The sequence below is a fragment of the Mesorhizobium sp. M8A.F.Ca.ET.181.01.1.1 genome, from assembly GCF_004792025.1.
In the GTDB taxonomy this organism is placed as follows: Bacteria; Pseudomonadota; Alphaproteobacteria; order Rhizobiales; family Rhizobiaceae; genus Mesorhizobium.
Map to the genome: position 1 here is coordinate 171,044 of NZ_SRTV01000008.1, position 114,681 is coordinate 285,724.

106 protein-coding genes, 2 tRNA genes and 2 pseudogenes (2 of these 110 only partly in view) are annotated in these 114,681 nt (G+C 61.6%); 40 read left to right on the plus strand and 70 right to left on the minus strand.

The features are described 5' to 3' along the window. Positions 1-942 carry the start of a GNVR domain-containing protein gene (locus EN824_RS25930; RefSeq protein WP_135932866.1) on the minus strand. Its footprint begins 1,635 nt before the window's first position, so the window shows 942 of its 2,577 coding nt (coding positions 1-942); it begins with the start codon at positions 940-942; its stop codon lies off the left edge, out of view. 200 nt (positions 943-1,142) lie between these two features. Between EN824_RS25930 and EN824_RS25935 the strand changes: the two genes are divergently transcribed. Further along, positions 1,143-2,438, plus strand: coding sequence for a lipopolysaccharide biosynthesis protein (locus EN824_RS25935; protein ID WP_135920512.1), 1,296 nt, complete (start codon positions 1,143-1,145; stop codon positions 2,436-2,438). Positions 2,439-2,444: 6 nt separating this feature from the next. Here the strand turns inward: EN824_RS25935 and EN824_RS25940 are convergent, their stop codons facing one another. The 3 genes from EN824_RS25940 to EN824_RS25950 are packed head-to-tail and all read right to left on the minus strand — an operon-like array spanning position 2,445 to position 5,343. Beyond that, complete coding sequence (locus EN824_RS25940) at positions 2,445-3,371, minus strand: DUF6492 family protein (RefSeq protein ID WP_127870846.1); 927 nt, start codon at positions 3,369-3,371, stop codon at positions 2,445-2,447. Next, complete coding sequence (locus EN824_RS25945; RefSeq protein ID WP_127870845.1) at positions 3,368-4,174, minus strand: WecB/TagA/CpsF family glycosyltransferase; 807 nt, start codon at positions 4,172-4,174, stop codon at positions 3,368-3,370. Before EN824_RS25945 ends, EN824_RS25940 begins: the two co-directional genes overlap by 4 nt. After that, positions 4,171-5,343, minus strand: coding sequence for a glycosyltransferase family 4 protein (locus tag EN824_RS25950; RefSeq protein WP_135932867.1), 1,173 nt, complete (start codon positions 5,341-5,343; stop codon positions 4,171-4,173). The genes EN824_RS25945 and EN824_RS25950 overlap by 4 nt, the downstream gene beginning before the upstream one ends. 170 nt (positions 5,344-5,513) lie before the next feature. On the opposite strand from EN824_RS25950, the gene EN824_RS25955 reads away from it, so the two are divergent. The 3 genes from EN824_RS25955 to proC are packed head-to-tail and all read left to right on the plus strand — an operon-like array spanning position 5,514 to position 8,685. Beyond that, on the plus strand, positions 5,514-6,512 hold the full coding sequence (locus EN824_RS25955; RefSeq protein ID WP_135932868.1) for a glycosyltransferase: 999 nt from the start codon (positions 5,514-5,516) through the stop codon (positions 6,510-6,512). Further along, on the plus strand, positions 6,481-7,809 hold the full coding sequence (locus tag EN824_RS25960) for an O-antigen ligase (RefSeq protein ID WP_135932869.1): 1,329 nt from the start codon (positions 6,481-6,483) through the stop codon (positions 7,807-7,809). The genes EN824_RS25955 and EN824_RS25960 overlap by 32 nt, the downstream gene beginning before the upstream one ends. A gap of 60 nt (positions 7,810-7,869) precedes the next feature. Next, a complete protein-coding gene (proC, locus tag EN824_RS25965; protein ID WP_127278913.1) occupies positions 7,870-8,685 on the plus strand; it encodes a pyrroline-5-carboxylate reductase in 816 nt (271 codons plus the stop codon). 21 nt (positions 8,686-8,706) lie between these two features. Here the strand turns inward: proC and EN824_RS25970 are convergent, their stop codons facing one another. Together EN824_RS25970 and EN824_RS25975 are read right to left on the minus strand one after the other, a co-directional pair. Further along, positions 8,707-8,943, minus strand: a complete 237-nt coding sequence (locus EN824_RS25970) for a type II toxin-antitoxin system VapB family antitoxin (protein WP_127278914.1) — start codon at positions 8,941-8,943, stop codon at positions 8,707-8,709. A 275-nt stretch (positions 8,944-9,218) separates the two neighbouring features. Beyond that, a complete protein-coding gene (locus EN824_RS25975) occupies positions 9,219-10,532 on the minus strand; it encodes an NAD(P)H-dependent oxidoreductase (RefSeq protein ID WP_127278915.1) in 1,314 nt (437 codons plus the stop codon). A 341-nt stretch (positions 10,533-10,873) separates the two neighbouring features. On the opposite strand from EN824_RS25975, the gene EN824_RS25980 reads away from it, so the two are divergent. The 3 genes from EN824_RS25980 to EN824_RS25990 all read left to right on the plus strand — a co-directional run bounded on the left by EN824_RS25980 (position 10,874) and on the right by EN824_RS25990 (position 13,120). Further along, the gene (locus EN824_RS25980; protein WP_127278916.1) at positions 10,874-12,280 is read left to right on the plus strand and encodes a PTS transporter subunit IIC; all 1,407 of its coding nucleotides are present in this window, start codon (positions 10,874-10,876) and stop codon (positions 12,278-12,280) included. A gap of 70 nt (positions 12,281-12,350) precedes the next feature. Then, positions 12,351-12,812: a PTS sugar transporter subunit IIA gene (locus EN824_RS25985; RefSeq protein ID WP_127278917.1), complete on the plus strand. Its 462-nt coding sequence runs from the start codon at positions 12,351-12,353 to the stop codon at positions 12,810-12,812. A 20-nt stretch (positions 12,813-12,832) separates the two neighbouring features. After that, positions 12,833-13,120, plus strand: coding sequence for a PTS sugar transporter subunit IIB (locus tag EN824_RS25990; protein WP_127278918.1), 288 nt, complete (start codon positions 12,833-12,835; stop codon positions 13,118-13,120). Between the two features lie 33 nt (positions 13,121-13,153). Here EN824_RS25990 and EN824_RS25995 read toward each other — a convergent pair whose 3' ends face one another. Both EN824_RS25995 and EN824_RS26000 read right to left on the minus strand, forming a co-directional pair. Beyond that, positions 13,154-14,548 carry a multicopper oxidase family protein gene (locus EN824_RS25995; RefSeq protein WP_127278919.1) on the minus strand — a complete coding sequence of 465 codons (1,395 nt, stop codon included), beginning with the start codon at positions 14,546-14,548 and terminating at the stop codon, positions 13,154-13,156. 181 nt (positions 14,549-14,729) lie between these two features. Next, positions 14,730-15,548 (minus strand): alpha/beta hydrolase, encoded by an 819-nt coding sequence (locus EN824_RS26000; RefSeq protein WP_127870840.1) that lies wholly within the window; start codon positions 15,546-15,548, stop codon positions 14,730-14,732. Between the two features lie 190 nt (positions 15,549-15,738). Between EN824_RS26000 and EN824_RS26005 the strand changes: the two genes are divergently transcribed. The 5 genes from EN824_RS26005 to EN824_RS26025 are packed head-to-tail and all read left to right on the plus strand — an operon-like array spanning position 15,739 to position 20,359. After that, on the plus strand, positions 15,739-16,992 hold the full coding sequence (locus EN824_RS26005) for an ABC transporter substrate-binding protein (RefSeq protein WP_127279820.1): 1,254 nt from the start codon (positions 15,739-15,741) through the stop codon (positions 16,990-16,992). A gap of 3 nt (positions 16,993-16,995) precedes the next feature. After that, positions 16,996-17,733, plus strand: a complete 738-nt coding sequence (locus EN824_RS26010) for an ABC transporter ATP-binding protein (protein ID WP_127279819.1) — start codon at positions 16,996-16,998, stop codon at positions 17,731-17,733. Next, the gene (locus EN824_RS26015) at positions 17,730-18,443 is read left to right on the plus strand and encodes an ABC transporter ATP-binding protein (RefSeq protein ID WP_127279818.1); all 714 of its coding nucleotides are present in this window, start codon (positions 17,730-17,732) and stop codon (positions 18,441-18,443) included. The genes EN824_RS26010 and EN824_RS26015 overlap by 4 nt, the downstream gene beginning before the upstream one ends. Positions 18,444-18,452: 9 nt before the next feature. Continuing rightward, entirely contained in the window at positions 18,453-19,328 is an 876-nt protein-coding gene (locus tag EN824_RS26020) for a branched-chain amino acid ABC transporter permease (protein ID WP_027045159.1), read from the plus strand. Next, positions 19,325-20,359, plus strand: coding sequence for a branched-chain amino acid ABC transporter permease (locus tag EN824_RS26025; RefSeq protein ID WP_127279817.1), 1,035 nt, complete (start codon positions 19,325-19,327; stop codon positions 20,357-20,359). Before EN824_RS26020 ends, EN824_RS26025 begins: the two co-directional genes overlap by 4 nt. 22 nt (positions 20,360-20,381) lie before the next feature. On the opposite strand, the gene EN824_RS26030 is transcribed toward EN824_RS26025, so the two are convergent. From EN824_RS26030 to EN824_RS26040, 3 genes are all read right to left on the minus strand, one after another. Next, positions 20,382-21,698, minus strand: coding sequence for an ArgE/DapE family deacylase (locus EN824_RS26030; protein ID WP_127870838.1), 1,317 nt, complete (start codon positions 21,696-21,698; stop codon positions 20,382-20,384). A 41-nt stretch (positions 21,699-21,739) separates the two neighbouring features. Then, on the minus strand, positions 21,740-22,645 hold the full coding sequence (locus EN824_RS26035) for a MurR/RpiR family transcriptional regulator (RefSeq protein ID WP_127870837.1): 906 nt from the start codon (positions 22,643-22,645) through the stop codon (positions 21,740-21,742). A gap of 94 nt (positions 22,646-22,739) precedes the next feature. Beyond that, entirely contained in the window at positions 22,740-24,392 is a 1,653-nt protein-coding gene (locus tag EN824_RS26040; protein ID WP_127870836.1) for a DUF882 domain-containing protein, read from the minus strand. A gap of 329 nt (positions 24,393-24,721) precedes the next feature. On the opposite strand from EN824_RS26040, the gene EN824_RS26045 reads away from it, so the two are divergent. Next, positions 24,722-25,093, plus strand: a complete 372-nt coding sequence (locus EN824_RS26045) for a VOC family protein (RefSeq protein ID WP_127279568.1) — start codon at positions 24,722-24,724, stop codon at positions 25,091-25,093. A gap of 128 nt (positions 25,094-25,221) precedes the next feature. Here the strand turns inward: EN824_RS26045 and EN824_RS26050 are convergent. Continuing rightward, positions 25,222-25,296, minus strand: a tRNA-Thr gene (locus tag EN824_RS26050). A gap of 161 nt (positions 25,297-25,457) precedes the next feature. Between EN824_RS26050 and EN824_RS26055 the strand changes: the two genes are divergently transcribed. The 9 genes from EN824_RS26055 to yacG all read left to right on the plus strand — a co-directional run bounded on the left by EN824_RS26055 (position 25,458) and on the right by yacG (position 31,164). Continuing rightward, positions 25,458-25,658: a hypothetical protein gene (locus tag EN824_RS26055; RefSeq protein ID WP_127279569.1), complete on the plus strand. Its 201-nt coding sequence runs from the start codon at positions 25,458-25,460 to the stop codon at positions 25,656-25,658. Positions 25,659-25,787: 129 nt separating this feature from the next. Then, positions 25,788-27,080 carry a UDP-N-acetylglucosamine 1-carboxyvinyltransferase gene (murA, locus tag EN824_RS26060; protein WP_127279570.1) on the plus strand — a complete coding sequence of 431 codons (1,293 nt, stop codon included), beginning with the start codon at positions 25,788-25,790 and terminating at the stop codon, positions 27,078-27,080. A gap of 201 nt (positions 27,081-27,281) precedes the next feature. Continuing rightward, positions 27,282-27,713, plus strand: a complete 432-nt coding sequence (locus tag EN824_RS26065) for a DUF2948 family protein (RefSeq protein ID WP_127279571.1) — start codon at positions 27,282-27,284, stop codon at positions 27,711-27,713. A gap of 7 nt (positions 27,714-27,720) precedes the next feature. Continuing rightward, positions 27,721-29,013, plus strand: a complete 1,293-nt coding sequence (gene hisD, locus EN824_RS26070) for a histidinol dehydrogenase (protein ID WP_135932870.1) — start codon at positions 27,721-27,723, stop codon at positions 29,011-29,013. Positions 29,014-29,019: 6 nt separating this feature from the next. After that, a complete protein-coding gene (locus tag EN824_RS26075) occupies positions 29,020-29,505 on the plus strand; it encodes a UPF0262 family protein (RefSeq protein WP_135932871.1) in 486 nt (161 codons plus the stop codon). Next, a complete protein-coding gene (locus tag EN824_RS26080; RefSeq protein WP_135881026.1) occupies positions 29,493-29,963 on the plus strand; it encodes a low molecular weight phosphatase family protein in 471 nt (156 codons plus the stop codon). Before EN824_RS26075 ends, EN824_RS26080 begins: the two co-directional genes overlap by 13 nt. Positions 29,964-30,106: 143 nt before the next feature. Next, on the plus strand, positions 30,107-30,325 hold the full coding sequence (gene infA, locus EN824_RS26085) for a translation initiation factor IF-1 (RefSeq protein WP_006329283.1): 219 nt from the start codon (positions 30,107-30,109) through the stop codon (positions 30,323-30,325). Positions 30,326-30,343: 18 nt separating this feature from the next. Beyond that, the gene (locus EN824_RS26090) at positions 30,344-30,970 is read left to right on the plus strand and encodes a Maf-like protein (protein ID WP_127276802.1); all 627 of its coding nucleotides are present in this window, start codon (positions 30,344-30,346) and stop codon (positions 30,968-30,970) included. Beyond that, entirely contained in the window at positions 30,967-31,164 is a 198-nt protein-coding gene (yacG, locus tag EN824_RS26095; RefSeq protein WP_127276804.1) for a DNA gyrase inhibitor YacG, read from the plus strand. The genes EN824_RS26090 and yacG overlap by 4 nt, the downstream gene beginning before the upstream one ends. Before the next feature lie 32 nt (positions 31,165-31,196). On the opposite strand, the gene EN824_RS26100 is transcribed toward yacG, so the two are convergent. Continuing rightward, a complete protein-coding gene (locus EN824_RS26100) occupies positions 31,197-32,402 on the minus strand; it encodes an ROK family transcriptional regulator (RefSeq protein WP_135932872.1) in 1,206 nt (401 codons plus the stop codon). A gap of 211 nt (positions 32,403-32,613) precedes the next feature. On the opposite strand from EN824_RS26100, the gene EN824_RS26105 reads away from it, so the two are divergent. The 4 genes from EN824_RS26105 (at position 32,614) to EN824_RS26120 (ending at position 36,612) form a co-directional block, all read left to right on the plus strand. After that, entirely contained in the window at positions 32,614-33,741 is a 1,128-nt protein-coding gene (locus tag EN824_RS26105; protein ID WP_189343531.1) for an SGNH/GDSL hydrolase family protein, read from the plus strand. Between the two features lie 111 nt (positions 33,742-33,852). Continuing rightward, on the plus strand, positions 33,853-34,806 hold the full coding sequence (locus EN824_RS26110; RefSeq protein WP_127276810.1) for a sugar ABC transporter substrate-binding protein: 954 nt from the start codon (positions 33,853-33,855) through the stop codon (positions 34,804-34,806). Further along, positions 34,806-35,594: an ATP-binding cassette domain-containing protein gene (locus EN824_RS26115; RefSeq protein WP_210212409.1), complete on the plus strand. Its 789-nt coding sequence runs from the start codon at positions 34,806-34,808 to the stop codon at positions 35,592-35,594. The genes EN824_RS26110 and EN824_RS26115 overlap by 1 nt, the downstream gene beginning before the upstream one ends. A gap of 16 nt (positions 35,595-35,610) precedes the next feature. Further along, positions 35,611-36,612, plus strand: coding sequence for an ABC transporter permease (locus tag EN824_RS26120; protein WP_127276812.1), 1,002 nt, complete (start codon positions 35,611-35,613; stop codon positions 36,610-36,612). A gap of 22 nt (positions 36,613-36,634) precedes the next feature. Here EN824_RS26120 and EN824_RS26125 read toward each other — a convergent pair whose 3' ends face one another. The 6 genes from EN824_RS26125 to EN824_RS26150 all read right to left on the minus strand — a co-directional run bounded on the left by EN824_RS26125 (position 36,635) and on the right by EN824_RS26150 (position 45,682). Continuing rightward, positions 36,635-38,005 carry an alpha-glucosidase/alpha-galactosidase gene (locus EN824_RS26125; RefSeq protein WP_127276814.1) on the minus strand — a complete coding sequence of 457 codons (1,371 nt, stop codon included), beginning with the start codon at positions 38,003-38,005 and terminating at the stop codon, positions 36,635-36,637. A gap of 19 nt (positions 38,006-38,024) precedes the next feature. After that, positions 38,025-39,692, minus strand: a complete 1,668-nt coding sequence (locus EN824_RS26130) for an ABC transporter ATP-binding protein (protein WP_127276816.1) — start codon at positions 39,690-39,692, stop codon at positions 38,025-38,027. Between the two features lie 10 nt (positions 39,693-39,702). Continuing rightward, positions 39,703-40,839, minus strand: a complete 1,137-nt coding sequence (locus EN824_RS26135) for an ABC transporter permease (protein WP_127276818.1) — start codon at positions 40,837-40,839, stop codon at positions 39,703-39,705. Then, positions 40,840-41,847, minus strand: coding sequence for an ABC transporter permease (locus EN824_RS26140; RefSeq protein WP_135932873.1), 1,008 nt, complete (start codon positions 41,845-41,847; stop codon positions 40,840-40,842). 134 nt (positions 41,848-41,981) lie between these two features. After that, entirely contained in the window at positions 41,982-44,063 is a 2,082-nt protein-coding gene (locus EN824_RS26145; RefSeq protein ID WP_135930378.1) for an ABC transporter substrate-binding protein, read from the minus strand. A gap of 152 nt (positions 44,064-44,215) precedes the next feature. Further along, entirely contained in the window at positions 44,216-45,682 is a 1,467-nt protein-coding gene (locus EN824_RS26150; RefSeq protein ID WP_127276824.1) for an alpha-glucosidase/alpha-galactosidase, read from the minus strand. A 213-nt stretch (positions 45,683-45,895) separates the two neighbouring features. On the opposite strand from EN824_RS26150, the gene EN824_RS26155 reads away from it, so the two are divergent. After that, positions 45,896-46,804, plus strand: coding sequence for an AraC family transcriptional regulator (locus EN824_RS26155; protein ID WP_189522223.1), 909 nt, complete (start codon positions 45,896-45,898; stop codon positions 46,802-46,804). 22 nt (positions 46,805-46,826) lie between these two features. Here the strand turns inward: EN824_RS26155 and EN824_RS26160 are convergent, their stop codons facing one another. The 5 genes from EN824_RS26160 to EN824_RS26180 form a co-directional block, all read right to left on the minus strand. Further along, the gene (locus EN824_RS26160; protein ID WP_135932874.1) at positions 46,827-48,854 is read right to left on the minus strand and encodes an aldo/keto reductase; all 2,028 of its coding nucleotides are present in this window, start codon (positions 48,852-48,854) and stop codon (positions 46,827-46,829) included. Positions 48,855-48,890: 36 nt separating this feature from the next. Then, positions 48,891-49,970, minus strand: a complete 1,080-nt coding sequence (gene ugpC / locus EN824_RS26165) for a sn-glycerol-3-phosphate ABC transporter ATP-binding protein UgpC (protein WP_135932875.1) — start codon at positions 49,968-49,970, stop codon at positions 48,891-48,893. Between the two features lie 8 nt (positions 49,971-49,978). Next, positions 49,979-50,815, minus strand: coding sequence for a carbohydrate ABC transporter permease (locus EN824_RS26170; RefSeq protein WP_127276331.1), 837 nt, complete (start codon positions 50,813-50,815; stop codon positions 49,979-49,981). After that, entirely contained in the window at positions 50,812-51,672 is an 861-nt protein-coding gene (locus EN824_RS26175) for a sugar ABC transporter permease (protein WP_127276329.1), read from the minus strand. The genes EN824_RS26170 and EN824_RS26175 overlap by 4 nt, the downstream gene beginning before the upstream one ends. A gap of 128 nt (positions 51,673-51,800) precedes the next feature. Next, positions 51,801-53,072 carry an ABC transporter substrate-binding protein gene (locus tag EN824_RS26180; protein WP_135932876.1) on the minus strand — a complete coding sequence of 424 codons (1,272 nt, stop codon included), beginning with the start codon at positions 53,070-53,072 and terminating at the stop codon, positions 51,801-51,803. 104 nt (positions 53,073-53,176) lie between these two features. Here EN824_RS26180 and EN824_RS26185 point away from each other — a divergent pair, with 104 nt between their 5' ends. The 7 genes from EN824_RS26185 (at position 53,177) to EN824_RS26215 (ending at position 62,554) form a co-directional block, all read left to right on the plus strand. Then, positions 53,177-54,049 (plus strand): helix-turn-helix domain-containing protein, encoded by an 873-nt coding sequence (locus EN824_RS26185; protein ID WP_127276325.1) that lies wholly within the window; start codon positions 53,177-53,179, stop codon positions 54,047-54,049. Between the two features lie 172 nt (positions 54,050-54,221). After that, positions 54,222-54,297, plus strand: a tRNA-Phe gene (locus tag EN824_RS26190). A 213-nt stretch (positions 54,298-54,510) separates the two neighbouring features. Then, entirely contained in the window at positions 54,511-55,815 is a 1,305-nt protein-coding gene (locus EN824_RS26195) for an integrase arm-type DNA-binding domain-containing protein (RefSeq protein ID WP_135881038.1), read from the plus strand. A gap of 295 nt (positions 55,816-56,110) precedes the next feature. Beyond that, a complete protein-coding gene (locus tag EN824_RS26200; RefSeq protein ID WP_135881039.1) occupies positions 56,111-56,935 on the plus strand; it encodes a hypothetical protein in 825 nt (274 codons plus the stop codon). A gap of 425 nt (positions 56,936-57,360) precedes the next feature. Continuing rightward, a complete protein-coding gene (locus EN824_RS26205) occupies positions 57,361-59,331 on the plus strand; it encodes an AAA family ATPase (RefSeq protein WP_135881040.1) in 1,971 nt (656 codons plus the stop codon). A gap of 2 nt (positions 59,332-59,333) precedes the next feature. Continuing rightward, entirely contained in the window at positions 59,334-61,217 is a 1,884-nt protein-coding gene (locus EN824_RS26210) for an ATP-dependent helicase (RefSeq protein ID WP_135881041.1), read from the plus strand. Beyond that, positions 61,214-62,554, plus strand: a complete 1,341-nt coding sequence (locus EN824_RS26215; RefSeq protein WP_135881042.1) for a hypothetical protein — start codon at positions 61,214-61,216, stop codon at positions 62,552-62,554. Before EN824_RS26210 ends, EN824_RS26215 begins: the two co-directional genes overlap by 4 nt. A gap of 214 nt (positions 62,555-62,768) precedes the next feature. Here the strand turns inward: EN824_RS26215 and EN824_RS26220 are convergent, their stop codons facing one another. The 15 genes from EN824_RS26220 to EN824_RS26290 all read right to left on the minus strand — a co-directional run bounded on the left by EN824_RS26220 (position 62,769) and on the right by EN824_RS26290 (position 78,434). After that, entirely contained in the window at positions 62,769-63,047 is a 279-nt protein-coding gene (locus EN824_RS26220; RefSeq protein WP_135881043.1) for a DUF2274 domain-containing protein, read from the minus strand. A gap of 13 nt (positions 63,048-63,060) precedes the next feature. Further along, positions 63,061-64,275: a TrbI/VirB10 family protein gene (locus EN824_RS26225; protein WP_135881044.1), complete on the minus strand. Its 1,215-nt coding sequence runs from the start codon at positions 64,273-64,275 to the stop codon at positions 63,061-63,063. An 11-nt stretch (positions 64,276-64,286) separates the two neighbouring features. After that, complete coding sequence (trbG, locus tag EN824_RS26230) at positions 64,287-65,315, minus strand: P-type conjugative transfer protein TrbG (RefSeq protein ID WP_135881045.1); 1,029 nt, start codon at positions 65,313-65,315, stop codon at positions 64,287-64,289. Continuing rightward, complete coding sequence (gene trbF, locus EN824_RS26235; protein WP_135881046.1) at positions 65,305-66,036, minus strand: conjugal transfer protein TrbF; 732 nt, start codon at positions 66,034-66,036, stop codon at positions 65,305-65,307. The genes trbG and trbF overlap by 11 nt, the downstream gene beginning before the upstream one ends. Further along, on the minus strand, positions 66,037-67,359 hold the full coding sequence (gene trbL / locus EN824_RS26240) for a P-type conjugative transfer protein TrbL (protein ID WP_135881047.1): 1,323 nt from the start codon (positions 67,357-67,359) through the stop codon (positions 66,037-66,039). It abuts the gene before it with no gap. Positions 67,360-67,392: 33 nt separating this feature from the next. Continuing rightward, positions 67,393-68,118: a P-type conjugative transfer protein TrbJ gene (gene trbJ, locus EN824_RS26245; protein WP_135881048.1), complete on the minus strand. Its 726-nt coding sequence runs from the start codon at positions 68,116-68,118 to the stop codon at positions 67,393-67,395. After that, the gene (trbE, locus tag EN824_RS26250) at positions 68,115-70,565 is read right to left on the minus strand and encodes a conjugal transfer protein TrbE (protein ID WP_135881049.1); all 2,451 of its coding nucleotides are present in this window, start codon (positions 70,563-70,565) and stop codon (positions 68,115-68,117) included. The genes trbJ and trbE overlap by 4 nt, the downstream gene beginning before the upstream one ends. Beyond that, complete coding sequence (locus tag EN824_RS26255; RefSeq protein ID WP_135881050.1) at positions 70,559-70,831, minus strand: VirB3 family type IV secretion system protein; 273 nt, start codon at positions 70,829-70,831, stop codon at positions 70,559-70,561. The genes trbE and EN824_RS26255 overlap by 7 nt, the downstream gene beginning before the upstream one ends. After that, complete coding sequence (locus EN824_RS26260; protein WP_135881051.1) at positions 70,831-71,139, minus strand: TrbC/VirB2 family protein; 309 nt, start codon at positions 71,137-71,139, stop codon at positions 70,831-70,833. Before EN824_RS26260 ends, EN824_RS26255 begins: the two co-directional genes overlap by 1 nt. Positions 71,140-71,150: 11 nt before the next feature. Then, the gene (gene trbB, locus EN824_RS26265; protein ID WP_135881052.1) at positions 71,151-72,119 is read right to left on the minus strand and encodes a P-type conjugative transfer ATPase TrbB; all 969 of its coding nucleotides are present in this window, start codon (positions 72,117-72,119) and stop codon (positions 71,151-71,153) included. Then, entirely contained in the window at positions 72,116-72,529 is a 414-nt protein-coding gene (locus EN824_RS26270; protein WP_135881053.1) for a CopG family transcriptional regulator, read from the minus strand. The genes trbB and EN824_RS26270 overlap by 4 nt, the downstream gene beginning before the upstream one ends. Positions 72,530-72,647: 118 nt before the next feature. Further along, positions 72,648-74,678: a conjugal transfer protein TraG gene (locus EN824_RS26275; RefSeq protein WP_135881054.1), complete on the minus strand. Its 2,031-nt coding sequence runs from the start codon at positions 74,676-74,678 to the stop codon at positions 72,648-72,650. A 131-nt stretch (positions 74,679-74,809) separates the two neighbouring features. After that, positions 74,810-76,162: a hypothetical protein gene (locus tag EN824_RS26280; protein WP_135881055.1), complete on the minus strand. Its 1,353-nt coding sequence runs from the start codon at positions 76,160-76,162 to the stop codon at positions 74,810-74,812. Beyond that, positions 76,159-77,304 carry a caspase family protein gene (locus EN824_RS26285; RefSeq protein ID WP_135881056.1) on the minus strand — a complete coding sequence of 382 codons (1,146 nt, stop codon included), beginning with the start codon at positions 77,302-77,304 and terminating at the stop codon, positions 76,159-76,161. Before EN824_RS26285 ends, EN824_RS26280 begins: the two co-directional genes overlap by 4 nt. After that, on the minus strand, positions 77,301-78,434 hold the full coding sequence (locus EN824_RS26290) for a lysophospholipase (protein WP_135881057.1): 1,134 nt from the start codon (positions 78,432-78,434) through the stop codon (positions 77,301-77,303). Before EN824_RS26290 ends, EN824_RS26285 begins: the two co-directional genes overlap by 4 nt. 134 nt (positions 78,435-78,568) lie before the next feature. Here EN824_RS26290 and EN824_RS26295 point away from each other — a divergent pair, with 134 nt between their 5' ends. Beyond that, entirely contained in the window at positions 78,569-79,717 is a 1,149-nt protein-coding gene (locus tag EN824_RS26295; protein WP_135881058.1) for a nucleoside triphosphate pyrophosphohydrolase family protein, read from the plus strand. Further along, positions 79,714-80,382, plus strand: a complete 669-nt coding sequence (locus EN824_RS26300) for a uracil-DNA glycosylase (RefSeq protein ID WP_135881059.1) — start codon at positions 79,714-79,716, stop codon at positions 80,380-80,382. The genes EN824_RS26295 and EN824_RS26300 overlap by 4 nt, the downstream gene beginning before the upstream one ends. Here the strand turns inward: EN824_RS26300 and EN824_RS26305 are convergent, their stop codons facing one another. From EN824_RS26305 to EN824_RS26385, 17 genes and pseudogenes are all read right to left on the minus strand, one after another. Further along, positions 80,383-81,159 (minus strand): hypothetical protein, encoded by a 777-nt coding sequence (locus tag EN824_RS26305; protein WP_135881060.1) that lies wholly within the window; start codon positions 81,157-81,159, stop codon positions 80,383-80,385. Next, positions 81,131-81,808 (minus strand): C1 family peptidase, encoded by a 678-nt coding sequence (locus EN824_RS26310; RefSeq protein ID WP_135881061.1) that lies wholly within the window; start codon positions 81,806-81,808, stop codon positions 81,131-81,133. The genes EN824_RS26305 and EN824_RS26310 overlap by 29 nt, the downstream gene beginning before the upstream one ends. Beyond that, entirely contained in the window at positions 81,808-82,827 is a 1,020-nt protein-coding gene (locus EN824_RS26315) for a protease inhibitor I42 family protein (protein WP_135881062.1), read from the minus strand. The genes EN824_RS26310 and EN824_RS26315 overlap by 1 nt, the downstream gene beginning before the upstream one ends. 1 nt (position 82,828) lies before the next feature. Continuing rightward, positions 82,829-83,200, minus strand: coding sequence for a helix-turn-helix transcriptional regulator (locus EN824_RS26320; protein ID WP_135881063.1), 372 nt, complete (start codon positions 83,198-83,200; stop codon positions 82,829-82,831). Then, positions 83,197-83,532, minus strand: coding sequence for a hypothetical protein (locus EN824_RS26325; RefSeq protein WP_135881064.1), 336 nt, complete (start codon positions 83,530-83,532; stop codon positions 83,197-83,199). Before EN824_RS26325 ends, EN824_RS26320 begins: the two co-directional genes overlap by 4 nt. Before the next feature lie 85 nt (positions 83,533-83,617). After that, positions 83,618-84,223, minus strand: coding sequence for a hypothetical protein (locus EN824_RS26330; RefSeq protein ID WP_135881065.1), 606 nt, complete (start codon positions 84,221-84,223; stop codon positions 83,618-83,620). A 337-nt stretch (positions 84,224-84,560) separates the two neighbouring features. Further along, the gene (gene rlxS, locus EN824_RS26335) at positions 84,561-86,528 is read right to left on the minus strand and encodes a relaxase/mobilization nuclease RlxS (RefSeq protein ID WP_135881066.1); all 1,968 of its coding nucleotides are present in this window, start codon (positions 86,526-86,528) and stop codon (positions 84,561-84,563) included. Positions 86,529-86,714: 186 nt separating this feature from the next. Further along, a complete protein-coding gene (locus tag EN824_RS26340; RefSeq protein WP_135881067.1) occupies positions 86,715-87,401 on the minus strand; it encodes a lytic transglycosylase domain-containing protein in 687 nt (228 codons plus the stop codon). Further along, positions 87,389-87,937, minus strand: coding sequence for a S26 family signal peptidase (locus EN824_RS26345; protein ID WP_135881068.1), 549 nt, complete (start codon positions 87,935-87,937; stop codon positions 87,389-87,391). The genes EN824_RS26340 and EN824_RS26345 overlap by 13 nt, the downstream gene beginning before the upstream one ends. Beyond that, the gene (locus EN824_RS26350; protein ID WP_135881069.1) at positions 87,934-88,203 is read right to left on the minus strand and encodes a helix-turn-helix domain-containing protein; all 270 of its coding nucleotides are present in this window, start codon (positions 88,201-88,203) and stop codon (positions 87,934-87,936) included. Before EN824_RS26350 ends, EN824_RS26345 begins: the two co-directional genes overlap by 4 nt. A 179-nt stretch (positions 88,204-88,382) precedes the next feature. Continuing rightward, positions 88,383-88,706: a DUF736 domain-containing protein gene (locus EN824_RS26355; protein WP_135881070.1), complete on the minus strand. Its 324-nt coding sequence runs from the start codon at positions 88,704-88,706 to the stop codon at positions 88,383-88,385. A gap of 550 nt (positions 88,707-89,256) precedes the next feature. Then, positions 89,257-90,987: a ParB/RepB/Spo0J family partition protein gene (locus EN824_RS26360; RefSeq protein WP_135881071.1), complete on the minus strand. Its 1,731-nt coding sequence runs from the start codon at positions 90,985-90,987 to the stop codon at positions 89,257-89,259. Between the two features lie 88 nt (positions 90,988-91,075). Further along, positions 91,076-91,321, minus strand: coding sequence for a DUF2958 domain-containing protein (locus EN824_RS36705; RefSeq protein ID WP_335930834.1), 246 nt, complete (start codon positions 91,319-91,321; stop codon positions 91,076-91,078). After that, positions 91,297-91,482, minus strand: a pseudogene (locus tag EN824_RS36710) (DUF2958 domain-containing protein); the annotation flags it as partial. The gene EN824_RS36705 and the pseudogene EN824_RS36710, both read right to left, overlap by 25 nt. 14 nt (positions 91,483-91,496) lie before the next feature. Beyond that, positions 91,497-91,700 carry a hypothetical protein gene (locus tag EN824_RS26370; RefSeq protein WP_135881072.1) on the minus strand — a complete coding sequence of 68 codons (204 nt, stop codon included), beginning with the start codon at positions 91,698-91,700 and terminating at the stop codon, positions 91,497-91,499. Then, a complete protein-coding gene (locus tag EN824_RS26375; protein ID WP_135881073.1) occupies positions 91,697-92,659 on the minus strand; it encodes a zincin-like metallopeptidase domain-containing protein in 963 nt (320 codons plus the stop codon). Before EN824_RS26375 ends, EN824_RS26370 begins: the two co-directional genes overlap by 4 nt. Positions 92,660-93,801: 1,142 nt before the next feature. Beyond that, positions 93,802-94,017: a helix-turn-helix transcriptional regulator gene (locus EN824_RS26385; protein WP_135881074.1), complete on the minus strand. Its 216-nt coding sequence runs from the start codon at positions 94,015-94,017 to the stop codon at positions 93,802-93,804. 153 nt (positions 94,018-94,170) lie between these two features. On the opposite strand from EN824_RS26385, the gene EN824_RS26390 reads away from it, so the two are divergent. Further along, the gene (locus EN824_RS26390) at positions 94,171-94,443 is read left to right on the plus strand and encodes a DUF2285 domain-containing protein (RefSeq protein WP_245521022.1); all 273 of its coding nucleotides are present in this window, start codon (positions 94,171-94,173) and stop codon (positions 94,441-94,443) included. Here the strand turns inward: EN824_RS26390 and EN824_RS26395 are convergent. The 4 genes from EN824_RS26395 to EN824_RS26410 all read right to left on the minus strand — a co-directional run bounded on the left by EN824_RS26395 (position 94,437) and on the right by EN824_RS26410 (position 96,722). Further along, the gene (locus EN824_RS26395) at positions 94,437-94,772 is read right to left on the minus strand and encodes a DUF2285 domain-containing protein (RefSeq protein WP_245521017.1); all 336 of its coding nucleotides are present in this window, start codon (positions 94,770-94,772) and stop codon (positions 94,437-94,439) included. The two genes, EN824_RS26390 and EN824_RS26395, sit on opposite strands and share 7 nt — an antisense overlap. Before the next feature lie 217 nt (positions 94,773-94,989). Continuing rightward, on the minus strand, positions 94,990-95,247 hold the full coding sequence (locus tag EN824_RS26400) for a DUF6499 domain-containing protein (protein ID WP_135881076.1): 258 nt from the start codon (positions 95,245-95,247) through the stop codon (positions 94,990-94,992). Further along, the gene (locus tag EN824_RS26405) at positions 95,244-95,900 is read right to left on the minus strand and encodes an acyl-homoserine-lactone synthase (RefSeq protein ID WP_135881077.1); all 657 of its coding nucleotides are present in this window, start codon (positions 95,898-95,900) and stop codon (positions 95,244-95,246) included. Before EN824_RS26405 ends, EN824_RS26400 begins: the two co-directional genes overlap by 4 nt. A gap of 93 nt (positions 95,901-95,993) precedes the next feature. Further along, positions 95,994-96,722 (minus strand): LuxR family transcriptional regulator, encoded by a 729-nt coding sequence (locus tag EN824_RS26410; RefSeq protein WP_135881078.1) that lies wholly within the window; start codon positions 96,720-96,722, stop codon positions 95,994-95,996. A 387-nt stretch (positions 96,723-97,109) separates the two neighbouring features. Here EN824_RS26410 and EN824_RS26415 point away from each other — a divergent pair. Beyond that, positions 97,110-97,462, plus strand: a pseudogene (locus EN824_RS26415) (proline racemase family protein); the annotation flags it as partial. 170 nt (positions 97,463-97,632) lie between these two features. Here the strand turns inward: EN824_RS26415 and EN824_RS26420 are convergent. From EN824_RS26420 to EN824_RS26450, 7 genes are all read right to left on the minus strand, one after another. After that, on the minus strand, positions 97,633-100,617 hold the full coding sequence (locus EN824_RS26420) for an NAD(P)-dependent oxidoreductase (protein WP_135881079.1): 2,985 nt from the start codon (positions 100,615-100,617) through the stop codon (positions 97,633-97,635). Positions 100,618-100,726: 109 nt separating this feature from the next. Then, positions 100,727-101,983 (minus strand): serine hydroxymethyltransferase, encoded by a 1,257-nt coding sequence (glyA, locus tag EN824_RS26425; protein WP_135881080.1) that lies wholly within the window; start codon positions 101,981-101,983, stop codon positions 100,727-100,729. A gap of 256 nt (positions 101,984-102,239) precedes the next feature. Further along, entirely contained in the window at positions 102,240-103,430 is a 1,191-nt protein-coding gene (locus EN824_RS26430) for a M20 family metallopeptidase (RefSeq protein ID WP_135881081.1), read from the minus strand. Positions 103,431-103,535: 105 nt separating this feature from the next. Further along, entirely contained in the window at positions 103,536-105,362 is a 1,827-nt protein-coding gene (locus tag EN824_RS26435) for an ABC transporter ATP-binding protein (protein ID WP_135881082.1), read from the minus strand. Continuing rightward, positions 105,359-106,156 carry an ABC transporter permease gene (locus tag EN824_RS26440; protein WP_135881083.1) on the minus strand — a complete coding sequence of 266 codons (798 nt, stop codon included), beginning with the start codon at positions 106,154-106,156 and terminating at the stop codon, positions 105,359-105,361. Before EN824_RS26440 ends, EN824_RS26435 begins: the two co-directional genes overlap by 4 nt. 11 nt (positions 106,157-106,167) lie before the next feature. Then, positions 106,168-107,121 carry an ABC transporter permease gene (locus tag EN824_RS26445; protein WP_135881084.1) on the minus strand — a complete coding sequence of 318 codons (954 nt, stop codon included), beginning with the start codon at positions 107,119-107,121 and terminating at the stop codon, positions 106,168-106,170. Beyond that, on the minus strand, positions 107,118-108,701 hold the full coding sequence (locus EN824_RS26450; RefSeq protein WP_189522225.1) for an ABC transporter substrate-binding protein: 1,584 nt from the start codon (positions 108,699-108,701) through the stop codon (positions 107,118-107,120). Before EN824_RS26450 ends, EN824_RS26445 begins: the two co-directional genes overlap by 4 nt. Positions 108,702-109,689: 988 nt before the next feature. Here EN824_RS26450 and EN824_RS26455 point away from each other — a divergent pair. Together EN824_RS26455 and EN824_RS26460 are read left to right on the plus strand one after the other, a co-directional pair. Further along, entirely contained in the window at positions 109,690-110,700 is a 1,011-nt protein-coding gene (locus EN824_RS26455) for a succinylglutamate desuccinylase/aspartoacylase family protein (RefSeq protein ID WP_135881086.1), read from the plus strand. Between the two features lie 86 nt (positions 110,701-110,786). Then, a complete protein-coding gene (locus EN824_RS26460; RefSeq protein ID WP_135881087.1) occupies positions 110,787-111,527 on the plus strand; it encodes an SDR family oxidoreductase in 741 nt (246 codons plus the stop codon). Between the two features lie 49 nt (positions 111,528-111,576). Here the strand turns inward: EN824_RS26460 and EN824_RS26465 are convergent, their stop codons facing one another. The 3 genes from EN824_RS26465 to EN824_RS26475 form a co-directional block, all read right to left on the minus strand. Continuing rightward, positions 111,577-113,781 carry a N,N-dimethylformamidase beta subunit family domain-containing protein gene (locus tag EN824_RS26465; RefSeq protein ID WP_135881167.1) on the minus strand — a complete coding sequence of 735 codons (2,205 nt, stop codon included), beginning with the start codon at positions 113,779-113,781 and terminating at the stop codon, positions 111,577-111,579. Positions 113,782-114,068: 287 nt separating this feature from the next. After that, positions 114,069-114,452, minus strand: a complete 384-nt coding sequence (locus EN824_RS26470; protein ID WP_135881088.1) for a nuclear transport factor 2 family protein — start codon at positions 114,450-114,452, stop codon at positions 114,069-114,071. Between the two features lie 73 nt (positions 114,453-114,525). Beyond that, positions 114,526-114,681, minus strand: the end of a protein-coding gene (locus tag EN824_RS26475) for an FAD-dependent oxidoreductase (RefSeq protein ID WP_135881089.1). 951 nt of this gene lie beyond the right edge of the window; 156 of the gene's 1,107 nt are visible here — the last part of the coding sequence; its start codon lies off the right edge, out of view — the gene reads right to left on this strand; its stop codon occupies positions 114,526-114,528.

Here is a 114,681-nt window from a genome sequence, read left to right on the forward strand (position 1 = left end):
CTTCTCGCCGTTCTGGGTTACAGCGCTGACGGAGATGACAAAAGTCTTGCCGGTGCGTTCGACCGACAGGCTCTTGGCCAGATTGCCAACGGCCAGCGCCTGGCGGCGAACCTCGTCGACACCGCCCGGCCCATCGTGGCGTGACACAATCGAGCGGATAAGCGACATGACGCCAAGGCCGCCGGAACCCTGGCCGTTGAACTCCGGATCGTTGACTAGATTGAGATTCTTGACGACCTGATCGAGAACGGTGCCCGAGGTGAGCATCTTGATCCGGGTTTCGACGACGGCCAACGCAGCGTCGGGCTGGCCTACCGGTTGCGTGAGATCGCGGTCGGAGAGCTTCAGGTCGCCCGGCTCGATGATCAGTTCGGTCGTGGCTTCATATTTCTTCGGCATCGACAAGGCGAAGGCAATGCCGAGCCCGGCGCCCAGTATCGTGGTCGCGACGATCAGCAGCTTCGACCTGGCGACGCCGCGAACGACCAGCATCGGATCGATCAATGGCTTCCATTGCTGATCGTCCGCACCGCCATCGGAGGAGGTATCGGCTCCGTCCGTGGCGCGGGATCCGATTGCATCACGAGTGCGAGCCGTCCCTGAAGGTTCTTCCGGCGCCGGCCTTGCGCGCGGCATGTCGGGAGGAACATCGCCGGCGCCGGTCTCCGCGCGGGAACGCCAGGCGGCGTCGGCTTCAACCGGCTGCTCCCCGTCAGGAGGGAACGGCGCGGCGTCACCGGCGGCAAGCGGCGACGGGCTCGCCTTGGTCTCGCGCCGGGAACGGGCCAGGCGATGGCGCGTGGCGGCATCCTCGCGCCATGAAGGATTCGCGCGATCTCCTATCGACACCAGCGAAGCGTCGTCCTCGCCACGCACGGCCTCGCCAAGCGCCAGCAAGGAGCGCTCGCGCTTCCAGTCCTCACGGTTTTCCCTGTCGACCATTATCGTGGAGCTTTACTCTTGGCCGCTTGGGAGCGGCGGTCGGCCATTCGTTAAGCCACGCTAAACAGGCATAGGAAACAAAAGGTTAATTTCCGGAAGACGGCGGCAGCAATTCACGTCATGGTTGCAAGACTTTTCAACACACCTGAAAGCTTCAGAAGGGCGCGTTAAACTTTCCAGCCTATGCATTTCCTTGACCTATGACTGAGGCGAGCGACATACCGCAAAGGCGGACCTTCGCGCGGATCGGCACCTTCATGGCCGAACGACGGGGGCTGGTGCGCGACTATTTTTCGGCGATCAGCGGTGCCGGCGGGCGACTGGTGTTTTCACTCGCCTATTTCATAGCACTCGCCAACACGCTCTCGATCGCCGAATTCGGCATGTTTGCCACCGCCTCGGCGGCCGGCGTCATGCTGTCGCGAATCCTCGCCTTCGGTTTCATTTCGGCGCTCTATCGCACCGCTACCATCCGGCCCAATCTGATCGGCACCTTCACCGCCGGCTTCCTGGTGCTTGGCGCCGCCTCGCTGCCGCTTTTGGCCGCCGCCTCGTTCGGCGTCTACCTGATCTTCTTTGCCGGCACCGTGCCGCTGTCGGTGTTCACGGCGATCGTCTTCGCCGAGGCGCTGCTGTGGCGACCGGTGGAAGTGGCGCTGATCGTCAACAACGGGCTGGGCAAATTCGGCCGCGCCGCCATACTGGCGATCCTGGCCACGGCACTGCGGGCGCTTGGTGCGGTGTTATTCATGGTCTCGGCACAGCACGGCATCTGGGTGTGGTCGTGGTTCTACATCGGCGCCAACGCCGCCTCGCTGCTGCTCGCGTTTGGGTGGTTTTATCCGCGCCAGAGGCTGCGGCTGCGCGTCGAGCTCTATCTGCGGCGGCTCGCCGATTCCATCTATGTGGCCGGCGCGGAGGTGCTGTTCTACCTGCAGATGGAGTTCGACAAGCTGCTGGTGCTGGCGATCGGCGGACCACATCTGGCCGGCATCTATGCCATCATCATGCGCCTGGTCGACCTGACGGCCATTCCCATCCGCACCTTCTCGATGATGCTCGTGCAGCGCATGATGCGCGCGCCCGAACTCCTCTCACGGCTGGCGGTCAAGAGCGGCATCGAGGGCGGTGTGTTCGCGGTCTCGACGCTGGCGCTGGCGGCGCTCGGCATCGTGCTGCATTTCTTCCCCAACGCGCTCGGCAGGAATGTCTCCGAGGCTGCCCCGCTGGTGGCGCTGGCGATCTGCGTGCCGGGACTGCGCAATCTGGTCGAATACCAGGCCGAGCTTCTGTTCGCGCGCGGCCAGACGCTGGTGCGGGCGCTCAATCTGGGCCTGCTCGCCGCCCTCAAGGCGCTGCTGCTGACCTATGTGCTGACCACCATTACCGAGACATCTGATCTGGTGCTGTCGCTCAACATCGTCTTCCTGCTGCTCTATCTCGCGTCGATGCTGCTGACCTATTCGGCGCTGCGCCGACCGGCGAAGGCAATCTAGGACAAGTCAGCGATCAAGCCCGATCAGGCGGCGGATGCGGCCGATATCCGTGCCGATAAAGGACTGCATGCCGATCGCCACCTGCTCCGGCGCCATGCTGGCGACGAAGCGGCGGAACTCATCGTCCGACAACGCCTCGCCCGTCCAGTGGACACGGCAGAATTCCTCCGAACCGTGGAAATGGCCGGCTCCGTCCAGCAGATCATCGACATAGCGGCCGTAGATCATGCATTCGGAGAATTTGCGCGCCGAGCCGATGACCTCGACCCAGTCGCGACCATGGACCTTTTCGATCCGGCCGCACATGGCCAGCACCGTGTCACGGCGCCAGGCGATCAACGTCGAGATATAATCATGGACCGACGCCTGGGACCGGTCGATGCCGAGTGCGGCGCCGGCATTGCGCGACCACACGCGATGCTCGTCATGGCCGTCATCGGCGAGCACGCCATCGCGGCGGAACAGGCGCGCGCTGCCATCGCGCCAGAAGACACCGCAATCGAACGCCTTCAGGAAAGCGACGTCGGAATCGCAGAAGATCAGCACGTCTTCCCCGGCGTGCGCCGATATGGCGATACGGCGCAGTTGCTGCACGTGCCAACCGCGCAGCGGCTGGGTCTTCATGCTGAGCCAGACGCGCCGGCGAAACAGGCTGAACGGATCGTCGAAGGCTCGCAGCCAGCGCGGCAGGAGATCCCGCTCATCGACGATCGAGCGGCGGCTGGTCGCCAACTGACGGAAAAGCGCGAGGTCGCGATGTTCGACCAGAATGTAGTGGTGCGCGGCGCCTGAGACATGGCGGTCAAGCGTTTCGCACAGCAGGCGGCAGCGCTCGAAATCCGGGGCGTAGCTTGCCGTCACCACCGCCGCCGTTGGCGTCTTCGGCAACAGGCCCGGGCCGGCCAGCGGGTCTGGGACGAAGCGCTTGTTCAACGAAACTCTCCGGGAGCATCTGCGGCGGCCTCGGCGCCGCGCGACCATTTCTGCTTGACGACCCGCCAGAGGAACAGGGGGTTGCCGACCACGTAGCGGCGCCAGAGCCGGCCGGGCTCGACCGCCAGCCGGAACAGCCATTCCAGCCTCAGGCGGCGCATCCATAGCGGGGCGCGCGGCACCGAGCCGCTCAGGAAATCGAGCAGCGCGCCGACCGCGACGGGCAGCGTGCAATGACGTTCGTCGATGTGGCGTTCAATCCACAGCTCCTGGCGCGGCACGCCCATCGCGACGAGCAGCATGTCAGGTCGCAATTTTGCGATCCGACCGATGATCTCCGGCTCCTGCGCGGCGGAGAAATAGCCATCGTGAACGACCACGAAGCTGTGCTGCACGGCAAGCGCCGCCAGCTTCAGCGACGCCGCCTCGGCGTTGACACGCGTCGCACCGAGCAGCCCCACGGTCAGCGGCCGCTTGGAAGCCTGCAGGAATGCGGGCACGAAATCGGTGCCGTTGAGATTGTCGGGAAATGCCGCGCCGTAGAGAAGCTTCGCGGCGAGATCAACGCCGATGCCATCCGGCAGGATGAGGAAATCGTCGAGCGCCTCGGCGAAGACCGGGTCGGTATAGGCGATGTTGGCATTGTGAGCGTTGAGGAAGCTGACCTTGGTGAAGCGCTTCTCGGCAAGCAGGCGATTGAGCAGGGCGATCGCATCGTTCCAGCGGATGGCGAGCACCGGGATGCCGAGGATCATTTTCAGACTGTCGAGCCCGAACGCGGCGCGGGTGGCGTGCATGTTCATGCAAACACCTCCCGCCGGACGGCGCCGATTTTTTCGAGACCGACACGAACCGCGGCGTCGAGCGCCATGACCTGCCGGCGATGGAAGGTGGTGCCATCGACATCGTCGATATCGGCCGCGGCAGCCTCCAGGGCCTGGGCGAAGCCGGCCGGATCGTCGGTGACCACGCAATTGGCGGGGCGGTGGTCGATGCCGCGCAGCGAACGGCTGGTGGCGACCGAGGGCAGGCCAAGCTCGAAGGTCTCAATGGTCTTCAACTGTACGCCGCTGCCCGCCGTGCTGATCAGCGGGATGACGGCCGCGCCAAGGACGAAAGCCCGGGCATCCGGAACGCGGCCGACGAATTGGACGCCCGGATGCGTCGAGGTGACGCCGGCAGGCATGTGGCCCGCGATGCGGATGCGGAAACCAGGCCGCAGGTGCGGCACCACCTTGCCCAGGAACCAGTCGAGGCCGATGCGGTTTGGCTGCCAGGTCCAGGTGCCGATCAGGGCCGCGTCGCAGTCGATCTGGCGCCGGCCTTTCCGGACCGGCGCCGTGTCCCCGGTTACCAGCGGCAACACGGCCGAGCGGTCATCGGAGGCGACACCGAGCGCCACGCGATCTTCCTCGGCCAGCGTGAAGACGAAGCGCGCGCGCCTGCAGAGCCGCTCTTCGACGAGCTTGAGCAGCCTTGCCTCGCGCCGGAACAGCAGGCGCTGGAAAATGCCGCCGGCGGCAACGGCATTCTCGCGGGCCGAAAGATGCTCGACATTGTGGGCGACGAAGATCGAAGGCCGGTCTTCGAAGAGCTTTTCGAAAGCGCCGGCGAACTGCACGGAATTCAGCACATAGCCATCGAATGGACCGGCTCGTTCGATAGCGGCCTGAACATCGTGGTCGGACACCGTACGCAACTTGACCGACGCGAAGGTGAGGCCCGAAAATATCGCCTTGCCGACCCAGGCGAGTTTTTGCAGCGGCGAAGCACCTTCGGTGCGCACGTCGATCGCACCAAGCACCACCGTATTTTCGGGATCCATCGCGGCTTTCCCGGGCCAGGTGAAGCCGATGACCGTCACGCGCGCGCCGGCGCGCCGCAAGGCGGCGATGATCGCGGCGTTGGCGATCTCGTAGCCCGAGGCGAGAGCACCGTCGGGCACGATCGATGTGGCGAACAGCAGATGCATCTCACTATCCTGTGGTGTAGCCGGTAGCAAAGCGCGGTGAACCCTTGATTAAGCGAGCACGGTCAACGCCCCAAAGCCCATGCCTGGCGGGCGTCTCCCTGCAAGGTGATTAACGAAACCTTATCATCGTGATGCTACCAGAACGCGACTCAAGACGCGGCTGGATACGGATGATCCCTTTGCCATCGGACGGTTCGGTATCGATCGCGGGACGGTCTCCCCGGCTCGACGCGGAGGCCGTCGAAGCGATCGTCACCTTGCCTACTTTCAAGCGGCCCGAACAGGTGCTGGAGACGCTGGCGTCGCTGCGCCAGCAGCAAACCGGCAGGCGCTTTGCGGTCATCGTCATGGAGAACGAGGCCGAGGCGCGTGACGGTGCCAAGGCCGCGCTGCCGCTGTTCGAGCGCGGCGAGATACCGGGCATGGTCGTCATCGCGCATGAGCGCGGCAATTGCAGCGCCTACAATGCCGGCTGGCAGACGGCGATCCTGCATTTCCCGAACTTCAGGCATCTGCTGGTCATCGACGATGACGAGATTGCCGATCCGCAATGGCTGGAGCGGATGTGCCGCGCGGCCGAAACGCTCGGGGCCGATATCGTTGGCGGGCCGCAGGTGCCCGTCTTTGCCGATCCTGCCCACGCGACATGGGCCGAGCATCCTGTCTTCGCGCCTCCCTACCGGGAGACGGGACGGGTGCCCGCACTCTATTCGTCCGGCAATCTTCTGATCGGGCGTAACGTGCTGACAGCGATGGGGCCGCCTTTCCTCGATCTCAGATTCAATTTCATGGGCGGCGGCGACTCCGACTTTCTCAGCCGGTCGGCGCAAAGGGGCTTCGCGCTGGGCTGGTGCGCCGAAGCCAAGGTGCGGGAGACCGTTCCGGCCCGGCGCGTCGAGACCGACTGGATCCGTGCCCGCAGCCTGCGCAATGGTGTCATCTCGACGCTGGTGGAAAGGAAGAAGCGCGCCGGCACGCCCTTCGCAGGTGCCAAAGTGTTCGCCAAGAGCCTGGCGCTCCTTGCCGTCTCGCCGCTTCGCGGCATGATGCGGCTGGCGCGCACCGGATCGCCGGCGATCGCCATCTACCCCGTCCATGTGGCGCTCGGCCGCGTGCTGGCCGAATTCGGATATGCCAATGAGCAATACCGCCAGCCTGAGAAAAACTGAGCGCGCGCCGCTCGGCGCCGCGTTCACGCGCGAGGGCGTGGCGACCGCGATCGCGGCGCTGCTGTTCACCGTCATCATGGTGTCCTTCCGCCCGTTCCAGCCGGCCGGCGCCGAACTCACCGGCGAAGGCGGCGACATCGTCAATCAGCTCGGCTTCGGCTCACTCGGCGCGGTTTCGGTCTTTGCCTTGATGGCCTTCGCCGACCCGCGCGTCGTGCGCTCGCTGCTCAGCCCGTCCTGGATCCTGATGCTGGGCTTCTTCTTCCTGTCGGTGGTGCTGGCAACCGATCCGCCCTCGGCGATGCGCGCGGCGTCCTTCACCATGATCGGCATCCTGACGATGGCAACGATCCTGGCGCTGCCCCGTGACGCCGAGTCTTTCTCCAGGGTCATCATCTTCACCGCCGTCGTGGTGATGGGCCTATCCTATCTCGGCCTCATCGCCTTCCCGCACGAGGCGATGCACACCGCCGACTCGCAGGAGCCCGAACATGCCGGCCTGTGGCGCGGCGTGTTCACCCACAAGAACATCGCCGGACCGATCATGGCCTGCTTCAGTTTCGCCGGCCTTTATCTCTATCGGCGCGGTCAGCGCTGGTGGGGCGCTGGCATCTTCTGCGCGGCGATGATCTTCATGCTGCACACCGGCTCCAAGACCACCGCCGGGCTGGTGCCGTTCTCGATCCTGATCGTGATGTTTCCGAGCCTGATAGGCATGCGGCTCGGCACGCCGATCCTGTTTGCGCTGGCGATAATCGCCACGGCGGTCGGCACGCTGGGCATCGTCTTCCTGCCGCCGATCAAACATCTGGCGGCGATCTATTTTCCCGACATGACCTACACCGGCCGCACCACATTGTGGGAGTTCGCCGGCTCGATGCTGGCGAAGAAGCCGTGGACCGGCTACGGCTATGAGAGCTTCTGGGGCACGCCGCTGCTGTTCAGCCAGGACCAGCCCTTCGATCGCCCCTGGGACATCAGGACCATCGTGCACGGCCATGACGGCTATCTCGACATTGCCGTGCTGATGGGCATCCCTGCCCTTTGCGTGGCGGTCTACACTTTCCTCATCGCACCGCTGCGCGACTACATGCGCATTCCGCAGCGCAAGGAAAACATCTTTCTCGGCGACTTCTTCATGATGGTGGTGCTGTTCACCGCGCTCAACGCCTTCCTCGAGAGCTTCTTCTTTCATCGCGGCGATCCGGTCTGGCTGTTCTTCGTGCTCGGCGTGCTGGGTCTCAGGCAAGTGTCGCTGCGGCCGATCGCGGTGCGCACGCCCGTCCAGCGGTCCTGAGAGGGCTTCCCCACCGATCCGCGAGCGTCTATGTCATGGCCTTTCCTCGGAGGGCTCTCGATGACGATCAGGCTTGTTCTCGCCGGCTGCGGCAATATGGGTTACGCCATGCTCTCGGGCTGGCTGAAGTCCGGCAAGCTCGCACCCTCAGCGGTTTTCGTGGTCGAGCCCAACGCGGACCTGCGCAATCGGGCCGCCGCACTCGGCTGCGGCACCGCGGCGGAAGCCGAAGCCATTCCGACGGATGCCGTGCCTGAACTCGTCATTATCGCGGTGAAGCCGCAGGTGATCCGTGACGTCACCGCCGCCTACAAGCGCTTCGGCGACGGCCGCACCACTTTCGTCAGCATTGCCGCCGGAACGCCGTCGGCCACCTTCGAGCAAATCCTCGGCAACCGCGCGCCGATCGTGCGCTGCATGCCCAACACGCCGGCTGCCATCGGCAAGGGCATGATGGTGGTGTTTTCCAATCCCCTGGTTTCCGACGACGCCAGGCGTTTCGTCGCCGACCTGCTTTCGGCCAGCGGCGAAGTGGCTACCATCGATGACGAGAGCCTGATGGATGCGGTGACCGCCGTGTCCGGATCGGGTCCGGCCTACATATTCCATTTCATAGAAGCGCTGACCGTGGCCGCCGAGAAGGCCGGCTTGCCGGCGGCGACCGCCAGGCTGCTTGCCATGCAGACCGTCTACGGCGCCGCGTCGCTTGCAGCGGAAAGCAGTGAGGACCCGGGTGTGCTGCGCCAGCAGGTGACCAGCCCCAACGGCACGACGGCGGCCGCGCTTGGCGTGCTGATGGGCGAGGACCGGCTGACCAAGTTGCTCACCGACGCGGTGGAAGCGGCGCGGCTAAGGTCGATCGAACTGGGGAAATAAGCGGGGACAGCTCGGGGTGTGTCAGGAATATCCCCACATGTCGCTGATCTCGTCCTTATCCATAGTTCGGCCACCCGCTCCTGCCTTGGCTCTAAGATCGTGAGCTATGATGGCAAGCCTTTTGGCGAGCGAGAGTTGCTTTCGCTGCAGTTCGGATTCAAGCGCTTTGAAGACCGCCTTGGCCATCGACGTATTGCGCAAGTCTGCAAGCCGTCTCGCCAATTCGCGTGCGCGCGGATTTCTGATGTAGAGTTTCATCTGGGTCCTCGACGCTATGATTTTGACAGAATAGAAGCCTGAGCGGTAGTTCCTAACGTCGTCATCCTAGGGCGAAGCAGGAGCGAAGCTCCGTCGCGGAGACCCTAGGATCCATGCCGGGAGCTCAATGGAAGGGCGCAGCGGAGCAAAATTCTGCCACCGCTGCAACGCCTCTAAATCACGGCATGGATCCTGGGTCTGCGCCGCGTCGCTACGCTCCTTGCTTCGCCCCAGGATGACGAAGTTGCGGTTACCGCTTTCCCGGCAATGCGAGGCTAGCTTCCGTAGAGCATTTCATCCTGCAGACGGCGCAGCGCAAACAGCCTGGTCGTCTGGTCGGGCGCGGCATTGTCGGCCGTCAGCAGATCACCTTTCCTGACTGGTTTCAGCACCTTGCCGCCCTCGAGCAGGCCGACCGGGACGGCGCGCTGAGCGCGGGCTTCGCGAACGGTCATCGTCCAGGAGCGATAGCAAGTTTCGCCGATCGCATCGAAGGTCTCGCCGACGGCGAGATCGCGCTTGGCAACGGCGCAGACCTCGGCAACCGGCCGCGGCAGCGGCACCATGTCCGGTTTGCCGAACAGCACGATGCGGGCGGCGGTGAGCGGCACTTCGAGCGACGTCAAATGGTAAGGCCGGAACAGGCTGTAATAAGGGCCGTGGCCGATATGCAGGTCGTCCATGCGTTCGATGATGCGCGGATGCGTCGCCTCGACGATGACGAAGACGCCGGGCGCCACACCCTTGCCGATGGTGTAGTCGACGACGCCCTTCTTCAGCAGGAGGCCACCGTCCTCGCGCGGGATCAGCACCTTGACGAGGTCGTCGCGGTCGGCCTTGGGACCATGCATGCCGGGCACGTCGGGCACCAGCCCGGTGGCGTTGGCGATGGCGCACATCTCGACCATGGTCTTGGAGCCGTCGATGAACTCGACCAGCATGCGCGGGTTCATGTTGCGACGGATCGCTTCCTCGCGATAGTCATCGGGCACCGCATCATGGTTGAGCGGGTTGTTCTTGCCCTTGCCGGCCGAGACGATGGTCAGGCCGAGGGCGGAGGCGAATTCGATCAGTTCCATGCAACTCGACGGCTCATCGCCGGCGCCGACCGAATAGACGACGCCAAGCCGGTCGGCCTGCTGTTTGAGATAGCAGCCGATGGTGACGTCGGCTTCGACATTCATCATCACCAGATGCTTGCCATGCTCCATCGCCATCAGGTCGAAATCGGCGGCAACGCCGGGCTTTCCCGTGGCGTCGATAACGACGTCGATCAGTGGATTGGTGACCAGCATCTCGTTCGAGGTGATGGCTATTTTTCCCGCCTCGATCGCAGCAGTGACTTTCGAAGCGGCATCGGCTTCGACCGCCATCGCCTCGTCACCATAGGCGATGCGGATGGCATCGCGCGCGGTGTGCGGGCGGCGAGTCGAAACGGCGCAAACCGCAATGCCCGGCATCAGCATGCCTTGCGTGACGAGGTCGGTGCCCATTTCGCCGGAGCCGATGACGCCGATGCGCACGGGGCGGCCCTCGGCGGCGCGTCTGGCGAGATCGCTGGCAAGTCCCGTCAAGGCGACATTGGTCATGCAGGGATGTCCACAGCTTCTTGATTCGAGGCCGGATTAGCAGGGACGGGTCCGCTGTGCCAATGAAACCGCTCGCGGCCGGCGATTTCCAATGGAATCGCCGGGAAACGGCGCATTCGCCGCGAATTATTGGCCCAAAGGGTTGCCAATTGACATTGTCGTGAACAGCCACAATAAAACATTCGTTTGCTAACAAAGGCAAATGTTCACTCCGAAACACCGCTCGGACGAGCATTTCGCCTCTCGTTAGATTTGGGGAGGCCTTTGCGCCAAGGCGGCAAAGGCGTGGACGAGACAACGGAGCATCCTCGGGCAGAGCCCGTGGCTCCAGGGGAGGAAGAATGGATACTCTACTCGCTGGCCTCAAGGGGGCCATCGACACGCTCGGCGCGACAATCCTGCTGCCGATCGTCATTTTCATCATCGCCGTGGTTTTGGGCGCCAAGGTCAGCAAGGCCTTTCGCGCCGCCGTCACCATCGGCGTCGCCTTCATCGGTATCAACCTCGTGCTTGGCCTGATGTTCACGTCGATCGGCGACGTGGCCAAGGCCATCGTCACCAACACCGGCATCCATCGCGACATTATCGATGTCGGCTGGCCCTCGGCGGCCGCGATCGCCTTCGGCTCATCGGTCGGGCTTTGGGTCATCCCGGTCGGCATCCTGGTCAACATCGTGCTGTTGCTGACGCGCATGACGCGCACGCTCAATGTCGACGTCTGGAATTTCTGGCACTTTGCCTTCGTCGGCTCGCTTGTCGTGGCCGCCACCGACAATCTGGCCTACGGCATTGCGATCGCGGCGCTCGTCGCGGCGCTTTCGCTGCTTTTCGCCGACTGGTCGGCGCGCGCGGTGCAGCAGTTCTACGGCGTTCCCGGCATTTCGGTGCCGCATCTCGCCTCGGCGCAGATCCTGCCGATCGCCATCATCCTGAACTGGATCATGGACCGTATTCCCGGCATCAACCGCATCAACATCAACACCGAAACCATCGAGCGCCGCTTCGGCGTGTTCGGCGAACCGGTCGTGCTCGGCCTCATCATCGGCCTCGTGCTCGGCGCCATCGCCTTCTACAATGCGGGCGATCTCAGTGTGGTCCTGGCCAAGGTGCTGGGCACCGGCATGACGCTGGCCGCGGTGATGCTGCTTCTGCCGCGCATGGTGAAGATCCTGATGGAAGGCCTGCTTCCGGTTTCCGACGCGGCGCAGGAATTCGTGCGCAAGCGCACCGGCGACCGCGAGCTTCTGGTCGGCCTCGATTCGGCGATCCTGATCGGCCATCCCGCGGCGATCTCGTCGTCGCTGATCCTGGTGCCGATCGCGATCATCCTGTCGGTGATCCTGCCCGGCAACCGCGTCATCCTGTTCGCCGACCTGGCGGTCATCCCGTTCATCGTCGCCATGACCGCGCCGCTGGTCAAAGGCAATGTGTTCCGCATGGTGGTGATCGGCACGGTGACCTTGGCGATCGGCTTCTATGTCGCCAACGCGCTGGCGCCGCTGTTCACCAGTGCCGCCGTCGCATCGGGCTTCAAGCTGCCGGCGGATGCGCTGCAGATCACCTCGGTGGTCGACGGCTTCCTGTGGGTGCCCTACGTGATCATCGAGGCGATCCAGGGGCTTGGCCTTATCGGCATCATCATCATCGCGGTGGTCATCGCAGCGCTGTTCGTGCTCTACCGGCGCAATACGCTCGGCTGGGAGCGGGCGGCAGGCGCCGAGGACGAGCCGGCCGAACACACCGCCTGAGCCTTGGCGGCTTCAATCTGAAACGATCGTGCGCCCTCCCCGGGCGCACGATTCATCGACGGAGCAAGACATGTCCGACGGCCTCATGCAGCTTCTGGATCCCGAGGCGATCGTGCTCGGATCCGATGCCTCGACCAATGAGGAGATCATCCGCATCCTCGCCGGGCGGCTCGAGGCGCTTGGCTATGTCAAAAGCTCCTATGCCGACGCGGTCGTGCGCCGCGAAATGACCATCCCGACAGGGCTGCCGCTGGAGCGCGCCGACAATGTCGCGGTGCCGCACACCGATCCCGAGCATGTGCTGAAGCCCGGCATCGCAATGGGCACGCTGAGAAAACCGGTGACCTTCGCCAACATGGAAGATCCCGACGAGAAGTTGCCGGTCGGCTTCGTCTTCCTGCTTGCCATCAATGACAGGGATAAGCAGATTGAAGCGCTGCAATCCGTCATGGAGACCATCCAGAACCCGCAGGCATTGGACGGCTTGAGGTCGGCCAGCAACCTCGACGACGTGCGTGCCGTGCTCGGCTGATAACCAAGGAGGAGCAGCAAATGTCCAAACAGAAAACCATTCTCTTTGCCTGCGGTACAGGGATCGCCACCTCGACGGCGGTCAACGTCGCCGTCACCGAAGCGATGAAGAAGCGCGGTCTTACCTTCAACGCGCAGCAGGCCAAGGCGACCGAAGTGCCGGGGCTGGCCGACAGCGTCGACTTCATCGTCGCCACCACGCCGATCTCGGCTTCGGTGACCAAGCCGGTGATCAAGGGCCTCGCCTTCCTCACCGGCATCGGCAAGGACAAGGTGCTCGACGAGATCGAGGCACAACTGCGCAAGTAGGGCGCGGACAACGCGGCCTTCGATGGCCTGGCTTCAAACCACCCTGACGTAGCTCGTCATGCCTGATTTCTGGTGCTCGATGATGTGGCAGTGCAGCAGCCAGTCGCCGGGATTGTCGGCGACGAAACCAAGGCTCACCTTCTCATTGGGCTGGATGAGGTAGGTGTCGGAAATCAGCGGCTGAACCGCGCGCGTCGACGACGACAGCACCTTGAAGCTCATGCCGTGCAGATGCATCGGATGCGATTGCGGCGTCAGGTTCTCCATGTCGATGATGTAACTCTTGCCGAGCTTCAATTCGGCCAAAGGCGCGGTCGGATCGGATGTATCGCCCGGCCACGGCACTTTGTTGATCGCCCAGAAACTGTAGCCGAGCGAGCCGCATATGCCGTCGCTCGGGACGTTCTCCGCCGTGGCGCTGAGCGTCAGCGAAATATGCCGGGCAGCGGTGAGATCGACCTCGGCCACCGGATTGACCTCCAGCGGTGCGAGATCGCGAACATCCCGCTTCAGCGAACTGCCCGTCGCGCGCAACGTCGCGAGCACCTTGGGCTTGGTGCCCCTGACGTCTCGCAAGCTGACGATCGCGCCCTCTTCGTCGGGCATGCGGATGGCGAGTTCCATGCGTTGGCCCGGCCCCAGCAGCAAGGCATCGGGCGAAAAGCGCAGCGGCACCGGATTGCCGTCCAGCGCGATGACATCGGCCTCGGCGCCGTCGACGCGGAAAGCATAGATCCGGGTCACATCAGTGATCGCCAGCCTGAGCCGCACCAACCCGCCGGCCGGCGCGTCATATTGCGGCTGGTCGAGCCAGTTCGCGGTGCGCACCGTGCCGTAGGTGCCGGTTCTCGCCGCATCGCGCGGCCGGAACTGGTCGATGAACTGGCCGTCGTCGCCAAGGCGCCAATCGCGCAGATTGAGGACAAATTCGGCGTCGAATTTCGGATCGTTCGGGTTTTCGACCACGATCACGCCAGTCAGGCCGCGCCCCATCTGCTCCAGCGTATTGCAATGCGGGTGATACCAGAAGGTGCCGGCATCGGGCGGGGTAAAGGCGTAGTCGAAATGATCGCCGGTGTAGACGTAAGGCTGCACCAGGAAGGGCACGCCATCCATCTTGTTCGGCAGGCGAATGCCGTGCCAGTGGATTGTCGTCGGATCGTCGATGGCGTTGATCAGGCGGGCGGCGAAGGGCTCGCCCTTCTTCATCCTCAGCACCGGCGGCATTCCAGCGTTGCCATAGGTCAGTACATCCCTGGTCGGGCCAACATCCATCAGCTTGGCCTGGATTTTTGCCGTCCGCAGCACCACCGGCTCGGGCGTGGCCGCGGCCGAGCCGCCAATCCTGCCGACCGCGGCAAGCCCGACACCGCTCGCGCCAGCGATGGCGGCGGTTTTCAAAAGCCTGCGGCGTGTGATTAGGGTCATTCAGCGCTCCAACTGCAGGGTGACCCGCATCCAGTGCGCCTTGGATCACAGGCGAGCCACCGGCGCAAACGTCGACACATTGCACATTGGCGATTGCTTGCGCCATCACTTCGAAACCGAAGTCGGTTTCGTGCCCTCTGACACCAGGGCCGAGTCATTGCCTCCCCAGGATCCCGACGACTTATGCCTGATCGACGCTCGCCAGGAAACGAGCGAAGACAGGGTTGAAGCGGTCGGGCGAATCCCAGAACGGCGCATGGCCCGATTTGTCGAGCAAATGCGCCTTGCCTTCCCACAGGTTGGAAAACTTGACCGCCGCGACGAAATCGGTGTTGACGAAAGGCTCGTCGATGCCGTTCAGAACGGCGATCGGCGGTGTCTTGCCGGCGACGATCTCGCGCTGGTTGCGGCCGGTGCCGGCGGCGAATTTCTCGAACATCAGGCGTCGCGCCCGCCCGTCGGTGCGCGCGACCGTGTCGATGAGGAACGGCTCGAACGGTTCGCCGCAGGTGCTGCGCGCATAAGCCTCGACGTCGGCGGCGGTGAAGACCTCCTGTCCGGCAAGGTGCATATGCGGGCTCGGCTTGAAGCCGTTGCCGACTTCCTCGGGCGACACCGGCGGGGTGCCCGTTATCATCAGGCCGAGCAGGCCAGGATACCGGTCGATCATCTCCAGCCCGATATGGCCGCCGAGCGACCAGCCGAAGACGATGGCCTGGCCGACACCGAGCAGGCCGAGCACTTCGGTCATCGCGTCGGCGTAGCCCTCCATGCTGTAGGAGCGGTCCGGATCGATGGCATCGCCGGACGCGCCGTGCCCAGGCAGATCGGGAGCGATGAGGTGGTAGCGCTCGCCGAGCGGGCTCTCGAGCTGGTTGCGGAAGACCGCGCCGGAAGACGAATTGCCGTGGATCAGCAGCACGGCGGTGCCTTTGCCGTCCGTCTCGCGAACGGCGATCCTGCCGTGGCTGGTTTCAAGGGTGTTCTGCGAGATCGTCATCTTTGGCTCCGTCTGAAATTGCCCTGTTTCGAGGCAGTTGCACAACAAAGCGCCGCCACCTCCCCTAGCCCTGCCATAACATTTTCCCGGTCTCATGCCGTTGAAAAATCCTTTTCAAATAAGAACAATTATGCGTAGATTGTCAATTATCCAACTCCCGATGAACGGGAGGAAAACAGGGAACGGCACGATGAAATCCAAATCCGCAGGCAACAGAATCCGCCATATGCTGATGAGCACAGCGCTGATCGCAGCGTTTGCCACGGCGAGCGCACCGGCCTTCGCCGATGTCGTCAAGATCGGCCTGCTGGCGCCGATCACCGGCCCTGCCGCGGCGGACGGCCAGGAATTCCAACGCGGCGTGCAGATGGCGATCGATGAGGCGAACGCCGCCGGCGGCGTTGCCGGCAACACGTTCGAACTGGTGGTCGGCGACGTCAAGGATCAGTCCGCCGGCAACGTCACCAGCGCGGTCGAACGCCTGCTTGGCGATCCCGGCGTGCAATTCATGCTCACCGGCTACGCCAGCCTGACGAATTTCGAGATCGACAACATGGCAGAGGCCGAGATGCCCTACATGCTGGCGGCCACCTCTCAGCAGACCAGGGACATCATCGCGCCGAGCCCCGACAAATACATGTGCTGCTGGTCCCTGACGCCATCCTTCGACGCCTACAATACCGACGTCACCCTGTTCGTCGAGAAGCTCGCGGCCGACGGCAAGATCACCTTGCCGACCAAGAAGGTCGCCATCATCTCCTCCGACAATGCCTATTCGAAGACCATCTCCGAAGGCATGAAGAAGACCTTCAAGGAGAAGGGCTGGACCATCACGGTCGACGAGATCGTGCCGTTCGGCGAAGTGACCGACTGGCGCCCGATCCTGGCCAAGGTGCGCGAGAACGTTCCCGACGTCGTCATCAACACCGACTATCTGCCGGGCAATTCGGCGTCCTTCCTGAACCAGTTCCTCGAGCAGCCGACCAAGAGCCTGGTCTTCCTGCAATATGCGCCGAGCGTTCCGGAGTTCGTCGAACTCACGGGCAAGAAGTCGAACGGTGTCATCTACAATCTTCTGGGCGGTGCCCTGACGACGCCGAAGAACCCGCGCGCCGACGAGGTAGCGGCCAAATTCAAGGCCAAATACGGCGTCGAAAGCGGCACCTATGGTGTCGGCCTCTATGAAATGACCAATGTCTATTTCGACGCGGTCAAGAAGGTCGGCGGCGCATCCGACCATGCGACGATCATGAAGGCGCTGTCGGAGACCGACAAGCAAGTCGCTGAAGGCCGGCTGAAATTTGATCCCGCCACGCATCTCGCGACGCAGGGCGACGACTATATCCCGATCACCTTCTTTCAGATCTGGGACGGCCAACGCACGCTGATCTCGCCGGAAAAATACGCCACCGGCGCCTTCAAGCCGCAGCCCTGGATGCAGTGAGGCATGGCTCTGCTTGAACTGGACGACGTGTCGAAGGCCTTCGGTTCGCTGAAGGCCGTCGACGGCGTGTCGTTCAAGGTCGAGGCCGGCGAAATTTTTGGCATCGCCGGTCCGAACGGCAGCGGCAAGAGCACGCTGTTCAACATCATCACCGGCATCCCGTTCGGGCCGGACAGGGGCCACATCCGTTTTGACGGGACCGCGATCAACGGCAAGCCTGGACATGCCATCGCGCGCCTTGGCCTTGCCCGCACCTTTCAGCGCGAGACCAGCTTCGACGGGCTGACCGTATTCGAGAACGCGTTGATCGGCGCCAGCTACGGCCGGCAGGAGAAAGCGGCGGCCGCCGCCCGAGACGCGGCGGCCGAGGCATTGGAATTCGTTGGGCTGGGGCCTGCGTCCTTCGGGCGGCTGGCCGGCGAGCTTTCCGTCTTCGAACGCAAATGCCTAATGCTTGCCACCGCCATCGCCATGAAGCCCCGCATGCTTCTGCTCGACGAGCCGGCGTCGAGCCTGACCAAGCCCGAGATCGAGACGTCGATCGGGCTGATCCGCCGCACCGCCGAGCGCGGCATCACCATTCTCCTGATCGAGCACGTGCTGACCTTCCTGATGAGCCTGTCGCGGCACCTTCTGGTGCTCAACAATGGTCGCGTGCTCGCCGCCGGTGAACCGGAGAGCGTGATTGCGAACCAGCGCGTCATCGAAGCCTATCTCGGAACCCGGAGGGCGGTGGCGTGAATCCCATCCTCACCGTCGAAGGCGTCACCGCCGGCTATGGCCGCGTCACCGTGCTGCACGACATTTCGATGGAGGCCGGCCGCTTCGGCAATGTCGGCCTGTTCGGCCCGAACGGCCATGGCAAGACGACGCTGCTGCGCGCCATCTCCGGTCTCCTGCGGCCGAAGAGCGGCCGCATCCTGTTCGACGGGCAAGACATATCAGGCCTCAGCGCCCGCGCCATCGTCGGCACCGGCCTGATTCATGTGCCGCAAGGCAACCGGCTGTTTCCCGACCTCTCCATCGCCGACTGCATGAAGCTGGGCGCCTATTCGCCGCGTGCCCGCCCACATGAGGCGGAGAACCGCGAGAAGGTGATCAGGCTGTTCCCGAAACTGGCGGAACGCTGGCGCCAGCGCGTGCGCACGCTGTCCGGCGGCGAGCGCCAGATGGTGTCGATCGGCACGGCGCTGATGAGCCATCCACGCCTGCTGATCCTCGACGAGCCGACGCTTGGGCTGGCGCCCAAGATCAAGGACGAGCTCTGCGCCTCCGTCATGGACATTTCGCGCGGCGGCGTGCCGCTCATCGTCGTCGAGCAGGACATCGAATTCCTGCTGGAGCTGACGCAGCAACTCTACCTCGTCAACCATGGCGCGGTGGCGACCGAGATCAAGCCGGGCGAAAGCCTCGACCACGGCGAGATCATGTCGATGTATTTCGGACACTAGGAACGTCGAATGAGCGCATTGGCGGAAATCCTGTTCGGCGGCCTGTTCCAAGGCTCGCTCTACGCCATGATGGCGGTCGGTCTGGCTTTGGTCTGGACGACGATCGGCGTGTTCAACTTCAGCCATGGCGTGTTCATGATGCTGGGCGCCTATATCGCCTGGCAGTTGGTCGAGCTCGGCCTGCCCGCGGCGGTGGCCTTTCCGATCGCTGTCGTCGTCATGGCCGGCGTCGGCTGGATCCTGCAGGCGAGCGTCGTGCGGCCGCTGATCGGCCGGCCCAACATCGTGCTGGTCGTCGTCATCACCACCCTTGCCGCCGGATCTCTGATCGAGAACGGAGCGCTCACCATCTGGGGGCCGCGTTCCAAGCAGATCCCGGCGCTGATCGACGGCAACGCCACCATCGGCGGCGTCGGCGTTTCGCTCCACCAGATCGCCATCATCGTCATCACGCCGCTGATCCTGGCGGCACTGTGGATGTTCCTCAACCGCACGCGGCTCGGATTGGCGTTGCGTGCGGTGGCGCAGAACGAGGATGCCAGCCATCTGGTCGGGCTGAACGTCACCGCGCTCTATGGGCTCGCCTTCGCCATCGCCGCATCGCTGGCGGGGCTCGCCGGCATCTTCATGGGCGGTTATCGTTTCATGTCGCCCGTCATGGGCAGCGACCCGCTGCTCAAGGCGCTGATCGTCGTCGTGTTCGGCGGCATATCGAGCATATCGGGACCGATTTTCGCCGCCTATCTGATCGGCTTCTTCGAGGCCGCGTGCAGCTATTATTTCGGCCTCTACTGGACGCCGGCGCTGCTGTTCGGCGTGCTGATCCTGACCCTGATGGTGCGCCCCGAGGGCATTTTCGCCAGCCGCTCACGAGGCCTCGCATGACCGACATGACCTCACCGATCACCCAGATCCGTACAGCGGCGGCAACCCCGATCGCACCCGGCCGCACGCCGTGGAAGCACGAAGCCGTCGGCTTCGTGCTCGGTTTCGTCGTGCTGGCGCTGCTGCCGCTCGTCTTTGGCGACACCTATGCCCGCCACATCCTGATCATGGCCTTCATCTACGCCATCGTGGCGTCGAACTGGGACCTCAGCCTCGGCTATGGCGGCGTCTTCAATTTCGGCCATCTGGCGCTGTTCGGCATTGGCGTCTACGCCTACAGCCTGCTCACCAAGCTGGCCGGGTTCGACCCGTGGATCGCGCTTCTTGCCAGCGGCATCATCGCCACGCTTGCCGCGATCGTGGTGACCATCCCGATCCTGCGCCTGAAGGGCATCTATATCATCCTGGTCACCTTCGGCTTCGCGCAATTGGTCATGCAGGTGATCCTCAGCCAGTCCGACATCACCGGTGGCACGCAAGGGATCGTGCGTATCCCCGGCCTCTACTGGTTCGACCACAACATGGTCCGCGACGCCAAATTCGCCTATTTCTACATCGCGCTGGCGCTGCTGGTGGCGAGCACGCTGTTTCTGCGCGTGTTCGTGCGCTCGCGCGCCGGCGCCAGCATCGTGGCGTTGCGCGACAATGAGGAATATGCCATCAGCCGAGGCGTCTCGATCGTTCGCCAGCGCATGCTGACGCTGGCGGCAAGCGCCTTCTTCACCGGCATTGCCGGCGCCTTCTACGCCGCCTACCAACGCAATGCCTCGATCGACGTGTTCGGCATGAGCCTGGCGACCATCATCCTGTCGATGGTGCTGCTGGGCGGCACCAGCACCATCTACGGTGCCGTCGTCGCCTCCTTCGTGCTGACGATCTTCGCCGAGTGGATGGCCGATTTCGGGGCATGGCGCCCGATCATCACCGCGGTGCTGATCATCGGCGTCATGCTGGCCTATCCCAGCGGACTGGCAGGCATGATCAGGTCGGCATGGGGTGCGGTCGCCGGGCGGATCAAACGCCCGGCCTGACTGCCTGGAACAATAGCTCCGCTCAGCGCACGCCGCACCAGTCGATCACCGAAGCGGCAATCACCTTGGCGGTCTCGACCACCGATTCCACCTCGACATATTCGTTGGCGCCATGGAAGCCGTCGCCCGACGGGCCGAAGATGACGCCGTCGACGCCGGCGCCGGCATAATGCGCGGCATCGCACACGGCGACGAAGCCGCTTGCCTTCGGCGTCTTGCCGATAGCGGCCTTGCGTTTCATCAGCGACCTCACCAGCGGATGGTCGACCGGGGTGTTCATGGGCGGGAAATGCAGCCCGCCGAGTTCCCACTGGATGACAGGCGGGTTGTCGCGCAGCCAGGCGTCGGCCTCGGCGAAATGATGGACGAACTCCTCGAAGTCGCGGCGGTATTCCGACGAGTTTTCGTCCGGCAGGAATTTCATGTCGAGGTCGAGCACCGCGACATCGGGAATGATGGCCGGATTGGTCATCACCGTCGGCAGGCCATGTTCGCCAAGGCCCGTTCCGCCATGCATGACACCGATGTTGATCGTGTTCATGCCGACCGGCAGCAGCGGATGGGACTTCGCCCGTGTCCGGTCCAACTCATATTGGCGGACGGCGGCGATGAACCGCGCCGCGATCTCGATCGCGTTGACGCCCGGCTTCAGCCGGCCCTTGTCGTGCCTCTGCGGATAGATTTCGTTGTAGCGCAGCGCCGAATGCGCGTTGCGGCCACGGATCGTCACCCGCGCCCACTCAAGCCCGCCCTCGACCGGCAGGACATCGCCCCAGGTCGGCTCGGCGACCAGCACCGCCTTGGCGAGCTTGCCCTTCTTCACCGCATCCATGGCGCCGAAGCCGCCGGCCTCCTCGTCGACGACGGAGTGGATCGCCAGCCGCCCCTGCAGCGTGATGCCTGCCTTGCGGATCGCGTGCGCGGCGGCGACGCAAGCCGCGACGCCGCCCTTCATGTCGACCGCGCCCCGGCCATAGAGCCGGCCGTCAGTGATCTCACCGCCGAACGGATCGACCGACCAGTCCTTCATCTCGCCGACCGGCACGACATCGATGTGCCCGCACAGGATCAGGCTGCGGTCTTCGCTTCCAGCCCATTCGCCGACCAGATTTGGCCGGCCGGGCAAGGCGTCCCACTGCTCGGTCTTGAAGCCATCGTGCTTCAAGATCGGCTCCAAGAGCGCCTGGACGTCCGCCTCGCGATTGATCGCCGGATTGGCTTCGAATTTGGGATTGACCGAAGGGATGCGGACCATGTCGCGGACCAGGCCGATCAGCCAGTCGCGGTCGGCCTCGATTTCAGCCTGCGCGGCATCGATGATGGTCTGGATATCGGCCATGATTGTTCCTTCCTCGCATCGCCGCGCCGGGCGCTTCGACGCTATTTCCTCGGGGTTCTTGGTTTGGTGGTTTCGGTGTCGAAGGGCGACAGGCCGGCATCGAGGGTAACGGCATTGGCGCTGCGGATTTTCTCGATGTCCTCGATGCGCTTGCGTACCCCGGCGCCATGGCCTTCCAACGCATGGGCAAAAACGGTTTCCATCTGCGCGACGGCGGTCGCCAGCGTGTCGAAGGGCGAGTTGGCGTCGATCGCCGCCACCATGGTCAGGTCGGCCACGTCAGCGATCGGCGACAGCCACACATCGGTGAACAGCAGGACGGAGACGCCGCGTTCTTTCGCCTGCTGTGCAAAACTCACCACGTCCGACTGGTAGCGCCGGTAGTCGAACACGACGAGAAGGTCGCGCTTGCCAAGATCGATCAACAGGTCGAAATCGGCGGGGCTCAACGAACCGATGTCGCGCACGCCGGAGCGGAACTGCAGAAGGTAACCCGCAAGCATGGAGGCGATATGGCGGCTGAAACGGCCGCCCAGCAGCACGACCTGGCCCTTGGTCTCGAGCAGCAGGTTGACGGCGCGCGTATAGGCCTGCAGGGGCACCGCCGTTCGCGTACGCTCCAGACTGTCGGAAACCGAATGGAAATAGGCCAGTGCCGTGCCTTCGCTGGAGCCGCCCGGGCGCTTGGCCTCCATCATCAGCAGCGGCGAATGCAGCCGGGATTCCACTTCCGTGAGCAACCGCGCCTGGAAATCGGCAAAGCCGACATAGCCGAGCTTGGTCATCAGCCGCGTCACGCTCGGGTCGCTGACGCCGGCGCGACGCGCCAGCCGGGTCGCTGTTCCCAACCCCGACATCGGATAATCGGCAAGCAGGACCTGAACGATCTTTTCTTCCGCCGACGTGAACGCCAAGGTGGCGTTGGCCAGTTCTTCGCGGATCGACATGGTCATCGCCTCTCGCCGGGGAAAGACGATTATCTTACAATTTCATGCCTGATTGTCAAATTTGGATAATATCTTACAGGCTTGCAGAGTCGACCTATCTGAAGCTGGCGATGGGCAGGAATTTCACCGCGGAGCCGGTGAAGCGGCGGTGATCGGACGTCTTTCCTCGTGGCTGGAATCCATCGAGATAAACCTGCTCCGGCGCCGTGCGGATGAAATTGGCGGCAATGACGGGCGCCGCCATCGAGCCGGCTCCTGCGCTGCCGCGACCGCTTTCACGCGGACGGCCGGTCAATGCCGCGGGTACAATGACGGCGGTGCCCTTGGGGTCGAGACGTGGCTGGACACGGTCGGCCTTGGGGCTTGTCCTGGCACGATCTTCGGGTTTCGACGCCGGGACCGCAATCGGCTGGCCAGCCAGCGGATCGAGATTGTCATCGGCGTGATGCGTGGCGAGCAAGGCGCCGATTGCATCGGCGGGTTTGGCCGCCTCCGGCTGTCGCGCAGGCCCCGTCCGGCCTTCGGGCCGCCATGTCGGGACAGGGATGTTGAGCGCCACCATGTCCGGACCGGCAATCGCGAGAGCGGCGCCAGCCTTGCCCGAGGCAGTTTCGGCGCCGGCCGCCGGTTCAGCCCGCGCCGGAGATGCGCTGGCTACGCCGAGCGGCACGGTTTGCGGGGTTGGAATGCCTGCAGCGAGCCCGGTGCGCGGTGCGAAAGCGGGTACCGGCACCGTGCCGGGCGCCATCGCCATGACGATCGCTTCGGGCGTCTTCGCGGGCGTTTCTTCGGGGGAAACCATCTGAATGTCCGCCCGCTGGGCTGCCTCCGGCGCCACGATAGCGATGCCCTGTCCGGCCAGCTTCGGTTCAACGACCGTCTTGGGGTCACCGGCCGTCTTGGAGTCAACCGGCTTCGCCGGCTTGCGTGGCGCAGGCGCCACTTCCGCGGCATCGTCGGCTTCGTCCGTGCCGCGCCCACCCAACAGCGACGCCAGCAGGCCGCGCGCCGGCCTGCGTTGGCCGCCGTCGGCGCTTGCCAGTTCGATGTTGGGCGTGCCGGCGGCCTTGCGCGATTTGTAGGCGGCAAACGCTTGATCGTAGCCGGGCAGCGGCTTGCCGTCGCTCGGCACATGGAGCGTATTGCCGTTGGGGAAGACCCTGGCCAGTTCCTGGCGGCTGATGCCCGGCCAATGCCGCACATTGCCGACGTCCATGTGGATGAAGGGCGAACCGGAAGTAGGGTAATAGCCGACGCCGCCGCCCTGCATCTTCAGGCCGATGTCGCGCAGCTTCTTCAGCGGCACATCCGGCAGGAAGAAATCCATGGCGCGGCCAACCATGTGCTGGCTTTCGCGGGCCACCCCTTTCGAACGGCCGCGCAGCATGGCGTTGGTCGCCGGCGAGCGATAGGCGCTGACCACATGGATATAGCTGGTCGAGCCGCTGGCGCGATAAGCCTGCCAGACCAGGTCGAGCAGACGCGGATCCATCCTGGTCGGCTCGTTGCGGCGCCAGTCGCGCAGCATGAAGTTGATCTTCTTCAGGCCCGCCTGATCGTAACGCCCGTCGCGCTTGAAGACGATCTCGGCCTTCTCGCCCGTATGGAGATGCTGAATTCGCAGGGCGCGCGTTTCGGCGAACGCATCGGTGATGCACATGCAAAAGAAAGCGGCCATGAAAGCCTGCAACCGGGTCCAGAAGCGGAAACCGCCGGGCGCGTTCTGTTGGCTTTCAATCACGTTCATGCCTTGCACATCGTTCCTGTTTCGGGCGATTTGACGTCCTCGCCGGAGGCGGAGCCTTCTTTTCAGCACCCTTCCCGGCGCTGCTGACCAGGCGGACAGGCCAGACTTGACCAGGCGGACAGGCCAGCCATTCCACAACACGTCATGTCGAAGAACAGCATCTTGGTTAACGAATCGTGTCAGGCGGCTTTTCGACTGGAGGTTGCCGCCCCCCGCCTTTGGGGAAAGCCACGTTGTCTTCCGGCTGAACGCGCCAACACAGGCAGGCCGACCGACAGGAAACCTTTCATGCAAGTTGGCCGTTGTAGCTGGAAGAGAGGAGAAGTTGAATGGCATCCGTCCGGTACATCGTTTCGAACGTCGACAAGGCGGTCGCGTTCTATCGAGACAATCTCGATTTCAAGACCGACAAGCACAATCCGGGCAAGTTCGCCGCGCTGTTGCGCGACGACTTGACGCTGTATCTCAGCGCCCCAGGTGCGGGGAGCGGTGGTCAGGCGGGCGGCGATCCAAAGCCGGGCGGGTGGAACCGATTTATGATCATTACGACCGAGATCGATGTCCTCATCGAGCGGTTGCGCCGCACTGACGCAAGATTCCGCGGCAAGATCAGCGACGGCGGTGCCGGCCGCGCCATCTTGCTCGAAGATCCCTCCGGCAACGTTATCGAGCTATTCGAGTTCAAGAAGGATCGAGCCTGATTTAGAGCTGGTGGCGACGCTGGTTTTGATCGCCTTCGCCGTGCTGACAATGTCAAGCTTATGTGTACCACCCGGCGTACCAGGCGGCAAAAAGACCAAGGTAGGGGTTCCCAATCAATGGGATAGACTGGTGCTGCGAGAGAGGATTGAACTCTCGACCTCTCCCTTACCAAGGGAGTGCTCTACCACTGAGCTACCGCAGCCGCCGATGGCGGGGCTTCTGCCATATCGAACCGGCAAGCGCAAGGCCAAGAACAACGCTTCTGTGAAAGCCTTTGCCGGATAGCTTTCTATGACATGGCGGTGCCACAATGTTGGCTATCCCTGAATGGCGGGTTGGCTGGCTGCCAGCCGGGGCAGGACGATGAACGACAAGACAAATCCACCGAAAAACAGCGGAACGACCCGCAAGAACCGGCTCGCCGAGCAGTTGCGAGCCAATCTCCAGAAGCGCAAGGCGCAGTCGCGCTCGCGCCGTAGTGGCGACGCCGACAAGCGGCGCGCCGGTGAGGCCGACCAGCGGCCCGACGGGCTCGGCGCGGCAAAGGAAATGCAGAAAGATTAACTCAAATCGGCCACTCTTGGACGGGATGCTCGGAAATCCTATTTCTTGAACCATACCGGCCAATGGTCTAGACGGGCCGACACTCAAACGATTGAACCGGCCTTTTCTGGCCGAGAGGGACATTCTCCAATGGATCGCATCAGAATCGTCGGCGGCAACAAGCTTGCCGGAAGCATTCCGATCTCGGGCGCGAAAAACGCCGCCCTGCCGCTGATGATCGCCTCGCTTCTGACCGACGACACGCTGACACTCGAAAACGTGCCGCATCTGGCCGATGTCGAGCAACTGATCCGCATCCTCGGCAATCATGGCGTCGACTATTCGGTCAATGGCCGCCGCGAGAAGCAGAATGAGGGCTATTCGCGCACCATCAACTTTTCCGCCCGCAACATCGTCGACACGACAGCTCCTTACGAGCTGGTGTCCAAGATGCGCGCCTCGTTCTGGGTGATCGGGCCGCTGCTGGCCCGGATGGGCGAGGCCAAGGTGTCGCTGCCCGGCGGCTGCGCCATCGGCACGCGCCCGGTCGACCTGTTCCTCGAAGGCCTGCAGGCGCTGGGCGCCGATATCGATGTCGACACCGGCTATGTCATCGCCAAGACCCGCAATGGCCGCCTCGTCGGCAACCGTTACATCTTCCCCAAGGTCTCGGTCGGCGCAACCCATGTGCTGATGATGGCGGCATCGCTCGCCAAGGGCGAGACGGTGCTGGAAAACGCCGCCTGCGAGCCCGAGATCGTCAATCTCGCCGAATGCCTCAACGCCATGGGCGCCAGGATTTCCGGCGCCGGCACGCCGACCATCACCATCGACGGCGTCGAAGCGCTGTCGGGGGCGCGCGTGCGCGTCATCCCCGACCGCATCGAGACTGGCACCTATGCCATGGCCGTGGCGATGACCGGCGGCGACGTCGTGTTGGAAGGCGCACGGCCGGAGCTGCTGCAGACCGCGCTCGACGTGATTTCGCAGACGGGCGCGGAGATCACGCAGACCAATTCCGGCATCCGCGTGAAGCGAAATGGCGCCGGGATTTCGCCGGTCGACGTGACGACGGCGCCCTTCCCGGCCTTCCCGACCGATCTGCAGGCACAGTTCATGGGCCTGATGACCATGGCCAAGGGCAAGTCGCGCATCACCGAGACGATCTTCGAAAACCGCTTCATGCACGTCCAGGAACTGGCGCGGCTCGGCGCCCACATCACGCTTTCGGGCCAGACTGCGATCGTCGACGGCGTGGCGAAGCTGAAGGGCGCGCCGGTCATGGCGACCGATCTTCGCGCTTCGGTCTCGCTGGTCATCGCCGGTCTGGCCGCCGAAGGCGAGACCACGGTCAACCGCGTCTACCATCTCGATCGCGGCTTCGAGCGGCTGGAGGAAAAGCTTTCCAATTGCGGCGCGGTGATCGAGCGGATTTCTGCCTGACGATCCGCGGTCGCTTGGCGAAATCATCTGCAAAGCGTTCCTTCTCCCGTCACCATACGGGGAGAAGTGCCCGGCAGGGACAATGAGGGGTGCGCAAAACCTGCGGCAAATGCCTCTGGCGGTATTCCTGTCGCGGTTGCACCGATCGGAAAGACCGCCTAACAGAAAGGCTGATTGCCAACCTCTGGGTGTGAAATCCGCATGGCCTTAAAACTCATTGCGCTCGACGATCAGGATCTGAGCATCGTCTCGGCCCATCTCCAGGACGCCGTGATGAAGGTCTCGGACCTCGAATTCCTGCCCAAGGCCAAACGGTTCGTGCTGACCATGAACCGTTTCGTGTGGGAGGCCAAATCCGGCCTGTTTCGCCAGCACAATGAGCGGCGGCAGGCGGTGCTGCATTTCGACCGGGTGCTGGGCGCCAAGACCAACGGCATTGCCCGCGACAAGCCGGCCGAAATCCTCTCCCTGCTGGCGATCAGCTTCATCGAGATCAGCAAGCCGGCCGGCATCGTCGAACTGATCTTCTCGGGTGGCGGTACCATCATGCTCGACGTCGAATGCATCGAGGCCCGCCTTGCCGATATCGGCGGTGCGTGGGAAGCCACGTCGCGCCCCATCCACAGGGCTTGAGCATACAATGGCCATCACGCTTCGCCAGTCCGACGCCGATTTCGAGCAGCGTTTCGCCGCCTTCCTCATGACCAAGCGCGAGGTATCGGCCGATGTCGACGCCGTGGTGCGCGACATCATCGCGCGCGTGCGCGCCGAGGGCGACACGGCACTGATCGACTACACGCAGAAATTCGGCGGAGGCGACCTCGCCGCGCTAGGCATTGCCGTCTCGGCGGAAGACATCGCCCGCGCCTATGCCGAGGCCGATCCGGCCACGGTCGAGGCGCTGAAATTCGCACGTGACCGCATCCGGTCCCATCACCAGCGGCAAAAGCCGCAGGACGAACGCTACACGGATGCCGCCGGCGTCGAGCTCGGCTCGCGCTGGACCGCGATCGAGGCGGTCGGACTCTATGTGCCGGGCGGCACGGCAAGCTATCCGAGTTCGGTGCTGATGAACGCCGTGCCGGCCAAGGTAGCAGGCGTCGAGCGCATCGTCATGGTCGTGCCGGCACCGCACGGTGTCGTCAACCCGCTGGTGCTGGTGGCGGCGGATATATCAGGCGTCTCCGAAATCTACCGCGTCGGCGGCGCGCAGGCGATCGCCGCACTTGCCTATGGCACGCAGACGATCAAGCCGGTGGCCAAGATCGTCGGCCCCGGCAATGCCTATGTCGCCGCGGCCAAGCGGCGGGTGTTTGGCACCGTCGGCATAGACATGATCGCGGGGCCGTCGGAAGTGCTTGTGGTGGCCGACGGCGGCAATGATCCGGAGTGGATCGCGGCGGACCTGCTTGCCCAGGCCGAACATGATGTGTCGGCGCAGTCGATCCTGATCACCGACGATCCGGCGTTCGGCGAGGCGGTCGAACGGGCGGTCGAGCGTCAGTTGCAAAGCCTCTCGCGCGGCGATACGGCGGCGCAGAGCTGGCGCGATTTCGGCGCCGTCATCCTGGTTCCGACGATCGAAGCGTCGCTGCCGCTGGTCGACCGCATCGCGGCCGAGCATGTCGAACTGGCCATCGACGATGCCGAAGGCTTCCTCGCGAAGATGCGCAATGCCGGTGCCGTCTTCCTCGGCCGCCACACGCCGGAAGCCATCGGCGACTATGTCGGCGGCTCCAACCATGTGCTGCCGACGGCGCGCTCGGCGCGCTTCTCATCGGGCCTGTCCGTGCTCGACTTCGTCAAGCGCACCTCGGTCATGAAGCTCGGGCCGGAACAGTTGCGCATGCTGGCACCGGCGGCGATCGCACTCGCGCGGGCGGAAGGGCTCGACGCGCATGGCCGCTCCGTCACTATCCGGCTGAACATGTAGGCCGGCATGACGGGCTCCGGTCAAACCCGCGCAAAACTGATCGATGTCGAACTCGATGAATCGATCGGCCGTTCGACGCCCGATGTCGAGCACGAGCGGGCGGTGGCGATCTTCGACCTGATCGAGGAGAACCATTTTCAGCCCGTCAACGACAGCGGCACAGGTCCTTACCGGCTGAAGCTGTCGCTGGCCGAGTCCCGTCTGGTCTTTGCCGTGGCGCGCGAGGACGGTGCCGCCGTCGTCACCCACATCCTGTCGCTGACGCCGCTCAGGCGCATCGTCAAGGATTACTACATGATCTGCGAGAGCTATTACGACGCCATCCGCTCCTCGACGCCGAGCCATATCGAGGCGATCGACATGGGCCGCCGTGGCCTGCACAATGAGGGCTCGCAGACGCTGATGGATCGGCTCTCCGGCAAGATCGACATCGACTTCGACACGGCGCGACGGCTGTTCACGCTGGTCTGCGTGCTGCACTGGCGGGGCTGACCCTGGCCCCCGGCGCCCTGCCCCGCTCGGTCCTGTTCCTGTGCGGCATGAATGCCGTGCGCTCGCCGATGGCCGAGCAGCTGGCGCGCCGGATGCTGCCCCCCACCATTTTCGTCGCCTCGGCCGGTGTGCGCGCCGGCGAGCGAGACCCGTTCGTCGATGCCGTGCTTGCCGAGGACGGCCTGACGCTTGGCGAACGTCATCCACGGACGCTGGAGGATCTCGAGGATGACTATTTCGACCTGATCGTCACACTGGCGCCGGAGGCGCACCATGCCGCGCTCGAACTCACCCGCTCGCTTGCCGTCGAGGTGGAATACTGGCCGACGCCGGACCCCACCGACGCCGGCGGCACGCGCGAACACATCATGGCTAGCTATCGCGACGTCCGCGAGCGGCTGAAGTTGCGCATAGGCCGACGTTTTTTGCTTCCAGGAGCAAAAAACGCGACGGATTAAGCGTGTTCACAAGCGAACGATTATCATATACGTTCCGCCGAAATTCCGGCCAGAGTCGGAAGTAGAGCATGATCCGAAAACCGCTTCACACTTCTCGGCATCATGCTCTAGCGCCGAAACTGCCATCCAAGCAAAGGTATCGAATGCCGAAGGAAGAAGTCCTCGAGTTTCCGGGTATCGTCACGGAATTGTTGCCCAACGCGATGTTCAGGGTGAAGCTCGAAAACGAACACGAGATCATCGCCCATACGGCCGGCCGCATGCGCAAGAACCGCATCCGCGTGCTGACCGGCGACAAGGTTCTGGTCGAAATGACACCATACGACCTGACCAAGGGCCGCATCACCTACCGTTTCAAGTAAGATCAAGACCCGAGCGCGATGAGCATTTTGCAAAAGCTGGTGCTTGCCTCGGGTTCGCCGCGCCGCATCGAACTCTTGCAGCAGGCCGGCATCGAGCCTGACCGTATCCTGCCAGCCGATGTCGACGAAACGCCGCTGCGTGCCGAGCACCCGCGCTCGCTGGCCAAGCGCTTGTCGAAGGAAAAGGCCGAGAAGGCGTACGCGTCGCTGAAGACCGAGACCGACTATGCGCCGAGTTTCGTGCTGGCCGCCGACACGGTGGTTGCCGTCGGGCGGCGCATCCTGCCCAAGGCCGAAACGCTGGACGATGCCGCCAACTGCCTCGGGCTCTTGTCCGGCCGTTCTCACCGGGTCTATTCAGGCATCTGCCTGATCACGCCGGGCGGCAAATTGCGCCAGCGGCTGGTCGAGACGCGGGTGCGTTTCAAGCGGCTGCCGCGCGAGGAGATCGACGCGTATGTCGCCTCGGGCGAATGGCGCGGCAAGGCCGGCGGCTATGCCGTGCAAGGCCTCGCCGGCTCCTTCGTCGTCAAGCTCGTCGGCTCCTACACCAACATCGTCGGCCTGCCGCTCTATGAGACGGCGACGCTGCTGTCGGGCGAAGGTTTCAAGACCCATCAAAACTGGTCGTCCGCGCGACCATGAGCCTGGACGACAAAGTCACGCCGCTGCGGCCCAAGCGCCCGTGCCCCGAATGCGGCAAACCGTCGGCGCGCGAGACCTATCCGTTCTGCTCGACGCGCTGCAAGGACATCGACCTCAACCGCTGGCTGAAGGGCGCCTATGTCATCTCGGCCCGCGACGACGAGGAAGAACCCGACGCCGACGATCCAAAATAAGGCCAGGCCATCAGCGCGGGCCAGACTTTCGATCAGGCTTCTGGCGAGCCCGCAGGGCCATTGGAGTCCGACTGCAAAAAGAATCTGTCGAGGAGGGGAATGCAGGCCGCCCCAAGGCCGGCTGCCTGCCGGTCCGACGTGCCATCCCTGACGAAGAGAGACGCAAGATCGCTGGCGCCGATGGCCGTGAGCTTTTCCCTGATCTCCCTCACCAGCTCGGCTCTCACCCATTGCGGCATGAGGCCGTCCAGAACGATGCCCCTGAATGTGGCAAGCGCCGACGCCGAATGGACCGCCAGCGATATGCTGGACGAGGTTGCCTCAATCCATTTCCTGAGTTGCGGGTCAGGGGCGCGAGACCCTGGCGCCAGGCCGACATCGTCAACCGAAACCGATGTGCCGAGCGGTGCCACGCCGCCGGTCGCAGATGGCACCAGGATACGTCCGATCCCAGGCCTTGCATCGCGGCGCGAGAAGCCGAGCCGACCATGTTGGACAATGCCTCCGTCAAGCGAATGCCCGATGAAGATATAGAGGAAGTCGGGCGCGCCTCCGGCCAGCCCATAGGCCAGTTCCGCGCTGCATGCCGCCACCGCATCCCGGTCGAGATAGATCGATAGATGTGTTTCCTTGCCCAACTGCAGGGCCAGGTCCTCAAACTCGGCCCACGCGCTCTCCGGACCGTCCGTGCCCTTGCCGTTGGCAACCGCCGCAAGAATATCCGAAGCTACCGCTATGCCGATGTCCTCCAGCCTCGCGTGCTGGGCTGAGGTCAGGCGCGAGCGCATCTCGGCAATCGCCGTATATGCGATGCGTGCTATTTCACCCATTTCGCCCGCGCCGTACGACAGCCTTCGCTGCTCCAGGACCCCGCCGACAAAATCGACCAGTGCGATGTCCGCATGGCGCAGCCCCAGCCGCAGGCCAAGAAACAGCGCTCCCTCGGGATTGATCGACATCGGGACCGACGGCTGTCCGACCTTGCCTTTGACGGGCCTTCCCGCCACCAGCAGTCCTTCCGCCTCGAGGGAGCGGACGATGACGGACGCGGTCTGCTTGGTGAGCCCGGTGATCTCGGCGATCTGAGCTTTGGACAGTTGACCGTGTATCCTGATCAGCGACAGGGCAAGACGTTCATTCGACGCGCGGAGGCCGACCTGGTTCGCGCCCCTGTAACCTGAATAAATACCGTTCGGGCTCGTTCGGGCAGAGCTTGCGCCACCTATACGTCCGGTCACAGTGATACCCCAATAAGGACGCGCCCGCCGACCTTGGTGTTGGCGGACGCAGATACGACCCTTGGCAAGGATTTGCAGGAGGAGGGCAAATAAGTCAATCGAAATTACCTATTGACTTGGTCTGCGACCTGAAAGTAGCTGGCATGGACCAAAGACGAGGGAAGCGAAGATGATACGCGGCGACTGGATCGCAACATGGACTGCCAGCCCTATGAATATCTGGGCCGCCGACATGGTGATCCCAGGGTTCTACAACCAGACGGTTCGCGAGATTGCCCGCATCAGCGTCGGAGGCCGGCGGTTAAGGATACGGGTGTCGAACGAGTTCGGCAGCGCACCGATCGTCATCAACGCGGCGCACGTCGCACTTGCGGGCGAGGACGGAGCCATCCAGCCCCTGACAAGCCGCCCCCTCACCTTTGGCGGCGAGGCGACCGCCTCGATTGCGCCGGGCGCTCCACTGTTCAGCGATCCCGTGGAACTGGCAACGCCCGCGCTGTCCCGGCTTGCCTTGAGTTTCTATGTGAGCGGCCATCTTCCGGTGGAAACCCATCATTACGAGGCGCAGCAGACGGCATTCATATCCATACCGGGGAATTTCGCCGCCTCCGAACTCCTGCCGCTTCAGCAAACCACCACCAGCCGCTACTTCGCTTCAGCCATCTATGTCGACGCAAAGGAAGGATCGCGCGCGATTGCCTGCTTCGGCGACTCCATCACCGACGGCTACGGCTCGCAGATAGACGGCGACAGGCGGTGGCCGGACATTCTGAGCGAGCGGCTCAGCGCCGGCACCGCGACGCAGGACCTGGCCGTGCTCAATCTTGGTATCGGCGGCAACCGGCTTCTGAGCAATCGCCGCGGCACGAAGGCTTTGGAGCGGTTCGACCGCGATGTGCTCAGCCTGCCCAGGGTGTCGCATCTCATCATTCTGGAGGGCGTCAACGACATAGGCTGGCCCAACACCGCGCTTGCGGGCGCCGATGAGGCCGTAACGGCAAAACAAATCATATCGGCGATCCGGCAGCTTGCCGTGCGCGCCGAGACTGCCGGCATTCGCGTCATACTGGGGACCCTGACCCCATTCGAAGGAACAACATCGGAATCGCCGGTCGGCGATTTCTACACGCCCGAGAAAGAGAAGGTTCGCGGCGCCGTCAATGCATGGATCCGAAAGGCCGAGGGCGTTTACGGCTTTGTCGACTTTGATGCCGCCGTTCGCGATCCCGGCCGGCCAACCAGGCTTCTCCCAGCCTATGATTGCGGCGATCACATCCACCCGAGCGACGCAGGCTACAGGGCCATGGCGCAAGCCATCGACATGGCCCTGTTCGAATAGGCGAACAATTAGTAAGTCATTATGACTTATTATTGACACCCGCCATTGTTTGTTGCATAATGTCCTCGAACGCTGGCGAGCCGTGACTGCAAGCGTCAATGGGAGGATTTCATGCGAACCAATAGTCTGCGGTTGTCGCGCATAGCGCTGGCATGCACATTGAGTGCCTTCACCGCCTTCGGACCAGCGGCTGCTGGAGCGGCGGACCTTTCCTCGATCCTTTTCGTCAACCCGCTGCCCAAATATCCGGCGTGGCGGCTGATCGGCGACTGCGTCGCCAATCGGGCGAAGGAGCTGAACATTCCCACGACCGAATCCGGTCCGACCACCGGCAATCTCGATGCCACCGTCATGATTCAGCAAATTCAGCAGGGCATCGCCAACAAGGCGGGAGCGATACTGACTTTTCCGGCGACGGCGGGATTTGTTCCCGTGCTCCAGCAGGCGGGGAAGGCCGGCATCATGGTCGGCACGTTCTATGGTGCTTCCGGAACGGAATCCGGTTCGAACGTGAACATCGGTGCGAACTTCACACGGGTCGGCGAAATCTTTGTCGAAGCGATAGCAAAGCGCGAGGGGCCGCAGCATGTCGGGCTGATGGCGCAGGGACCAAGCGGCGCGGCCAAAGCCTTCGTCGACGGGTTCACCGCGGCGGCCGCGAAGACCCAGAACGTCACCGTGTCCGCTGTGGTCTACACCAACGACGATGCCAGCAAGGCGCTTGACCAGGCCAATGCCCTTTTGACGGCGCATCCCGAGGTCAACGTCATCGCCTCGCATATGGGAACCGCCACGCAGGGCGGGACCGCTGCCATCAAGTCAAAAGGCCTGACCGGCAAGGTCGTATTCGTCGCCAACGGGACGGCAGGTGGGGGCGAGCAAGGACTTGCCGACGGCACCGTCTACAAGTTGATGCTGCAGGATCTCTGCACGGCAGGTTCCAAAATGGTCGATTCCGTCGCGGCCATCGCTCGCGGCGAGGCGGTTCAGCCGCAGATCGATGTTGGCGTGCGCATGTTCGACGCGAGCGACTACAAGGCGTATCTCGCCAAGGGATGGCAGTGATGGCAATCGCCCAGCCGGACATTCCGGCACCCGCGCTGGAGATGCGCGGGGTGGGCAAGTCGTTCGGCAACGTCAAGGCGTTGTCGAATGTCGATATCACCGCCGGGGTGGCCGAAATCCATGCCATTGTCGGCGACAATGGCGCGGGCAAGTCGACCACGCTCAAGATCATGTGCGGGATTTTCCGTCCGGATCAGGGGCAACTGCGACTGGGCGGAAAGTCGGTTGAGATACGGGACGCGTCGGCGGCCCATCACCTCGGCATCTCGGTTGTTCATCAGGACCTCGCCCTTGTCGAATGCCTGGACATCGCCACGAACATGGCTTTGGGAGCCATTCCGCGCAGGGGGCGCTTCCGGCTGGACCGTCGCCGCATGGAGACGGAAGCCGCCAAGGTGCTGGACGACCTGAAGATAAGGGTCGGCTCGGTCCGCACGCAGATCGGGCTCCTTTCTGGTGGCGAACGTCAAATCGTCGCCATAGCCCGTGCGGTTCGGATGGATCTTCCGATCATGCTTCTCGACGAGCCGACCGCGGCACTGGGAGTCCGGGAGACGGCCCATGTGGGAGAAATCCTCGGCGAACTCCGGCAGCAGGGGAAAGCCGTCATCTGCATCAGCCACGACATGGATTTCGTGTTCCGCAACAGCGACAGCATCACTGTCATGCGGCTGGGGCGCTCGGTCGCGACGCGACGCACCAAGGATACCAGCCGTGATGAAATCATCGGACTGATTACAGGTGCGATCCAGGGCGACACTGCCAGTTCCGATCCAACTTTTGCCTGAACGAGGGAACCAGACCGTGGCCAGCGAACAGGCAGAACACCAATCTTCGACAGCCTCTCAAGGTGTCCTTTCGGAATTGATGTTGCGTCAGGAAACGACATTGCTGGCGGTCATCGTGGCGGTTGGGATCGTTGCCACGCTTCGCAACCCCGCATTCCTCAACCCGGCAAATCTCACCGACATCGCCCGCGCGGCGGTGATCTATTTCGTCATGGGCTGCGGCGCTTCACTGCTCATGATCGGAGGCGGGCTCGATTTCTCCGTGGGCGCCGTCTTTACGCTTGGCGGCATCATCTGCGCGTGGTTGTTGGTGTGGGGAGCGCCCTGGCCGCTCGCCGTCCTGGCGGGCGTGGCGGCTGGTGCCGCCGTCGGATACGTCAACAGCGTGATCATCGAGCGGCTGCACGTGCCTCCGATCATAGCGACGCTCGGCACATTCTTCATCGTCGGCGGGCTATGTGTCCAATTCACTGGCGGAGAAGACATTGTCCCGCTGCCCGAAACGTTTCAGGCCCTGGGTCAGGGAGCCGTGCTCGGCGTCCCCTACATCGTTCTCTATGCCATCGCGCTGGGACTGCTTTTCTGGTTCCTGCTCGAGCAGACGCCGTTCGGTGTCGAGACACGCGCGCTGGGTGGCAATCGCAAGGCCGCGATCGCCAACGGCCTCAAGGTCAACAGGCTCGATACGATCCTCTACGTCACCGCCGGCGCCACCGCCGGCCTTGCCGGTGTCATCTACGCTGCGCGCGTTGGAAGTGGCCAAGTTGCCGCCGGCGGACCCTCGGTCACACTCTCGGTCGTCACGGCCGTGCTCATAGGGGGTATAAGCTTGCTCGGAGGCTTGGGCACAATCACCGGCGTTGCGGTCGGGGCCCTCTTGCTATCGGCGATCGATAACGCCCTCATCGTTGCCAGCGTGCCGCCCCAATACAACAGCATCATCATCGGCGCGATCCTTATCTGCGCAGTGGCGGTTGATCACATGCGCAGGGAACGTCTGTACAAGCGCCGCCGGTGAGGTCTTCCCGGAGTTGCCCTGCTCAGGCCGCGTGGGTCTTGCGGCTTGTCCGCGCCCAGGCCGGCAGCCAGTCGCCGTGGGCGGCCAAGAGATCATCGACCAGCGACCAGATCTGGTCGAGGTCGAGTTCGGCCGCCGTGTGCGGATCCATCATCGCCGCGTGGTAGATGTGTTCGCGGTTTTCCGTCATCAGCGCCCGCACCGTCAGTTCCTGGACATTGATGTTGGTACGGATCAGCGCCGTCAGTTGTGGCGGCAGGTCGCCTATATAGGTCGGCTGAATGCCGGACGCGTCGACCAGGCACGGCACTTCGGCGGCGCAATCGCGGGGCAGCGAGGTGATGCAGCCATTGTTGCGGACATTGCCGTAGATCACCGACGGCTCGCCGGTCCAGACTGAATTCATGATCGAGGAGGCATACTCCTTGGACTCCTCGACCTCGATGCGCTGGGCCGAGCGGTAGGCCTGTGCCTGGTCCTTCCAGCGCTCGATCTGCTCGACGCAGCGCTTGGGATATTCATCGAGCGGAATGCCGTATTTCTCGATCAGATCGGGGCGGCCGTCCTTGATGAAATAGGGCGTGTATTCGGCGAAATGCTCCGAGCTTTCGGTGACGAAATAGCCCAGCCGGGTCAGCATCTCGTAGCGCACCTTGTTAGGACAGCGCGGGTTCCAGCCGGGCTTCGGCGCGCGGCCCTCGCGATAGGCGCGCACCAGGTCGGGATAAAGATCGCGGTAGGATCCGTCCGGCTGGCGATGCTCGAACTTCAGATAGAAGGCCATGTGGTTGATACCGGCCGAGCGGTAACGAATCTCGTTGTAGGGAAGGTCGAGGTCGTGCGCCAGTTCCATGGCCGTGCCTTGCACCGAGTGGCACAATCCGACCTGCCGGATCTCGGGATATTTCTCCGATATCGCCCAGGTGTTGATCGCCATCGGGTTGACATATTGCAGCATGATCGCCCGCGGGCAGACGGCGAGCATGTCCTCGCAGATCTTCCACAGATGCGGCACGGTCCTGAGGCCGCGCATGATGCCGCCAACGCCGAGCGTATCAGCGATGGTCTGGCGCAGGCCGTACGTCTTCGGCACCTCGAAATCGGTGACGGTGCAGGGCTCATAGCCGCCGATCTGGAAGGCGACGACGACGAAATCGGCGCCCGCCAGCGCCTTGCGCTGGTCCGTGCAGGTCTCGGCCTTCGCCTTGACGCCAAGCGTGGCGATCAGCTTGTTGACGACGACCGCGCTTTCTTCCAGCCGCTGCGGGTTGATGTCCATCAGCGCGATCGTGGCGCCCGAAAGCGCCGGCCGCTGCAGCACGTCGCCGACGATGTTCTTCATGAACACCGTCGAACCGGCGCCGATGAAAGTGATCCTGGGATGTCTTGCCACGTTAACCTCCGGCATGTGTTCAGGCCACGTCGAATGCGGCCCTGACGAGCCGTTCGGTGTAGGCGGTCTTGGGATTGGTGAGGACCTCGTCGACGGGTCCCTGCTCGACGATCTTGCCGTGCTGCATGACGATGACGCGGTGGCACAGCGCGCGCACCACCTTCAGGTCGTGCGAGATGAACAGGTAGCTCAAGCCGCGCTCGTCCTGCAACTTGCGCAAGAGATCGATGATCTGCGCCTGGACGGACAGGTCGAGCGCCGATGTCGGCTCGTCGAGCAGGATGAATTCGGGTTCGAGCGCGATGGCCCGCGCAATCGCGATACGCTGGCGCTGGCCACCGGAGAATTCATGCGGAAACCGCGACAGGATATCGCCCGGCATGCCGGCGCTGACCAGCGCCTCGCGCACCCGCTCGACCCGCTCGCGCCACGTGGCGCCGATGCTGTTGACGATCAGCCCTTCCTCGATGATCTGGCCGATCGTCATGCGCGGGTTGAGCGAGGAGAACGGGTCCTGGAAGACGATCTGCATGCGCGAGCGCAGCGGCCGCATCTGCGTCCGCGACAGGCCATGGATCGGCTGGCCGTCGAAACGGATCTCGCCGCGTTTGGCGTCGGTCAGCCGCAGCAACGCCTGGCCGAAGGTGGTCTTGCCGGAACCGGATTCGCCGACCAGTCCCAGCGTCTCGTGGCGGCAAAGCTTGAGATCGAGATCGTCGACCGCGACCAGTTCACGCCAGTCCGGTTTGAGAAACGTGCCATGGCGCAGCATGAAGCAGACGCGCACGCCATCCGCCTCGAGGATGGTGCCTGAGCCCTCCGGCAACGGTTGCGGGCGTCCCCTTGGCTCCGAGGCAAGCAGCCGCTGGGTATAGGGATGCCGCGGATCGGCGAACAGCCGTTCGGTGACGTTGTGCTCGCACATTTCGCCATGCTGCATCACATAGACATAGTCGGAAAACTTGCGCACCACGGTGAGATCATGGGTGATCAGGATCACCGCCATCCGCAGCTCTTTCTGCAGATTGCGGATCAGGTTGAGGATTTGGGCCTGCACCGTGACGTCGAGCGCGGTCGTCGGCTCGTCGGCGATCAGCACGTCGGGATTGTTGGCGAGCGCCATGGCGATCATCACGCGCTGGCGCTGCCCGCCCGAGAGCTGGTGGGGATATTGCTTGAGCCGCGCTTCGGGTTCGGGGATCTGCACATGCCGCAAAAGTTCGAGCGCCCGCGCCCAGGCTTGCTTGCGGCTCACCTTGCGATGCACCCTGATCGCCTCGACGATCTGGCTGCCGACCGTATAGATCGGGTTGAGCGAGCTCATCGGCTCCTGGAAGATCATCGAGATGCGGTTGCCGCGCAGCTTGCGCCGGGCGCTCTCGGGGAATTTCAGGATGTCCTGTCCGTCGTAACAGATGCTCGATTTCGGCGACACGGTGGCCCGCCGCGACAGCAGGCCCATGACGGTGCGCGCCGTCACCGACTTGCCGGAACCGGATTCGCCGACGATCGCGATCGTCTCGCCGCGATAGAGCTGGAACGAGATGTCCTTGACCGCTTCGACCACGCCGTGTTCGACCTTGAAGGCGACCTCGATGTTGCGGGCGTCGATGACGGGCTCTCCCTGGCGCCCATCATGGTCGAGGCGGAAGGCTGGTGCGAAGGGCTCGGCGAGTACGATGGTCATCCCGGTCCCCTCAATACGGATCGACGGCGTCGCGCAGGCCGTCGCCCAGCGCGTTGAAGGCGAACACGGTGACGAGCACGAAACCGACCGGTGACAGGATCCAGGGATAGGTGCCGATGACCGAATAGGTCGCGGTGTCCTGCAGCATCAGGCCCCAGGAGATCAGCGGCGGCTTGACGGCGAAGCCGAGGAAACCGAGGAAGGATTCCAGCAGCACCACCGTCGGGATCGCCAGCGTCACGGCGACGATCACATGACTCATCACATTGGGGAAGATGTGCTGCAGGATGATGCGCTGGTCGGTGGCCCCGACCGCCATGGCGGCGCGCACATATTCGATGCGCGCCAGCGCCAGTGTCTTGCCGCGCACCTCGCGCGACATCTGTGCCCAGCCGAGCGCCGACATGACGATGATGACGAAGGCGAGGAACACATTGGTCGGCGCGGTGACCGGGATCAGCGTCGTCAGCGCGAGATAGAGCGGCAGTTGCGGGAAGGCCAGCACCAATTCGACGAAGCGCTGCATCCAGACATCGAACCGGCCGCCGAAATAGCCTGACACCATGCCGACTGTGGTGCCGATGACGGTGATGATGAAGACGACCGTCAGCGCGATCATCAGCGAAACGCGCGAGCCGTGGATGGCGCGCGACAGCACATCGCGGCCGAATTTATCGGTGCCGAGGAAATGCACCGGCTGGCCGTCCGTCGAGGCAAAGAAATGCCGGTTCGCCGGGATCAGCCCGAAGAGCCTGTAAGGCGCGCCCTCTACGAAGAAGCCAAGCAGCCTTGGGTGGTCGTAGTCGGGACCGACGATGGGCTGAAAGGTGACCGGATCGAGATCGGCCGAATCGGCCAGCGCATAGACCCTCGGCCGCGCGACGAAATTGCCGTCCTTGTCGTGGAAGGAAGGCAGCTGCGGCGGGGCGAAGCCGACATCGGTCGCCTTCGGATCCATCGGCGCCAGGAATTCGGCGAAAACGGCCATGACCAGGAGCAGCACGACCAGCCAAAGTCCGGCCATACCGGTCCAGGAGCGCTTCAGCCGGCGCCAGACAAGCGCCATGTAGCTCTCATTGCCGCGCGCGGGTGCCACTGTGGCTCGCTCGGCCGGCAAGGGTGGTGGTGAAGGGTCGCGCGCCAGCATCTAGCCCTCCCCGAACTGGCGCACGCGCGGATCAAGCAGGACCAGCAGCATGTCGGCGATGATGTTGCCGACGATCAGCGTCGCCGACAGCACCATCATGAAGGTGGCGGTGACATAGACATCGCCGACCGCCATCGAGCCGACGATCGCCGGACCGACGGTCGGCAGCGCGAAGATGATCGCCGTCTCGATCTCGCCGGTCAGCATATAGGGCAGCACCACGCCCTGATACATGACCAGCGGGTGCAGTGCGTTGGGCACGGCGTGGCGCATGACGACGGCGCTGCCGGTCAGGCCCTTGGCCTTGGCTGTCTCGACATATTGCGCGTTGAGCGTGTCGAGCAGATTGCCGCGCATGACGCGCATATTGTAGGCGAGGCCGCCGAAGGTGGCGATCGCCACCACCGGCCAGACATGCTTGACCAGGTCGACGAACTTGGCCCACGACCATGGCGCGCCGCCATATTGCGGCGAGAAGAATGAGCCGATCTCCGAGACGTTGAACTGGAAGACGAGGAGATAGACGATGATCAGCGCCATCAGGAAGCGCGGCACCGTCATACCGAGGAAAGAGATGGCCGAAAGCGTCGAGTCGATCCAGGTGTATTGCCGGGTCGCCGCCCATATGCCGAAGGTGACGCCCAGCACCGAGGCGAGCAGATGGCAGACCAGCGCCAGCAGCAGCGTGCGCGGCAGGCGCTCGCCGACGACCTCGGCCACTGGCTTGTTGTAATAGAGGCTGTAGCCGAAATCGCCGCGGGTGACGATGCCGCCGATCCAGTTGAGATACTGGACGGGCAGCGGCTTATCGAGGCCGTGTTCGACGCGATAGGCCTGGGCTTGAGCGTCGGCCTCGGCGAAGGAGGCCCCGCCCTGGTTGATCAGCTGCGAGCGAATGTAATCGGCGTAGTCGCCAGGCGGCGCCTGGATGATGGCAAAGGTGACGAGGCTCAGAATAGCGAGAACCGGTATTGCCGACGCTATGCGCGTGAGCAGGAATCGCAACATCGACGGTCCGCTTCCTCATCTCGCCGGACGCTCCCCTGGAGGGGCGCTCGGAGGGTTGGTTTGTCCCGGCCGCGCCAGCGGCGCGGCCGGGTTTCTCTCAGTCAGGGAGGTAAACTTACATCGGGCCTTTAATCTTACATCGGACCCTTGTCTCCAGGCTTGCCGGGAAGCTCTTCCGGGAACAATTCATATTTCGCCTGCTTGTCGGCCGCGACGAAGACCCGTTCGCGGATGATCGAATCCTCGGCCCAGTTGAACATGAAGATCGGCGTGCCCTGCGGAATGTTCGAGAAGCGCTTGTTGACGATCAAGGCGCCGGGATATTCCGTCAGGCCGATATTGTAGACGTGCTCGGTCGAGATCTTCTGGAAGTCCCGCATCAGACTGGCGCGCTGGTTGTTATCCGCCGACGAGACGAATTTGTTGACGATGTCGACGAGGTCCTTCTCGAAAGGCATCAGATCGACCTCGCCGCTTTCCGGCGCGCGATGATCCCAGCTGGTCTTGGGGCCGACTGGAGCGAGCTGCACGGTGTTCTGCACCACGGAGGTCAGCTCCTGCTCATTGCGCCGGATCAGCCAGTCGAAGCGGCCTGAATATTGGGTGGCATCGCGCTGCGTGCCGTTAAGCCCGTTGAGCACGATCCGGAGGCCAAGCTTCTCCATCTGCGCCACCACGCCTTCGGCGAGGCTCTTGTCGGTCGTGTAGTCGTTGTTGACCAGCATCACGATTTCGACGTTCTTGCCGCCGGCGGTGCCGGCTGGAAAGTTGACGAAGCCGTCGCCGTCTGTGTCCTTCAGACCGGCCTTGGCGAGTTCGGCCTTGGCGCCCTCGAGGTCGAAAGGATAGTAGACGGTGGATTTGCGGTCGTAGAAGCTGGTGCCGGAGGAGAGGCCGCCTGGATAGATCGCGGTGAACGGCCCCTTGACGAGGGAATCGCCCAGCGCCTTGCGGTCAAGCGCCATGGTGACGGCCTTGCGGAAATCCTCGTTGCGGTTCAGTTCGCGGATCGCTTGGCCGCGCTCATCGGGGTTGCCCCAGCCATTGGCGGAAAAGTTCAGGCGCAGATTGTAGCCGATCAGCCGTGGGCCGAAGGCCAGACGCGCCGGCGCATTCGGCTCGGCCGCGCGCTTCAGGGAGGCAACGAAATTTTCCGGCTGCTCGAGATTGGAGAAATCGCCTGCGCCGGCGACCGCCTGAACGTCGCGGTCGGCCCAGGTCGACAGTTTGTAATGCAGCTCGTTGAGATAGGGCAGCTGGTTGCCCTTCTCGTCCACCTTCCAATAGTAGGGATTGCGCCGCATGACGATGATGTCGTCGGCCCGATATTCGACCGGCACCCAGGCGCCCATGACAGGCATGTTCATATATTCCGGCGGGAAGGCGTTCTTGAACTGGTCGTAGGTGTTCTTCGAATATTTCGGGTGCTGCGGCTTCAAGATGTGCGCGGGACCGGGGCAGAACGTGCCATAGGCCATTGCGTAGAGGTGCTGCTTCGGGAAGGCGTCCTTGAAGGTCCACTCGACGGTGTAGTCGTCGATCTTCTTGAGCGTCGTGCCGACGCCGAAGGTTTCCTGGGTGGCGCCATTGAGCGGCGAGACGTTGGGATCCATGACCTCGTCGTCCCAGTAGAACATGACGTCGTCGGCGTTGAATGGCACGCCGTCGGACCATTTGGCGCCTTCGACGAGATGCATGGTCAGCTTGTGACCATCGGCCGACCAGTCCCAGCTTTTGGCGAGGTTGGGCAGCGGCTCGGTGTCCTTCGCCTCGACCTGGAACAGCGGCGCGGTGCGCGTCAGGCACTCGGAAAGGCCGATGTCGATGCCGCCCCAGCCCTGGGTCTGGCCGGCGCCGTAGTTCCAGCCTTCCGGCCGGCCGCCGATGACATGGCGCATCGTATCGCCGTAGACGCCGATACCGTCCGGCATGTTGGCGGTCTTGAAGACCAGCGGCTCTTTCGGCAGCCGGTCTTTCACCGGCGGCAGCTTGCCGATCTTGACGTATTTTTCCGTCACCCAGCCGGGCTCGTGATACTCGGGCAGCGCCTTGAACTCCAGGACGGAGTCGCGCGCCACGTATTTGATCTTGCCCTCGGCCGGAAACGTCGCCGGGACCGGCGGCACGGTCGGTTCGGAAGCGAAAGCGCTGAGCGCCGGAACGGAGACGCTCAGCGCCAGTCCAGCGGCAATGCCAATGCTGCGTAGGTTCCTCATGGTCTCCTCCCTCGTGTTCAGACGTCTGCTGCTGCTCGTCCTGTTAGGCCTCGACGCAATTCCGGACGGAGATTCACCCTTCTCCTGGAATTGCTCCGGCACGCCTGACTGCGGTGGACCTGCCTCCCTGGATCCACTGGCGCGCCCGGTTTTCAGCCGGCCTGTTTCAGAGCGGCCTTTTCGGCGCGCAATTCCTCGATCGAGCGCACGCTTCGCCGCGCGGCACCCGCCCATTCGCGGGTCTTGACCGCGGATTTCGACAGTCGCTCCTTGGCCGCCGGAACCGCATGGGCATATTGCGGCAGCCATTGCGCCTGGGCGACGACCATTTCGTCGACCATCTGCCAAACCTCCTCGGGCGTCGACACGGCGCCGACCAGCGGATCGTGCAGCACGGCAAGCTTCAGAAGATCGATGTCGCCAGATATGGCGGCATGGACCGACATGCGCTGGACGTTGATCGAGGCCATGCAAGTGGCGGCACAGGCTTCCGGCAGCGTGATGCCGGCGGCCATGTTGATGCCGAAGCGGTCGACGAAGCCGGGCGACTCGATGATGGCGTCGCGTGGCAGATTGGTGATCACGCCGTCGTTCTTGACGTTGAAGTGGCCACGATAGACGCGGTTGGTCTCCAGCGCCTCCAATATGTGGCTGGCATGCTCGTTGGAGCGCTTTTGCGGATCGATCGGCTTCGACGCCGCTTCGAGGAACTGCGGATATTCGGTCTCGAACCAGTTGCGGGTTTCCGTGGAATAACGGAGGTAGCCGCCGGTCTCGCCGTGGATCCAGTCCGACATGTCGATCCAGCGGGTGATCTCGTCGGGACGCTTGCGGTACCAGGGCAGATATTCGGAGAGATGTCCGTTGCTTTCGGTGGAATAGACGCCGAAGCGCTTCAGCACATCGATGCGCAGCTTTTCCTGCCGGGAATAGACCGGGTGCGCCTCGAAGGCGGCGACCAGTTCGTCCTTGCCGATTTCACGCCCGTTTAGCCTGAGCTCGATGAACCAGGTCTGGTGGTTGATGCCGGAACAGACATAGTCGAGTTCCCCAGGCGATTTCGCGCCCAGCACCTCGGCGATCTGTTCGGCGCCGTGCTGGACGCCGTGGCAGAGCCCAACCGTGTCGACCTTGCCGTATTCGATCGCCGCCCAGGTGTTCATCGCCATCGGGTTGGCGTAGTTGAGGAATTTCGCGTTCGTCTCGGCAACCTCGCGAATATCCCGGCAGAAATCCAGGATCACCGGAATGTTGCGCTGGCCGTAGAGGATGCCGCCGGCGCAGATCGTGTCGCCGACGCACTGGTCGATGCCGTATTTCAGGGGAATGCGGATATCGTCGGCATAAGCTTCGAGGCCGCCGACCCGCACGCAGCTGATGATATAGCGCGCGCCCTCGATTGCCTTGCGGCGGTCTGTTGTCGCGGTCACCCTGGTCGGCAATCCGTTCGCCTCGACGATCCTGTCGAGGATCGCCTTGATCATCCCCAGATTGTGCTCGCTGACGTCGGTCAGGGCGAATTCAATGTCCTTGAATTCCGGCACACACAGAATGTCGGTGAACAGCTTCTTGGTGAAACCGACGCTGCCGGCGCCGATAATAGCGATTTTGAAACTCATCACCTTCACCTCGATCCAATCGAATGCTAGGCAAGGAGCAGCAAGGGAGGAAAACGGCCACACGCCTTGGCGTGCATGCCATTCAAGCCGGAATCCGGCTTTCTCTCCTCCCGCCCGCTCCTCGATCGCGGGTTATTCGCGTTCTTCGAGGCGGGATTATGCGCTTATTCGCGGTCACGGCCAGAGAAGGATTATGCTTTCAGGGGTAATTTTGTGCTGCGTGATTTGATCGCCAACGGACAGTCGATGCGGACGGTCTCGCTGCCGCGCGGCCGCCAGCGCCTGCATGCCATGCCGACGAGCACAGGCTATGAGGTGCGCGAGGACGTGACCTATGACTGGGATGGGCGAAAGCGCGGCCAGACACCGTTCACCGTGCTCCAGCACACGATCAGCGGCACCGGCCGGCTGCGCTACGAGAACCGCGACTACCGCCTGCAGACGAACGACACGCTTCTGGTGCTGGTGCCGCACAACCACCGCTACTGGCTGGCCAAGGACGAGCGCTGGGAATATTTCTGGATCTCGATGAACGGCGAGGAGGCGTTGCGCATCCACAAATCGATCCTCGACGTGTCGGGGCCGGTCTTTCGGCTGCAGCCGGCGACGATCGACCATCTCGCCGATTGCAGCCTGCGTCTCATCAAGGGGGCCGCTTCACCAGGTGCCGCTTCGGCCATCGCCTACGAGGCGGCGATGGCGCTCTATGACGATGTGTTCGGCTCGCACGCCTTTGCCGAAAAACAGAGCGCCATGCAGCCGGTCATCGATCACATCAACGCCAATCTCGACAAAGCCCTGCCGGTGGCGGACCTCGTCCAGATCAGCGGGCTCAGCCGGGCTCATTTCTCGCGCTGCTTCGCCGAGAGCGAAGGCCTGCCGCCCGCCGAGTTCGTGCTGCAGCAGCGGCTGCAACGGGCGGCGAAGCTTTTGACGAAAGCGGACTTCCTGCCCGTGAAGGAAGTGGCCATCCTGTGCGGTTTCGAGGACGCTAATTATTTTTCGAAGGTCTTCCGCCGGCTCTACGGGACGACGCCCAGCCAGTTCCGCACCACCGGCATGTATGCCAGCTTGCAAACCCCGGCCAGACGCGGCGCCAGACTGTCGGACGACGAGATCTGACACCGCTTCGAGCTTCGTTCCATCAGGCCGCGTGCAGGCTGCCGCCGTCCAGCCACTTGCGTTGGGCGGGCGAAAGCGCGATGTCCAGCGCCCGCAGGCTGTCGTCCAGTTCGCCCAGCGTACGCGGCCCAATCAAGGGAACCGACGGGAAAGGCTGATTGAGCACATAGGCCAGCGCAATGTGGATCGGGCTCTTGCGCAGCCGGGCGGCGAGTTCGATCGCGCGGTCGCGGCGGCCGAAATTGCGCTCGGAGTACCAGACCCGCACCAGTTCCTCGCTGTCCAGCCTGTCGCGCCCGGCGCGATCGGTGAAGAAGCCGCGTCCCTGGCTCGACCAGGCGAAGTTGGGCATCTGCCTGGATGTCAGCCAGGCCTTCCAGTCATCGGTAGAAGAGGTGATGCAGCCGGCCCAGATCGGTTCCAGCATCTCGGCCAGCGAGAAATTGTTGGAGAGCGCGCCCGGCTTCTGCTTGCCGGTGCGCTCGGCATAGGCAATCGCCTCGTCCATGCGCTGCATCGTCCAGTTCGAGCCGCCGAACGGTCCCCGGATGCGGCCGGCCCTCACCTCGCGATCCATCGCGTCGACGAACTCACCGACCGGCACGTCCGGATTGTCGCGATGCATGAAATAGATATCGACATGGTCGGTCTGCAGACGGTCGAGCGACTGGGCAAGCTGCTTGCCGATCACGTCGGGATAGCAGAGCGGCGAATGCGCGCCCTTGGCGATAACGACCGATTGCTCACGCACGCCACGGTTCCTCAGCCATTGGCCGAGCAGCGTCTCGGTGTAGCCGCCCCCATAGACATAGCCGGTGTCGAACAGATTGCCGCCGGTTTCGAAGAAGGCGTCGAGCAGGATCGACCCGGAGGAGAAGGTGCGGAAATCCTCGAAGCCGAGCGCCACCACCGAAGCCGGCTTCGCCAGGCCCGGAATGGTGCGCTTGCCGATCGCCGTGCCGCCCGAACGCAAGGGCCGGCCTGAGATGGTGTTGGTGCGCAGCGAGGCCTTCTCGATCTCATATTCCAATCCCACGGCCGCACGCCATCTGTCGAGCACGCGCAAGGTGCCGAGGCTGTCGGCCCAGCCCATGCCCGGCCAGGCGAATTCCTGCCGCCCGGCGCGGATCGCCTCGCCGGCGGCATCGACCTCGAAGGAATAGACGTGGCGCTTCTCGTTGACGCTGATGGTCTCGCGCGTACCGTCGGCGCCGATCACGTCGATCCGGCCGAGGCCGACATCGCGGTCGCCGCCGGCGAACCAGAAGTCGGGAACCTCAATACGCCCCTTTGTGCCGAAGATACGCAGCACATTGTCCTGGTTGAGCGAGATGCTGCAGGAAACTTCCGCGACGATACCGCCTGGAAAATGCAGGACAGCGGAGGCCCATTCGTCGACGCCGGTTTGACCAAGATGGGAGGTGCCGGCGACCTTGTCGGGTTCGGCGAATGGCTCTCCCGCGGCGGCGCCGGCAATGAGGCGCACCATCGAGACGGGATAGCCGCCGACATCGAGGATGCCGCCGCCGGCAAGATCGTTGGCGTAGAGCCGATGCTCCGGCATGAAATCAGGCATGGCGAAGCCAAAGCTCGACTTGATCATCCTGATCTCGCCGATGACGCCCGACTTGACCAGGTCCACCAGTTGCAGCGTCTGCGGGTGGAGCCGGTACATGAAGGCCTCGCCGAGGAAGGTGCCGGCCTTTCGCGCCGCATGCATCATGGCGTCGGCCTCGAAGGCCGTTAGCGCGAGCGGCTTTTCGCAAAGCACATGCTTTCCCGCTTCCGCAGCCCTGATCGCCCATTGCGCGTGTCCGGGATGCGGTACCGCGATGTAGATGGCGTCGATTTCCGGATCGGCAAGCAGCGCTTCATAGCCATCGAGGATGCGGGCGCCTGGGAAGCTCTCGGCCAGGCCCGGCTTGCCGGGGTTGCGGGCGCCGATGGCGACCAGTGTCCCTGTGCGCGACCCGGCGACGCCGCCGGCAAAGGCCTTGGCAATGCCCCCCGGCCCGACGATGCCCCAGCGAATGGGCGTTGATACAGTCATGTCATTCTCCTTGCGGGCTTGGAAAGGGGCGGCCGGTCAGCGCAGCCGCAGCCCCTTTTCGTCGAACAGGTAGGATTTGCGGATGGAAACGGTGACCTTCGATGTCTGGGGGACCTTTGCCGCGGCGCGCTGGATCACGATGTCCTCGCCATGGCTCGTCCTGGCGTAAAGGAAGCTCGTGCCGCCGAGGTGCTCGACCACGTCGATGGTGGCGGTGAGGTCGGCGTCGCCTTCACCGGCGCTGCCAAAATGTTCGGGCCGCACGCCGACGATGACCTTGCTCCCAGGTTCCGGCGCGGCAACCGTCAGGGGCTGTGTGATGCGGGTTTGCTCCTCGCCCGCCAACTCGACCACGACGCCTTTTGCATCACGCCCGACAATGTGGGCCTTGATGAAGTTCATCTTCGGCGAACCGACAAAGCCAGCCACGAAAATATTGTCGGGATTGTCATAGAGATCGAGCGGCCGGCCGATCTGCTCGACATGGCCGCCGCGCAGCACGACGATCCGATCGGCGAGCGTCATCGCCTCGGTCTGGTCGTGGGTGACATAGACCATGGTGGCGCCGAGCTCCTTGTGCAGTCTTGAGATCTCGACCCGCATCTGCACGCGCAGTTCGGCGTCGAGATTGGAGAGCGGCTCGTCGAACAGGAACACTTGCGGCTCGCGCACGATGGCGCGGCCGATGGCGACACGCTGGCGCTGGCCGCCGGAGAGTTTCTTGGGACGGCGGTCCATCAATTCGCTGATGCGCAGGATCTCGGCCGCGCGCTTCACCCGCCGCTCGGTGTCGGCCTTGGGGTTGCCGGTCATGCGCAGCCCGAAGGAGAGGTTCTGTTCGACGCTCATATGCGGATAGAGCGCGTAGGACTGGAAGACCATGGCGATGCCGCGATCGGCCGGCTCGACATCGTTGACCACCTTGCCGCCGATGGCGATCTCGCCGCCGCTGATGTCCTCGAGCCCGGCGATCATCCTGAGCAGCGTGGACTTGCCGCAGCCTGACGGGCCGACGAAGACGACGAACTCGCCATCGGCGATGTCGATGTTGGCGCCGTGGACGACCTCGAAGGCGCCGAAGCGCTTGGCGACGTTTGTGAGCGTGACGGTTGCCATTCTGCTCCCTATTTGACCGCGCCCGCGGCGATGCCGGCGATGAAATGACGCTGCAGGAGCACGAAGACGACAAGCATCGGCACGGTCAGCATCACCGCGCCCGCCATGATGCCGCCCCAAGAGACTTTGGTCAGGCCGATCAGCGTGCCGAGCGCCACGGGTGCTGTCATCGAACCCGGCTGGCTGTTGATGAGCAACGGCCAGAGATAGTTGTTCCAGGAGGCAAGGAACAGGATGATGCAGAGCGCGGCCAGCATCGGCCGCGCCAACGGCAAGGCGATGAAGACGAAGATACGCCACTCCTTGACGCCCTCGACGCGGGCGGCATCGAACAGGTCGTCGGGCATCATGGAAAAACTCTGGCGCATGAACAGCACGCCAAGCGAATTGAACAGCGGCGGCACGATCAGCGCCACCCATGTGTTGGCGAGCTTGAAGTCGCGCGCCACCATGATGAATTGCGGGATCAGCACCACCGCATAGGGCAGCGTGATGGTGCCCAGGATGATGGCGACGACCACGCTTTTGCCGAAGAACTGGTAGCGGGCCAGCGCCCAGCCGGCCATAGAGGTCAAAAGCACCGACAGGACGGTGTAGGTCACCGCCACGCAAACGGAGATGACGATGGCGCCGACGAAGTCGGTGTCATGCTGCAGATTGTTGAAATTGTCGATGAAATTGCCGTGCGGCAACAGTTCGATGCCGGGGCTGAAGATGCCATTGTCGGGCATGGTCGAGAACACCACCATCATCCACAGCGGAAACAGCCAGATCAGCGCCAGCGGCGTCAGGAAGAGGTGCAGCGCGATGCTTCGTTTCAGTCTTGCCGATGAGAGCGAGCTCATTTCGGTTCCCTCGTCAGCCACAGCTGCACCAGCGTGATGGCGATCGCCAGCCCCGCCATGGTGTAGGCGACGGCCGAGGCATAGCCGAAATTGAGCGAGCGGAAGCCCTGGCGGTAAAGCAGCAGGCCGAGCGTCTCGGTGCCGCCGCCCGGCCCGCCGCGCTCGGTGATCAGGAACGGCTCGGTGAACAATTGCATGGTGCCGATGATCGACAGCACGGCGCAGAAGACGATGACCGGCTTCAACAGCGGCAGGGTGATGTGGAAGAATTGCTTGAGCTTGCTCACCCGGTCGAGCGTCGCCGCCTCATAGACATCCTCGGGAATGGATTGCATGCCGGCCAGCAGGATGATGGCGTTGTAGCCGGCCCAGCGCCAGGTGACCGCGATCATGATCAGCGCCATGGCCGGCGTGACGTTGGAGAACCAGTCGACCTTGGGCAGGCCGATGCTGTTCAGGAGCTTGTTGACGATGCCGAAATCGAGGCTGAACATCAGCCGGAACACCGCGGAATAGGCGACCTCGCCGACCACCACCGGGGCGAAAAAGGCGAAGCGGTAGAGGCCGCGCGCCCTGAGCAGCGGCGAATTCAGAAGCACCGCCATCACCATGGCCAGCGCGATCATCACCGGAACCTGGATGACCAGAATGACCAGCGTGTTCTTCAGTGCGTTGAAGAAGGCGGGGTCGCCGATCAGCCGGCCCCAGTTGAAGCCCGGCGCGAAGCGCCAGGGCACGGTGCGTGTTGCCTGGAACGAGATCAGGAACGAGGAGATGATCGGCCACACCCAGAAGATGGCGAAGATCAGGAGATAGGGCGTGAGAAAGCGATAGGCCGTCGCATTGCGGTTGCGCATCTTTTCTCCTCCTCCTTTCTGTTTTTCCGGTTAGTGAGGCAGCAATTGCCGAAGTAGGCGCCGCCCCTCATCCGCCTGCCGGCACCTTCTCCCCGTATAGTGACGGGGAGAAGGAAGCTGTCAGCACCTCAGGACTTGACCGGCAGCCCGGTCGCCGAGGCGATCTGGCTGGCGGCATCGTCGAGTGCCGCCTTGGCGTCGGGATAGCCGCCGGCGAGATATTTGGTCTGCACCGCGCGCACGATGATCTCGGCATCGCTCTGGAACTGCGTGCCGCGGCTCGGAACAACCTTGGGCAAGGTGCCCAGAATATCCTTCCACACCGCCTGGCCACCCCAGTAGGGCAGGCCCTGGCCGACATAGGGGTCGTTCAGCGCCGAGACCAGCGAGGGGACGAGGCCGAACTCCTTCAGCATGGTGATCTGGCCTTCATTGGTGCCGAGCGTGTATTTCAAATACTCGTAGGCAGCTTCCTTGTTCTTCGACGCCGAGGTGATGGCGAGCGAGGAGCCGCCGAGATTGGCCGCACGCGGGCCGTCCGCGGTCAGGCTCGGCATCAGGTAGACGCCCCATTTGCCGTTTTCGCCCGCCGATTCGGTGCGGATGGTGCCCTCGTACCAGCCGCCATAGACCTGGGTGGCGACGGTTCCGGCGGTGTTGTTGGTGATCTTGGTGCCCCAGTCGGCCGACGAGACGATGCCGGCGTCCTTCATCTCCTTGAGCTTGGTCATGGCGTCGACGCATTTGGGCTGGTTGACCGTGATCGACTGGCCGTCCTCGGCGAAATAGGCGCAGCCCTGTTCGTTGGCGATCATGCGGAAGAATTCACTGTCGCCGTTGAAATCGGCATTGGTCATCGAGACGCCCGGATTGGCGGCCTGGATCTTCTTGCCGGCGGCGATGAAATCGTCCCAGGTCTTGATCGATGCCGGATCGACGCCGGCCTTCTCGTAGAAGTCGCGACGATAGAAGGCGGCGACCGGACCGGAATCCCACGGCATGGCATAGGCCTTGTCGCCGACTTCGAGTTCGGTGCGCTTGAAATCGGGGAATTTCTTCTGGTCCTCGGCCGTGTAGCCCAGCGTGTGCAGGTCGACGAAACAGTCGGGGAACTGGCTCCAGTAATTCTCGGCCTCGCCGTTCTCGATGGTGACGACGTCGGGCAGGCCAACGCCGGCGGCCGCGCATCCGGCGATCGACTTGTCATAGGTCGGCTGGTTGCCGAGATCCTGGACGGTGACCTTGATGTCGGGATGCAGCTTGTTGAAACCGGCAACCGTTGCCTTCAGCGACGAGGCGGCGACATTCCAGCTCCAGATCGTGATTTCGCCGGATTGCGCGAAGGCCGGGGCTGAGCCCAAGGCAAGCGCGAGCACGGCGCAGGACAGTGTGATGCGCATTGAAATCCTCCCATTTCATTTGCTCTCTCTGCGAGCCTGGCTAGACTAGGCACCGGCAAGGGCCTGTCCCCGACAAAGGGAATACGAAATTGGCGGAAAGTAAGATGCCCGAACGGCCGTTTTACCAGCCTGGTGCCAGCAGCGTGGAAGGCCTGCCGTTGCTGCTGCAGATGTTCCACACCAGCCCCCTGGTGATGCTGAAGCCGCATTGGCATGCCCAGGTCGAGGTGAATTTCATCGTCCGCGGCTCCGTCCACTACCGCATGAACGAGCACGAAATATCGCTTTCGGCCGGCGAGATGTGCCTGTTCTGGGGTGGCCTGCCGCACCAGATGGACGATTTGAGCGACGACGCCGTCTATGCCGGCGCGCATCTGCCGCTGGTGCATTTCTTTCGGCTGCACCTGCCCGCGGACATACGCCACCGGCTGATGACGGGTGCGACGCTGGTGACCAGCGCCACCGATCAATCCGACAACGACAATTTCGCCCGCTGGAACCGCTATGCCCGCTCGGGCGATCCGGCCAAGGCCGAGCATGCCGTCAACGAACTTCTGCTGCGGCTGGAACGGGTAAGGTTCGAGCCCTACCGGCTGGTGCCGGTAAACACCGCCGGACAGGAAGCGGGCAACCCCTTCGACCAGCAATCGTCGCGCAATGTCGGGCGCATGTGCGATTTCATCGCCGAGAATTTCCTCTACGACATCGATTGCGTGAACATAGCGGCGGCCGCCGACATCCACCCCAAATACGCCATGAGCCTGTTCAAGAAATCGACCGGCATGACGCTCAACGAATATGTCAACCTGTTGCGGCTGAGCTATGCGCAGGCACTGTTGATGCACCAGGACGCCAACGTGCTGCGCGTCGCCATGGACTCCGGCTTCGGCTCGCTCAGCGCCTTCAACAAATCCTTCCGCAAGCTGGCCGGCATGACCCCATCCGACTTCCGCAAAGGCCTGGCAGGCGCCAGATAGGCGGGCGCACGGCATGCAAACCGGCCCATCGGGCGGCATTTCTTTTCCTGCGGGAAATCCACACCTGGGCGCTGGACAGGCCGAATTCCCGTGCTATAACCCACGCGCTTTCAAGGGGCGCCCACGGTGCCTTCATGAAATCCGGAACACGACTTTTCGTTAGCCGGAGCAGGCCCAGATAGCTCAGTTGGTAGAGCAGCGGACTGAAAATCCGCGTGTCGGTGGTTCGAATCCGCCTCTGGGCACCATTCCCTCTTCTCCCGACACTCCCTTTCGCCGAACCCTCTACGCTTTCAGTCCCCGCAAGCGGCTGAAATTGTTGATCTTTTTATGTCAAATTGCGCATTTTAGCTGGGCCGAGAGCACTTCGAGCGCATTTGGTCCAACGAGGCGGGGGGATGGTATTTCCGTTGGTATTCGACATCCTGATGGTATCGCAACAGCCAAGGGAGACCTGACGAATGGCCCTCTCCGACGTGAAATGCCGAAACGCCCGCCCGGCTTCCAAACTCGTGAAATTATCTGACGGGGGCGGGCTGCAGCTATGGGTGCAGCCCACGGGCTCTCGCCTCTGGCGGGTCGCCTACCGCTTTGACGGCAAGCAGAAACTGCTCGCGCTGGGCAGCTATCCCCTTGTCTCCCTGGCCGAGGCGCGGGAGGCGCGCGATGATGCTAAACGGCTGCTGCTGGCTGGCACCGACCCTGGAAAAGAACGCAGCTTGCGGAAGACCGATTCGGCAAAGGACTCCTTTCGCTCAATCGCGGACGAATATGTTGAGAAGCTGAAGAAGGAGGGACGTGCCGACCGGACGATCAGCAAGGTCAAGTGGCTGCTCGATTTTGCCTATCCGACAATCGGCGACAAATGCATTCGGGAGATCGATCCGGCAGCTGTCCTTGCCGCCCTTCGTCGCGTGGAGGTTCGCGGTCGATACGAATCGGCCAGGCGACTGCGCTCTACCATCGGCACCGTGTTTCGATACGCCATCGCAACCGCACGCGCCGAGGCAGATCCGACGATCGCTTTGAGAGGCGCACTCATCAGTCCAACGGTCACGCCGCGTGCCGCAATCACCGATCCTAAGGCCGTGGGAGGCTTGCTGAGGGCAGTCGACGCATTTGACGGACAGCCTACAACCCGGGCCGCCCTGAAGCTGATGGCACTGATGTTTCCTCGCCCCGGTGAGCTTCGCGCGGCAGAATGGGAAGAGTTCGATTTCGAAAGCTTAGTGTGGGTCATTCCTGAAGCGCGCATGAAAATGCGACGGCCGCACCGCGTACCCCTTTCAAGGCAGGCCGCAAGCGTCCTGACTTCGCTCAAAGAAATCTCCGGTGGTGGATCGCTGCTCTTTCCTGGTGTTCGATCGGATTCGCGTCCGATTTCCGACAACACACTCAACGCCGCGCTGCGCCGTATGGGCTACGGCAAGGAAGAAGCCACCGCGCACGGTTTTCGAGCAACCGCATCAACCCTGCTGAACGAATGTGGGCAGTGGCATCCAGACGCCATAGAGCGGCAGTTGGCCCACATTGAGAACAACGACGTTCGTCGCGCCTATGCCCGGGCTGAGCACTGGGAAGAGCGCGTCAAGATGATGCAATGGTGGGCCGATTATCTGGATGAACTCGAGAGCAAAAAGGCGCGGGTGATCTCAATGAGAGGACACGGGAAGCCTGCTCCCCATGCACCATCGCGATCGTCCACTTCGAATCCAACCTCGGCGGCTAGCCAAGGATTGAGACGAATCTCCAATCTCCGAAAATGACACTGACGCCCAAGGAGACGTGGGGGAGGCCTTGCTCCTTCAAATCGCCAGCCGTCTTGGCTCCCTTCATAGGGCGGTGTGGTCGCGGCGACGGCTGAAGAAAGCGATCCATTTGAGGGCTTTGCGGGCTCGCTTCATCCGGCGCCCAGTAGGCAAGCATAGCCTGACTTGTCGAGTTTCACCGCCCCCCACACCCAAGAGGTGCATATATTGCACTTGCTTGTCAGGTTGGATTTGGCAAGGGAATGCGACATACTCTTACAGGCTGGGACTAAAGGGGATTCGCAGATTGTTGATGGGAAAGGTTGCACGGCGGCCACGGAAGAACGATAAATCGCATTTAGGATGGCTAAACCCCTACACAGGGATAATTAGCGCCTTTTCTGCCATAGTTGTTTCCCTTGTAAGCATTTACAATATCTATCTCACAACGCGCCAATCCGAAATCGCCGAACGCGCGCTCAATTTGTCAAACCGCAATACCGAGATGGCAAGTCTCCTTGTATCACTCCGCAAGACCTGCCAGTCAGTTACAAAGCTACGCGCCGATTTTTTTGGCAGCACTACCTTTTACTACAAAGCTGATTTTGACATGCGGGAGCCGCAAAAGCCTCTCAACGGAGAAAAGCTCAAGATCACATTTGTGGAGGCCCCTAAATATCCTGATCCGAGCACACCGCAAGTGTTGAATAACGCAAAGGAATTTTTGCATTTTTCGGAAGATACTCTTAGCCGTTTTCAGGTCGTTGAACTTTATCTTACTGAAAAGGAAGCAGCCGACGAGAAAACTGAGAACCTCCGATACGCATTTGAAGAGCTCGTTGACGTTGCCGATATGGTGGCAAGCGAGGAAGTCAGCACGCACGACCTAATCGGCAATATGATAGTCGCGTCATCTATGTGCCGGCTGTTACCGGAGAAGCTTTCACCTTGGTTTCGGAACTCTGAGGACAACAGGCTGGGATACATTTTTACCGAGAGCGATGTCAGATTTGAATGGATCAAAGAGCCGGAAGACTTTAGCGAAACGCGCCAATCTTGGGGCCTAAGCCTTGAAGACCGGACGGAGAACGAAGGCACCATGCGCCAACGATTGCTAAATCCTCCACCTGAATTCTGAATTAGAAGTGAAGCCGCCGGCAACTCTGTCATTAGAGCGATGGGTTTCGTTCAACTGTTTTCGTAATAAATCAATTGTCCTCACGCCATCGGATTCCTATCCAACTATCCCACGAAGGCAGAATGTCGATGCGAAACGATCCCGTCTGTAGCGCTCGGCGACTTGGAGCCTCTAGGCACCACCATGCTGCCAGTTTTCATTTCCAGGATCTGAAAAAAATCCTGAGCTTCCGGCGCTGTGCGGCTACAGATCTGGGTCTTGTCTGGGTTATCTGCCTTGGTGAACGAGCTCACCACGATCGTCGAGCAGTTTCGCCAAGCTTATCTGGCCCATCATTTCGACGACCTGGCCGAGGCAGGGACTGAATGATCGCTCGTCGCCCAAGTGACATTTTCAACAATCTTCGATGAGGCGGACGACGCTCCATGTTCATTGAACGCCTGACACTTTCCAATTTCCGTTGCTTCGGGCCTGCCCCGATCACCATCGATCTCACGCCCGGCCTAACAGCCTTCGTCGGCGTCAACGGCGCGGGCAAAACAGCCGTCATGCAGGCCCTTCAGCGCCTCTTCGGGATCACCGGTGACCACCGAAGACTTCGGCGTCAGGATTTTCATATTCCGTCCGCCGAAATCGCCGCGCCCCTGCAACGGAGCTTCGTACTGGAAGCGATCGTGGCCTTCCCCGAACTCGATGCCGCCGGTGCGGGCGGAGCGGCAATCCCAGAATTCTTCCACCAGATGGCCGCCGACGAGGCCGGTAGGCTGAAATGCCGCCTGCGCCTCGAGGCGACATGGACGGATGACGGATCGCTCGACGGAACGATCGAGCAGAAATACTGGGCGATCCGGACTTTCGGCGCCTACACCGAAGCAGACTGTACAGAGCTGAAGGCTACCGATCGCGCCCGCATCCAGATGATCTACGTCCCGGCGACGCGCGATGGCGCCTCTCAGGTCACGGCCTTCCTGCGCGGCAGGCTCTGGCGCGCGATCAACTGGTCGCAGGGGGTTCGGGACACGTTTACCGATGCAGGCACGACGCTCAACGGCGCTTTCGCGGGCGAGCCCGCCGTGGACATCATTGCCGCGGCCGTCAGACGGCGCTGGCAGGAGGTTCATACGGCGGGGACCGACACGACGCCGCTCTTCCGCCCGATCGACCTGCGCTTCCAGGAATTCATCCGCAAGGTCGAAGTGGTGTTCCGCCCCGATGAGGCAGGCCGGGAACGCGCCCTCGATGACCTGAGTGATGGTCAACGGTCGCTCTTCCACCTGGCGATGACAGCGGCGATCCTCGATGTCGAGGCCGGGATTGTCGCCGATCCCGCCCCAGCGGGCTTTCAGGACGGCGGCGTGCCGCTGCCGGCACTGACCCTCATCGCGGTGGAGGAGCCCGAAAACAATCTCGCGCCCTTCTATCTCTCCCGAATTGTTCGCCAGATCAAAGATCTGACGCGAGGACCGCGCGCCCAGGCCGTCGTCTCCAGTCACTCACCGAGCATTCTCGCCAGAGTCGATCCGACCGAGGTCAGGCATTTCCGGCTCAGCCCGGCTGATCGCACTGCACGAGTGCGGCCAATCAGCCTGCCACCCGGTGAGGAGGAAGCGTCCAAGTTCGTCCGGGAAGCCGTGCGGACCTACCCCGAGCTTTATTTCGCGCGCTTTGTCATGCTCGGCGAAGGCGCGTCCGAAGAGGTCGTTCTGCCGCGTCTTGCTGAGGCTATGGGCTTGGAGATCGACCGTTCCTTCGTCGCGGTGGTTCCGTTGGGCGGCCGGCATGTGAACCACCTCTGGCGGCTGCTGACCGACCTCGACATCCCCTACGCGACCCTGCTCGATCTCGACTGGGGTCGTTCCGGCGGCGGGTGGGGGCGCATCAAGACGACTTGCACGCAGTTGCTCGCCAATGGCGTTCAACCGGCGCAGTTATTCGGTCCTCACCTGAACGCAGCGGGCCCCGTTGTGGTCAACGTCGAGGGCTTCGATGCGCTGGCCCCTGACAATATCGCTGGCCTCAACCAGTGGATGGGCTGGCTGAACCAATTCAACGTCTACTTTTGTACCCCTCTCGATCTAGACTTTTCCATGCTTCAGGCCTTCCCGGCCGCCTATCAGGTCGTTGAGCCGGGTCGGCAGGGTCCACCGCCATTGGGCGATCCGCGCACGGCAGTTCTAGGTGACGACGGTCTGCCGCACCTCTATGGCCCACCCCAGGATGCCTTCCTGCGCTGGTATCGTTATCTGTTTCTCGGGCGGGGCAAACCAAGCACCCATGTACGCGTCCTGAGCAATCAGGATTCTGCCGTTCTCGCCGCAGGCGCACCGCCGGAAATCCGAGCTCTCCTGACCTCGATCGTCGCCCGCCTCACGCCCGCGGCTCCGGCAGGTGCCTGATCATGCCTCTTGTTCGTCCCGACGACTGGCGCCCGCGTGGCATCGACGATCTCGAACCCGCAGCGTGGAATGCGCTCCGGTACGGCGGTTCGGCATGCGTGGTGGCTGGGCCTGGCGCCGGCAAGACCGAATTTCTGGCCCAACGCGCGGTCTATCTCCTCGAAACCGGGATCTGCCATGCGCCGCATCGCGTACTGGCGATCTCATTCAAGACTGACGCCGCCAGCAATCTTGCTGCGCGCGTTCGCCAGCGCTGCCCTCCCGAGCTCGCCAACCGCTTCGTGTCGCTCACCTTCGATTCGTTCTGCAAGAGCCTGGTCGACCGATTTCTCAACGCCGTCCCGGCCGATTGCCGCCCCACCCGACCCTATGACATCGCCTTTCCCAAGCGGTGGCAGGTCGATCAGTTCCTGACGCTGGCGCGCCTCAACGCGCCGCAGGAATGGCAGGCCGACATCGCTGCCTTCAGTGCAACGGATTTCGAAGCGCGGGTGGTCGGCGGCTATCGACTTCCGCTCGCGCCTCAGGCACCGCAAAGCGCAGCAGAGTTCACCATCGCCCGATGGTGGGCGACGCAGTTGCGGCCTGGCCATCCCTCCTCGCTGACTTTTGTCAGCATCAACCGTCTCGCCGAGCTCCTTCTCCGCGCCAATCCGCATATCCGCAACGCGCTGGTCGCCACCTACCCCTTCGTCTTCGTCGACGAATTCCAGGACACGACTTTCGCGCAATACGACTTCCTGCTCTCGGCCTTCTCCGGTGGACAGACCATCGTCACAGGTGTCGGCGACGACAAGCAGCGGATCATGATATTTGCCGGCGCTCGAAGGGATGCGTTTCAGCGGCTTGAAGCCGATTTCGGTGCAGCCCGTTTCCCTCTGCTTTTCAATTTCCGATCGTCGCCCGATCTCGTTGCCATCCAGCATGTCGTCGCGCGCGCGCTCGATCCGAATGCCGCTCAGACAGTTGCCCGTGCGGCGCGCCAGGTCGATGGCGACGTGTCGCAAGTCTGGCGCAGCCAGACCAAAGCCGCCGAAGCCGCGCATCTCGCGCAATGGCTCGCCAATGACATGGGGACCCGTGGACGATCGCCGCGAGACTATGCGCTCCTCGTCAAGCAAAAATCCGATGATTACGAGCACGAGCTCGCAGGACCGTTCGCCGCCCATGGCCTGCGCATCCGCAACGAGAGCCACGCTCTTGGGAAAACCTCGCTTCAGGATCTCCTCTCCGACGACCTCTGTCGCCTCGCGATGGCAATGTTTCGTCTCGGAGCGACACGCCGCGCGCCTGCGGCCTGGCAGTTGGTCTCGTCCGAAGTTCTGGCGCTCCGGGAGGTCGTAGTCGACGACGACATCGGCGCGGCGAAGGTCGAGGCAGACCTGACCGCCTTCCTTGCCGCGCTTCGCGCCGATATGGCGGCGACAACTCCATCCCGGAATAGCGCCGCTGACTTCGCGACGCGAGTCTTTGAATACCTCGACCTGGCAGCCATCGCCCGAACCTATATCGAATACGGTGTCGGTGACCTCCTCCAAATCATCCTTGAGGCCCTCTGCCTGCATTTCTTCGCGTCGGCCGATGGCGCCGCCGACTGGACCGCCTGTCTGGACGCCTTCGAGGGCGTCAACCAGATCCCGATGATGACCGTGCACAAAAGCAAGGGATTGGAATATGACACGATCGTCTTCGTTGGCCTCGATGACCAAGCCTGGTGGGCGCATGTTCCCGGAGATCCCGAGGGAGTAGCGGCCTTCTTCGTCGCCCTCTCGCGCGCCAAGCAGCGCGCCATCTTCGCGTTCTGCCAGGAGCGCGGTGCGCGCAACAATGTCGCCGAGCTCTACCAGCTCCTCACCGACGCCGGCGTGCCGGAGATCGCTATATGAGCGCGGAACCCAATCTCGGCGAGCGCGTAGCTGAATACCTCAAGACGCGCTCCACTCATGAGCAGATGCCGATCGTCGCGGCCGTCGCCGGCATCACGGTCCCGCCGCATGAGGACAATATCAGCAAGCGCGATCGGGCGCGGATCGGCCTTCAAGGAAAGACCGAGTACGAGCTCGGCGAGATCGCGCGCAAGCTCGGGGCGCATTTCGGGGATTTCGGCCTGGAAGAGGCGGGCTGGGCCGTTCTGGAAAGGGATTTCCCCCGGATCACGGAGATCACCCGGCGCGATGTCGCCAAATGCTTCGGTGACGACCTGTCCGGCGAGCAGAGCGTTGTCGAGCTTGTCAAGCGTCTGTTCCCCATGGGCCTCGTCGGCACCAGCTTTTTCTCGGCCCGAACCCTCGCGGACGAGATCGACCAGCACATGGTCCGCAACTTCGGTGACTGGAGCGTCGAATTTCTCTTCGAGCAGATCGGCGCCCTCACATGTTCCCGCGACCGCTTCGCCCGCCTGATCGAGGCCGCGCTTCATCCCCTCGGGCGACGTGGACCCGGACAGGTCGATCTCGTCACCTCGATCAACGCCGTACTGCGGCGCGACGGATATGAGCTGAAGGTCGACGGCGAGGAATCCGGCTATCCGCTCTATCGTCTCGCGCCGATCGCCCGTGGCGTGGTCGGCGCCCCCAAAAATCTGATCTTCGCCTCCAATGGCCCAAAGCCCGAGATCGGCTTCTCCGACGCCATCAACAACGACATCGTCATCCTCTCCAATGCCGCGAGCTGCCTGGTATATGATCGCCCCATACGGCGCGACGGCCTCCTTTGGAGCGAACTGGTTGATTGGTGGCGGTCGCAGGATCCGGCATCCGACGAACCCGCCCGCGCGCTCGGCGAGCGATTGCACGCCTCGCTCGCCTCGGATGCCGAACGCACCCTCTTCAGTACCTATTTCAAGATCTACCGGCCACGCCTCGGCGACGCGCTGCCGGCGCTCATCCCGCAGGTCTATCTTCACTACGATCCCGCCATGGTGAAGCTTCTCCGGCATCGCTCCGGGCTTCGCCGGCAGCGCATGGATTTCCTGTTGCTGCTCCCCGGCCATCAGCGTGTCGTCATCGAAGTGGATGGATCGCAGCATTTCAGCGCCGAACGGAAACCCTCGCTCACCCGTTATGCGGACATGGTCTCGGCCGATCGCGATCTTCGTCTGGCTGGCTACGAGATCTATCGCTTTGGATCCAACGAACTCGTCGGCGCCAATGCGCCGGCCGAAATCGAAGGCTTCTTCGATCGTCTCTGGGCACTCCACAAACCAATGCCACTAAGATCCTGACGCCCCAAGGCCGCCGCCCTTCATGGACAACAACGCCAGATATGACATCCCGAACGGCCGATTTCATTTTTTCCGGGCCGTCGACATGCAACATCCCGACACGCCGGCGCTCCCCGACCATTGGAGCTTCTCCTCAGTCGAGAATTCAATCGCCGGAATGAAGATGGCACGGTCATGATCAAAAAAGCCTGTCGCGCCCCGAAACGCCCCCACGCTAGGCGTTATCTAATGTTGAAGATGTTTGCCGTCGGGGTTTCTTCGACGCGTCGGCGGCCGGAACGCGTTCCTTTCTCGCCCTGGCAAACGCTCGGTCGCCCTCCAAAAATCCTGCCAACATGTACGGGATGAGCTCAGCCACCGTTTCAGACTCGCCGTAGGCTTGACGGTAAAGCGCCGCGTAGTCCTGGAGGGCTTGGCTCAGGTCCGCGCTAACGGTGATAGTGATCTTGGACGGCGTCCTGTCCGGAAGCTTTCCTAATTTCAGGTTTGCCATGAGCCCTCCTTTTTCAGCCGGCGTACGGCCGAAGCACGATGTCCTTGTGTATGATCACGCGCAGCGGCCAACCGGGGCGGACCGTGATTGTCGGCTGAATATTGAGGTTCTTTTCCGTGATGCGCTGACCTGCTTGGCTGACATTCTGCTGAGTGGATTCTCGGATCGCCTTGACAAGGTCGCTCTCATTTTCCCCAAAGCTCAACTCGGTGCCGACGCCCAGCAATGTGGCTAAAGCCACGCCCTTGATCAGCTGCCAGGTGTGGAAATCTACCTTGTCCTCAAGCCCCGCATAGCCGGCAGTGTCTGTCGCCGGCAGATTGTCGACTTCGATCGAGGAACCGTCGGGCAGGATTATTCGCTGCCAGACCAGCAATGCGCGCTTTTGCCCAAACGCAACAACGCTGTCATAGGTGCCGATCAGGCGCGAGCCCTGTGGAATGAGCAAGGTGCTGCCGGTAACGGTGTCGTGCACATTCTCGGTGACCTGCGCGACCACCAGCCCGGGCAAATCCGAATTGATGCCGGTGATGAGGCTGGCGGCGATCACGCTGCCGGCCATGAGCTGATAGGGCGAAGCCGGCGTTTGCAACGCATGCGGATTGTAGATCCCGTCTGTGTCCCGCTGGCTGACAAAATCGAGCTTGCGCTGTTGGTTGTTCTGGTCGCCCTCGGCCGGCGCGACCGAAGCTGATGCGCGTGTCGCCCCGGCTTGCGGAAGCGCTTCAAATGGCTGCTGGACAGATTGTCCGCCGGCCGCGACATCTGTCTGCTTCGGGCGAATGTCGAGCCGGAACATGACCTGAGACTCGCGAGCCTCGATGGCTTGCTGGGCAAGGCGCTGCTCCTCGGCGGAAACCTCCTGCCCCGGCGCTATGCCGAGCTGGCGCTGTCGCTCAAGGATGGGGCGGCCGAGATCGCCCGGTAGCGGCGTTCCAAGCACGGGCGCCTTTGGCTTGATCGCGGAATAGTCCTTAGGCAGGCTATCGAGACCCTCAGCTGTCGGCTTGCGTTCGGTGTTATAGCGGTCTTCCGTCAAGCCTTGGATACGCAGCGCTGGCCCCCTCAGCGCGATCATGGTGACGCCGAATATTGCACCGGATCCGAGCGCCGCGATCGCGATGACCACGCCGCGCCTGAACCGCACAGCACGGCGAGGCGAAGCCCGCAACTGCAACTGCTCGGGATCAAGCTTCGGCGCAGCTGTGGAATGGGACGTGTCAGTCATGTGAGCCCCTTTCACCTGCCGAGACGAGAGAACAGCGAGATCCGCCGCGACGGTTGCCGGCTGTCGGTCCGAGTGATGCGCACCACCTGCTGCTGCTTGGAGCCAAGCCGCAGTTCTGCCGCGGCAAACAAGCGATCGACAATGTAGTAGTTGCCGTGCATGCGGTAGTTGACGAGCTGGTTGCTGCCGTCAGCGCCTACGATGAAGAGCGGCGGCGCCTCGCCCTGGTCAATGCGGCGTGGGAATTCGATATAGACCTTGCTGCCGTCGTCGAAGGCACGCGTCGGTCTCCAGGGCGGTGTGTCGCCGGCGATCGAATAGCGGAAGCGAATGTTCTCGAGCGCCACATTCGACGCGACCGGCATGACAGCCTCGGCTTGGGCGTTTCTCTGCCGGAGCGCGATGATCTGGTCCTCGCTGTAGGTCCAGGAGATCGCCGCCATCGCTGTCTTCTCGGTGCTTTGTAGCTGCAGATGATACGTCCGCCGTTCCGTGGTGATCACCAGGTTGGTGCTAAGCCCCGGCGCGAAAGGCTTTAGCAACACATGGGTGCGCTGATAGTCTCCTGTGCCGCTGACTGTATCGCCAATGACCCAACGCACTGTGTCGCCGGCCGATACGGACGTCAGCTTCTCACCCGGTTGCAGAGCGATATCGGTGACGCGCTCGGGTGCTGCGTAGAGCTGATAAAGCGCGCCATCGGCAAAGGGATAGACCTGAACCGCATTGACATAGCCGTAGTTGGTGGGCTGCTGCGTTGCCGCGTTGTTGGCGTCCGCGACACGTTCTTCAGGAGAGCGTTTATCCTCGACGATCTTGCCCGGATCGGGCTGAAGCTGACCGGGCAAAGGCAGCACCTTCGGCACCTCGACGATCTTCACCGGCTCCTCCGGCGGTTTCTCGATAGCCGCTGCTTTGAAGTCGGCCGCGTCATAAGAAATCTCTGGTGATGGCACCGGCTTCGATGCGCAAGCCGAGAGGACGGCTGCCGACGCTGACAGGATCAGCACGGCACGCAGCGATGGGGCTCTATTTGTCATTGGCGGGCTCCTTCGGGGAAACGGATGCAGGTGCAGCGCTGTCGAGCTCACGCGACCAATCGATGGCATTGATGAAGACGCCGAGCGGGTTATTGCGCAGCTGCTCGGTATTGCTCGGCGGGCGGATCACGATGGTGAGGATCGCGGTCCAGCGCGTCGTGCTGGCCAGGCTGCCGCGCTCAAAAATCTGCTCGGTCCATTTGACCTGGAATGAGCTGTCGGAAGCCCTGACAACGCTGGTCACCTGCACCGACACGCTGCGCGTGCCGATCTGCCCAAATGGGTCGTTTGCCTTGGCGTACTCGTTGAGGAAAAGCGCTGCACGGTCAGTGGCAAAGTCGTAGGCTGCCAACCAGTTCTGCCGCACCAGCACCGGGTCGGTGGAAACGGATCGGACATTTTGGATGAAGCGGCCGAGATGCCAGGCGATCTGGGCATCGGAAGGTTGATAATCCTGGATCGCTGGCGCAACGGCACGCGCCTCACCAAAACGGTCGACCTCGACGACGTAAGGGACAACTCGGCTTTGCATCGACTGCCAAACAAGGCCGCCGGAAAGCCCGGTTGCCAAACTTAGGCAGCCAAGGGCCATCAGCCGCCAATTGCGGGCCTGTACCCGCGATGAGCCGATGCGCTCATCCCAGAGCTGGCTGGCCTTCTGATACGACGTGACCGGCTCGGGCGTCTTTCCGTAGCGTTGAACGGGTCGCTTGAAGAACATTTAATCGTCCTTGTCGTTGAGAGAGGGATTGGCGCTGCCGCCCGGCCTGTCACCGTCGCGGACAGCCTGTGTGGCGGCGTGGCGATGAGCACGAGCGGTCTGTTCGGAACGCATGCGTCTCGCCCAAATGGGCGCAGTATTAGGGGCTGAACCGGCCGGACCTCCGGTCACGGACGCGGTCGGCGCACCGCCAGTCGCGGTCCATGCGGCTTCGCGCCCAGCTTCGGCGCTGCGCCTGAAGTTTCCCGCGGCAGATCGTGCTGGCCGCATCGCGGCCGCGCCGGCGGCACTCGCCACGCCCTGCATTCCAGCAGCGGCACCAGACAGGCCGGTGTCAGGCGACGTTGCACGTCCCAACTGCCAAGCCGAGGAAGCTGCCGAACCCATGGTCGTGCCGGCTCGGACGGCGGCAAGCCCGCCGCCGGTTGCCATGCGAGCACCGGCAAAGGCAGCTCCACCGGCAACGAGCGCCGATCCAGCAGCGGCCGCCGTGGTCCCGAGCGCGGCGCCCGCGCCAAGCTGCGGCGCGCCGGAGACAAGACCGGAGGCGATCCCAGGGCCAAAAATGCCGAGCCCAAGCAGCGCCAGCGCGCCTAGCACCTGTGACATGGCCGCCGCCAGGTCGGGCTCCTTGCCCTGGAGCGCCGAAGCGAACTCGCCGAAGAGCGTGGAGCCTATACCGACAATGACGGCGAGTACCATCACTTTGATGCCCGACGAGATGACATTGCCGAGCACGCGTTCAGCGAGAAACGCCGATCGGTTCCAAAGCGCGAAGGGCACCAGAACAAATCCGGCCAGCGTGGTGAGCTTGAACTCCAGGATGGTAATGAAGAGCTGGATCGAGAGAATGAAGAAGGCGATGATGACCAGGAACCAGGCCACGAGCAGCACGAAGATTGTGAGTGCGTTGCCAAAGATTTCCGGGAAGCCCAGAAGCTGGCTTGCCTGATCGAGAAGCGGCCAGGCGCCCTGGAAACCGGTCGCGGCGATGCGGCCCGGGTGCAGGAGGTTGCCGGCGGATAGATTGCCGGAGGATGCGTTGATGCCGAGGCCGGCAAAGGAGCGGTAGATGATGTCGGCGAGGTTCTTGAAATTGTTCAGGATGAAGGCGAAGACGCCGACATAAAGCACCTTGCGGATGAGGCGGCCGAGAATGTTGGGCTCGCCGCCGAACGCCCAGGCGAGGCCCGCAAGCGTAATGTCGATGCCAATCAGGGTCGTGGTGAGGAAGGCGACGTCGCCCGAAAGCAGACCGAATCCGCTGTCGATATAGCGGATAAAAGTCTCCATGAAGCGATCGATGACGCCAAGGTCGTTCATGCCGCCGCCTTCCTCATGTTGAAGTGCTTGTGATCAGTTGCCGGGATAGGCTGTGCCGGTCCCCAGGAAACGTTTCGTTGTCTGGCGGGCGGCTTCCTCGGACTGCGCCTTGCGTGCCGCGTCCTCAGCCTCGGCCCGAAATTGTGTCGCGAGCAGCGTCTGGATCTGCATCTGCTGCTTGGTCGAAAGAGCGATCAGCTGATTGGTGGCCTGGCTTGCCTCAAGCGCACCGGCCGCGCCTTGGCTGCGGTTGACGAGATCGGCAAGCAGGTCGCCGTCGTCGCGGACATTTTCCACGATCTGCGACTGGACACCCATGGTCTGGCGGAACGCCTGCATGGCGCTCTGCCAACGCTCGCGCGCGGCGCTTGCCACGTCGCTGACCTTGATCGTGGCATCATAGCTTTCCGGATACTGCCGTCGCCACTGGTCCTGAAGCTTGCCGAGGTCGAAGCTAAGACCGCTCGCCTGGTCCATCAAACCGTCGATCCGTTGGAGCGAACCGGTAAGCTGGCCGACGGAGGAGAAATCCAGGCTCTGAAGATTGCGCGCCATGTTCTGCAGCATGGTCGCCTGGTTCTGCAGCGACTGGATCTGGTTGTTGATCTGCTCCAACGCTCGCGCCGCTGACAGTACGTTCTGCGTATAGTTCGACGGATCGAACACGATGAGGGCGTAAGCCGGCCGGACATAATCGGCCAACGGTTTGGCGATCAGGGAAAGCGTGATCAGGCTGGAGAGAAAACGACGCCGCATCATGACGATTGCTCCTTGTCTACTTGAGGAAATTGCCGGAGAAGATCGGCGGCCCAATCGAGACCGCGCGCACTGAGAAATCGGGAGGCAAAGCTGTCCTGCACGTGCTCTGAGAGGACGCTGTCGATGAGCGTCTGCGTGGCTGGATCGGAGGCGCCACAAAGCGCAAGCGCGATCGGGCCAAGGCCGAGCTCGAAGAGACGATTCCCTCGTCGCGATTGCAAATAGTACTGGCGCCTTGGCGTAGCGCGGGCGACCAGTTCGATCTGGCGTTCGTTCAGACCGAACTGCTCGTAGGCAGCTCGCGCCTGCGGTTCCACGGCACGATCATTGGGGAGAAAGATCCGTTGTGGGCAGCTCTCGATGATTGCCGGCGCGATCGCCGAGCTCGCGATGTCGGCAAGCGACTGCGTCGCGAATATCACCGACACGTTCTTCTTGCGCAGCACCTTCAGCCATTCGCGGATGCGCGCGGCGAAGAGCGGATTGTCGAGATAGACCCAGGCCTCATCAAGCATGAGCAGCGTTGGCCGTCCGTCGAAGCGCTCCTCGAGACGATGAAAGAGATAGGTGAGCACCGGCAGCACAGCGCCTTGGCTGTGCATCAGCTCCTCGGTCTCGAAACACTGGACATCCGACAGGGCCAGCCGATCGTCATCAGCGTCGAGCAGCCGGCCGAAGGGGCCGTCGAGCGTGTAGGGCATCAAAGCGGACTTCAGCGCATTGGACTGAAGCAGGACCGAGAGACCCGTAAGCGTGCGCTCCTGCGCCGGCGCGGTGGCAAGACTGCCAAGTGCAGACCAGATTGCCCCCTTCACCTCAGGCGTGACGGTGACGTTCTCATGGGCAATGAGGCTGGCTATCCATTCCGCCGCCCAGCTGCGCACGACCGGATCGTGGATGTTGCGCAGCGGCTGGAAGGCAAACGTGCCGTCAGCCCCTAAGGCGTGGTGTTCTCCACCCATGGCGAGCGTTGCGGCACGAGCGGAATTGCCTTTGTCGAAGACATAAACCTGGGCGCCGCCATAGCGTCGGAACTGCAGAGCGATCAGGGCAAGCAGCACCGACTTGCCGGCGCCGGTCGGACCAACGATCAGCATGTGGCCGACATCGTCGACATGAGTGGATAATCGAAAGGGTGTCGACCCGCTGGTTTCGGCGAAGAGAAGCGGCGGGGCGTCTTGCTGGGTAATCTTGGCGAGATGCTCGTTCGCCGACAGGCCGGCCCAAACCGACGACAGCGGCATGAGGTGGGCAAGGTTCAACGTGTGAACGAGAGGCTGCCGAACATTGGCATAGACATGACCGGGCAACGAGCCGAGCCACGCCTCGACCGCATTGACGGTTTCGCGTATCGTAGTGAAGCCGAGTCCGTTGACGATGCGCTCGACCGCGCGAAGTTTTTCGGCGGCTGCCTGGCGATCCTCGTCCCACACCGTCACCGTTGTGGTGAGATAGCCGAAACCGACATGATCACCGCCCAATGCTTGAAGGGCTTCGTCGGCATCGAGCGCCTTATTGTCGGCATCGCTGTCGACCAGCGGCACCGGCTCGTTGCTTACGACCTCGCGTAGGATTGCAACGATCGATTTGCGCTTAGCAAACCACTGCCGCCGCATCCGGATCAGCGTCTTCGTCGCTTCCGTCTTGTCGAGCGGGATGAAGCGCGTCATCCAGCGATAGGCAAAATCCTGATGGTTGAGCGCGTCGAGGATTCCGGGCCGGGTGAGGTTCGGGAATCCAAGGATGGTCAGGGTTCGCAGATGCTGGTCGCCCAGCATCGGCTCCAAGCCGCCGGTGAGCGGCGCATCGACCAGAATGCCGTCGAGATAGATCGGCGTTTCCGGCACTGCTACTGGATGGCGGCGGGTCGAGATCGTCCCGTGCAGGTAGGTCAGCGTTTCGGCATCGTCGAGCGCGCGCACTTCGGGCATGATGCCCGACAGCAGATCAAGAACGCGGTCGGTCTCATCACAGAACCGCGCCAGTTCTTGGCGCCAGTCTCTTTCGCTTTCTGAATGATGAGAGTCGACAAGCGCGCTCTCCGCCCGCGACTGGGCGTCCGGTGGCGGCATGAACATCAAGGTCAGGTGATAGCGGCTCTCGAAATGCGCGACCTTCCCTTCGAAAGCCGCGCGCCGCTCTTCATCGACAAGCCACGAGGCCCCGTCGGGAAAACGCGAGGCCGGATAGCCCAGCGCTTCGACGCGCTCGGCCTCGAAGAACAATGCCCAGCCGGATCCCAGGCGTCTCAGCGCATTGTTGGTCCGGGCGCAAATGCCGACGAGTTCGGCTTCCGTCCCGCTTTCGAGATCAGGTCCGCGGAACCGAAAGGTCCGCTGAACGCTGCCGTCCTTGTTGAGTACGATGCCCGGCGCGACGAGTGCTGCCCAAGGCAGATGATCGGCAAGCCGGTCGCTCTTTCCGCGATATTCTGAAAGGTTCAGCATGCCAGCCACCCTCTCAGCCGAAGGTGGCGGACAAGGACGCTGGCGAAGGCCGGATCGCGGCGGGCAGCGAAGACCGCAAGTGTGTGACCTATGATCCAGAGCGCCAGCCCGGCAATCCACTGCTGAAGGCCAAGCCCGATGGCTGCGGCGACCGTACCGTTGAGGATCGCCACTGCTCGCGGCGCACCGCCCAGCAGGATCGGCTCGGTCAATGCGCGGTGAACTGGAACCTCAAAGCCTTCGATATGCTGCTCTGCCGTGGCCATCAGACGAGCGCCCCGCCACCGAAGGAGAAGAAGGAGAGGAAGAAGCTCGACGCCGCGAAGGCGATCGACAGGCCGAACACGATCTGGATCAACCTGCGGAAACCGCCTGCCGTGTCGCCGAATGCAAGGGTTAAGCCCGTGGTGATGATGATGATTACCGCGACGATCTTTGCGACCGGTCCCTGCACTGACTCCAGGATCTGCTGCAGCGGCTGCTCCCAAGGCATGCCGGAGCCCGCGGCGTAAGCCTGGGCCGTGAAACAAAACGCGAGCGCGGTGGACGACAGAAAGCGTAGCTTCTTGCGCATGGAGTGACCTTTCAAAGCTGCTGGAGTTGTGGGGGCGTGAGCGGGATGACGGCGTAGTCGCCGCTGCCGTCGAGACCGGTGACCTCGGCGATCGCGTCGATGCGGCGCGAGGACCCACGCCCGGCGATGAACACGATCAGATCGATTGCTTCGGCGATGAGACGGCGCGGAACGGTAACGACCGCTTCCTGAGCGAGTTGCTCAATCCGATAGAGTGCAGAGCGTGCCGAGTTGGCGTGAACCGTGGCGATGCCGCCGGGGTGCCCGGTGTTCCAGGCCTTCAGCATGTCGAGCGCTTCCGAGCCTCTCACCTCGCCGACGATGATGCGGTCGGGCCGGAGCCTCAGCGTCGAGCGTACGAGATCGGCGAGCGTGACCGAACCACGCCTGGTTCTCAACGCTACGCAGTCCTTTGCTGCGCATTGCAGTTCGCGCGTGTCCTCAATGAGGATCACCCGCTCGTCGCATTCAGCGACTTCCGCCAGCAGCGCATTGGCAAGGGTCGTCTTACCCGACGAGGTGCCGCCGGCGACTAAAATGTTGCGCCGCTCGCGCACCGCTTTCCTGAGCGCATCGGCTTGCAGCGGCTGCATGATCCGGTCGGTGACATAGTTGGCCAGCGTGTAGAGCTTTGCCGCCGGCTTGCGGATCGCAAAGCACGGCGCCAGTACGACAGGCGGGAGCAAACCCTCGAAGCGTTCCCCCGATGGCAATTCGGCACTGACAATTGGATTTTCGGCATGCGCCTCGGCGCGCACATGGGAGGCGACCAGGCGAATGATCCGCTCCGCTTCCGACGGGTGCATGTGCACGTCGGTTTCGATGCGGCCCTCCCCCAGCCGGTCAAGCCGCAACGCGCCGTCAGGATTGACCATCACCTCGATGACCAAAGGATCGCAAAGCGCCTCAGTGATCGCGGGGCCCATTGCGGTGCGCAGCATGGCGCGGCGGCGATGGTCGGCTTCCGGATGGGAGCTCATCCTTCCCCTCCCACGCCACTCTCCTTGCCAAGAGATCGTTTGCCGGACGCGATCTGACGACCGACCTGCTCGACGAATTTGTCGAAACGTTCCTGGGCGATGGCTTGCGTTGCCCGATCCGGGACCGGCGTGTGGGCATGAAGCGTGATCGAAAAGCGGATGAAGAGCGCCAGGCTCTCCAGGATCATCTCGGCATCACGCCTGACGTGAGCGAGGTCGCGGGAAAGACGGTCAAGCCTTACGCCGTAGCGCCGGTCGAGCTCGTTCTCGCCGCGCCGCTCGATGAAGGCCTCAACCGCCTTAGCCACCACCGCGGATTTGGTGGTAGAGGGATCGCGGCTCATATTGTCCAGCTTCTCGCTCAACTCGGGCTCGAGCAGAAACTGATGACGAATGCGATGGGGCTTCATGCGGCTTGTTCTCGACAGGCCGGCGTTGCGCCGGCGACGGGAACAAGCATCAGCCGGACGCCCGAAATCGCTTATGGTCGTTATCTACGCTGATATACGCTTTGGCTTTAGGCGGTCGTCAGAAGCCGGGCACGATGTCCCTGTCGTCGCCCCTGCCCTCGTTGATGCCGTAGGCCCGTGCCGCGGTGGAAATCCGGTCCATCACGCGCTTGTCGGCGAGCGCTTCGCTATCATCGTCGGCGGGCTTGAACAGATCGTCCTGCTCCGACTCCTGAGAGATGGCAATGTGTTCCTCGGGCAACCCCGGATGGCGCTGTTGCTGAACACCGCCCTCGTCTTCAGCGGCCCCACTGGCGCTTTCTTCGTCAGTGGCCAGACGACGATCGACGCTGCGCACCTGTCCAGTCCAATCATCCGGGCGTGACGCAGGACAATCGGCGTAAGGGCCCTCGCGCAACAACGGTGCAGGCAGCACCCGCTCCGTGAAATTTTGATCCTCGTAATAGCGCAGCTTCTTCGCACGGATCGGCGGCAGCCCTGAAACCAGCACCAGTTCGTCAGACGGCGGCAGCTGCATCACCTCGCCCGGCGTCAGGAGCGGACGCGCGGTCTCCTGTCGGCTGACCATGACGTGCGACAGCCAGGGTGCCAGCCGATGGCCGGCATAGTTGCGCATCGATCTGAGTTCCGTCGCCGTGCCGAGCGCATCCGAGATGCGCTTGGCTGTGCGCTCATCATTGGAGGAAAAGGCAATTCGGACATGACAGTTGTCGAGAATGGCGTTGTTCTCGCCATAGGCCTTTGAAATCTGGTTCAAGGATTGCGCGATCAGATACGCGCGGATGCCGTAGCCCGCCATGAAGGCGAGCGCGGTCTCGAAGAAGTCGAGCCGGCCGAGTGCTGGGAATTCGTCCAGCATCATGAGCAGCTGGTGCTTCTTGCTCTTCTTCGGATCTCCCTCCAGGCGCTCGGTCAACCGACGGCCGATTTGGTTGAGTACCAACCGCACCAATGGCTTGGTGCGCGAGATGTCGGATGGCGGCACCACCAGATAGAGCGACATCGGTCGTTCGGCATCCATGAGGTCGGCAATGCGCCAGTCGCAAGCCGATGTTGCCGCGGCCACAGTCGGATCGCGATAGAGGCCGAGAAAAGACATGGCGGTGGAGAGAACGCCTGAACGCTCGTTCTCGGACTTGTTCAGCACTTCGCGCGCCGCCGAGGCCACGACAGGATGGACCTGAGGTTTCTCGGCCACTCCGAGATGATTGGTGGTCATCATTCGCTGCAGCGTCGCGGCAAATGAGCGTTGCGGATCCGACAAGTAGGTTGCGACACGGGCGAGCGTCTTTTCTTCTTCGGCGTAGAGGACATGCAAAATGGCGCCGACGAGGAGTGAATGGCTGGTCTTCTCCCAATGGTTTCGTCGCTCTAGTGCACCTTCAGGGTCGACCAAGATATCGGCGATGTTCTGGACGTCACGGACCTCGTTCGAGCCTTTCCGCACCTCGAGCAGCGGGTTGTAGCGCGCGGATCTCGGATCGGTCGGATTGAACAGAAGGCAATGCGAAAACCTCGACCGCCAACCTGACGTGAGCTGCCAATTTTCGCCTTTGATGTCGTGAACGACGGCTGATCCAGTCCAGGAAAGCAGGGTTGGAACAACCAGACCGACGCCCTTGCCCGAACGTGTCGGCGCAAAGGCCATGACGTGCTCCGGCCCGTCGTGACGAAGATATCGATCCCTCAGCTTGCCGAGGAAAACGCCGGCTGGCCGGAATAACCCTGCCCTGCCGATCTCATGCTTAACGGCCCATCGCGAAGAGCCATAGGTGGTGACCACTCCGCGCTGCCGCGCGCGCCAAAGCGAGCCAGCGATGGCAGCGGCGCAGCCCAGAAATCCGCTTGCGCCGGCAAGCGCACCTGCTTGGTCAAATACCTCAGGCGCGTAAGCGTCGAAATGAAACCACCATTCGAAGAGCTTCCATGGTTTGTAGATCGGCCATCCGGATGCGACGAACCACGACGCGCCGAGTTGCGGCTGATAGCTGAGCATGTGCGCGCACCACTGCGTTGCCGTCCAGACGCCAACGATGACGATTGCGAAGACGACGGCGATCTGGCCGATGAGAAGTTTTGTAGGTGCCATGGCTCACTCGGCCGAAGAACGGTCCAAGCATCAGGCCATACGGCAGGAAGGGTAATGGACTTCACCTACGACTTGTCACGATTAACATGGCCTTTCGGCAAAAAACCACCGCCTGAGAGCTCATTCCTGTACTAAGCTAACGTCGAGGTCCCCCTGTCTGATGCCTCTAGCGTCAGTGCATCAATGCCGAGTTGGCCGGAAACCAATGTTTTGTAGTTAGCAGGAGGGAATTTACCGGCTTGCAAGTTTTTCCCGGATCGCTCCCACGCGTAGAAAGGTCCGGTCTTGATCCTAGTCTTTCCTCTACGGCCCCATATTGCGGCTTCGTACCTCGCGTTCGCGCGGATTGCAGCGTCATTTGATGAGAATGCGAGTGCCTGCAATAATTCAGACGCCAATTCACTTGTCGCCGAGAAATATGGTCTCCCAAGCTGACGGGCTTGCACCAACGTGTTTAGACAGCGTTGATCAAGACTGGTTGAGCTCTTGTCAGCGCTTGCGGCAATCATCCATGCCCACACGACATAGCCATCACTGATTGGGTCAAATTCGCTCCAAGGCCACGGTCCGTCGCCAGGCAATCGCGGAACTCCTGCCGCCCGGATATCCGCAAGCGCCCAACAGAGATCGGTCCATGGATCGGCACCCAGTCTTGCTCGGCTAACCGCCTGAAAACCGGATATTCTCTCCAAGCCACCTGGATACGATCCACCTGAACCAGCAAGGATCAACGAGAGGTTGGGATCTGGCGCGACCATGCGCAACGCGAGTTCCGGGCCGAAGTCGGACTTAACTAATGCGATTTCTGCGGCAAGACCGGTCTCGAACAAAGGCACATTAGCTTGCCAAACTTGGTCGCCTTCAACGCTGACGCTCAGACGCAGCCGTTCTCTCGGGCGGAACGCCAGAGAACTAAAATCTATAACGATTTGGTTGTCGTCCTTTCGCAGGTGCATACCTTGAACTTGCTGAAAAGCGCGCCATCCTCCAATTCGAGCCGGGGTTAGGTCGATCGAGAGGCCGACTGAAAACCGTTTTTCCAAACGTGCAGCGATCGGGGCGCTACCGCTGGAGTACTGCCTCGTCGCATATGCAGCCAAGTTGGGGGACACCACCGGCGCAAAATCTTCGTCTACATCGGAAAGCACCGTAGAGGCCGTTCGGAATGACTCGTATGCTTGAACGCGACTCGGTCGAAAATTAGAGACGATGGATGTTCGTCCCCGCGTTTCTCCTATTTCAACTGAAATTGTATCTACGCCACCTACAACGCTGACTTTTGTCGTCGTCAAGGTTCCCGTTGTTAGATCTTCTGCGTAACACATGAACGTCCCGGACTGCAGCTGAGTCTCGGCAACTCCATCTTTGTTGCTCAAAAGGTCTGCGCCGCTCAAACCGCTTTTCATACCGACTAAGCGGAAATGGAACGGAACAGCCCCTGGCCCGACAATGCGGACATTGTGTAGGTCGGGATCGCCTGTCATTCGACGAGCTCTACGATCTGGGCGGGAGGAGCGGCTATAAAAACTTGATCCTGATAGACGGGATTCCCGCCTGCGAATTGCGCTGAGGTCGTGTAGCGAGCGAGATCGGGATCGACACGAAATCTCCACGCCATCTCAGCATCGTTCCTTGTATAAATCCGGCCGTTTCCATCATTTGCCGTGACTGACACTGCGGCAAGCATGTGGGTCTCGACCGCCGTGCGAACAACAACAGGAACTTGCGGATCGGCCACCCTTAGCAATTTGACATCCCTATTGAACTGCGTAAGTGATTCCGTTTGCAGATTAGGATTGTTAAGGGCTGCGTTTGCGATACGCTCCAGCGTGAATAGAATCTGTTGCCCGGTGACGACCCAGCCGTCCGGGTTGACGAATTCAACGCTTGCTCCGCTTAGGCCCTCGAGTAGGGCTTGAGTGAAAAAAGGCGGAGCGCCGTCGGTCGGAGCCCAGGCGCTGGTACCGAGCCGGGATCCTGCGAGCGAAACCGAGCTTGTGCGGCGCCTAGTAAGGGCGGTTATATCTGGAGTAATCAGAGCTGGGCTTTGCGCTCCGTTGATCTGCTGGAAAATAGCTGGGATGATTTCCTGGCATGCGTCCAGAAAAACCCAACAGCCGTCGGCTTGCAAGGTTGGCAGGGCCGATGCTAGCTGCGTGATGTTAATCGACTGCGCCCAAGGCCGGTGATTGACGCTTCGGATATCTTCCAACACAGCGACGGCCGTTGTATCGCTGTCAGTCACCCCGTGCGATGCCATATAAAAAAACAAATGATCACCTGGTCGGCATCGTCCAATCCAACGATCCCCGGCGGTGTGATAATTGGCTTCGTTAGCTCGCTCGACAACGTCATTGATGCGAGGATCGTGTGCTATGGCACCTAGGTCGAGGGTGTCCTGGCCCGCGTTTTGAGCTGGATCAGACAGCAGAACTTCAATCGAACCAAGCGGCGCAACCAAGCTGTCGGCCTTGTCTAGCAGGAAACGGACGACAGCGCGCGCACCTGCTGCCGTCGCGACTCTGTTTGCGGACCCGTTGGCGCTGAGGTTCGGAAAGCGACCACAACCGATGATGAACGCGTGTGTCTGAGGCGCGTCGCCTGGCCGAAGGTAGATTGTCGTCACGCCAGTAGCCCTATGTTTTTCAAACGGGCGTTCAGGCGGGCGTAGAACATTGTACTGGCAAAATACGCGCTGTGCGCATCACGCACGCCTGCGATAGTATCAACGGAGAAATCCTCGCTGCCCTCAAAGACTGGGGACGTGACAAAGGAAAGCACGTCCATCTTATCAAAAGCGTTCCACCAGTTTTTGACCCCGCTCGGCCTCGGTACAGGTCTGGTTTGCCCCGAAAATTCAGGCGTGCTTGCCTCGTAGAGCTTCATTTCCTCAAACAGCGCGACCTGCGAGCCAACCGTGAGCAAGAGATCCACCTCGAACGCGGTCCCAATATCAGCGGAAAGGCCCTCCACTGTTTCGCTGCTCGAGAGCAGGTCGTAAAGGATTACACCGCCCATGCTGTGGCCGATCAACACAAGCGGCTCGCCAGGCTTTCGCTGTTTGCCCGCGGCAATGATTGCGTCGCAGACCGTCTTGCGGATTTTGGTGCGAGCATTATCTGCTCGCAGGTAGCGAAAGACATCGCCTATAAAGATGGCGAGTTCTGGAGTGAACTTCTCCCGGCCAGCGCGTGCGAACGGACCATTGACGAGATTGGAAGCACTGCCTTTTATTTTGTCAGCGGCGGCTTTCACCTGATCGAAAAATCCCAACCCTTGAACCAAGGCTCCGGCCTCGGCTTCCTTGCGGAGGCGATCGCAGAACTGTTCGTCATCGCTAACGCTCGACAACCAAGCAGGCCTCGGCTGCGCCGAGGCATATCGTGCTGCACCCATCCAGAACAGTTCCATACCTTGGGCCGGCACCCCGCTCTGCCCTGAGAGGGCGGCAACAGAAAGTGCACCCACGACAGCGGTGAAATCGATCCGAGCGGCTTCAAGGATCTCAGCACCATTGCCTTGGGCAAACGCGGCGCCAATCCCGAGCGCTTCATACTGAGAATCGAACTTGGGCACCGACGCCAGCTTCCACTGAGGATCAGCGCCAAACTCACCCCAATAGGGGTTTTGCATTGTGACGTCCGCCGACGAAAAGGCGAGTTCCTTGAAACGACGATCGCGAATCGCCAGATTGGCGTCATAATCGGCGTCTGATTTTCTGTTCGCAACGCCGTGAACAAAAACGACCTGAACCATACCCATACCCCCCAATATTTGGAATTAACCTTGAAAGCCTGTGGCTGGCAAGCCACAGACCGTAGAAAGTAAAAGTCTCCGATTCCTATTTCCTCAATAGTCTGGCACCCTTGTTTGATGGGGAGGATTCGGGGATGGACGCTTCTACGCTTACGCTGAATGATTACCAGACTGCGGCGAAAACGACAGACAAAACGCGCGGTAAGGCGGCGGGTCTGGGTTTGCCGATCCTTGGATTGTTCGGAGAAACCGGTAGTCTCCTGAGTGAGGTGAAAAAGAAGCAGCGAGACGCAAACGCATACGACTCCTACGAAGGTGCTGTGTTAGAGGAGTTCGGGGATGCGCTCTGGTATCTGGCGATTATTGCGGCGAATGCGGACATTTCGCTCGAGGAGCTGGCCGCGGACTTTGGCCATTCAGGCGATGGGCCGCTTACCTTTGAACAGCTCCAGCCACAACGCAGCCTCCGGCTGCCGTTTCCAACCCCTGAGGTATCCCGTACCCTGCTGAAGCTCGCGAACGCGGTTGGTAACCTCTCCGACGAGCATGGGGAAGCTGTCTCCAAAGTCAATAAGCCCCTTTTGCTCGGCAAGTTGTCGGTCATTTTCCGAAACCTTGTGGACGCAGCCTCCGAAGCCGGCGTCACATTAGGCGAGGCTGCTGTTCGCAATATCCTAAAGGCGCAGGACAAATGGCCGATCGCGCAAACGCCGCCGGCTTTATTCGATGTGGGTGATCTTCCCGAGGAACAGTTGCCGCGTCACCTGGAGATTGAGATATTCGAGCGCCTGAGCGGCCAGAAGGCTTATGTCTACCAGCGGTGTAATGGCGTGAACATCGGTGACCGGCTCACCGACAATAACATCGTGGAAGATTTCTATCGGTTCCATGACGCGTTTCACTACGCGTACGCAGCCGTCCTGGGATGGTCACCGGTGACACGGGCGCTTCTGAAGGTGAAACGGAAAAGCAAGACCAAAGTCGATGATGGCGAGGATGGCCTGCGGGCGATAATCGTCGAGGAAGGCGTCGCAGCCTATGTTTTTTCCCGTGCCAAGGAGCACGGGTTCTTTGAAGGCCGAGAGGAGGTGGATTTGAATCTGCTCAAGACGGTCAGGGGATTTGTTCAGGGCTTTGAGGCCGAATCATGCCCCCTGTGGCTCTGGGAACAAGCCATCCTGATTGGCAATGCGGCATATCGTTATCTGAAGGATCATCGTCGTGGGCGATTGGTTCTGGATCTGGACAAACGGAGCATGACCGTGCAGGAGCTTGCGCCATGAAACCCGCTGCCTTTGTCCAAGAACTGGCCTCGTACCGATTCAAGGATGCATTCAATCCGTATGCAGACGCCTGTCCAGACTTTGATACCGACGAAGCGCCGGCGATCCGTTGCAGGAATCTCGAAGCTGTTTTAGATGCCGCAATGGTGCGGGGTATTCACTCGTTCTGGATCGCTCGCGACCTAGGCTATCGGGGCGGGCGCCGCACAGGGCTCGCACTCACCGATGAATTGCATCTCGCTTGGCATGCCGATTTGCTCGGTACCGCCCCGCTGCGCAGAGCAACGAAAGGACCTCCGGTTGCGGAGAGGACGGCGTCAGTCGTGTGGCGGATGTTGAAATCAATCGAGCAGCCGATTTTTCTTTGGAACGTGTTCCCTTTCCATCCTCATGCGGCCGGCCAACCGATGACCAACCGGTGCCATACGAAAAGCGAGAGGCTGGCGTGCAAGCCGCTGCTCGAAGCCTTGATCGCCGCACTGAAACCGAAACATCTCGTTGCAATCGGCCGCGATGCGCAGTCCGCTCTTGCCGATCTTGATCTGGACGCGACAGCGGTGCGGCACCCAAGCTACGGCGGCCAGAGCGAATTTGTTGGCGCCCTAGAGGCGCTCTATAGCGTGCAGGGGCGATCCGCCCCACAAACACAGCTTCATCTTCTCTGATCAGGCCGCCTCCTTCATGCTGCCTGTCGCTCGGGCCTCCTCAAGTAAGTCATTCAGGCCTTCCCTGTCTCCCGGGCAATCTACCACTGCATGAGTGGAAACGATCGTCAGACTTCCCACACCGACTTTAACCTCGTCGGCAACGAATTTCATCAACCGGCCGAGGCCGATTAGATTGCCGAGAAGGCGTTCGACGTAATAATGGTTGCGATACATAGCCGTCAGCAGGAGCTTGCGCTGGGGCCCGTCCGTAAGCTTGAAGCTTAGGAAGCTCAGGCATTGTCGGTTCATTAGAGGGCCCGCGTCACGTATGGGATCGTAGATAGTGATCTCGTAAACGTTCCTGAAGCATCTTCCGGAGGCAACTTGATCGCGCATCTTCGCCACCATCTCGTCTAAGGGATTAATGAATTTTCCCTTTTTCTGCAGGGGAAAGGTGATCATGCGATCGAAATATCGTCCCCAGTCACCTTTTTTGATGCGCGGAAGAACCTTGGCGCGGTAGACGTCGTAGAAGGCGGGCGCCTTATGTCTCAGGAATAGAGAGCGCGGGAAGATAGTGTTAGCGACGGTCTCTATGGGATATCTTCCGTGTTCCCGGAGGTACTGATCGACAAGGGTTATAACCTCCAGGTCGGCCGCGCTCATGACTGAGGGGTCAGCCACGTCCACGATAACGTTTTGAGCGTCATGACTCCCGCCAGTCGCGTTCACGGCAGTGACCGCGGCGAGCCAAGCAGAAGCGCAGCTAGGCTGCGTTTTGATGGGCAGATACACCTACTTCCTCCTTCAGCACCGCGATACGGCGCAACCTCTGTATGATGTAATCCTCGGTAACCCATGCATGACCGTCGAGACCCCAGAGCCGCCCCCAGGAATTGCGCAGCAGCAGGGCCCTTCGCCCTCCAATAGTCCCAGCTCCTACCGCAATAACCGCATGGCGGATGACATCTTTTTCGCCAGGATAGCTTACGACAACACCCTGACCGTCAGGGCTATAGAATGCCTCGCCGATGTACAGCACCATTACCGTCGGAGACCCCCTCATCAAATTCGCGAGAATCTCGTCGAAGGACCCTGGACTGCGATCGAAGTTTCGAAAATACTTCGTAGCAACGGCCGGCGGCCCCCAATGGCTGAGGTCCGCAGGTAAGTCTCCGAGATAGGGCCAGCTTGTCTCGGGAGGTTGCCCATCGTCGCGGATCGCTTCAAGGGTATGCAACAGGAAAGACCCCTCGCTCGGCGGGAGGCCAGCGCGCCTTTGCGCGTGATAAAAGACAAACTCCGCCGACAGTGGGGCCCACCCATCGCGAACTGCCGCATGGCAATCGCTCACCGCAAAAGCCAAGCATGTTGGGCGAACTCCCTGATCACGCACGTCTCCAAACATGCTGCGTAGGTCGTGGGTAAGCGACGGCCTCGACATTAGGCGTCCTCCAGCCGGAAACGACGCTCCGCACGTGACCAGCCTGCCACTTCAGGGCCATAAAGATCGACGTCGAGTGTATAGTCACTGGCGATGCTGCCGGGCTGCCAAGGTCGCGCTTCTGTCATCCGGATAGTGCCTTGCTGTTGCCTTACAGACTGCGCGACAATTCTTCGAACTACAGGCCCTCCTGCGTTTTCCTCCCCAGAGACTTCCCGGACATCTTCCCTGACCGAGAATGCATCTGGCGCGAGCTCGTCGAAACGCCAGAGGTAGCCCGCCCCAGCGTTCTCCTTCAGTCGCATGACAAAAAGATCGTCGGGGCCGCCGTGAAGAACTTCGCCTTGATCCGCCTCGCTCAGTTCCCAGACATCCCCATAGTATGCCGCCGGTTCGACTTCGCCGAGGATTCCCTTCTTGATCTTCTTGGGCTCTATGTCAGCAAGGCGTTTTGCATCTGTACGGCTGATCAAATTATAGCGGGCAAGCGTCCAGCAGGTGGCGGAGTAGCTCGTGCCGACCCGCAACGAAAGCTGATATACGATTCGAGGATAGGGAAGATCAGGCTTTGTCCAGCCATGCCGCTTACAATGAAAGAGCACCAGCCATTGAGGCAACAGAAAGGACGCAGCAAATGCGTCAGCTTCCACCTCTTGCAGATTGGCATCCTTTGAAGCCGCAAAAGGACTGCGGCGCAGGATCGATTCATCATCAAGGCTTGGCTTGTGCTTGAGATAAAAATGTCCGAGTTCGTGGGCTGCGGTAAACCGTTGCACGCTTAGTGGCCGCTTGGTGGTAACAAGCACCCCAGGGGCCGGATCGCTCATATATGCTCCGAGCAGGCCGTCCAAGGGGCGAAAGATAAGCGGCAGGTTGAGATGCGCCATGACGCCAAAGACGTCGATCTGACCGTTGAGGGGACCGCTTGCACGTTCGACCCTATCGCGTATCGCCAGATCATTCTGCAGCCGAGCCGCCGCAGCCATCGCTTTTCGAATGGCGTTCTCGATCGCCGTCATTCTATTCTTCCTCGATCGACGAACGGCTCTTCAAAAAGTCAGCGAAGCGGCTCAGTTCCTCAAGGTCATTCGACGACAGCTTGGACGCCGTGCGGGCCAAATGCTCCACTGGCCCCGAAATATCCGATGCGTCTACATCACCTGTGAAGTAGCTGACGGGCCGACGGTAAAGCGTTGAGAGCTTTCGCAGCTCGATGACGTCGACCTTGCGTTGACCTGTCTCAATGTTGGAAAGGGCGCTCCGCGGAATAGCAAGGCGGCTGGCGACCTCGTCCTGGCTGAGTCCGACATATTCTCTGCATTGACGCAGCTTGTCAGCAATGGCTAAGCGCTCGGCCTCGTCCGACTTTCCGTGACTTGCAGGGCCTTTCATGCGACAGCGCCTTCAAAATGTTTCTCCCAAAGCTTGCCCATGCGCGATGTCACATCGTCGACAGCTTCCTGGATGGACTCGTATCCCCCTGGACGCACCGCCGCCTGCCCCACTTCGAACCCAACCACCGCATCGAGAACGCAGAGAATTTCGACCACGGTGTGGGAATCGATATGGATCGCTTTTACGACCAGCTCCTTTTGAGATTTTGGGAGTAGGACACCTTCGAATTCCGCCAGATCCCTGACCGACTTTGTCAGCTCATCAAGGAGCGTTTCCTGAACCTGCTCAAGGGGAAAGGAGGGGATTTTGACTTTGGTGCTGTGATCCATTGGCAATGCGCGCTCTCCACGAAAGGTACACACACCTAGCACAGTTCGTCCGATTTTCCAACAGAAATTGTTTGAAAATCGGACATCACCTGCCAAGTGTCCTTTCGATGAGCATGAGGATGGCCGAAACGGCGTCTTCGGGCGTCCGCTTATTTGAGACGATTTCCACTGGATAATGAGAGCGCTCCTCAAGTCCGAGGCTAGCATCACGCAGCTTTAACCAGCTGCCGATCTCGTCATCTCGATCGATTGGGTGATCCCGGTCGAGGAGAATGGCCAGTGCCGGCTGGAACTTGTCCCAAACAAGTCGCTCAGCCTCCACGAGCGTTCGCAGGCCGGTTTGGTGAACACCAGCGGCCGCGCCATAGATGAGTGTCGACCACCAAAAGCGATCAAGGATTACATGCGTCCCGGACTGCAGCGCTGGCACTATCAACCGTTCGATGGCATCGAGATGAGCGGCGATGTGAAGCGCCTGCTTCGACAGTTCGCTCATCGTTGCTATCCCAGAGCCCCCTGGATCGTGGTGAATACGATAAACGAGCGCGCCAAGGGTACCTTCGGCCTTTCCGGGAAAGCTCAAGAATTCAAAGTGGCCAAATCGTTGCGATAAGGCGACCTTTAACAGATCGACTGTCGTCGTTTTGCCCACTCCGTCGGGGCCTTCGATAAAGAACAATTTTCCGGGCATTCTATCACTCCATTATCGCCCATAGATATTGTAGAATGCCTTCGAGTTAAACTGTCAGACTCAGCAAAACGCCAGCGTCGCTGTCGACGCTTTCGTCCTGGCTCACACCATCCTCAGCTTTCCGGTGATGACACGCCCGACGCAGTCAAGGTCGGCACCGTCGCTACCGACACGGCCGAAGTGTCTCGGCCCAGGCGTCCCGTAGCGAGACAGAGGGATTTTGGGCGCAGAATCACTGGTGATGAGGATCCACGCAGCGCTATCACACATGGCGCGCCCAATCAGCTGGAGTACTTCGTCTCGACAGACTGCCGTTTCGACGCACGGACCAGAAGGTTCATGAAACGCTCGGCCCGCTTCTCTGCCGGCCGACAGCCCACGAAATCCCCTCCCCGCCAACGACCCCAGACACCTCCTTGCCAATATGCCGATCGAGCGTTGGCTTCCATGGCACCAGCGTGAACTCCCGCGACTTTTCAATGAGGGCGTATTTCCCGCTGGCGAGTTCGACCGATCGGACCAACTTGCCTTCCAGTCGATCTCCATTCTTTGCTTCGAAATAGGAAAGCCCGAGCTCGCTCGAAAGTTGACCGGCAATGCGGTTTAGCTCGCGCTGGCGCAATATCGAAATCAGGTTGGCGCGATAGACGGTCCGGTCCTGCTCTTCGTGCGCGAGTCCTTGAGCAACAAGCCACTGCCGCCTTTGGATTTGTGCCTCCCGCACCTCGCGACCAAAGCCGGAGTCACGCAAGGCCGCCGGTTCATTAGAAACCAGTTTTCGGTCGAGCCAGGTGACACCGTCGAAACCGACTTGCTTTTCCAGCGGCATCGGCGAGAGCTTGTCGACTACAACGGGCTCAGCCTTGGCCCGCCGGCGCTCGTAATCTGCGACGCGCCTGAGATGATCCGGCGCGATGATCCAAGTGCCGTCCGGTCTTCGCTCCCCCCCGCCGGTGGCTCGCCGGATCGCCTCCAGCCTTCGGACATGCGTTTCGGCGAAGCGTTCGGTCGCGGACGGATCGTGCCGCAGATGAAAATCGATGTTGTAGCGCCCGCCACTCGCCGCTGCGATGTCAGCGATCGTACGGTCGACCTGTCTGGGCTCAGTGTTCCGCGGCGCGACACGGACGATGCAGCCGCCAGGCGTCGGTTCGGTGGCCTCGCCTTTGCCGATGTCGATATAGTGGCTTTTGCCGTCCACGCCCTCGACAATGAGATAGTGCCTGTCGTTGATCTCGTCGCTCAGCCCTCGCGCGACAACGCGGCCGACCACAGGTTCGGTTTCCTGACCCGTATCGTAGACCACACAATCGGCGGCACTGCGCGCGAGTCCCTTGCTAGTCAGTTCGCGATGCATGGTCTTGATGATATCGCCGCGTTCGCCCAACCGACGCAGCGTTGCTTCGAGCTCATCGTCCAGGCGCCAGCGGCCGGAATCGATCTCCGCTGCAAGATCCATCCGCTCAAGCTTGCGCAGGCGACCCTGATGCAATGTCTGGCGAAACGCGTCGCGGCTATCTGCCGAGACAAACCCATCGTCGTCGCGCATGCGCAGCAGCTGCCGGTCGATGCTTGTGAAGCGTTCCTGCTCCATCTCCCGGCGCAGGCGCTGCTCGATCTCCCGGTCGGTGCGTGGACCGAGATCGAGGCTGACCAGCTCAGCCGCGCGCTCCCGCAAACCAGAGGAGATGTAGTCGCGCGCGATGACGAGATTCTCGCCGCAGTCGTCCTTGCCGCGAACGATGATGTGCGCATGCGGATGGCCGGTGTTGAAATGATCGACGGCAACCCAATCGAGCTTGGTGCCGAGATCTTCCTCCACCTGCGCCATAAGGCGCCGGGTCAGTGGCTTGAGATCGTCGTACTCAATACTGTCTTCGGCGGCGATAATGAAACGGAACTGATGCCGGTCGCCGTCCGCACGGTCGATGAAGTCCTTGCCATCGACCCCGTCGCCGTCGGCACCATAGAGTTGGCCAGGCTCGCCTTCTCGGGTAACGCCGTCGCGCTGGAGGTAGCGCAGGTGCGCACCCGCCCCGTCAGCACCCTTACCAGCCAGCTTCACGACCCGAGCCTTGACGATCACTCGACGCTGCCGGAACGCTGCATATCGATCGCGTGACTTGAGCAACGCGGCGGCCGCCCCTCCGCGGCCAACCCGACTTCCAGTGAAATAGTTGCCGCGTCGGGACTTGCCGCCGGCTCGGTTGATCGCGGCCCTTAGCTGACCGGCAAACCGCTTCCCTGCCTTCGAGCCTCGTGACCCGATTTTGCCAAGTTTTGGCCTGAACTCGTCGTCCATCATACAAGCCTCCCGAAACACCGCTGCAAAATCAGTGGCTTGCGCTCCCCTGCCTCTTGGTGCCGGCGGTAGCCTCCGCAGAAAACGATGTGCAGACAAAGACTTGACCGGCTCGTGGAGGCGGTGCCTTTATCTTGCCTTCCGCGAAACTGCCTCCCGACCGCACTTCCGGTCGAGAAGCCCAGCTCTTTACCGGCCCTCAGACGGATGTGAGTTTGCCTGGTGCGGCGGCAGCGGAACCAATATCCCGCCTGCCGGACCGGTCTTAACAATGCCCTCCCGAAAGAAGAACAACGATCGCCCGGACTGAATATCGAGCGTGCCTGTCGTCTGAGACTTCCGTCCGAACTGATTCATATCGTTCGAGGAAATCCCCGCCGCTTTGAGCTTGGCCAGATACAGAACTGTCTCACGCGGCAGCGCCTGCCCGTGCCGCAGATAGTCGTCATAGCGGGCAGGCCCAGCGTTGTATGCCGCGAACATTCCCGGAAAACCGAAGCGATCAAACATGGCCCGCAGATAGGCGGTGCCGGCCAGGGTATTGTCGCGTGGATCATACGGATTGGTGCCAAGGCCGTGCTCGTCACGCATCTCTTCATAGGTCTCAGGCATGACCTGCATGAGGCCCATGGCGCCGGCGTGGGAGGTGATTGGCCGACCACGGAGCATCGTCCTGCCGCCGCTTTCGGCCTCCATCACGGCATAAATCCATGACTGCGGAACGCGGAACCGTGTGCTTGCCTCGCTGACGAAGTGCTGCCATTTTCCGAACTGCGGACTCAAGGAGATGGCGGCTGGCTGTGCGCCGGTCGCGGCGGAACAGGCGCATGGCGCGGCAGCGACCATGCCCAACATCAGGAGGGTCACTCGGTCCATAGCGGTACGAGCCTCTCAATGACTTTGGCGCTGAGCACTGGCCCGAAATACCGGCTGTCGAAAGAGCCGGGGGCATCGCCATTGATGAGGAACACCTCATTGTCGGCTAGCCTGCGGCATTCGTTCCACCATGGCAGCGGCCGGCCCTGACGGTCCGATTGTTCACGATGCGCGACGATCTCGCCGGCGATGACGATGACCTCGTTGAAGGCGCAGACATGATCGTGCGGAAGTGCCGCGACGCGCTTCACCAGCGGCACATGGCGGGGCAGATAGCCACGCTGGTCGGCCAGCGCGCCGACCATTGCCGGCATGCGAATAAGCGCCAGGTCTCCACGCTTTGGCGGGCCGAAGCCGGCGCGGTAAAGCCCGAGCGGCGCGCTGGGCGATGCGTTCCAGACCAGCCAGGGCGACGGTCGAACGAACGTGGCGAAGCCGATCAGAGTGAGGCCGAGCGCGGCTGCAGCGGCCACCTTGCTTGCCCGAACCCGCTTCAGCCGGTTGCCGATAATATGAAAGGAAGGCCGCTCGATCATGACCGGTCTCCGCTGTTAGCCTCACCCGTTCGGGCGCGTTCCTTGTCAGGATGGCTCGCTTGCGACCGGCCTTTCGACCATTCGTCGAGCTCGTCGATGTGGTAGCGGACGAAGCGGCCGTGCTTGCGGAATTTGGGGCCAGCAGCCTTGATCCGCATCTTCTCGAGCGTGCGCTGCGACAGCCCGATATAGAAAGCGGCCTGCGCGGTGTTGAGAAACGGGCTGCCCTTCTTGGCGCGGGCAGCGCGTTCGTTTTCGTCTTCCATGGTGATCCTCGTTTCGCCAGTTGAAGGCGGGAGCGAGGATCGGCGAGCGCGGGCGCTCGCGGGACGGGCGAAGAGTGGCCCGAGAGTTTTCGCCGCCCCTTGCGGCGCGTGAAATCCGGGCTGGCAGTCTGGGGAAGGCCCCGCGCCGCTGCCGGCGCGAGGCCTCCAAGCCCTTCCGGTCAGTCGACCGGGTTCCAAATGATGGCGTAGGTCTCGTCATCGTCCTGGCCGGCAGCGCGGCCGAGATTGGCGTAGAGTTTGCGCGGGCCGAACTCAGGCGCTGCGATCGACAGGCTCACATAGTCCTTGCCGGAAGCCTCGCCGGTCCGCACCCAGCCGGCGCCGACTTCGATGCCTTGCGTCAGCACCCGGAAGTCGGGGTGGTTGTCGGCGCTTTTTGCCTGATTGGGCACGATGTCGATGTCGGCGCGGACGCTGAGGGTCTTGAGCTGGCCCTTGTAGGCGCCGTTTTCCTGCTTGGTAACGTATCCGATCGCGGTCATGTCAGTTCTCCTTTTTGGTGCTCGCCGGGAATCATTCCCCTGCGATGGCTGACCGTGATGGGCGTGTCCGGCCCGCACGAACCCAAAGGGCCGCAGCGGCAGCGGAGGACCCGAGCGGGTGGCTTTTTTGAAGCGAAGCGGCGCGAGGAAGCCGCCACAGGCGGCGGGGAAAAAAGCTGACAGTCGAGGGTTTCGGGCGGGCCGGATCCGCTCATAGGTCATCAAGCCAGCGGCAGGGGAAGGGCTCTCGGCCAGCATCGGCAAGACGGCTGAGAAGCGCGCCTTCGTATACGTCACCAAGCAGGCATGCGGACATGCAGGCACTACGGCAATGCAGAGACTCCGCGCCATAGCTTCGACGCGCTGTGCCCAAGGAGGCCGGCGGCGACAAAGCCAAATCGGCGCGCGCGATTGACGCAATTCATTATCTCGAAACGCGGACCGTGCAGCACCGATCGGCTTCCGCGCCCGGCTTTAGCGAGCACTCGATCTCAACCCGGATGGACTGGCGAGCGACGGCCGCACAAGCTCCGCCACTCGCCATTCAGGATCACTCACAGACGAACAGCGATCGCACCTTGGCCCACTGCTCGACGGTCCGGAAGCCGCTGCGCTCGGTGTAGCTCGACGCGGGGGAATGCATCCAGCGCGGCAACCAGCCCTCGACTTTCTCCCTGCCGTTGTCGCCGGAAAGGAAGTCGCGGACGATTTTCTTTTGCGTCTTCACCTTCTCCGAAGAATTGCCCTCGGCCACCAGCTTGCCACCGATGTCGGCAAGCATCGCGTTGGTAACTTCCCGGTCGCGCAGGAGGTCGAAGAATGCGTCGTCCGGCTGCCAAGAGTTCCGCATATCGACAGTCAAATGATTGCCCACCGCCTCGACCATCGCGCTGCCTGACGCAAGCGTCTCGGCCATCACCAGCGCCAGGACACGCAGGACACTCTCGTCGGAAAGAGCGAGCAAGCGGGCGAAGACGCTGGCGAGCGCGAACTCGTCGCCATGGCCACCGGCGACGGGTCCGTCTTCGTCCGCCTGCCCAAGCAATGCCAAGATCGCGCGCCGGCTTTCTCCAAAGCTTGCTTCGGCGATGCTGGCGGCAACGCTGGCGGCAATCTCCGCATTGGCCGCGCGCTGCGGCTCGACGCGCACCTGCCAGAGAGACGAACCAGCGATGGCATGGGCCACCATCAGGCGCAAGGCAACACCCGGATGGTCGAGCATCGCGAGACGCACGGCGGCGTGGCGGTGCAGATGGATATAGTTCTGCAGCGGGCCGCTGAGTTCCGGCCGCAAGAGCTTGACTGGCGGATCGCTCCCCTCGCCTTCATCGCCGTTCGACCGCGCGCGGCGTGCTTCCTTGCGCGACAGATAGCCTTCGTGGAACTCGACTTCGCCGCGCTGCGTGATAGCGATAACGACCTTGCCGCCCTTCTTCTTCGGCGTCTTTTCGTGGTCCCATGAATGGAAATACTGGCCGGGTTCCAGCACCACGACCTCCGGCCAGCCGGCCTCCATATAGGCCTCGCGTCTGGCGGCGATTGCCTCGTTCTGCTTGTGCCAGAAGAGGTCAGCGTCAGAGAAATAGCTATCTTCGCCGAACAGGTCCGACACGATCAGACCTGCATAATCCTCGACGGCAAACAGCGCCACCTTGGTCGAAATCGACTGCCCGCCGAACAGCCATTGTTTCAGCTGCCAGCCGCGCGGCGCATGTTGGTTGGGATCGGCAAACAGCGTGAGCCAATCCTTCTGTTGCGCTTTTGAGGCCATGGTCAGGTGACGCACCGTCTCGGTGTCGATCTCCTCGCGCCGGTAGGCTTCGCGGATTTTGGGCAAGAGATCGCCAAGCGCAAGAATGCGCTTCACCAGTTGCTCGGTGAGGCCGAAGGTCGCGGCGATATCGCCAATGCCGCGCCCTTCCTTGATCAGGCGAACGAAGGTTTCCCATTGCGAAACCTCGTCGGGATCGAGGCGCGCGATGTTCTCGATCAGTGAGGCTTCGAGCGCGTCGGCGTCATCGCCATCCTCCATGATGGCGCAAGGCAGCTGCGCGGCTTCGCCGCGCTCGTCGGCAACGGTCTTCGCTGCGAAATAGCGTCGCCGTCCGGCGACGATTTCGAAGGTGTCGGACGACCCGTTGGGCCGTACCAGCAGCGGCACCAGAATGCCGCGCGCGCGGACGGAGGGCAGAATATCGGAAATGTCGGGCGAGCGCCTGGAATGGCGCATATTGATGGCCGAAACGCTGAGATGGTCGATGGAAACATGGGCAAGCTGCATGGCTAATTCTCCTTGCTTGGGTGTGAAACGCCCCTCCCCGCGAGGCCGTAGGCCGAGCGGCGACGGGCTTTGCGCCGGGATGGCGCGGTCATTCCGCCGTGTCGGGCGGAAGCTCGGGGATCGGGATCGAAAGGGCGGCGGCGGCTTGCCGTAAAAGCTGCTCGTCCTCGGTGGTGTGGCCGGCAAGGCGCGCGGCTTCGGCGTAGACCGAGAGCGAAAAGCGGGCGGCGAAATAGAGATCGCGCTCGAGCCAAGACCGAACGGCACCTTCACGCCTTGCAGTTCGGCTAGGCTGACGCTGCCGAGTTCGGGAAAACCAAGGCCGAGATCGCAAAGGCCAAAAAGCGTGTCGCCATCGGCGTCGAGTTCAGTCAAAAGCCACGTCGCGGCACCAATCGGGTTGAAGAATTTGACGACCGGCACATGGTCGGTTTCGATCTCAGCCGCGCCATTCGCTAAGAGGCGAGCGCGCAATTCGTCGGTAATCAGGATCAAGATGAAGCTCCTCGTCAGAACAGGTCGAGTTGGTTGCGAGCGGCCTCGTCGAAGAGGCCGATACCGAGCGGCTTTTGCGCCGCGCGCGGACGCATCGGCGCGTCCATCAGAAGCGCTAGCCGGTCACGCGTCGTAATTGCCCGCACACCAGGAATGTGCACTTGCTCGCCCTCTGGTGTCGGCTCCGTCTCAGACCGAACGGGGTGGGGCGCGGTCATGCCGCAATCCCCTCACGTGCCTCGCCCTCGGCATCGTTGCGAAATGCGAGGATGAAATCCGCTGCCTTGGAGGCCAGACTGGCGGCGCGGAAAATGGCGCGGTTGTCCTCGCGCAGTACGCCAAGCCAAGAACCGATATAGTCGGCATGGCGCACGGTGGGCTCGATGCAAAGCGTCGAGCAGACGAAGGCTGCGGCGATCTCCGCGACCAGTTCCTCGCGGGCATAAGCCTTGGTGCCGAATGAGCCGGACAGATCGCGGGCAAGCCGCTTGGCATGCCCGGTCCAGTGCCCGAGTTCGTGAAAGCCGGTGCGGTAATAGTTAATCTGTTCGAAGAATGCCGGCTGCGGCGGCAACTGGATAAAGTCGGCTCCCGGCATGTAGAAAGCGCGGTCGCCGCCAACGCGGACGTCTGCGTCGGAGGCTCGAATGAGGGCCTCGGCCTGCGGCACGATCTCACGCTCGGGCAGCGGCGCGGCGCGGCCATAAAGATGCTCGGGCAATCCCTCGCATTGCGCGACATTGAAGACGGTGAAGCGTTTCAGGAACGGGATTGCGTGCGGCTCGTCGTCGTCCCGCTTGGCGCGCTCCTTCTCGTTTTTGGGGATGAAACGGTCGGCATGCACGATGGTGGTGCCGTGCTCGCCTTTCCTGACATTGCCGCCAAGCGCAAGCGCCTGCCGGAAGGTCAGCCAATTCTGCCCTGAGTAGCCGCGTTCGATGACCGCGCCCCACAGGATCAGGATGTTGATCCCGGAATAAATGCGGCTGGTGGCGGCATTCCTCGGCAGGCCAAGGCCTGCCTTTGCCCTCCCCCAAGGCTGGACCCAGGGCACACAGCCCCGCTCCAGATCGGCGATGATCCGATCCGTGATTTCCGAATAAAGGCTCGCCTTCGGTGGCTCACCCTTCTTCCCGCCAACTTCTCCACGGGCAGCCCGTCTGCCGGTTTTGCGCATGATCTTGTCTCCGTTCGCACTTCCAGCGCGCCCTTCCCGGAAGCGGGGTGGGCGGCGAAAAACGACCGGAAAGGCCCGCCGTCGGAGGTGGCCAGCATCCGCAGGACCGAAACGTCAGTGGAGGACCCGGAGCGAAGCGCAGGGTTGCGGGCCGCCGCGGCGGGCCTAGAAGGAAGTGCCGCCCACCTCGCGCCGGGAAGGCCAAACAACCGGACACTTCGAGCGACTTGTCGTTCACCGCAGGAAGGAACTCAGCGGGCCTCCATGCTTTGAGATTTGTCCGGCATTTTCATTTCGCTAGAGTGGCCGTCTGGGAGATCGCAATCTGCAACGACTACGAGCAGCATATCGCCTAGGCCGAATATGATGGAACCGCTGGCGCTGAAGATCCCGAGCCATAAACGGAGCTCGACCTGCCACAAACTGACGACATCCGCATCAACGATCCGGCGCCGATCATGCGTGCTGCGGGCGATGACGGCGTCGAGCTCACGTCGATCACATTCCTAGCGATCGTCGGCCTTTGGCGCGCAGCTGCCGGCAACAAGCCGCCGACCTTTACGATCCGGGGCCAGACATCGCGCCCTATCACAACCGGCAAGTCGTGGTGCTCCAGCCCGAGAACTGGTTTGCCTGGCTCACGCTGACGAAGCCGGAAGGCGAGCTTTTGTGACCGCTGCCAGCGGGGTCGCTCTCGGTAGAAACCGTGCGTCCAGAGAGTTCCTGAATGGCCAGGATGGGATCAGCCAACGGCGCTGCGAGATGCGGCCGCCCAGTAGCGCGGCTCAAGCTATCGGCGGAATCGAATGGCGTGCTAAGCCTTAGAATGCCTGATCGAGAAAGCTGTCGGCCTGATGACGCATCGCCGCTATCCTGGCTGCTCTTCGTTGCGTCTTCTATCGTATTTTCTCAGAAACTACAGCCGAGCGCCAAAAGCTCGGAACTCCCGTCTGCGCACCGTGAGCACCAAACGCGTTGTCGGCTCGCAACGCCTGGCTCGCTGACAAAAGCATCCTAGCTAAGTTGCGGTGCCAGGGGGCAAAGCCGTATGGCCGAGACCGCCTTTTCGGGCTCGGTTCACGAGCACCCGATACGCGCCTTCAGCGCGCAGGCACCCACGCCCGATTGCTGTCGATCCGCAATTAGCGAGGATCGGGATCCAGCAAATCCGCCGGCTCAATCCCAAGTGCCTTCGCGAGTCGTGCTACCGTGTCTATGCTTGCCGCATAAACACCACGTTCAAGCGCGCTTACATACGTTCTATCGACGCCGGCCTCATGTGCCAACGCTTCTTGCGACAGCTTCTTTCGCTGGCGATGCTTCCGCAGATTGCGAGCAAAGACCTCTCGAATTTCCATTCGAGGGAGGCCATCCTCTTGTAGAGCATTTCACCACGGAGTATTCTCTACAAACATACAACCCGGGCAATTTACTAGCGGTGGTAATCCTGAGCACGCCGGTTTGTGTCTGTGATCGCGAGCCGAAATGCACGCCAGCAAAGAAATAGAATGATGCACGATCAAATCGCCGACCAAGTTCCTTGGGCCGATAGCCTGACCGCTTACGACGAGCAACACTTTGCGATTTATCTGAGGCTCATCGACGCGTGCGCCGACAATGTCAGCGAGGAAGAGATGGCGCAGACCATCTTGGATATCGATCCAACCCTGGAACCAGATCGCGCCCGCAAGGCAGTTCGAAGCCATCTTGATCGGACGCGATGGCTGATAGGCAGCGGATACAAAGACCTCTTTGCGAGTTGCTCGACAGAGCGAACCTACTGAAGGAATCGCCTGTATTCGCCGGTCATGAGTGCATGCCCTCGCCTGACTGCCCGGCGCACGATATCGCGAAGGTGATCGCCAGGGTCGGTCCAGTCGCGCTCGATACGCGCCTTGCCGAAAAGCGCAGCTCCGATCTCGCGATGGGAGGCGCCGGCGATGGAACCATCGAGGGCCTGCAGAACTGACCGCAACCGTGCGCGCCGCGGTTCGACTGGAAATAACCTAGGCGGCAGACGTCCTGTCGAACGGAGTGCGTTCAAGCACTCGAGCCCGTTCAGCCGCTGCCTGATTTCCGACGGCGGCCAGAGCGCGTTGGATTTCAGTTGCACCGGGCCGAGAAGGTCTGACCCGCAGACAGCTAGTTGCAAACTTCTGCGCTGGTCTTCGATCAGAACGTGCTGCCAGCCGTCTACTGTCCGGAAAATGGAGACATCGCAGGAGAGCGCATCAATGGCAAATGTCTCCGTGTCGTTGACCTCCGCAGCAGATTCGGCAATGAGTTGGAGAACGTGAGCACATTGATCAGGATGCCAGAAGACTCGCGCATCATTGGCATTCGAGCTTGCAAAAAATCAGCCCCCACGACGACAGATCGATCGCAAGTGTCGCCAGACTGATGACTGTCGCTGCTGGCGATCGCGAAGGCTCTGTCGAGTGAGAGGCAAGAGCGAGATCTCTCAGGAAAAGCGGATTGCGGCGCAGGAATTCCCATGCCCAGCCGAGACTGGTGAGTTGCGCGCAATAGGCATACCCCTCTTCGTCTTGCCAATCGGGCCAAGCCCTACCGGCATCTGTCGTGATCATGGATTCGTTTCCAACCAATTGGAATTTCGGGCGATCTTCATGACGGGTGCCCAGAGCACCGGCGCCTTTAGCCCGCTATTGTGCAGGACCGCTTCCAGGCTGGCGATGGAGACCTCAAGATAGCCGGCAACCGCACGCGTCGTGCCGATGGTCTGAGGTTCTGAAAGGCGCTCAAGCGGCCAGCCGGCACGGCGTAAGATCCGCTCGATCCGTAAGTCCGTCACCGTGACGATGCTGGCCAAGTCGTGCGACAGCCCAAATTCGATCATCCCGGCAAACAGCTCATAGGTGCCCAGCGCCAAACCTGACTCTTTCGGCGCGGACGATGGAACATCGAGCGCGAACCGACTGCTTTCCCAGATACGCGGATCGTCCGGTGCCGGTCGATCACCGAGAAGAACGGAGAAGCTGTCACGCAACATCGTGGGGCCGGCTGTTGGCAACAGACGCACGCAGCCTTCGATGCGACCCGCCGGCGTTCTGAGCAGCAGGTAGTGCGGACTGAGAGCGTCGTAGGAATCGAGTTCGTAACCGCCGTGAACCGAGACATCCCAATTGAGACGATCCCGAAACACGCGATGGCGCAAGCGGTGCATCTCATCGAGCTCGCGGCTGAATTCACCGTAACGATCGGGCGTAATCAGTTGCATCATTTCGGCCTTCTCCAATGGCATGATTTTCACGCGCAATTGGATGTGAGGGCCGCTGTCGCCACAACCTGTGCATGTACACAGGTCCAGCGATCGTCAGGTCAAGTCTGATGACTTTGAAATGGCAAAACGAATGGCTGCTTGTGTAATTGTTCGCACGCCGAGTTTCTTCTTGGCGTTGTCGAGATGGAAAGCAGCCGTGCGCTGACTGATCCCCAGAATTCGTCCAATGTCCCATGCCGACTTGCCGTGAGCAGCCCATTGCAGGCACTCGATTTCCCTGCCGGACAGAGCAATACCATCGACAATCCGCCCGCTTATCAATCTACGCCGTGCGTGGATGTGGAAGAAGATAGCAATCAGTTGCAGTGCGCGCTCGTACCGTTCGATCAGGCGTATAAACAGTGGCTGCCTTTCGTCGGAGGCGAAAGTAAGTGCGGCAAACAGACCGCGGCGGTCATGGATCGGGATTGTAAAGCCGCAGCGAACGCCGTACTGGGTAGCCTCATCCATGAACTGCCGCTGCGCCGCCGACAAATCGAGATCGCCGCCGTGCGCATCCCATCGGAACGTTTCCTGACGACGACGCGCCCGCTGAATCACTGGGTCGACGTCTTCATACCGGCTATGGAGATAGTGAGACGTCCATTGCTGAGAATAGGTAGAAATCAGGTCAGTCGCGTGGCTCACCTGGAATGGAAGAGACAGGTAAGCAAATGACGAGAGATCGAGCGCCGACGCAGTCTCAGCCAAAGCGTTGTGAAGATCAATTGTGTCAACACTACCTGCGAGTTGCTCGGCGAATCTATTGAAGATGTCTTGCATGCGTGGCTACATCATGCTGGACGGAAGGCCCACAAGGACAAGGCTGGGTCCCGGAAATTGCGAATAACGCCCTGCTGTGGAGCAACTTTCTTATTGCGATGGTCGCCCATGAGGCTACAGTCAGGCACGCGTTGTTAGTCACCTTCAGAATATCGATGCGGCCCGGTGCATTTCGCTAGAACTTGGGCACCTCATGAAATCTAAGTCACATTCCGAGCCTTATTTTGACCGTGTGTTTCACCGGGATCTGGCAAAAAGGTGAGTCGTTTGATCTCGCCGACCAACTGTTCGGCGCCCAGGATAGCTAACTTTTGTTCCTGACCTTTGATGATGTGTGCGCAAACATCAGAAACAGCTGCGCCTGGCTACTTATCCCAAGTTTTCCGAATCCGAGGCCTTGGCCATATCGAATGGACCGGTAAGCCGACGCAGCCAGAGGCACATGCACACGCAACGCCGTGTTCTATGGCGACAAAGCCATCGACCGCTCGCCCTGCGGCACCGGAACCTCAGCGCGCATGGCGCAGCTCGCCGCCAAGGGCAAGCTCAAGGTGGGCGACGAGTTCGTGCATGAATCGATTCTCGGCTCGCAGTTCAAGGGCCGCGTAGAGGCGGCGACGACGGTGGCCAACTATGACGCCATCATCCCGTCCATTGCGGGATGGGCGCGCATGACCGGCTACAACACCATCTTCATCGACGACCGCGACCCCTTCGCGCGCGGTTTCGTGGTGAAGTAATCGGCAGCCAGCCTCTCGCTTCGCTGGATCTTTGAAATCCAAAGATCTTCTCGAGATTCTCGATATCTCGCGAGAGCAGGTTCTCCAAAAGTCCAACGCGAGTGATGGCGGCGCGAGGGCGACGCCGATGAATCATGACGCTCGCGAAAACCGACCCGGCGCGCAACCACTTATCCCGGGGAGGCTTTTTCGGCGGGAGCCAACAACCCCGCTTTCTCCAGAATGCGACGTTGGTTGAGGAGATCGAGTGCAAGATTTTTATGATAGCGGGCGACCAAGATGGCACGCTTCCCCTGATCAACCGTCGCATCGATACCACCGATTGTCGCTGCTATCCGCTCGGAAAGCGTGCGCAGGGCTTTCCACTCTTCGGATCGATACGCGAGCGCGCCAAGACCCGCAGAAGTCGAGTTTCCGATGCCGACTGGAACACTTGCGCCGAGGTTGACGTAGCCCTTTGGCAGCGTACCTTTCAAGTTCCGCACCGACTTGAACCGGATCGAGTCGAAAATCTGCTCAACTGCCTGTTTGGCACCTGCGACCCGGGTCGGGTGGTCGGTGTCGGCTGCGACATGAGGAAGAAGCTCGAGCTTGCCTGGGTGCCGTTCGTTCAGCGGCAGATAGGAAACCAGGGGCCCCCGCACCGTGCCGTCGCTCGCGTCGACGAAGATATCCGCATCTATCGCCGCACATCTGACCTTGCTCGCTAGCAAAGCCGCGTCGAGAGCGTCGATGTCCACGAGTTCGCCACGATCATAATTAATCAGCACCGCGCCGTCGGCCAAACTCGACAACACGTCATAGCCAACCAAGCCGGCGTTACCATACTCGCCTGTCGCCTTATCGAGACGGCCGAGGCCGACGTGTACGGAGAGGGCGTTGGCGTTCGTCGCAGCCTCGACCGCGGTCGCGGCGAACTTGAAGCCTTCTGCCTCGATCCATTCGCGATGCGCCGGTCTTGCGTAGACGCTCACGCACATGCCGAAGGCCTTCGCGAGCTTGGCGACTTCCCTGCCGATGTTGCCATAGCCCAGCACAGCCAGCTTCTGGCCTTCGAGCTTCGCAGTCGGGAAGTCCTTGAGGTGGCGCCCAGTATCGAACGTCCCCGCGACGGTCCTTTCGTGCAGCTCGTCCACCGGAAGGTCGGGAATGACCTTGACGAGCGCTTTCATCACCATTTGAGCAGTCGCGCGGCTATTGATGCCCGGGGTGTTCATAAGCGGCGCGTCCCCGTCGTCTCCGTCCGGGCCGCCCCAGGAGTCCGAGCCCATGTTTCCGGTTCCGGCACCGATCCGCACACCGCCGAGTGCAAACACGGACTTCTTCGGGATGAAGGTCGCCGCCGCTATGAGAGTGTCGTATCTGCCATCCGCCGTGCAATCCAGAAGTTCTGCCTCGGTGCTCAGATGCGGCTGATAGAAAAAGTGGATCTTTCCCTTCTGCAGCGCCTCCTTGTCCTGCAGCGGACCGACGTGGAATTCGCCCCCCTTGTCGCGAATGTAGGTGGCGATCTCGCTGATGTCGGGCGCGCCGTCCGATCCGAGCCGTAGGCCTAGCAGGTCGGCGATCAGGACAGTGTATGCGCGTTCGGGATCGTCCTTCCTCACAAGCCCGGAGACGGCGGTGGCGCAATCAAGTTTCTCGCCCTGTGCGGCCAGTTCCTCCTCGAGGACGGCGATCTTCGCCCGGCGGTAGGCATAGGCGAGATTGTCGAGAAGAAGGCGAACGTCCTCCGGGTCGCGGATGCCGCCGATCCACGCGCGGTAGTCGCCGGGCATGCCGGGGAAGGCGTTCACATAGCGGGCGGCATCCAGGCCCTTCTCGTGCTCGCCGTTCACATGCGTGATGCCCTCGTAGCCCAGGAGCTGCTTCGAGCGGGCGATGATGCGGGCGTGAATCTGCGTGTCAGCGATATCGGGATCGTCGACCCGAAGGAGGACGACGGCGGCTCCGCGCTTATCAGGTTCGCCGACCGTGAACTTCAGCAAGGCGTTGCTGTCGACCCAGTCGGAGATCACCTGGCGGTTTTGGTCGGAGCGGCGGTTCAACTCGCTGACCGGACCGACACGCTGGGCCGCCTTCAGAAGCCCGAACGTGGTCTCGGCGAAGGCGAGCGCGCTATAGGTGTTGATGACGCCGCCGAGCATGCGATCCTGCGCCGCGTCGTAGAAAGGGCCGATTGCCACCGACTTTTCGCCGCTCAGCGGGCGCTTCGCTTCCACGGGGGGAACGAGCTTGAGCTGCCGCGGAATCGACCATGCGGGATCCTCCTGGTTGCGCTGGACGAGCTTCAGGGCCTCGGGCGTGAAGGAGACGAGGAAATAGCCGGAGATGCCGCCGATCGCCTTCTGGAACGGCATGAAGACGCAGCACTTGGCCAGCACCTTGCGCACCAGCGCCTCGCCCCACGGCATCGCGCCGAGCATCGAGGTGGCGTCGAGCACGGCGTGGCGATTGTCCGGGTCCGCATCGAGCCAAGCCAACAGGCCTTCGATCTCCTTTACGGAGTAGGTGTTGGCGCCGGTCGTCTCGTGGCCGACGCCGACGAACAGGGTTGTGCCCAGCGCCTCGAGTTCGGCAGCCGTCGGGATGGAGCCCTCGACAGCCGCGAAGTCGATCCTGTCGGCGCTGCCGTTCTTCGCGAATTTCTGGAGGTCGAGAAGCTGCGTCGCCCAAGACTGCCGGAAGAACCCCGCGCCATCGGCAGCGGCGCTCTCTGGCTTGGCCGTATCCACATATACGTGTTGGGCGGTGTTGTTGGGGTTCATGAGGTGAATGACCGCAACGGTGAAGCCGCTATGGCCGCCGCCCAGCCCTACCGCCATCGGATTGCGCTCGGGGAACTCGAAATAGCGGTGGATGGAGCGCATCATGTCCGTCAGGATTTTGTCTGCCGGATACCCCCTGTGCATGCTGCGACCGATCTCGGCCGTCGTGAACGGGCCAAGATCGGTGCCCCTGTCGTCGAGCTTGCGGTAGTTGGCCTCCAGCCATGCGTCGAACTCAGCGCGGCGCAGCCTTCCGGCCACCTCGTCGATCGTCGCGTCGGTGATCGGTCCTACCCCGAAGAAAGGATTCGACGGCGCCTTCGGCCCCGAATGGGTGAGGTTCCTCTCGCGGTCAAGCTGTTGCTTCATTTCGGAAATGGTCGACATGGCCGAGGTGTCCTCCCTGTAAACGTAGCCGTCTGTTATTCCTGCTGGTGTAAGAGATGCGCGTCGCACTTCGTCGTGGCGGGTTGCTCAGCGACGTTCCACCAGCGGTTCAGTTGTAGATCGGGAAACGTCGGCAGAGATCCTTTACCTCCGCCAGCACTTCCCATTCGACAGCCGCGTCGCCTTCCATGCCCTTTTCGGCGAGCGCGTCGATCACCTTGAGCATTAGTTCGCCGACGCGACGGAACTCCGCCTCGCCGAAGCCGCGCGTCGTGCCAGCCGAGCTGCCTACGCGGATGCCGGAGGTGACGAAGGGCTTTTCCGGATCGTTGGGGATCGCGTTCTTGTTGCAGGTCAGGCCCGCGCGCTCCAGCGCGATCTCGGCCGCCTTGCCTGTCACGCCCTTGGGCCGCAGGTCGACCAGTACCATGTGGCTGTCAGTGCCGCCCGAGACGATGCCGAGGCCGCCGTCTTTCAGCACCTTGGCCAGCGCCTGCGCGTTGGCGATGACCTGGCGGGCGTAGTCGGCGAAGTCGGGCCGGAGCGCCTCGCCGAAGGCGACCGCCTTCGCGGCGATGACGTGCATCAGCGGACCGCCCTGGTTGCCGGGGAACACCGCCGAGTTCAGCTTCTTGGCCAGCGCCTCGTCATTGGTCAAGATGACGCCGCCGCGCGGACCGCGCAGGGTCTTGTGCGTGGTCGACGTGACGACATGGGCGTGCGGCACCGGGCTCGGGTAGCAGCCGCCGGCGATCAGGCCGGCATAGTGGGCCATGTCCACCATCAGATACGCGCCCACCTCGTCGGCGATCCTGCGGAAGCCGGCGAAGTCGATCGTGCGCGGATAGGCCGAGGCGCCGGCGATAATCAGCTTCGGCCTGGTCTCCAGCGCCCTTTCGCGCACTGTCTTCATGTCGATCAGGTGGGTTTCCGGATCGACCTCGTAGGAAACCACGTCGAACCATTTTCCGGACATGGTGACTGGCGAGCCGTGAGTCAGGTGGCCGCCATGGGCCAGCGACATGCCCATGACCCTATCTCCCGGCTGCAACAGCGCCAGGAACACCGCTTGGTTCGCCTGCGCGCCGGAATGGGGCTGGACGTTTGCGTATTCCGCCCCGAACAGCTTCTTCAGACGCTCGATTGCCACTTCCTCGACCTTGTCGACAAATTCGCAGCCGCCGTAGTAACGCTTGCCCGGATAGCCCTCGGCGTACTTGTTGGTGAGCACCGAGCCCTGCGCGGCGAGCACGTCGGCGGATACGATGTTCTCTGAAGCGATCAATTCGATCTGGTTCTTCTGCCGGTCGAGTTCCTCGACGATGGCGCTGGCGATCGCGGCGTCCGAGATTGCAGGGGCGGTCATAGTGGTATCCTCTCAAAAATCGGGCGTCTCGGCTGGAGGTTCCTTGCAGCCGATTATGAGCAGTTGGACGATGCGCGAAGCGGAGCTATTCGACACATCCAGGCGAAAGCTGTCCGCGGCGCCGCGACGTCGAACAGGTGCCGCAGCCTTCGCCAGGGGCGGGACGTCACCAAGGCACTCGGAAATACAGGATCGTCTGGCCGTGCGGCTGTCCGCTAACCGGTGCCGAGAAGCGAATTGGCATTTGCGCGGCGTATCAAGATAATAGGTCCATTACTGTGCGCGTAAGAGCAGAGACTCCGAAACCGATGCACCGTTCATCCGGTTGGTAGTCCGTGTTGTGCAACCGGTCATTTCTACCAGGTTGAGACGAGCCTACGAAAAGATGAGCGGACGGCATGAGTTCAGTGAAGTAGGCGAAGTCCTCGGTTCCGTAGTCTCCTGGACATTCGACCAACGAGGTTTCGCCAAACTGCCGTTCTAGCGATGCTATGGTCGAATCTAATATCGCGTCATCGTTGACCTCGGGTGGGCAACCCCGGATGAAATTGATCTCGCATGTCATGCCCATCGCCGCGGAGACGCCTTCACAAATCTCGTGGAAGCGTTTCCTCATAATCTCTCGGGACTCAGTTGAGCGACATCTAATGGTCCCTTCAAGGAAGCAGGTCTCCGGAATGATGTTAAACGCGGTTCCGCCATGGATCTGCCCGATCGTCAACACGGGCGCCGCGGCAGGATTTACCGAGCGCGAGACGGCAGTTTGCAACTGCATAATGATCGCCGCCGCGCCAACGATAGGATCGAGGGCAGTGTAGGGGCGCGCCGCATGCCCGGAACGACCCTTCACGACGACCCCGAACTCATCTCCAGATGCAAAAACTGCGCCCCGCACATAGCCAAACTTTCCAACGGCGAGCTCAGGCATATTGTGGAACCCGAGTGCGATGGACGCACCCTCGGCTGCACCGTCGGCGACCATCCGTTTCGCGCCGCTGTCGATGGTTTCCTCGGCGGGCTGGAAGACGAGGCGTATGCTTCCTCGCAAGCGAGGCGCCATGCCCGCGAGGATGCGCCCAGCGCCTAGCAAGGTTGCGGTATGAAGGTCATGCCCACAGGCGTGCATTCGACCGGGAATCGTGCTCGCGAAGGGCAGCCCCGTAGCTTCGTCCATCGGCAAAGCGTCCATGTCGGCACGAACCAAGACCAACGGGCCAGGACCAGCTCCACCGATGATATCGGCGATTACACCAAGTCCACCAACTCCCGTTCGTGGAGCGAGGCCGATCGAGCACAGTTCCTCCGCGACGATCGCGGATGTACGCGGCGTTTCATGGCCGAGTTCAGGATGGGCATGAATGTCTCGACGTATCGCGATCAACGAGGGCTCTAAGACCGCTGCCTCGCGCTCGATCAAGGAAGTGATGTCGTTTATCCGGTCAGTCATAGGAGCTTCTCTCGCATTGCCACGGTCGATTGCCGGATCGGTAGAATCGACCAAGTTTAGCCAGCGCTCGGTGTAGACAGACTGGCTTAGGGATTCCGGATTGGCTCACTGACCAATTCCGCTCGACTTGATACTGAAGGCCTGACGTTTCTCAGCAAACGCTGCAAGGAGCTGCCGGGTGTAGACATGCTGAGTTTCCTCGAAAACGTCCTCGACGTTACCGCATTCGACCACCTTACCGTTTAACAGCACCATCACTCGATCGGCCACTTGCCGAACCACGGCCAAATCATGAGTAACAAAGATCGCGGCTGCATTCGTCCGCCGCACTTGTTCTTCGATCAGGTTTAGGATGTCCGCCTGGACCGACACATCCAGCGCGCTCGTCGGCTCGTCGAATACAATCACCTGCGGCTTTCCAGCCAGCGCGCATGCGATCGCAACCCGCTGCAGTAGCCCCCCCGACAGGCTTCGCGCCAGAGTGTCAAGATTGTAGTGAGGCAATCGTACTTGGTCCGCTTGGGCCTCCTGATCGGCACGCGAGGATCTACGACCTGTGGCAACCGCCAAGCATCGGCCGATCTGATCTCCGATCCTGCGACGCCTGTTCAATGCGGTGGATGGATTCTGAAATACGATCCGAATGTCGGACAGGCACTCTTTCGTGCGGTCTGCATATGAAGCAGGGAGGCGTTGGCCGTTCATAAAGATCGAGCCGTTATCCGGTGCGACCAAGCCGACGAGGCCTTTTAGAAGAGTTGACTTGCCACTACCTGACTCGCCAACGACCGCCAATATCTCCCCGGCTCTAAGCTCGAAGCTCACGTCTTCGAGTATCTGCCGCCGCCTCTCGCCGCGGCCATAAGAGATCTTTAGGCGATCGACCTTAAGCCGCACGTCAGGTTTCACGGGTTGAACGGTCTCTCTGCTCCGCACAGAGATATTCGATTGCGCCGCCAGAATTGGATTGTGGCATCTGAAGCTAGTGATCTCCTCACGAATCTCTGGCCGCTGAACTGCGCAAACCTCTAACGGGTGGTCGCATCGAGGCGCGAACAGACATCCTCGCAATTGGCTGAGTTCACTCGGCGACGGTGGTGCGCCCTTTATACCCTCAAGCACACGGCGCTCCCCAACCGACGGCAGACAGGCCAAGAGGGCTCTCGTGTAAGGATGTCGGGGAGATGAAATAATGTCGTCGGCCGGCCCCTGCTCCACAAGCTCACCACCGTACATCACGGCGATATCATCGCACAGGTTATGCACCTGGCCGATATCGTGGGAGATAAAGATCAGCCCTGCTCTCTGCTCTCTGCGAAGCGTCTTGAGAAGTTCGATGATGTCGCTTGCGACCGTTGCATCCAAGCCGGTTGTTGGTTCGTCAAGCACAAGGACGGCAAGATCATTGGCAAGCGCCAAGGCTATGACAACGCGCTGCTGCATACCCCCAGATAGCTGGTGCGGATACAACGCCAGAACCTGCCCAACGTTGCGGATCTTGACACTCTCCAACAACGCAACGGCACGGCTCATACGCTTATCTGGAGCAAGGCCGAGCAGGCGCAGACGTTCATCAAAGACGGAACTGATCCGACGGCTTGGGTCGAGCGCGCCACCCGGGTTCTGAAAAACAACGGAAAGGCTTTTGGCGAGCTCCAGTCGATTCCGTATTGCCAACTGCCGCGTAACGTTCTCCCCACCGATTTGGATGCTTCCGGCAGTTAAGATGCCGTTAGACGACATGCAGTTTGCCAGCGCGAGAGCAAGTGTGGACTTACCTGAGCCGGACTCTCCGACAATCCCAACAGCAGCGCCTGGGACCACACGAAGTGAGACGTTTCGGACAACACTCAGAATTCCTGAGCCAACACGATAGCCGATCGACAGGTCCTCGCAGGCAAGCGCTGCCTTCTCAACTGGGGCGGGCATCATTCGATGACCTCCGCAAATTGTTCGGTCAACAGCGTCATCGATGTGACCAGCAGTGCAATTGCCAGTGCCGGGAAAAGCGTCGGCCACCAAATCCCTGCAATGAGTTGCTGATATTCTTCGTTGATCATGAGGCCCCAATCCGGTGTCGGTGGCTGGACACCAAATCCGAGAAAAGAAAGGCTCGCTGCAACGAAGATCGCAAAGCACGTACGAACCGAGAACTCAACCACTACAACTGGAATCATATTGGGGAGGATTTCGACGAGCATCACATACCACGAAGGTTCCCCACGGAGCTTTGCCTGAGCCACATACTCTAGCGAAGTTTCAGCCAATACCCCGCTCCGAAAAGTTCGGGAAACTGGAGCTGAAAAAATTAAACCAATAATCAATCCTACTCCGATTGGAGTTGGCGTGACCGCTACTACGACGGCAAGCGCAATGAGGATCGTTGGAACCGCCAGGATCGCATCGATTACGCGACTAACGACATCGTCGAGAATGCCTTGAAAATAGCCAGCACAGAAGCCTATCAAGCCGCCGACGAGAACGGAAATCGCTGCCGCCAGCAGCGCAATGATGATCACGGTCCGCGAACCTGCCAAAACGCGAGCGAATACGTCTCTGCCGAATTTGTCAGTGCCGAACCAATGCTGCGGCGAAGGTGGCAAATAGGTATCGAACGGCCTGGTGGCCAAAGGATCCTGAATCGGCAGCCACTGATACGTGAGTCCAACAACAATGAGCGCGACAACAATCAATGCAGCTATCAAGAATCTCGGCGAGCGATACATGTTGCTTCAGCCTATTTGAGCCGGCGTCTGGGGTCCAGAAACTGGACCATTGCATCGCCGATGAGGATGGACGCCATAAAGGCGATACCTGAGACGAGTACGCCGGCCATGAGCATTGGGAGGTCCAGCTTTTGGCTGGCCTTCAGGATCAGAAGTCCAATTCCATCGTAGTTAAACAACAACTCGACGACGGTAAGGCTGCCGAAGAGATAGCCAACCTGGGTAGCGATAACGGGAATGGTCGGTACGACGCTGTTCCGCAACACGTTTTTCAGAATGATGCTGCGTTCAGAGAAACCAAGCGTCCTAGCGTACCGAACATGATCAGACAGGTAGACTTCTCTGGCCCGCGCCCGGATCATCCGCGTGAGATATCCCGTCAGCACCGTCGAGACCGTTATCGCGGGCAGGACCAAGGCTTGCAGCCGTTCGAACAGGCTGCTGCCGTCCGGAACCTGGGCGGAGGTTGGAAAGAAGCCCAACATCACACCGAAGACAATAAGCAGCACGACTCCGACCACAAACTCTGGGATGGCAGTAGCGACGATGCTTCCGTTACCGATTATTCGCCCGACCCAGTTTTTCTCGTTGCGAGCGCCCAGGAGCGCCAGAGCAGCGCTGGACGGCAGCGCAATTACGAGAGCGAACAGCGCAAGCAGAGCGGAGTTGCGCAGAGCACGCCCGATGAAGGGGGCAACCGGTTCACGGTAGACATATGAGGTTCCGAAATTCCCACGTATGAAATTGCCGGCCCAGTCGAGATATCGAATGATCAGTGGACGATTAACGCCCAGCACTTCATTGAGCTTGTCGACTGATCGCTGATCCGCCAACGGGCCGAGAATCCGGCGGCCGACATCTCCCGGCAACACTTGCACGACCACGAAAATCAGAACGCTAAGAAGAACGAGGGAGAGGAGGCTCAAGCCTCCCCTCCGCAGAATGGCTGCTACTCCTCGATTCATTCGACGAGAGCCGCTTCCCCGAGAAACAATTGTCCCATGGCGTTCGCCTGGACGCCGGTCACACCAAGCGAATGCACCATGTTGGAATTCTTGAAGTAAAGGCCGAGCTGAGGCGTCTCTTCGAGTAGGAGTCTTTCGATCTCACCAGCCACCTTCTGCTGTGTTTCAAGGTCCGTCGCCACGAAGTATTTGCTCATCAAATCATCATATTTTGCATTCTTGAAATGCGCGGCGTTCCATACGCCGGTCGACGAAAGCTGAGCGGAGAGGAAGACATTCGGGACGCTTCGATGTGAATAGTCGTCGATACCGAATGCCGAATCCAGGAATGGCGATGTTCCAAATTTGAGGTCACCATAGTACTGGTCGGTGCCCATCTGAACGATGTTGACCGTGATTCCGATTTCTCGCAGCTGGTCTTGAACGAGGACGGCCAACTCCGGGATGGAGGCCGACTTCTGAGTGAGAAGGTCGACTTTGAAACCATCGGCAACTCCGGCCTCCGCGAGGAGGGCTTTGGCAGCCGGAACGTCTTTTACGCGCTGAGGAACTGATTTGTCGGTCGAAGGGAAGACATGCGCGAATGGAGAGTCGTTGCCAACCTCGGCCTTGTTGTCGAACAGGACCTTGACGACTGCCGGCCGGTCGATAGACAGCGCGACAGCCTTCCTGATGCGGGAGTCGTTGAACGGAGAAATATCGGTTCGCATATGAATGACTTCATGAGCGGAACTCGGGAGGCTCACCACATTGACCTTCGGATTTTTGAACAGCGCGGCGCCCGCCCGCGTGTCAAATCCGCTCAGCACATCCGCTGCGCCGCTCTGGACCGCCAGAATAGCAGCGCCCATATCTTCATAGAACGTCCAAACAACTTCATCGAAGCTTGGCGCGGATCCCCAGTATTTTTCGTTCTTGATATAGGTGACGCCACGACCTGGCCGCATCTCCTTCAGCTTCCACGGACCGGTGCCATTCTGATTGTTCGGGTAGTCAGTGCTATCGCCATTTTTCAGGATGACGCAGTTGTAGTTGTCAGACGACGCTGTGTAGGGAAAGTTTCCGTAGGGCGCGTCGAGGGTAAATTCGACTGTTGTATCATCCTTCGTCACCGCTCCGCCTTTGCTGAGTATCCCCTTCAACGCGGAGAGCGCGTTCGAGCCGACGTCAGGGTCGGCGTGACGATTGAACGTGGCAGCGACATCCTTTGCGGTCATCGGCGTTCCGTCATGAAAAGAGACACCGGATCTGATCTTGTAGACCCACACTTTTCCGTTTTCGCGTGGCTCCCAACTCTCGGCCAACACCGGCTTCAGCGTTCCGTCCGCCTGCGCGACCGCGAGGTACTCGCCGGTCTGGCCAACAATTACGAAACCGCCAGGTTCCGAGACGGCAAACGGATCGAGCGCGGTCGCAGGCGCCGTGATGGCACCCTTCAACGTTCCGCCTTTCTGGGTTGCGGCAACCGATTTGCCGGAGAGCGCAAAGGACGCGACAGCGAAGCCCGAGGTCGCGAGAAACGCACGGCGAGAAATTCCCGCATACATTGACGACTTCGTGAATTCAATTTTGCTCTGCATGCTTTCTCCCTCTGCACACATTTTTGGACCGGCTGATTTTGACTGAAAGGGAGAGGCTGAAAATTTCAAAATCGGCCTTGCATTGAAATTTTAAATGTACGGTACGCTGAACCTTGTGACAAAGTCGTCAGCGTGGCCCATCGCGGCTTGCCAACCGCAGCGGCTGGCTGCTGCTGCGCTCTTATCGGACTTTGAGACCGGACGTACCCGCAGACCTCCGCCCTTTGCCGTGAGGCATTACCAGCGAGATGGTTCAGGCACAGATTCCAAGACCGTCCGATTTGTTGGTATGCAAAGCTTTGCCCATTATGGTGCCCACCTGCCGTTGCGGAAGATTATGATACGGGACGGGCATCAATCGGTCGAACTAATCAAGAACAGAAAGTGGGCGGTGCGCGTCACCGTCCACGGCAACACCCTGGTATTTCCATTTGAGGCAGAGGATTAGGCTCGCTCCTACGCCTTGGCACCCAGGCGCTTGGGTCACACTGCTGCGCTCTCGGATTTTGCGGAACTTGGGCGACAGCGTGATTGCTTCGATTAGCCTTTCGATGTCGGCTGGCGCGGATGTATGACTACAACGGGGTCCCTAGTCTTGAGCTGAATGGCTGCTTGCCAGCTTCCTGCGTGATAGTTTCCGATATGCTCACGGTCCAAAGTAATCCATCACCCGCGTAGACTGACGCCACTGCCGTACTGATTGCGTCGACGGCAGCGCGAGCCGGCCGCTCTCCGGCGCGCCGCGGTCGGCAATTACACTGACCTGCCAGCGCAGACGCAGGGATCCCGGATATTGCGCGGGAAGGGGGCCGGATCGAAGATTTCAGAAACGCGGAGCAATAGAATGTGTGATTTCATGCGATTGGTAAGTTTGATGCGTCCCGAGTGCCGCAGCGCATAGTATCGCCGGGGACTTAGCGAGTTCGGTCTTGGTTTCGCGCTGACAGTTATGGAATGGCCCGGCTAGGGCCCCTATGGAGACTGATCAATGAGGGCTTCACGTGTTTGGACGCATCTCGCGTTTGACCGGCCGGGAAAGCATGCCGGCCATGTCCATGTGCCGAACTCGGTACACCGTTCGGCCTATGGCACACTCGCCTTGCCGTGCGGCATCATCAATAACGGCACTGGTCCGACCGTGCTGCTAATGGGCGGTGTTCACGGCGACGAGTATGAAGCGCAGGTGGCCTTTGGCCGGCTTTTCCGCGCCATTCGGGTCGACTCTGTCCACGGGCGACTGATCTTCTTCCCGAGTGTCAATCTTCCCGCTACGGTCGCGCACACGCGGACCTCACCGCTTGACGGCCTCAATCTCAACCGAATTTTTCCGGGGGACCCGGATGGTTCGGTTTCGGAGCAGATCGCCTATTTCATCGAGACGGTTTTAGCCCCGATGGCAGATGTCTGGTTCGATTTCCATTCCGGCGGCACGTCCCTCGACTACCTGCCGCTGGCCGCGCGACATACGTCTGCGGATGCTGAAATCAACTCGCGCACCGCCGCTTTGCTGGATGCATTCGGCGCCAGCCTCAGCATGGTATGGGACTTTTTCGACGAGCCCCGCATGGCCAAAGGATGCGCGGAACGCAACGGCGTCGTCTATCTGGCGAGTGAATTTGGTGGGGGAGGCACCACCTCCATCGAAGGCACGGACATCTGCTTCGATGGTTCTGTCCGCGCGCTGGTGCATCTCGGGGTCTTGGATCCGGAGGCGATCAAGGTGTCTCCACCGGCAGTTGGCGGCAAGACCGTTACGGTGCGCAGCCGCGACGATCACATCCATGCAACATGCGCCGGTATCTTTGCCCCATCGCGGCCGCTCGGTGCCGAGATAGCTGCCGGCGAGCAGATCGGCGAAATCGTCCAGCTCGACCGTCTCGATGCCGAGCCCGAGCCGGTCATCTCCGCCACCAGCGGACTGTTGGTTTGCCTTCGGCATCCAGCGCAGGTCGAGCGCGGCGACTGCGTGGCCCATCTCGCGGGCAATGTGAAGCCATGACTAAAGAGCGTTTCGTCCGCGTGACGCGCGAGTCCTAGTAATTGACCGTCGCTCGCACCTCGGCCGGATAGACGGAGACTCCATCCATGTTTGACACCTATCGTGTCGCCCTCGTAACCGGCGCGACAAGCGGCATCGGCCGGGCTATCGTGCCGGCGCTGCGCCAGCGCGGACTGGTCGTCTACGCCGTCGGGCGAAACGCCGCCCGGCTTGACGATCTCGTAAAGGAAACCGGCGCGCGGGCTATTGAAGCGGATGTCCGGGACATTGTGCGCATAACGCAGGCTCTCGCCGGCGTCGAGGTCGATGTCCTCGTGAACAATGCCGGTATTCTATCGACGCGCGCGCCGTTCCAGGACATCGAACCGACGGAACTCGATGCGATGATCGACGTCAATCTCAAGGCACCGATGCATTTGACCCGAGCGTTCCTGCCCGGCATGGTGTCGCGCCGGCGCGGCCATCTCATCTATGTCGGCTCCAGCGGCGGACGGGCGGCTTACCCGTCCATGGGCGCCTATGGCCCGTCTAAAGCCGGACTGAGCTTATTTTGCGACAATTTGCGCTGCGACCTGCTCGGTACGTCCATACGCGTCACCGAGATCGTGCCGGGGCGCGTGCAGACCGATCTCTACCGCAAGTCGATTCCGCACGGCCAGGCAAAAGCAGTGCTTTATGACGGCTATCGACCGATCCAGCCGGAGAACATCGCGCGCATCGTCTGCGACGTCATCGACCTTCCGGCTTTTGTCGATATCTCCCGCATCGAAGTGTTCCCCACCGACCAGGCTTCTGGTGGCGGCACGATCGTCAAGTGCGATCGATAAGTCGTCACGAGGACGTCGCAGCGCGGATTTGGCCGCGCGTTCGGCCTAGTCAGCTTTCGGGAATGTGATCCGTCCTTCTGCCGGGCAAAGCCAGAAATCGCCTCAGGCAATTTTCCAGCAGGCGCGAAACATTGTTGTCATATCCCGCGTGGGAAAGGCTGCCGCAAAACGTGATCGAGCCGACCGAAAATAGGCCGCCGCCATTCTCGTCGACGCCGTAGACGAGATTCGAGCTTATTCCGCCATAGCGTCGCGGTTCCCCGTCCAGCATGCCCGGAAGCAGCATTTCCTCGAATGAGGTTTCGAAGGTCGGTCCATGCCCTTCGGAAGCCGCGATCACGGTCACGAAATCCGGCGTTCCGAGGTCGGAAGCGGCCTGGTCGATTTCAAAACCGGCCGCGCCGCCGCCCGAAAGACCAAAATCGCCGATCTTCTGATCTGCAGGGATGCCCTCGAACAGGAAGGCGAAGTCGGGTTGGAACGACTCGGGTGTGCGCACGTAATACGAGCCCTCGAACGCGCCTTCCGCCGTAAAGCCGATGCCAGCGACTTTCTGCGGAGGGGTGCCGTTCCGGCGCCACAGCCCGCCATATTCGCCATCGAGTTGGTGATAATATTCTCCGGGCTGGCTGGCCCATACGCGCGTCCCACCCTCGGCCCGGCGGATTTCGATGACGTGCGGCTGGCCGGGGTCGCGGCCGATCTTCCAATAAAAGCCGTTGCCGCCGAGATACATCAGCTTTCCGCCGCCTTCCCGGTAGGAAATGAGGGCCTCAATCGTCCGGCGCGTGTGATATTCGGGATGGCTACCGGTCAACACGACATCGTAAGGCGCGAGAGCGTCGACCCCTTCGCGATCCAGATCTTCGTCGGTCAGGACATCGAATCCATAACCCTTCTGCCTCAGCCAGTCCGTCAGATGGGAGTCGGCTGGGAAGCCGCGCATGCCCGAACCGCGCGTGTCGTGAAAGACCAGGTATTGCGGACGCATCGTCAACATCGGGCGAAGCCGTGATGACAGGGTAATTCCTGTTCCGTCGGGGTGGCGATTGTAGGTCGAATAGCCATAGGCGCTAACCCTGTCGGGATTGTAGGGATACGCGCCCCATGCTCGCACCCGCGATTCCAGGTCGCCGGAAAAGTTTCCGCGCGCATGATTGGCATAGGCCATGTAGGTGAAGGTCGGCGCCAGAAAGACTATCCGTTGTCGGGGCAGGGCCGGGTTCGCCCGAACGTAGAAAGGGATTGTGTCACTGCCTATCTGGTTGTCGACGACCAGACCGTATACGCCCGAGGGCACCTCGGGGGGGATGTCGAGCGATATCGTCGTTTCCCAGCCGCAGTCGCCAAGGTCGTCGGAATGAAACGCGATGGCTGCGTAGTCTTCGCAAGCGACTTTCCAGTCCATGCCGCGGCCAGACCAACCAGATGAGCGAACTGCCCGCATTGGCAGGTTGACCAGAGCAAGACGGTTCGGCGGATTGATCCGATCCTCTATCCAGGCATCCTCCATAGGTCCCGAGAAATTCCAACTCGCCAGCGTTTCCTGGCCGCGGTTCCGCCCGGCTGCCGGTCCACTGCGCAGACGTGGTGCTTCGATCAGGCCATCGAAGCACGCTTCGGGATGGCCGGCCCAAACCGCCGCTAAGCAGATATGATCGATACCGGCAAGGGCGGTCCGGAAATCGTCCCGCGCCACGAAACTCCGTGCCGTCTTTCGGCTGGTGAGGGCCTGGCTCTCCGCGCAGATGCCTTCGCCGCTAAAGGTGACTTTCAGACTTGTCCACTCGTTGATGCCGAGATCAAGTCCGAGTGCGTTGCGCCTGGACGTCGGTCTCGTAGTGCAGAAAAGTGCGCCGCGGTTGAGCACTAGGGCAAATCCAATCGAACCGTCGCCATTCTGCAGCGACGCAATCGTCTGGTCGGCAGGGCTTGAGACGGTCGGCTTTACGATCAGTTCTAAGGTGAGCTCGCGGACCGCCGTAACCGACGGGATAGGGCCAACCGCGCATGATCCCAGAAGAGCCTGCTGCTCCCTGGCGTCATATGTCTCTTCGAGGCCGAATTCGAGACTGACAGTTTTGATCCCTGGGCCGGCCGGGTTTGGATCACAGCAGTCGAGCCGTACGACGCGCGCGGTCACCTGCCTGTCGCCTTGCGATGAGACTTTGAACGCGAGCGTCTCCCCCGCATGCGCACTGAGCGGCGTTACGTACCCGATGATGGCTGGCACGCTATGACCTTGGACGCTCATCGTTGCCACCCCGGAGAATTCCGCGTTCGACCTCGAGCCCGATCTATGTGGCCAAGCGAAAGAAAATCGGCAATAGAATATTGTATACGATAATGATCGGCGTCAAGCGCTCCCGGCGAAAGTGACTTGTATGGAAGCGCTCCACCCGATCGCGCCCGCCCTCGTTGTGGATTTATCTTGGCTTTCCTGCAAGGCGGCGTGCGTGAGATGTTTGCGGCGCAAAGAAGCGTCTTTTTGGACAGTATTTGGATCGGGACGCTGATCGAGCTTTTTGGCTCGCTACGAGCCTAGTCGAGCGGCTCGAATTGATAGACCTTCGCCATGATCTTCCAGCCATCGGCGAGCAGAACGAGAGACAGGAAATCGGTGAAAAGCTTCGGGCCGATAGCGCATTGGACTCTGGCACTTGCCGTGTTCTGGCTGCCGAACTCGATCGAAAGAATGCGGTCGACGCGGGCCTCCTTGCGGCTGGCAGGCGACTCGCGCTTGGCAACGACCTCCAGCCAGCCCGGAATATCAACCGTCGCCAAATTACCTTCGCTGACGGTCGCAAGTTGCGCCTTGGGGTGAAAAACGTGCCCAAGCAAAGGCGCGTCGCAGTTGTAGAGCCCGTCGAAATACTGGCCCAGCATCTCGGCGACATCGGAATAGTTCTTGCTGATCTTAGTCATTCCTGGTTCCTCAAGATTGTGAAACAGTCACCGGTCTTCTCGACGACGCAGCGTTGATATTTATAGAGGCCGCCTAGATTGACGGAGCCGCCTTGGCTTCCAGCTTGTGGCGGAGTTCCGCTGTGCTGATCTTGCCTTCAACCGCATCGGCCACGGTCATTCCGGTCATGGCACCAAACTTGAAGCCATGGCCCGAGCAGGTCGAAATCGCCCAAGATCGGCCATGACC

Bases quoted from the DNA above. Each gene is read 5' to 3' on its own strand.
- EN824_RS26145 (WP_135930378.1), bottom strand. From the start codon at position 44,063: ATGAGGAACCTACGCAGCATTGGCATTGCCGCTGGACTGGCGCTGAGC.
- EN824_RS26300 (WP_135881059.1), top strand. From the start codon at position 79,714: ATGAAACCCGCTGCCTTTGTCCAAGAACTGGCCTCGTACCGATTCAAG.
- EN824_RS26460 (WP_135881087.1), top strand. From the start codon at position 110,787: ATGTTTGACACCTATCGTGTCGCCCTCGTAACCGGCGCGACAAGCGGC.
- EN824_RS26410 (WP_135881078.1), bottom strand. From the start codon at position 96,722: ATGCAAGACATCTTCAATAGATTCGCCGAGCAACTCGCAGGTAGTGTT.
- EN824_RS25945 (WP_127870845.1), bottom strand. From the start codon at position 4,174: ATGAACATGCACGCCACCCGCGCCGCGTTCGGGCTCGACAGTCTGAAA.
- EN824_RS26255 (WP_135881050.1), bottom strand. From the start codon at position 70,831: ATGGCCACGGCAGAGCAGCATATCGAAGGCTTTGAGGTTCCAGTTCAC.
- hisD (WP_135932870.1), top strand. From the start codon at position 27,721: ATGGCCATCACGCTTCGCCAGTCCGACGCCGATTTCGAGCAGCGTTTC.
- EN824_RS25970 (WP_127278914.1), bottom strand. From the start codon at position 8,943: ATGAAACTCTACATCAGAAATCCGCGCGCACGCGAATTGGCGAGACGG.
- EN824_RS26270 (WP_135881053.1), bottom strand. From the start codon at position 72,529: ATGAAGCCCCATCGCATTCGTCATCAGTTTCTGCTCGAGCCCGAGTTG.
- EN824_RS26175 (WP_127276329.1), bottom strand. From the start codon at position 51,672: ATGCGCAACCGCAATGCGACGGCCTATCGCTTTCTCACGCCCTATCTC.
- EN824_RS26200 (WP_135881039.1), top strand. From the start codon at position 56,111: ATGGGAAAGGTTGCACGGCGGCCACGGAAGAACGATAAATCGCATTTA.
- rlxS (WP_135881066.1), bottom strand. From the start codon at position 86,528: ATGATGGACGACGAGTTCAGGCCAAAACTTGGCAAAATCGGGTCACGA.
- EN824_RS26160 (WP_135932874.1), bottom strand. From the start codon at position 48,854: ATGACTGTATCAACGCCCATTCGCTGGGGCATCGTCGGGCCGGGGGGC.
- EN824_RS26320 (WP_135881063.1), bottom strand. From the start codon at position 83,200: ATGAAAGGCCCTGCAAGTCACGGAAAGTCGGACGAGGCCGAGCGCTTA.
- trbL (WP_135881047.1), bottom strand. From the start codon at position 67,359: ATGAACGACCTTGGCGTCATCGATCGCTTCATGGAGACTTTTATCCGC.
- EN824_RS26260 (WP_135881051.1), bottom strand. From the start codon at position 71,139: ATGCGCAAGAAGCTACGCTTTCTGTCGTCCACCGCGCTCGCGTTTTGT.
- EN824_RS26065 (WP_127279571.1), top strand. From the start codon at position 27,282: ATGGCCTTAAAACTCATTGCGCTCGACGATCAGGATCTGAGCATCGTC.
- EN824_RS26195 (WP_135881038.1), top strand. From the start codon at position 54,511: ATGGCCCTCTCCGACGTGAAATGCCGAAACGCCCGCCCGGCTTCCAAA.
- EN824_RS26315 (WP_135881062.1), bottom strand. From the start codon at position 82,827: ATGACGGCGATCGAGAACGCCATTCGAAAAGCGATGGCTGCGGCGGCT.
- EN824_RS26350 (WP_135881069.1), bottom strand. From the start codon at position 88,203: ATGGAAGACGAAAACGAACGCGCTGCCCGCGCCAAGAAGGGCAGCCCG.
- EN824_RS26040 (WP_127870836.1), bottom strand. From the start codon at position 24,392: ATGAACGTGATTGAAAGCCAACAGAACGCGCCCGGCGGTTTCCGCTTC.
- EN824_RS26405 (WP_135881077.1), bottom strand. From the start codon at position 95,900: ATGATGCAACTGATTACGCCCGATCGTTACGGTGAATTCAGCCGCGAG.
- EN824_RS26420 (WP_135881079.1), bottom strand. From the start codon at position 100,617: ATGTCGACCATTTCCGAAATGAAGCAACAGCTTGACCGCGAGAGGAAC.
- EN824_RS26450 (WP_189522225.1), bottom strand. From the start codon at position 108,701: ATGCAGAGCAAAATTGAATTCACGAAGTCGTCAATGTATGCGGGAATT.
- EN824_RS26225 (WP_135881044.1), bottom strand. From the start codon at position 64,275: ATGACTGACACGTCCCATTCCACAGCTGCGCCGAAGCTTGATCCCGAG.
- EN824_RS26275 (WP_135881054.1), bottom strand. From the start codon at position 74,678: ATGGCACCTACAAAACTTCTCATCGGCCAGATCGCCGTCGTCTTCGCA.
- EN824_RS26140 (WP_135932873.1), bottom strand. From the start codon at position 41,847: ATGTTGCGATTCCTGCTCACGCGCATAGCGTCGGCAATACCGGTTCTC.
- EN824_RS26035 (WP_127870837.1), bottom strand. From the start codon at position 22,645: ATGTCGATCCGCGAAGAACTGGCCAACGCCACCTTGGCGTTCACGTCG.
- EN824_RS26295 (WP_135881058.1), top strand. From the start codon at position 78,569: ATGGACGCTTCTACGCTTACGCTGAATGATTACCAGACTGCGGCGAAA.
- EN824_RS26010 (WP_127279819.1), top strand. From the start codon at position 16,996: ATGGCTCTGCTTGAACTGGACGACGTGTCGAAGGCCTTCGGTTCGCTG.
- infA (WP_006329283.1), top strand. From the start codon at position 30,107: ATGCCGAAGGAAGAAGTCCTCGAGTTTCCGGGTATCGTCACGGAATTG.
- proC (WP_127278913.1), top strand. From the start codon at position 7,870: ATGACGATCAGGCTTGTTCTCGCCGGCTGCGGCAATATGGGTTACGCC.
- EN824_RS26135 (WP_127276818.1), bottom strand. From the start codon at position 40,839: ATGCTGGCGCGCGACCCTTCACCACCACCCTTGCCGGCCGAGCGAGCC.
- EN824_RS25975 (WP_127278915.1), bottom strand. From the start codon at position 10,532: ATGACCAATGTCGCCTTGACGGGACTTGCCAGCGATCTCGCCAGACGC.
- EN824_RS26055 (WP_127279569.1), top strand. From the start codon at position 25,458: ATGAACGACAAGACAAATCCACCGAAAAACAGCGGAACGACCCGCAAG.
- EN824_RS26290 (WP_135881057.1), bottom strand. From the start codon at position 78,434: ATGGTTCAGGTCGTTTTTGTTCACGGCGTTGCGAACAGAAAATCAGAC.
- EN824_RS26465 (WP_135881167.1), bottom strand. From the start codon at position 113,781: ATGAGCGTCCAAGGTCATAGCGTGCCAGCCATCATCGGGTACGTAACG.
- EN824_RS26400 (WP_135881076.1), bottom strand. From the start codon at position 95,247: ATGATCACGACAGATGCCGGTAGGGCTTGGCCCGATTGGCAAGACGAA.
- EN824_RS26030 (WP_127870838.1), bottom strand. From the start codon at position 21,698: ATGGCCGATATCCAGACCATCATCGATGCCGCGCAGGCTGAAATCGAG.
- EN824_RS26330 (WP_135881065.1), bottom strand. From the start codon at position 84,223: ATGCCCGGAAAATTGTTCTTTATCGAAGGCCCCGACGGAGTGGGCAAA.
- EN824_RS25950 (WP_135932867.1), bottom strand. From the start codon at position 5,343: ATGCATCTGCTGTTCGCCACATCGATCGTGCCCGACGGTGCTCTCGCC.
- EN824_RS26440 (WP_135881083.1), bottom strand. From the start codon at position 106,156: ATGTATCGCTCGCCGAGATTCTTGATAGCTGCATTGATTGTTGTCGCG.
- yacG (WP_127276804.1), top strand. From the start codon at position 30,967: ATGAGCCTGGACGACAAAGTCACGCCGCTGCGGCCCAAGCGCCCGTGC.
- murA (WP_127279570.1), top strand. From the start codon at position 25,788: ATGGATCGCATCAGAATCGTCGGCGGCAACAAGCTTGCCGGAAGCATT.
- EN824_RS26150 (WP_127276824.1), bottom strand. From the start codon at position 45,682: ATGAGTTTCAAAATCGCTATTATCGGCGCCGGCAGCGTCGGTTTCACC.
- trbF (WP_135881046.1), bottom strand. From the start codon at position 66,036: ATGTTCTTCAAGCGACCCGTTCAACGCTACGGAAAGACGCCCGAGCCG.
- EN824_RS26185 (WP_127276325.1), top strand. From the start codon at position 53,177: ATGCCCGAACGGCCGTTTTACCAGCCTGGTGCCAGCAGCGTGGAAGGC.
- ugpC (WP_135932875.1), bottom strand. From the start codon at position 49,970: ATGGCAACCGTCACGCTCACAAACGTCGCCAAGCGCTTCGGCGCCTTC.
- trbJ (WP_135881048.1), bottom strand. From the start codon at position 68,118: ATGATGCGGCGTCGTTTTCTCTCCAGCCTGATCACGCTTTCCCTGATC.
- EN824_RS26325 (WP_135881064.1), bottom strand. From the start codon at position 83,532: ATGGATCACAGCACCAAAGTCAAAATCCCCTCCTTTCCCCTTGAGCAG.
- EN824_RS26430 (WP_135881081.1), bottom strand. From the start codon at position 103,430: ATGACTGACCGGATAAACGACATCACTTCCTTGATCGAGCGCGAGGCA.
- trbB (WP_135881052.1), bottom strand. From the start codon at position 72,119: ATGAGCTCCCATCCGGAAGCCGACCATCGCCGCCGCGCCATGCTGCGC.
- EN824_RS26180 (WP_135932876.1), bottom strand. From the start codon at position 53,072: ATGCGCATCACACTGTCCTGCGCCGTGCTCGCGCTTGCCTTGGGCTCA.
- EN824_RS26360 (WP_135881071.1), bottom strand. From the start codon at position 90,987: ATGCAGCTTGCCCATGTTTCCATCGACCATCTCAGCGTTTCGGCCATC.
- EN824_RS26020 (WP_027045159.1), top strand. From the start codon at position 18,453: ATGAGCGCATTGGCGGAAATCCTGTTCGGCGGCCTGTTCCAAGGCTCG.
- EN824_RS26375 (WP_135881073.1), bottom strand. From the start codon at position 92,659: ATGCGCAAAACCGGCAGACGGGCTGCCCGTGGAGAAGTTGGCGGGAAG.
- EN824_RS26280 (WP_135881055.1), bottom strand. From the start codon at position 76,162: ATGACAGGCGATCCCGACCTACACAATGTCCGCATTGTCGGGCCAGGG.
- EN824_RS26355 (WP_135881070.1), bottom strand. From the start codon at position 88,706: ATGACCGCGATCGGATACGTTACCAAGCAGGAAAACGGCGCCTACAAG.
- EN824_RS25935 (WP_135920512.1), top strand. From the start codon at position 1,143: ATGACTGAGGCGAGCGACATACCGCAAAGGCGGACCTTCGCGCGGATC.
- EN824_RS25985 (WP_127278917.1), top strand. From the start codon at position 12,351: ATGTCCGACGGCCTCATGCAGCTTCTGGATCCCGAGGCGATCGTGCTC.
- EN824_RS26215 (WP_135881042.1), top strand. From the start codon at position 61,214: ATGAGCGCGGAACCCAATCTCGGCGAGCGCGTAGCTGAATACCTCAAG.
- EN824_RS26105 (WP_189343531.1), top strand. From the start codon at position 32,614: ATGAATATCTGGGCCGCCGACATGGTGATCCCAGGGTTCTACAACCAG.
- EN824_RS26205 (WP_135881040.1), top strand. From the start codon at position 57,361: ATGTTCATTGAACGCCTGACACTTTCCAATTTCCGTTGCTTCGGGCCT.
- glyA (WP_135881080.1), bottom strand. From the start codon at position 101,983: ATGACCGCCCCTGCAATCTCGGACGCCGCGATCGCCAGCGCCATCGTC.
- EN824_RS26340 (WP_135881067.1), bottom strand. From the start codon at position 87,401: ATGGACCGAGTGACCCTCCTGATGTTGGGCATGGTCGCTGCCGCGCCA.
- EN824_RS26025 (WP_127279817.1), top strand. From the start codon at position 19,325: ATGACCGACATGACCTCACCGATCACCCAGATCCGTACAGCGGCGGCA.
- EN824_RS26000 (WP_127870840.1), bottom strand. From the start codon at position 15,548: ATGACGATCTCGCAGAACACCCTTGAAACCAGCCACGGCAGGATCGCC.
- EN824_RS26445 (WP_135881084.1), bottom strand. From the start codon at position 107,121: ATGAATCGAGGAGTAGCAGCCATTCTGCGGAGGGGAGGCTTGAGCCTC.
- EN824_RS25980 (WP_127278916.1), top strand. From the start codon at position 10,874: ATGGATACTCTACTCGCTGGCCTCAAGGGGGCCATCGACACGCTCGGC.
- EN824_RS26130 (WP_127276816.1), bottom strand. From the start codon at position 39,692: ATGACCATCGTACTCGCCGAGCCCTTCGCACCAGCCTTCCGCCTCGAC.
- trbG (WP_135881045.1), bottom strand. From the start codon at position 65,315: ATGACAAATAGAGCCCCATCGCTGCGTGCCGTGCTGATCCTGTCAGCG.
- EN824_RS26075 (WP_135932871.1), top strand. From the start codon at position 29,020: ATGACGGGCTCCGGTCAAACCCGCGCAAAACTGATCGATGTCGAACTC.
- EN824_RS26310 (WP_135881061.1), bottom strand. From the start codon at position 81,808: ATGTCGAGGCCGTCGCTTACCCACGACCTACGCAGCATGTTTGGAGAC.
- EN824_RS25990 (WP_127278918.1), top strand. From the start codon at position 12,833: ATGTCCAAACAGAAAACCATTCTCTTTGCCTGCGGTACAGGGATCGCC.
- EN824_RS26115 (WP_210212409.1), top strand. From the start codon at position 34,806: ATGGCAATCGCCCAGCCGGACATTCCGGCACCCGCGCTGGAGATGCGC.
- EN824_RS25960 (WP_135932869.1), top strand. From the start codon at position 6,481: ATGAGCAATACCGCCAGCCTGAGAAAAACTGAGCGCGCGCCGCTCGGC.
- EN824_RS26470 (WP_135881088.1), bottom strand. From the start codon at position 114,452: ATGACTAAGATCAGCAAGAACTATTCCGATGTCGCCGAGATGCTGGGC.
- EN824_RS26170 (WP_127276331.1), bottom strand. From the start codon at position 50,815: ATGAGCTCGCTCTCATCGGCAAGACTGAAACGAAGCATCGCGCTGCAC.
- EN824_RS26370 (WP_135881072.1), bottom strand. From the start codon at position 91,700: ATGACCGCGCCCCACCCCGTTCGGTCTGAGACGGAGCCGACACCAGAG.
- EN824_RS26345 (WP_135881068.1), bottom strand. From the start codon at position 87,937: ATGATCGAGCGGCCTTCCTTTCATATTATCGGCAACCGGCTGAAGCGG.
- EN824_RS25955 (WP_135932868.1), top strand. From the start codon at position 5,514: ATGATCCCTTTGCCATCGGACGGTTCGGTATCGATCGCGGGACGGTCT.
- EN824_RS26220 (WP_135881043.1), bottom strand. From the start codon at position 63,047: ATGGCAAACCTGAAATTAGGAAAGCTTCCGGACAGGACGCCGTCCAAG.
- EN824_RS26455 (WP_135881086.1), top strand. From the start codon at position 109,690: ATGAGGGCTTCACGTGTTTGGACGCATCTCGCGTTTGACCGGCCGGGA.
- EN824_RS26385 (WP_135881074.1), bottom strand. From the start codon at position 94,017: ATGGAAATTCGAGAGGTCTTTGCTCGCAATCTGCGGAAGCATCGCCAG.
- EN824_RS26090 (WP_127276802.1), top strand. From the start codon at position 30,344: ATGAGCATTTTGCAAAAGCTGGTGCTTGCCTCGGGTTCGCCGCGCCGC.
- EN824_RS26435 (WP_135881082.1), bottom strand. From the start codon at position 105,362: ATGATGCCCGCCCCAGTTGAGAAGGCAGCGCTTGCCTGCGAGGACCTG.
- EN824_RS26390 (WP_245521022.1), top strand. From the start codon at position 94,171: ATGCACGATCAAATCGCCGACCAAGTTCCTTGGGCCGATAGCCTGACC.
- trbE (WP_135881049.1), bottom strand. From the start codon at position 70,565: ATGCTGAACCTTTCAGAATATCGCGGAAAGAGCGACCGGCTTGCCGAT.
- EN824_RS26110 (WP_127276810.1), top strand. From the start codon at position 33,853: ATGCGAACCAATAGTCTGCGGTTGTCGCGCATAGCGCTGGCATGCACA.
- EN824_RS26210 (WP_135881041.1), top strand. From the start codon at position 59,334: ATGCCTCTTGTTCGTCCCGACGACTGGCGCCCGCGTGGCATCGACGAT.
- EN824_RS25995 (WP_127278919.1), bottom strand. From the start codon at position 14,548: ATGACCCTAATCACACGCCGCAGGCTTTTGAAAACCGCCGCCATCGCT.
- EN824_RS26045 (WP_127279568.1), top strand. From the start codon at position 24,722: ATGGCATCCGTCCGGTACATCGTTTCGAACGTCGACAAGGCGGTCGCG.
- EN824_RS26005 (WP_127279820.1), top strand. From the start codon at position 15,739: ATGAAATCCAAATCCGCAGGCAACAGAATCCGCCATATGCTGATGAGC.